Below are 115,343 nucleotides of genomic sequence, written 5' to 3'. Positions count from 1 at the left end.
TATCGTTTTTTCGAAAAAAAAGCGAATTCCCTTCAATTATCAAACGCATTTTCAGATAACACGTAGGAAAAAAGGAAAAAGATAACGGAAGGGTCTCCCCCTCCGTCATCTTCGTTCAAAAAAGGAATGTGTTAAAGACCTACGCTCCTCTTTCACCTATCTTCTTAGAAGGAAAGGAACTCGCGGGTACAGATTCAACCATAGTGTGCTTACTTGGCAGCTAACCACGCTGCTGCGGTCTCAAGTGCTGCTGTGATTCCTTCAGGATTCTTCCCGCCGGCTTGTGCCATATCAGGACGGCCGCCACCGCCGCCACCAACTTTAGGTGCGATCTCTTTGATCAAATCGCCCGCTTTCAATCCTTTTTCATTGGCTACTTTGTTCATAGCAGCTAAAAGATTCACTTTGCCATCATTCGCGGTAGCTAACACTAAAATATCAGAATGGTCTTTTTGTTTCCATTGATCGGCTAGTTGACGTAATTGGTTCATGTCCTTAACAGTCACTTTCGCTGTGATTAGACGCAGACCATTTACTTCTTTGACATCTTTGAAAACATCCCCTGCTTGCTGATTTGCTAACTTGCTGGCAAGAGCTTCGTTTTCTTTTTGCAATTCACGTAGCTGCGCTTGCAGTTGTTCTGTTTTGGCAACGACTTCTTTTAATTGGGCAGATTTAACGATTCCTGCGATTGCTTTTAATTGCGTTTCTTCTTCATGCAATAACGTATAGGCCTCTTGACTAGTCACGGCTTCGATCCGACGAACACCAGCACCGATCCCTGATTCAGAAACGATTTTGAAAATACCGATATCCTCCGTATTTGCCACATGGGTTCCCCCACATAATTCGATCGACCAATCGGCAACATTGACGACGCGAACGTCATGCCCATATTTTTCACCAAAGAGTGCCATCGCTCCCATGCCTTTTGCGGTATCGATATCCGTTTCGATCGTCACAACAGGGAGGGCTTCCCAAATTTTTTGGTTGACGATTTGTTCCATTTGGCTCAGTTCTTCGCTGGTCACTTGCCCGAAATGACTAAAGTCAAAGCGCAAATGTCCTGGAGCAACTAATGAACCTGCTTGGTTCGCATGGCTACCTAATACTTCTTTTAACGCTTTATGCAATAAGTGAGTCGCCGTATGATTTTTGATAATCTTATTGCGACGATGCTGATCCACTTGTAAGAAATAGTTCACGCCTTCTTGTAGTGGCGCTTTGACTGTAGCAGTATGCAAGAACTGACCGTTCGGTGCTTTTTTGACATCCGTCACTTCCGCTACGATCGTACCATCTTCTGCTACGATCGTGCCTGTATCCGCAACTTGTCCACCCATTTCTGCGTAAAATGGTGTTTCAGCAAAAATCAGTTTTGCTTCACCTGTCGAAACAGAATCGTGTAACGCTTCGTCTTGGATGATCACTAATAATTCACTGTTAGCTTCAAGTGAATCATAGCCAACGAAACGGCTGTCTACTTTGATATCCGTCAATAAAGCGGATTGTACGCCCATTGAAAGCTCCGTTTGTCGAGCCGCACGAGCGCGGGCACGTTGTGCATCCATTTCTTGTTCAAACCCTTGATGGTCCACTTTCAACCCTTCGTCTTCAGCCACTTCTTCTGTCAATTCAACTGGGAAGCCGTAAGTATCATACAATTTGAAAATATCTTGACCAGCTAACGTATCTTGGTTGTCTGCTTTTACTTGGGCGATCACTTGATTTAAAATATCTAACCCTTCATTGATGGTTTCATGGAAACGTTCTTCCTCGTTGCGGATCACTTTTTCAATAAATTCTTGCTGCTCTAGTACTTCAGGATAGTAGCTTTCCATGATCTCGCCAACGATCGGTACTAATTTGTATAAGAAGGCAGCATCGATCCCTAATTTTTTCCCATGCATGACTGCACGACGTAATAAACGACGTAAAACATAGCCACGGCCTTCATTTGAAGGAAGTGCCCCATCGCCGATCGCAAAAGAAAGCGCGCGGATATGGTCTGCAATCACTTTAAAGGAGATATCTGTCGTTTTGCTGTCGCCGTAGTTCACACGACCGCTTAAATCTGCCACTGCATTGATGATCGGCAGAAACAAGTCTGTTTCAAAATTGGTTGGTGCATTTTGAACGATGGAAACCATTCGTTCCAGCCCCATCCCCGTATCAATGTTTTTATGTGGTAGTGGTTCATAGGAGCCATCTGGTTGATGATTGAATTCTGAAAAGACCAGATTCCAGATTTCCAAATAGCGCTCGTTTTCGCCACCAGGATAGTTTTCGGGATCATCTTCCGCTACGTCATTAAACTCAGGACCACGGTCATAGAAAATCTCCGAATCCGGTCCACATGGTCCTGCACCGATGTCCCAAAAGTTGTCTTCAATCTCAACGATATGCTCTGGTGTCAAGCCGACTTCTTCTGCCCAGATCCGTTTTGCTTCTGTGTCTTTTGGATAAACCGTGACATATAACTTTTCTGGATCAAAAGCCATCCATTCTGGGGAAGTCAAAAACTCCCATGCCCAATGAATCGCTTCATTCTTGAAATAATCGCCGATCGAAAAGTTTCCTAGCATTTCAAACATCGTATGGTGTCTTGCTGTTTTCCCAACGTTTTCGATGTCGTTGGTCCGAATTGATTTTTGCGCATTGGTCATTCTTGGGTTTTCAGGAACAACACTGCCGTCAAAATATTTTTTTAGCGTTGCCACCCCTGAATTGATCCATAATAGGGTTGGATCGTTGACTGGGACAAGGGACGCACTTGGTTCAATTGAATGACCTTTTGATTGAAAGAAGTCCAAAAACATTTGGCGTACTTCTGCACTGGATAATTGTTTCACGTTATTCTCCTACTTTCTTCTGTGTTCGCTTAAGATACAGGGGCTGACAAAATTGCTGGTAAGGCGCTCTTATGCCTGTAGAGTCGTTTTGACGATAAAAAAACACCATTGCAGAGCAAGGACGTCGATACGCGGTACCACCTTGCTTGCAATGATGTGACTCATTACCTCTTAGACTCGTTAACGCGGAGTGGACGGCAACATTTCTGCTGCAGTTGAGCACCAAAGGGAGCAATCCGTCTGAATTCATGTTTTTCTCTCAGCAGTGAAAAACTTTCTGTAATGAATCATCAAACCGACCATATCCTTCGTCATTCAAAGTATAAGGAAATGTGTCGAAAAAGTCAATCCTCAAATCCGGTCTTTATTGATCAGAATCGCTTTGCGGTAACGATAGCTCTGCGGAGAAAGCTTTTGATCTGGCTGTAGCATTTTCCGTGAACGGTAATAACTGGCATAAGGCAATGCATCGAATAAGGGATGCCCACAAATTTGCCAGTTCTCCATTTTTAAAGACAAGCCATCTGTCAGCTCCCACGCATCCGCAAGCCCATAGGTGCAGCCAAATAAATTCGGTTCAAGCAATTCAGCGGTTGGCAAAGAGACACCATCGTCGCAAGACTTTTCATTGCCCCAGCGAAAAAGTCGCCGAGTAGCAGCACCGCAGACATATTCCCATTGATCCTCTGAAAGCAGCTGAAAGCCTTGTTTATCTAACTGCTGTTTCAATTCTGTTTGACTGACGGATTCGTGGGTAAATAACTGATAGGTTTCCGATAACGGCTCTAGTGCAGCAAAATAGCGATTCTCTTCGTGATAAAAAGCGGGTAATTCCCAACGCAAGCTTTCCTCAAAGGACGCTGGTGCTGTGAATTGTGCCTTTAGCTCTTTTTCGAAAACACTGAATTGATCGACTAACCCGTGAAACTCCCCAGTGATCGTATTTAACTGCCCGATATACCTTGCGCCAGCAGGCAGAGAACTTTTTTGGACTAGCATGGGATCAATCACAGCTTTACGCAAAGGGCTCGTCGACTCATTGACAAAAATCCCCCAATCCTGGCTGGTTTCTAACTCATAGATTGTTTCCAGTTGGCGAATGATCTCATTGGGTGGTGACTGCCAATTTTTACTCCAGCAAGTAGCCGGTAATCCTTGCACACCGAGATCCCAACCTAAGATCGCCTCAGAATTCCCTGGTATAAAGACAAAGTCTTCGCCATCGATCGTTAATTCAAAGGTAGCACATTTCAATCCTGCATACGTCAACTGACTAAAATGGACATCGGTGATCTCCTTTAAAGGACTGACAAAATACATTAAAATTTGCTGGATCAGCTGTTCTTTGATTTCAAAGGACAGTGTCTTCCAATTTGACCATTGTAACGCCTCAAAAAAATCCACGTCATTTCTCCTCTCATCTGCTACAATTACTATATAACGAGTATACCACGAAAAAGGAGGAAAACGACTGATGCTTTATTTTGGACGCAGTCCGTGGATGCTACAAGCGGTTTTCGCCTTGCGGCAAGCCGTTTTTGTAGAAGAACAGCACATTCCGGCAGAATGGGAATTTGATGAAAAAGACCAAACCTGTCCATACTTTCTTTGGCTTGATGGAAACACACCGATCGCTACCATTCGCTATCAATTCTCTACACCGAACACTCTGCAACCTGATCGCTTTTGCGTAGCTAAGGCCTTTCGGCACCAAGAATACGGCACCAAATTATTGCATTATCTCGAAATGCGTGGTGTCCAAGAGGGTGCCCTCCAATCAGTGTTATCCGCAGAGATCGACGCTTGTGCGTTTTATGAATCCTGTGGGTATCAAAAAACATCTGAACCCTATGCTGAAGATGGCGTATTGTGTGTAGAAATGACCAAACAATTAAAAACAGCAGCCAAGGAAGAGTAGTTCTCTTCCTTGGCTGCTGTTTTGGTAAGCATTAGCTATTCGAATTTTTCTTGTTTTTGCGGGCGGTTCGAGTCGTTTGACGACGTTCGATCTTCCGTTTTTCTTTGTTCTTCTTATCAACGGCCCATTGAATTTTTTTCTTGTAGCCAGGCTTGATTTTTTTCTTCTTTTTCTTGACTAAGCCAATCAAGGTTGGGTCTAATTCGTCACGAGATTTTTCCCGCTTTTGCCGACGATTCCGATCGTAAGTCGCAACGATCTCGCCATTTTTGATTTCCTTCGGTTGGAAAACAACCCCTAGATCTTCGATGGCTTGGATTGCCCCTTCATCGCTTGGATCATATAAAGTGATCGCGGTCCCATCCATTTGATTTCGACCGGTCCGACCAACACGGTGGATAAAGAAATCCAAATCAGCTGGAATCTCGGCATTGATGACATGAGAAACCCCTTCAATATCAATTCCTCGCGCAGCTAAATCTGTTGCGACAACATATTGGTAGTCCAAATTTTGCACTTGGCGCATGATCCGTTTTCTTTCACGAGGACTGATGTCGCCGTGGATCTTCGCTACTTTTAAGCCTTGTTCCTTTAAGTAATCCGTAATTTCATCCACACGGCTCTTCGTGTTGGCAAAAACGATGGCAAGATAGGGATGGCCTGTAGTCAATAATTGATAGATCAATTTATTGGTATTTTTCCCTTTGGTAGAAATCAACCAATTCTCGATCGTATCAGAGATGACTGCTTTCGATTTGATTTCTTCGATCAATGGATTGGCCATGTATTTTTTCAAGAATGGGCGCAATTTCTCTGGAATCGTTGCGGAGAAAACCAGCATTTGTAGTTTCTCAGGCAAACGCCCCGCAATTTGATCGACTTCTTCCAAAAAGCCCATATCCAAGGTCATGTCTGCTTCATCCACGACAAATACATTGGCAGTGTGAACCCCTAAGGCTTGTTCGTTGATCATATCCAAGATACGACCAGGTGTCCCAATCACGACATGGGGCTGTTGATTTTGCAGACGGCTCAATTGGCGCTGTTTATCCGTTCCTCCAACAAAATTTGACACACGAATCTCCGGATCATGAAACCCGCCGATCTGTTTTGCGGCTTGATAAATTTGTGTGGCTAATTCACGACTCGGTGCAGTAATCACGACTTGCACTTCATCTTTTTCGGCATCAATTTTATCCATCAATGGCAGTAAAAATGTATGGGTCTTACCACTCCCAGTCTGAGATTGTCCAACAACACTACGGCCTTTTTGGATAACAGGTATCAATTTTTCTTGCACTTCTGTTGGATTAGAGAACTTTTTATCAGCAAGTGCTTCATAAATAAATGGTTGAAATTTAAATGACTCAAAAGACATTCAAACACCTTCTTTCTTTTAGCATCCTTTGGATTATAGCATATGTTGCCTTGATTTCCTAACTTTCTTTTGTCACGGGTTTTGGATCAATCGTGCTAATTGTATACGTTGCACTGCGGCGTTCATAGAAAAAGCGGCTTTCTTTTTTTATTGCAGCCCAAAAGAGATTCATGTAAAAGCCAAACTGGATCAAGCCAAAAATGACCACCATCAATAAACTGACGACCAGAAGCAGCGTATTATCCGAATCAAGAAACGGTGCAAAAAAGATGTTGACCCGACTGATGCTGGCATAAATCAGATAAAACAAACCATAACGTTTCAATAACGCAGCCAAGCTGACCCTCTGACGGGCTTCTTGCATGATTTTGATTCGTACGAGTTTTTTTCCAATCGTTTGTCCTTTGGCAAGATAAGCAAACAACACAAAGTACAGTAATACTTCAAGAGCAAAGTACCAATAGTCCCCACTAAAGTCCCTTACCGTCTGTTGAGTAAGCAAACGAACAGCGATCACCACAATGAAACTGACCACATTCAGTATTCCCCAATCGATCAACCAAGCAAATATCCTTCGTGTTACGGTTACCCGAGTACCTTTGGCGTATGAATCGGCATCCATCTCTTCTCTTGATGGCAATAAGAACGTAAATAGCGGGGCAATGCTCCACCCCAACAATCCTCCTAGTGTATTGACAAAGAGATCATTAACATCAAATAAGCGATAAGGACGGGGATAAATAAAATAAAGTCCTGTCAGCTGAGTCAATTCAAAAAACAACGTCAGACAAAACGTAATCGCCAGCGTTTTCAGAAAAGAACACTTGAAGTAATAACGTAAGTAAACGCCGAAAGGCAAGGTCAACAATAAATTAAAGAGTGGTTCGAGAAAGACCCCCTGCTTCATGGCAGGAAGATAGGTTTGCGGGTCGTGGATATTTAAGACCGTCTGTTGGACAAAATGGTGCCAGGATGCTCCTAGCTGCAATTCCATCTTAGGACCAGTCATATGAGCTACCTCTTCAATCGAGGGCAATGGCAAAATAACTAATAAATAGGCGCATAATAAATAGAAGACAAACGAATAAAGAACCAGTGCACGAGAAAAGATAAAACGACCGTATTTTCGATATTGGATAACAAAAAAAATCATTGATATCGCCAATGCTAGAAATGGAAAAACCAGCAGAGCAACCTTTATTGGGGTAATATAAGCGGACATAAAGAACTCCTTCACGTTTTCTTTTTATCTTACACGCTATTTCCCAAAACGTAAATTTTGGAGTATCATAAAAGAAAAGGAGGTTAAAAAACCATGTTAAATCCCTATTTTGCCTTTGGCGTACCGGCATTCCTTTTGGTTTTATATGTAGCTTTTGCTCTTTTTCGCCGGTCTTCCGATATACCCTACTTAGGATTTGCCCTATTCATCATTGCTGGTTTTCTGACTGGATTTAGTTTACAAGTCATTCAACAAGCCATCAATGAAGTGGAGAAAACTTCTCTTGAACACGTGCATGAAACCCACCTTTACTCGCCCTACTTATTAGCGATTCCATTGATTGTGGGCATTCTTTTACTTATTCTCAACTTGATTCGCGGCTATCTAAAAGTCAAAAACGTTCGTCTGCGGACAAAATAAAAGCAACCTACCTAGAAATACGAAATGATCCTGTTCCTCTTAATGGGAAATGAGATCGCTTCGTATTTTTTTTGGTAAGCTGCCTAGATTGCTAAACCCCTTCAAAAGATCCAACCACCACTCCCGTAGTAAAACAGTTTATCAACCACAAAAAGCGTTTATTCGTCGGCTAGTTCTTCATCCAGGTCTGTCTCTGACGTATCAGCAAAAGATTCTTTTACATCATCATTGACTTGTTCCAATAAATATTGCCAGTCACTATTCGACACAACCACCACATCGATATTCTTTTCTTCATCGATCAGCTCGAGATTCGAAACATCCTCTCCTAACTGCTGGAATAGGTCAATCAATGTTTTGTCTTGGAGTGTTACGTATTCAGTCCGTTTCATTCTTCTTCCCCCCATGAATCAAAAAATTCATAAAACAAGATATCGAAACTAGTAAGATCGGTCATCTTTTGTAAAGTAGATAGATCTAAACGAATAAACGCTTTTTCCACTAATAAATAATGGTTTTCTTCCAACGCTTCTTCGATAAATGGTAAAATCTCTTCCTCGTCCCCTAATGTCTCACTAGAGATTTGTTCGATTTGATCAAACAAGCGATCATCTTGCAACAAAAAGAATTGATCGTCGTAAAGATAGACTGCGATTTGATATTGCCGGATGGGTAGCTCAGCCCGAATGACAAAAAAGCATTCCCCTGAATTGGAAATCGCTGGCAATAGTTCACTCGGTTGTAATGCCTGTTGGTAGTACATTTCCATCCCTCCTTTGTACTTACTATTATAAAGAACAATAAAGGAAAAAGGAAATAATCGAATTTCAGTTTAAAAAACTCTAAACAAAGTTAGACATCCCATTCTGCATAGAATTCTTCTAAAAAATCCTTCATGAAAACCACACGTCGCTGAGCTTCTTTTTTGCCATAATCCGTGGTCATCTTTTCAGGAAGCAAAAATAGTTTTTCATAAAAATGATTGATCACCGTCGTCCCTTTTCGGTAATCCTCATGATTTTGAAACGTCTTTGGGGCTAAGTCACTGACATGGATCGGGTGTTGATGACTGCCACCAAAATAGCTCGTCCGTAAAATACCGATCGCACCTAAAGCATCGAGACGATCTGCATCACGAACGACGCGGCCTTCTACTGAGACAACTTGTGCGCCTTGCAAAAGTTCTTTTGAAAAAGACAGATTTTCGATAATAGAAAAAATTTCTTTCGTTTGTGCTTCACTTGCCCCTGCTGCGGTCAAACAAACTCGCACTTCGGCATAAGCCGCTGTGACATCCGCCACAACTTTATCATCCACCGTATCATGCAAGTAAGCTGCCGCCTGTACGACAAAACGATCAACCGCCAATTCGTCGGCATCGATGATAGCTTGACTTAAGCCCGCCACCCGTTTGACATGATCAAACCCATGTCCTGTGTAATCATTCCCCAAAATATTTTCGGCATAGGCAATTACTTTGCTAAGATCGGTAACATTGTTTTCTTCCTTCATCTTTCTCCTTCTTTCGATACGAAAGCAGCAAGCCTTCCTTTTTTCAGTGGTTATCGATACAAAAGGAAAAGAAGTTCAACAAAACGAGCACCCCACGAAACAGTTAGGGCGGCAACGTCTTGCGAAGCTTCTTTTCACTCGTTTCTTTTAAGCGAAATCTTGCGTCTCGCTGATTTTATAGACACTAAAATAGATCTTACGTAAATAGTCTAATAGATATTGAGGATTCAATAATTCATCCGTTGCATCTAAAATCAATTCATTTGGTTTCTTTGATGCCCCATATTGATGGATATTTTCAGTCAGCCATTTACGAATCGGTGAATAATCATCTGAAGCCAACACTTCATCGACATTGATTTCTTTTTCCATCGCATGCAGTAATTGCGCGGCATACATATACCCTAACGCATAGGATGGGAAATAACCAAAGCTGGAACCTGACCAATGAACATCTTGTAAGATTCCTTCAAGGTCATTCTCTGGACGAATCCCTAAATATTCCTCGTATTTGTCATTCCAGATTTTCGGCAGTTCATCGATCGATACTGTTTCGTTAAAGATCATTTTTTCGATCTCGTAACGAATAATGATATGGATTACGTAAGTCAAACTGTCAGCTTCAATACGGATCAAGCTGGCTTTAGAATGCTTCAAAGAATCATAGAAGGTGTCAAAAGACACATCATCAAACGAGCCTTCCGCACATTCTTGGAAAAATGGGTATTGCTTGGCCCAGAAATTGCGATTACTGCCGATAATGATTTCATTAAAAAGCGATTGAGATTCGTGGATCCCCATAGACGCTCCTTCATGAACCGGTGTTCCTTCGTATTTTTCGTCAATATTTTGCTCGTACATTCCATGTCCGGCTTCATGAATTACACCGAATAGTCCCATTGAAAAATCGTTTTCGCTCCAACGAGTAGTCAAACGCACATCGTTGTGATTGATCCCCGTAGCAAATGGGTGGACCGTATTATCCAAGCGGCCGCGAGAAAAGTCATAGCCTAAGTCGGCAATCACTTTTGAGATAAATTTACGTTGCTGCGCTTCGGTCATCTTACGTGACAGGATCGAAGTATCTGGTGCTGTTCCTTTTTCAGCCAATTGACGACGAATATCCATGATACCGTCTCTCACTTGTGAGAAAACATTATCCAAGATCTCAACCGTCATATTTGGTTCGTATTGGTTTAACAACACATCATAGTTTGTCAGCTCATTCTTCTTCCAATAAGGAATCAATTCTTTCGTCAAGCGAATATTTTCAGAAAGTGCGTCTTTAAATAAAGAAAAATCTTTTTCTTTACGGGCTTTGAGCCAAGCAGTATGTGCTTTTGACGTTGCTGCGGAAGCCGCCATCGCCAACTCATTTGGTACATCTTTTTGCAATTCATACTCTTCTTTGACTAGCTGATAAGCCGCTTTCCCAACTTCTGATAATTCTTCTGGGTGTTTCCCAAAATAGCTGATTGCTTCTTGGATCGGCTCTCCAATTTTTTTGTCAAAATAGAGGCCATATAAATAGCTGTCAACTTCCGCCCGGTAATCACTGGCTTTTTCTGGCATCCCGGTTTGATTGTCCCAGCCTAAGATCCCCATTGCTTGTTGTAATAGATCGATTTCTTTTAATTCTTTCAGAAATTCTTGTTCTTTCATTCAGCAAACTCCTTTTTGCGTGGCGGACGTTGTCCCCAGTATTGGAAGAGATCGGTACGAATCGCACCGTTGTATAATTTGCGTTTTTTTGTCGCTTTTTCGCCGTAATGGGTCTCAAAAGTCAAGTCACTGGTCAAAAAGTATTTACTCCAGGTTTTAAGCGGTCGAAACACTTGGCCCATTTCTTGATACAGTCGCTGAACAGACTCTTCTTCCCCTAAGCGTTCGCCATAAGGAGGGTTAGCCACAACGACACCATACTCTTTTTCTGTTTTAAAGTCTTTAACAGCTTGTTGTTTGAAGGTGATCGAGTCTCCTAGACCGATTTCTTCCGCATTCCGGCGGGCGATCTCAATCATTCGACCATTGATATCCGAACCGGTAATATCTAATTCGACATCATAATCTGCTGCTTCATCTGCTTCTTTCCGTACTTTTTCAAATACTTCTGCTGGGAACCAATCCCACGTTTCGCAAACAAATTCCCGATTAAATCCAGGGGCGATATTATGGCCGATCAAAGCTGCTTCAATACACAATGTGCCTGATCCACAAACGGGATCGACAAAAGGCTTGTCTTTGTACCAATTTGTCAGCATCACTAAAGCCGCAGCCATGTTTTCTTTCAGAGGTGCGCCCCCTTTTTCTAAACGATAGCCGCGTTTAAACAAACTAGGGCCAGTCGTATCCAATGTGATCATCGCATGGTCTTTCAATAAAGCGACTTCTAATTGGAAAAAAGCGCCAGTTTCAGTCAGCGGCACACTTGCCGGACGATGATATACTTCTCTTAAGCGATTGACGATTGCTTTTTTGGTGATCGCTTGGCAGTCAGGTACACTATACAATTTTGATTTGATTGATTTTCCGGCTACTGGAAATTCAGCGTCTAACGGTAAAAAGTCTTCCCACGGTAACGCTTTAACTTCTTCAAACAGCTGATCGAAAGTCAATACGTCAAATTCCCCAACGACGATTTTGATACGGTCGGCTGTACGGAGCCACAAGTTCGCGGTAGCAATGGTCTCCATTGTCCCTTTAAAGCGCGCTCGGCCGTTTTCAACCTCACACTCGATCCCTAAATCCCGTAATTCTTTGCCCACTAGTGCTTCTAAACCGCTCGCAGCGGTGGCAATACAATTAAATGTTTTTTTAGTCATAACGCTCTCCTTCTTGGTATAAAAAAACCTTCCGTTGCTGGAAGGATTCCCTGATAGGTTGTGATTTTCTATAAGCCATGTTTTGTCCGTATTTTCCTCAGGGAGAAGAAAACACTGGGTAATTATCTATCTGCAATTACTTGCCTTCTTGCTCCGTTCATTTCCGTGCAAAAAGTGCCCCTACCATTGTTTGGGTTGCTCGCTCGAGGGGTTTACCGCGTTCCACCAAGACGGTTTCCCGGCTTGCTTCGTCACTGTGGCACTTTCAAGGATACTTTGGCATAGCTTGCACCTTAGCCATTTTTCCTGCCGTTACTTTCTCAAGTACCCTAGCTTATGGTTTCGCTAGGCACGAACACTACAAGCGTCTCAGCTTGTGCGAGCATGGACTTTCCTCAGCATAATCGAGTTATGCCGCAATTACCCGAAAATCACAACTATCTTTTCTACATTAGAATTGACGGGTTTTTTCGTTGTCGTCTTCAAAATCAGCATTTGTATAGTTGCTGTTGTATGAAGAAGAACGAGTGACAGGTTCTGATTCACGATCAAGCTTTTTGCCAAACACTTCTTTTTCAAGATTAGACAAACGTTTTAAAATATCAAAATTTGTGACTGTTTGGCTTTTCGGTGCTTCTTGTTGAACACGAGAAGCGATTGCTTGGTTTTTCGACAATTGATCGATTTTCGCTGTCAGACGATCGTTTTCTTCTTGCAGGGCTAAGATCTCTTTATTGTAGCTTTCGTAGTCTTTAATGATATTATCTAAAAACTCGTCCACTTCCACTGGATCATATCCACGCATTTTTGTTTTGAATTCTTGTTGCAGAATATCTTTTGGACTATAAATTAAATTTGCCATTATTTACACCTCATTGTTTATTCCAAATGGTTTTCACTTTCTAGACCATTCTATCAAAAAATATACGAAAATCAAAGTAAATTACTATCAAATGTTGCGTTTTGTAAATCATCCATTGTTATTTGATGAATAAAGTAGGGATTTTGCTCACTATAGGCTTTCGCATCTCTTAAGAAATAATTAGGTTTTCCTGGAAATTCGTCATCATATAACACAAGTGCACCTTCAGTATGCTCCAGTAAAAACGCTGTGTGATTTCTTAATTGACTGGGGTCTTGGTAAGGCTTATGGCTGGTGGCATTGACATAATCGGCAAATGACTTCGCTGTTTGCAGTGCCTGTTGATTCGTTTCGTTCCAATTTTCACCAAACCCTTCAAAAGGAAAAATAATTCCTAGTTTCAGTTCCGGGTATGTTTGTTTTAATTGTTCAATGGCTTCGGCACACCACAGCTCTGCTCCAAGATTCCCGCTGATCAAGAGCCATTCTAGCCCTTCTTCGACATAATTGGTCAATGCCGACATTATTACTTTCTTAATAACTGCAATCTTGGGATCTTTTGCTTGAAAGACACCTAATTCATAATTACGATAGCCAGTAAAGTATAAGGTTTTCATTGTTTCTCTGGTCATCTCTTTTCTTTCCAAACGACTTTTTGGTATAATGTTGCCTAGGAGTGTGAACAACATGGTTATTCGTTACCCGAATGGACAATCTACTACCTATGATGACGGCAAAAAACAAAAAATGCAAGAAAAACTAATAAAGCCAAAAACGTATGCCAATCGTGGGATGCGTTTTGAAGAAGCGATCAATGAAAGCAACCTTTATTATTTAAATCGCAAACTTGCGGTCATTCATAAGAAACCGACACCAGTTCAAATCGTCAAGGTAGATTATCCGAGAAGAAGCGCCGCCGTAATCAAAGAAGCCTACTTTCGAGAGGCCTCTACCACCGACTACAATGGGGTTTATCAAGGGCAATATATCGACTTTGAAGCGAAAGAGACTCAAAACAAAACGTCATTTCCCTTTAAAAATTTTCATCCACACCAAATCAAGCATATGGAAGACTGTTTGGAACAAGCGGGATTATGTTTTGTTCTTTTATGGTTTTCTAGTCTACAACGCTGCTTTTTTCTAGATAGCAAGTGCTTAGTTTCTCAGTGGCACCTGCAAAAGGAAACGGGAAAAAAATCAATGACGTTGGCCTATATCGAAACCAATGGGATCGAAATCATCCCCACTATTGCGCCGCGTATTCCCTATTTAAAAGCAGTTGATCAATTTTTAACGATGAAGGAGAATGATGAGTATGGCAAATGAATCACAATCGAGGACCTCTCGGCATGATTCTAAGAAAGGCACTGCTAAAAAAGCACCAAAGCCCCCTAAAGCCAAAGGCAAACGAAGTATTGGGAGTATTCTTTTAAAAGTGTTTATGGGCCTATTTTTCTTAGGCTGTATCGGGATTTTATCAGGAATGGGGCTGTTTTGGTGGTACGCCAAAGATGCACCAGCACTTGATGAAACACGTTTGGATTCGACTGTTTCTTCGCGCTTTTATGCCTCCAACGGTGAATTGATCACTGAATTCGGAAGTGAAACGAGAGAAAAAATCACCGCAAGTGAGATTCCCCAACTGCTGGAAGATGCGATCGTCTCTGTCGAAGATCGTCGGTTCTATCAGCATATCGGGGTCGATCCGATCCGAATCGTTGGTTCTGCATTATCCAATGCCACAACCGGCGGTATGCAAGGCGGAAGTACGTTGACTCAGCAATTGATCAAGCTGTCCTTCTTTTCTACCAGCGCCGAAGATCAAACGTTACGAAGAAAAGCACAAGAAGCTTGGATGGCGGTTCGGCTTGAACAAACCAAATCAAAGCAGGAAATTTTGACTTACTATATTAATAAGGTATATATGTCCAACGGGGTTTATGGAATGCAAACAGCTGCTATGAAGTTTTACGGCAAACCTTTGGCTGAACTAGACCTAGCGCAAACCGCTTTGATTGCTGGTTTACCAAATGCCCCTTCTGCGTTTGATCCTTTCGCTCATCCTGATAATGCGAAAAGTCGTCGAGATGTGGTTTTAGGCGCAATGCTTGAAAACGAGAAAATCACGCAAGCGGAATATGATGCGGCCGTTGCCGAAGATATTCAAGAAGGATTGCAAGAAAACCCGCGAGAAAACCAAGAGTGGAAATACTTTGATAATTACTTCAACGAAGTGATCGCAGAAGTTAAAGAAAAAACCGGCAAAGATGTTTATACCGATGGTTTAGATATTTACACCAATGTCGATATCGATGCACAAAAACGGTTATATGACATCGTCAACAGCGATGACTATGTTAATTATCCAGACGACAAGATGCAAGTTGCCGCTACTTTAGTTGATGTCAATACGGGCAAAGTCACGGCTCAAATTGGTGCCCGCAACGTTGATGACGTTCTAGCAAACAACCTGGCTGTCAACGTCGCTCGGGACTTTGGATCGACCGTTAAACCGATCACAGACTACGGCCCTGCCTTCCAATTTCTACAAGACTCTACCGGTAGAATGATTTTAGATGAACCTTATACTTATAAAGGAACCGATATTCCTGTGTACAACTGGGATCGCCAATATATGGGCAATATCACGCTTCGAACTGCTTTAGCAGAATCCAGAAATGTACCAGCAGTGAAATTGTTTGATGAAGTTGGCGCGGATAATATCGCCGACTTTCTTAGCGGGTTGGGTATCGAATACCACACGATTACTCAATCTAATGCGATTTCTAGCAATACGGATAAATTAGATGGCACAAAATATGGGATCTCCAGCCTGAAAATGGCCGCTGCTTATGCTGCTTTTTCAAACGGTGGCACCTATTATGAACCTCAGTACGTCAACAAAATCGTCATGCAAGATGGGACCGAAGATGAAGAATCCTTTAAAGTTGATGGTCAAGAAGCAATGGATGATACGACGGCTTATATGGTGACCGATATTTTGAAAGATGTTATTTCTGTCGGTACTGGGACCAATGCGCAAATCGATGGGTTATACCAAGCAGGGAAAACGGGAACTTCCAATTACACCGATGACCAGCTAGCACAACTGGATACATCAAACGGTGCTTATCCGGATATTACTTTTGCCGGCTATACTCCCTCCTATTCATTGGCGGTATGGACCGGATACAACGACAAAATGACACCGATCACTGATAGCAGTACCCATGTGGCTTCTGATGTCTATCGTGAATTGATGCGCTATGTTTCTGCTTCTGTAGAAAACACGGACTGGACAATGCCAGATGGACTGACACGGATCGGAAGAGAGCTTTATCTTGAAGGGACATACACGCAGCCAAGCTATTCAGCACCAAGTTCGTCCAGCAGTAGTTCGTACGTTGAACCGACGACACCTTCTACAGAAAGTAGTGAAGCAACACCATCAAGTACAACAGAATCATCAAGCGAAGTGACACCCCCAGTGACAACACCTGATGAGGATGATTCATCTTCGATCGTTACACCTCCTGCTTCTAGTCAGGATCCTGGCTCAACAACGCCTTCCAGCAGTGAAGAAAATCCTTCCTCACCGCCGGATCCACCAGAACCAAATGATGGTAACTCCGAATAACTGAGAATAGTGAAAAACAGTAGATCAGATTTTGATCTACTGTTTTTTTTACTAACGACCATATAAATGTAGAAGCTTACTTTTCAAGCTCTTCAAAAAGCAATTTTTTATCTGAAAGCTGATAAACTTGATTATGCAGATCGTCAAACAAATGAATCACATTTTCTTTTGTCTCGTTCACTTCAAAAAGAATCTCCTTGGCACGATCATGAATGCCATCGATTCGCATTTCTGTCGTACGGATCATTCGTTCAGATTCGATCTTCGCTTCTTGAATCGTGCGATTTGCTTTTCTTCTAGCAAAGACTAAAACCTCACTGATTTCTGTTTGGAACTGCTCGTTTTCGATTTGTAGGGTTGCATTTTCTTCCCGTAGTGCTTCGATCTTCGCCTGAAGCTCTGCGACTTCTTCATTTGATTCGCTAGTTGAAACTTTTGCTGCAAGCTCTTCTTTTTCTGCCAATTGCTGTTTCAAATCAGCAATTACTTCTTGCAACTGCTGGATTTCTTGCCGCTTCAACATCCATTCAGCGCGTTCCTTTTCGTAATTTTGTTTCTCTTTTTGCTCTTTTTCTTGCTGAACAGCTAACTTAGCTTCTAATTGCTGGATCTGTGCTTCAAGTTTTTCTGTATCTACTTTTGTAATCTGTTCTTCTAGGTCTTTGACTTTCTTATTCGCTTCTACTAGCGAAGCTTTTAATTCTTTTGCCTCTGCTTCTTGTTGAGCCACTACCTTCTGCTGTTTTTTTAACTGCTTTTTTTCTTCCTGTAGTTGCTCGTTTTCTAAAATCAATTCTTTAATTTCAAAAGATAAATTTTCAATCATATGATCCTTTTCTTGTTCTTCTGACTCTTGCTGATGTGTCTGGTTTATACTCAATTCTTTCTCCATACGTTCTCCTTTATCTTCAACGAGTTGACTATCCTTGGCGTGGTTATCACGGTTCCCAGAGGATTTTTGCTGCACTGCTATCTTTTTGACACTTTGATCTGTCTGTTGATCAACAGACACTCTTTGCTGAGAAATCGGTTTTGCTAAAGTCTGTGCGACAGGTTTCGCTGTTTCTTTCTGGGTTTTAGGGGGTTCATTGTCCGCTTGTCGATTGGTTCCTTTCTCTTTTTTTTCAGGCGTAGCCTTTGCGAACCCTTGATCCTCAATGATTCCCTCTTCTTGATTTGTCTCCTCAAATTCATTCAACTCTTCTATGGATAATTGATTTACTTCATCCATTAGCTTTTGGACAGAAAACAAACCTTTGTTTTTCTTTTTCATCATTAATTTTTCACACTGCCTTTTTGTTCATTTGTATTGATCGTTTCACTTTGATCCGTTCGAGGAGTAGAGGATATGCTTTCGCTCCCCTCGTTATTAGCTACTTCTTGAGCGTCAGTGTTTGGAAAGCTGCGTTCTAAAAGGGTCCAAAATCCATTCTCGTCACGAATGATCGTCTGCTCAAAGGACTGATCAGAATCCTTGGAAAATTGAACAGAGAAGGTTCCTTGGGTGATCAAGGGAACGTTCTGCATATCATGTAGTAGACGAGAAAAATTTTCTTCCCATCCGTTTAAGTCATCAATTGATGGTAATTTGCTAGATAGAACAATCGAGATTTCTTGCAAGGGCTGATCAACAAAAATCATCGCTACAGTGCGGCCTAGATATGGTGATAACTGATAGGCCAACTCATATTCAGCTGCAAACTGTGCCTCACGATCATTGGATACGAGTAAATGCTCCCAATCAATCGCTTCAAAAGCAAAGCCGTTCTCAGGATAAGCAAAAATCGGCATACGCATCCATTCCGTTTGCTCAGTTCTTAGCGCGAAGACTTCCTCTTTCAATTGACTGGTTTCTTCTTGCAGCTTTTGCAAATGAATGCCGCCTGTCAGTTGAAAAACTGTTAATAGCAAGACACTTACGATTATGGCACTACTGCAGCCCAATACAATTAGCAAGTGCCCACTACGCAGGTTGTGCTTAAATAAACGAAGTTTCCTTTTGGCTAAAGCATCTGACGACAGCTGCTTTTCAACTTTTCTTAATAAATATTCTCGATACAATCGCCAACCGATGATACTACCTGCTCCAATGGCAAGCAGTATCATCCCAATATAAATAAAAATCACAGTCTCTTCCTTCCATCAAAACTAAAATTCGTTTTATTCATCCCTTTTGATACAAACTTAGTCTCGTTGATATGTTGCAAGAAATGAATCATCGCAAGCTTCCTTTCAAGAAGCTGATGTGTCAGAAGAACGTGATCACCACACCATAAAAGGTTTTACTTGAAATGATTCCAAATTCTCTACTATCACTTGAAGTGAGCAGTGCATCGCCAACGACAAAGTACTCATCTTCTTTGAGGTACCCCCGAATCGGCAACGCCTCAAAGGCTTCATCCTTCACAGTGATCATAAATGAAAAATCAAAGTCAGTATCCTCCGCCCCAATCAATAAACGCTCCTGTGTACGAACGAAGGAATCTCCCGGCACACCAATCACTCTCTTGATCAAAAATTTCCCTTCCTGTTCGAAAGCGATCAGCTGATAGCGATTTGGCTGGCGCTTTTTATGGATCAGCACAACTTGTCGATCCTCGATCGTCGGCAGCATGGACGTTCCTCTGACTAACGCCAGTCGATACGGCTGAAGAAACGCAATAAGCAAAAGGACCATCAAAAAGATACCGCTGATAGGAAGACCTATTTGTCTATGCCTTTTACTCATATTGCCAGCCCTCCATCCTTATTTTGGCATAATATATGAAACACTTGATGAGTGCGCCAATTCATTGCTGATCACGCGATAAGAGATTGTGGTTCCACCATAGACATTTCCTTCTGAAACCAAAATACCATTTGGACCAACGGCTTCAACAAAAGCGACATGCCCATAACGAGGATCAGATCCAGCTGTTCCAGGTGCAAAAGAGATCATACTGCCTGCTTTAGGCGTTTGACTGACGTTGTAACCTAAACGTCGTCCGGTATTGCCCCATTGACCACCATTTCCCATGTAGTCATCTACTTGACCTCCTAATTGACTCACGCGATTGAACACATACCAAGTACATTGTCCAACAGGATACGAACCAGAAAGATTGTAGTCACGACCGTTGTATTCTCGAAATGTCATGAGGGAGCGATACTCTTCTGGAATTTGTTCTTTCCTTTGGATAAACAAGCCTGTTTCTGTTGCGATCACTTGGTCATATTGCGTCAATCCATAGACCGCAATCAGTGAATTGATTTTTTTACTATAATTAACATCGGTCGCATAAGTGCCCGTCAAAGCATCTGCTGCCCGAAGATAGTTTTTTGATTCAGAGCGCCACACGTCTTGATAAAAGGTTGGATTTCCAGTGATTCCTCCGCGAATCAATTTGACATAATCAGCCATGGAATCTCGATAACTTGAATAGGAACGAAAAGCGGCTTGAATTTGGAATAGTTCTCCGTTGCCTTTATCTTCCATTGTTGGTAAAGTCACGCTGTTTCCTTGATAACTGCCTTTGATCCCAAAAAGGTTATAATGGGGACTGCTGGAAAGCCCGCTGTCGCCACTGCCGCTTTCAAGGATCGCTTGCGCGATCAATACAGAAGCAAAGACATCGTATTCTTGCCCTAAGCTTTGGGCTTCTTGTGCCAATGTTTCAATAAACGTCTGGGTCTTTTGATTCACTGTAAATTCGTAAGGGGCTGGATATTCAGTAACTAGCTTTTCGCCATATGTAGCCAATTCAGGATTTGATAGCCGTCTGATCGATAGCGGCTCTTCGATAGAAACCCGCTGAACTTCGATGGCAGTTTTCGTTGGCTCTTCTTGATTTGTCACTAAACTTGCTTGGTAACCATCTGCGAGGTAGATACCGATTAACTTATTTGCGTCATATAAAAGATCCCCCGGTTGTAATTGTTCAACCTGCTGTTCTTTTTCTATCCAGCTAGCTTCTCCTTTTATCACCGCTTTGATCCGTTCATTGATCCATTCGTCCATCGTCAATGGTTCTTCTAGTTCACCAATTTGCCCGATGATCTCGTAGACGAATGCCGCTTGCCATTGCGCATCATAATCAGCTAATATCGGCAAGGTGAAATCTAACAGATTCGAATCAGCGATCTTTGCTGCCCGAAAACTCTCTGATAAATCAATGGTACGTCCATCATAAAAAGAATTTTTCAAGTCAGAAGTAGCATCTGGTGATTGAACGACAGGGTTTATTACTTGCTCAGGTGCAATAATCGGAGGTGTTTTCGGCTCCTCTTTTTTTGCATTTTCAGTATTTTCGTTGCTCTCAGTTGAAATTTCATTTTCTTTTGGTGCCAATGACTCATCAATCAAGTCGGTCTCTTTTGGCTTGTTCTCTGTTTCTATTTCTAGATCGTCCGTTTCAGCATCTTTTTTTTCCTCTTCCTCGGAAGGTTCCTTGGACTCTGATTCCTCTAGTTCGGTCGTTTCCGCTGACTCGGTCGTTTGTGTTGAGTCTGATTCTTCAGACGAATCAAGAGATTCTACAACGGTATCTGCTGTTTCTGAATCCATAAGCGGTTCATTTGATTCGGAGGATAACTCGGTCGAGTCCTCCGTTTGCTCTTTGCTGACGTCTTCTTGACTTTCTTGGTCTTCTGCTGCCGATGAATCTTGGTCATCAAGTTGCTGTTCGGCATTTGTATTTTCTGAATAGTTATCAGGCTGAGGGCTTTCTTTCGCCAGTAATACGGGAGAAACAAAAAGTTGGCTTGCTAAAATCCCAGCACTGAATAATGTTAAATATGACTTCTTTTTTCTACTCTTCATACAGTTTCCTTTCTCTTGTTTCAGCCGGCATCATTGGTTTTGATCAAAACCTGACGAACTGATTCAAAGTTGCTTGAATAGTTTTTGCACGAGTTTAGGTGAACTCTGTATCTTCGCGATTATTTTTGAAGCAAACGATTGATTTAGCCAGCTTAAGCAGATTTTGCTCAGCAGCGTGATCTACCATAAAAAAGCGTTAAAATCCACTGCTTTTCAACCGATTTACTCACTGTCTTCCTATCAAGAATGGAAGCTGTCATAGGCGTCAACAGCTTCCATTTGATAAGATTGAGCATCGATCATTCGGTAGATGGGACAAAACTTAACTCCCATTCAATCGTTGCTTGATAGGTCATGTTACGCGGATTTGATCCAATGGGTACTTCAAGTTTGACACTATCCCCCATCGTCCCCATATCCCCGTAGCGCTGAATCCAGGTACCGCTTCCTTCATTTGCATCCGCTTCAGCGATCAAAGCGGGTACCCCAGGATCAAGGATCATTGATTCACTATAAGTGGGAGGAATTGCTGAATTGGCGGCATTCGTCAGCATAACTGCATTTTCTAAAATAATTCGTGCACCCCGAAGTTCTTCTCCTCGATCATTACGAAATCCTGCAGCGGATAATGTCGCGTTTAATTCCCAGCCGGTAAATTGAGCGCGCCGGTCAGAAATCTGCACGTAATTTGGCCGTTCCTCAGTTACTGAGCCATCAGCACTGCTAAGACGTTGTGGCAATGCCTTGTACTGTTTGGTATCTGCACTTATTGATACATCTCCAAAGCTATACTGGGAGATGAAATCGATACTGATAAACCCTAAATGTTCTGGTATATCCGGTTTATTTTCTGGATTCACTTCAATATCTGGCGCGATCGGATCTCGTGGATTCATTGTGGCAATCTCTTGAACAACTGTTTCAGCTGTATCAAATTTTCCATTTAAGAAAGCGTAAGCCGTCACCGTATTATGTTTTGTAAACCGATCCCCCTCGGCTAAGGTCAAGCTGAAATCACCATTGGCATCTGCTTGAAGATGAAACAAGCTGTTATCATCAAAAGAGGGTGATTGCAGTTGCGGTGCGGGAATCGCTGGATCTCCGTCAAAACGAATCACACTATAAGGTGTGGCTTTTCCCTTAATGATTCTTGAGCCTTCCAGTGCCGGGTCTTCCGTTAATGGTTCTAAATGAACCTCGACATCTGGAATATATTCAAATAGGATACGTTGTGCTCTTGTGGTAAAATTCGCGCGAAAATGATCAACGATCTCTTGTGAGATGGAAGAAACATTCGAAATCGATGACAAGGTAGAGGCAAAATTCACTTTTAAATTGAAGATTGGACTCCAACTGAAGTCTGGTTCCTCCGTCAAGTTTCCATGCCGCCATTGCTTCGCAGCTTGAATATCCACATCTAATAGCCCGCCGCTGCCGGAAATCGAAATAAGGCTACTATTTGCTGCATTTCCGGTAACCGCCCTTGTTTTCTCTAAATTGATGCGTTGTGCATCCGCAAAAGTGAAGGTTGAGGCCGAGCTCAAAAATGTCATCAAGGAATGAGAGGGATTGGTTCCGTCCGACTTAATATCCAAGACTCCTTCTTTAGCAACAATAAATGTGGCGGCACCGGCTACATGGATCACTCCGGAGGTGGTGGTCCCTTGATTCACTGCATCAATTTCGACACTGCTTTTATTTCCAATAAGCATCGTGCTTCCAGCACCCATGTAGATAATGTTATAGCCCCATCCATTGAGGCTTGTGGTACGTCCATCAGCTTTGATTACCACTTTGCTATCCTCAGACATTTCAAAGTGGGCGCCGCTAGCATACATACTGATTGCGGGGGAGTTGGCTCGGGCAGTCAAATGAAGCTCTGATCGATTACCGATATTGATCCGTCCATTCGCTATATAAATATTTGCTCCAAAAGCCTCACCGGCTGTTCCAGCTGCACGCAGAGACATCTTTGCATCATTGCCAATAGTCATACGCCCCGTTGCATAATATAAATAGATATTGCCGGAATTTATTGTCGACATGTCAACTGTTGCGTTATCAAGAATTTCCAATTGTGTTACTTCCATATTTGCTTGGTTGGTTGCATTGATCGTTTGCACACGTCCAGATCTGGAAGTATATGTCGGAGTTTGATGCGATATTACTTCGCCAGACATAATAACAGGTGTCGCTAACGAGTGGATCAACTGATTGCCCGCGTTGGTTAAATTGTGGTAACGCATTCTGGATAGATTTTGTTGCGGAATACTCATATTTGTAAAATTCATGAAGCCATAATAGTTGCCATGAACGATATCGATATTTTGGTACGTGATATCCCACGGCGATGCACTATTGACGGTACTATCATAAAATCCGACAGCAACAGCTCTAAAGTCGATTTGATACCCATTGCCTTCGATCACAAGCGTTCTCGAAATTCCAGAAGCATTGGTCCAAATATAGGCTACCCCATTCGACGGGTTGGAAGTTGCACTTCCCGCAGCCACTCCGGAAACTCCTTGAGTAGGATTGTTTGATGATTCAAAGTCATTTACGATATTGATATAATTTACTTCTCTATTCACGATTGCCGCCATAAACTCTTGCCAGTTGGAAACATCCCGATGACTGATTTCGTCTAACGGTGTGACCGGTTCTGTCAATTGGGCAATTGCTTCTGCTTGGTCAGCTTCTGTGTCTTGCTGATTCTCATTTAGGTTCGCGTCATTAGGAGGTTGCGTGGTTCGTTTCCCTTCCTGCGGCGTGTCTGATGGTGAGACCTCTGTCTCGATCGTTTCATTATCTGCATCATCATCCAAGTCCTCTTCCCCGTCATCTTCTGCCTGTACTTCGATCGTTAGTTCCGCTTCACCTATAAAAAGTCGATAATCGCCTATTTTATTAAAGACGATAGGAATCTCGAACTCCATTAGCTCTTCATCAAAGGTAAGCGTCCATTCCTGTTCTTCTTCAGACAGCTTCTTATTCTTCACTTCTGCAGCAAATTCTTCTTCCACGATCGCTGCTTCTTTCGCTACAACTAGCGTAATCTCATTTAAAGGTTGGCTTGATACGACGAAAACGTCGATCGGTTGATCCACGACACCTTCAATCACACTAACTGGAAACTGAAAAAAAGGGTTATGGATGTCAAATTCTTTTGTTTGGATCGGTTGTGTTGCTTTATCAAGCAAGGACATATTCTGCGTTTCATCCAACGGTTCAATCGTGTGATCGATGGCGTGGATTTCCGGCAATAGGATACTGCTCAGACTTGGAAAAAAAGTTTGCACACTTAGTAATCCAATAATGATCGCAATTATTACCTTGTGCGGGGTATTCTTCATTTCAACTTTTCCCACCTTCCTTTGCATTTTTTTTCTTATGAACAATTAGGATGATCGCAATAATTAGAAGCAAGCTGATTAGACCAGCCGTGGCGATCATCCACCAATTGAGTGACGTATCTACAGTGACATCGAGTTCATTTAAGCGGCGAGCATCTTCTGCCTCTACGCTAAATATCTGTTCCCAAGACCACTCTTCCTCTCCTGACCGCGCAGTAAGATTCAATACATACTCCCCATTACGAAAACGATCGCCATCCAAGGGAATTGGGAAATGCATATGTGAATTAGGAGCCATTTGCATAGATGATTGACTTGTTTCATATAAGATCGTCTCACCACCAACAGAACGAATTTCAGCTGTTACTTCCAATTGATTGACAAATGTTGCTGTATAATTTTGGATAACAGCACTAAATACGTTTCGGTAGTTTACTTGATCGGCAAAAACATCAAGCAGTTCCAATCCCGGATCCGTTGCGGACCGATTGTTGCTTACTACCACACCAATGACATAGGAAAATGCATTCCGAATACCTAATCCTTCTTCAGCAGATTGTGTTTGCTCCTCTTCCGAAATAACCTCTTTGATTCGAATGCCACCTGCCAAAACCCCTTTGAATTCCTCTTCCGGCATCGTAATCGGTAAAGAAATGATTCGTTTTTCTAATGGATCGAACAATACGGTTTCAGGCACCTCTACCAGTTCATCAATTGATGCAGGTAAAGTCGGATCAGGGGATTCTGCATCCCTGCCATATTCCACAACACCATTCACATTCGTAAATGCCGTATGGGCAGAAATTTCTATTTCGATCGCTTGATCAGAACCATTTTCGATCTCTAAAGCCAATTCATCACGTTCTCCTGCCCCAAGATTTAAATCGAAATACCCCAACGCCCCTCCTTCCAGCTGACTTTCCGGTAAGATAGGCGTCACATAAAAGTTTAATTCTGATTCTGTCTGAGCATAGCTCATTCTTGGTGAAAAAAAGAATGATAGTAGGATGACCGCACAGGTAACCGTTTTTATCCATTTCATTCTCATACGTTGTTCAGTCAAAAGTGGTTCTCCTTCCAAAAAAGGCAGGAATAATTTACTATTCCTGCCAGTTGTTTCTTGTTGCAAGCTATGATCCTTCTTACGGATTTACTGTTTCGCCGCCACTATCAACAGAAGCAGTTAGCGTCCATGTCATTTCCGCAGTATAGTTAGTTGCTAGCTGCGTGGTAGAGCCTGGTACAAATAGTTGAATATCATCATTTCTGATAATTTCGCCTTCTTGTTTATTAAGATTTTGTTCCGTCAATTTTTCCTGATCTCCCCAGTAAATCGATGAAGCGCCCGCGCCTTGACCGACCGAAGCACGCATGACAGGAATGTCTTGATCGTTGACATCTAGGATCAACGCATTTTGTTCTTCATTATTGATAACGGCACTTGGCTGTAAGTCTCGATCACCCTCGCCTTTGTTGAACACGATTTCAGGGTTTGCCAACTTGATTTTTGCCCCAGTCAAGACATCTCCTGATTCAGAAGTAAAATCAGTTAGACTAACATTTAATGTCCAACCAGCATGCGTTCCTCGGGTATCTTGCACTTGGGCAAACGATACGTACGGTGTCGTCCCTGATTGATCAGCCAAATTACGCTCATCAGCAACGATTGAATACCAACGATCACTGGTAGAAATAGCATTCTGACCAAAATCGAATGTTTGTGGTGCATAAGCAATGGTAAATGGGCCCGTTTGTCCTGGCGGTGTTGGTTCGATTGTTTCTACTTCTGGGTGCACGACTGGCGGTTGTACCACTGTTAGATCGCTTCCGTCTGAGGTAAACCCTACAACGTTATCGGTAGTCGTTTCTAATGAAGATTGGGCAAAGGCTTGAACGCCTCCTGCTAGTAAAGTGGTGGATAATACAGCGACCGTAGCTAAACGAATCTTTTTCATTTCTAGTTCCTTCTTTCTTTTTTTATTCAGTACAAAACCAAGTTACTGAACCGTTTCTCCGTCCGGTCCAGCTGTTGCAGCCAAAGTCCAAGTAAGAGTTGCTTCATAAAGAGCAGCGTCTTTTGCTGTTGATCCAGGAACAAGTAACTCAATTCCAGCATTTTCAACAACCTCTGCACCTGCTTCTACTTGTCGATTGATTTCTTCCTGATCGCCCCAAACGACTGACGATACGCCAGCACCTTTTGTTTGAGCAGCGGTCAGAACCGAACGTTCACTATTTGTAGCATCTAAAATCAATCCATCCGCATGAATTTGTGGCTCATTTTCTTGGTTGCTTCCGTTATATTCCAATTTTGGCGAATTAAAACGAATTCTTGCTCCAGTCAGTTCATTATTCTGTGTTCCTGATTCAAAAGCACTTAAGGAAACTTTTAAATCCCAACCAGCATTTGTCCCACGCGTATCTTGGACTTGGGCAAATGAAACATAAGGAACTCTTTCTTCACTATCTTCCGCGTCTTTTAGCTTGTGTAATTCAGCCACTAGCTTATATTCTTGATCGGTATTAGAAATCACTTGCTCACCGAAATTAAGTGTAGGTGCGTAAGCAATGGTCAATGGTCCCGTTTGTCCTTCCGGGCCGACTGGATTGATCTCTACATCTGGACCATTAGGACCAGGATTTGGTGGTTGAACTACTGTCGCTTCGCTATCGTTTGGTACAAAGAGAACTTTCCCTTCTGTATCATGGTTTGTTACACTCTCAGTAGCGAAGGCTTCCGCGCTAATAGTAAATAAAGTTGCAGCTAAAACAGCTGCCGATGCAAATCGTACGAATTTCAAATTCATCCCTGCTTTCAAATTATTTGTCTTTTCTTTTTAACCATCACAAATTTTGATCGATGTTTGGTATATTGCACATACAATACAACCAGTACAAGCAGTAATCCAAGAAAGATTACGCCGTAAGTTCTTGTCTCGTTGGTCTTTGGTAAAATACCACCTGGTTTTGCTACCTTGTTTGGTGGCGATATATTCTCTGTAGGGCCTGCTGGCGGTGCTGGTTCGGGTTGCCCAATAGGCTCATAAACACCGGTAAAGAGCACAGAGCTTTCTGTTTCAACCGACTGCACTTCCTGAGCATTCACCGCTGCCGTAGAAATAGTTATCACATAAAAAAGAGTGCAAAACAGAACCATACGAACTAATTTCCATACCTTTTCTCCTTTCATTCTCCCTCCTCCTCTATACTTGCCACGTCTTATAAGTGATCTTTTCAAGACAGCGTTTGCCTAAGACCCGTTAACAAAAATGATTTTGAGATCGTTTTAGAATCATTTGAACTGTGCAACGCTTTTTCTGTCATTCGTAAAATAGCAGAGAAAGACTTATAACTTTTGACAAAGTTCACTATACTGATGATTTTCACAGATTTGAAATATTATTTTTCACCAATGGGTGAATTTTCTTATTAATATTCCTTTTTATTGACCAAAAATAAGCATTTTTATAAAAAGAAAGGGTAAAAATTTTGCGAAAGAAGCCCATCATACTAAGCTTACAAATAGTTTCAAAAAAAAGGCGTATTGGAAGGTTCATTTCGCATCGAGCATCACCCCTCACACGATCTATTTGTGAAAAAACACCTGATTTTGAGTGGTGTAATCAAAAAAATTCAGTAAGCTTATGTTTTTCCAGTTACTTGAAAGGGCTTTAATAAAGGGTATTACGTTAATTACCTGTTTTTTATCAATTTGTGCAAAAAAAAACGCTAAGCGATTTCGCTTAGCGTCTTGATCCTAGATACTTTTGGTCTATGTTCACCATTAAATGGTTTTCTTCCCCTTCATGCGAAGCTTTCCTTCTTGGCACATCGCCAACAACGGGCAAATCTCACACTTTGGCGCCCTCGCGGTACAATGATAACGGCCAAAGAAAATCATCGTATGGTGGGTTTTGACCCATAATGGTTCGGGAATCTTTTTCATCAACGTTTGTTCAACTTCTAGTACATTGGCATCTAATTTACAAATGCGCAATCTTTTTGACACCCGTTCGACGTGGGTATCGACAGCGATTGCCGGTATCCCATAGGCATCACCAAGTACCACATTCGCAGTTTTTCTGCCGACACCTGGCAAAGAAACCAAATCTTCTCTTGTTTTCGGCACTTCACCACCAAAACGTAGCAATAGTTCCGAAGCACAAGCTTTGATATTTTTTGCCTTGTTTCGATACAGACCGATCGACTTGATTTTTGCAATCACATCTTCTAAAGGTGCTTCGCTCAAAGCTTGCGGTGTAGGATAAGCCTCAAAAAGTGCCGGGGTGACTTTATTTACCGAGACATCTGTTGCTTGCGCACTTAAAATGACTGCGATCAATAATTCAAACGCATTTTTGGATACCAATTCACCATGCGCTTCGGGAAACATCTCGTACATTGTTTCGATGGCGATCATTGTTTTTTCTTTGCTGATCATAGGACTATTTGAACTCCTTGTCTATTACTCTCCTTCTAACCAATTATGCATAGGGATTTTAGGCATTGGCCCTTCTTCCTGTGAAATACTCTCATTTTGAAGAAATTGTTTTTTTCTTCTTTTTTGTTCTTCCTCAACTTGCGCTTTCGACGTGATATTCTTACGTTCCCAAGAAAGTAAGATACGATCGATGTAATTTAAGCTATAAGCCTGATTCAAAACCGCTTCTCGCAAAGCAAACTGAATCAGTTCCGGATCGTAATGGTCCTCATCCAACCACTGCCCGATCCGCTGGTATTCGATTGCTGACAATGGCCGACCAAACTCGCCTTCAAACAAGCGATATAACCCACGGATTTTTTCTTCATTTGATTCTACTGCCTCATTTTTCGATTGCTGTGTCAAGAGAAATTCTAAACGGTCATAGATTCCTGTGAAATCATAATAATCAACCATTTTTCCGGCAGCATCTTTTTTTGATTCCATTCGCAGTACATCTTTTTTAAGTAATTGATTTAACCAATGATAAATTTCTTTTTGATCACTCCCCATCACAGAGGCAATCTCACGTAAATCAGGGAAATCATTTCCTTGCTCATGACTGCGATACAACTGCAGCCATAACAAAAATTCGTCATTTGTCAATCCAAGATGATGGTAATTTTCTAAAAGCAAATTTGATATCGTTGTTTGCCCTTTTGCTAAATAGTCCTTTAACGAAACCATACTGTATCCTCTTCTCCTTGATTCACCTGAAACTCTATGATCCTTTGGTCCAGGATCGATCCAATAAAAAGGGGACGACGCAAAGGCGGACGTCCCACGATTCATTCTTGGTTACGCTTTTTCTTTGACTGCTGCGATGATCTCAACTTCAACCAAAACATCTTTTGGCAAGCGGGCAACTTCTACAGCAGAACGTGCAGGTAACTCTTCATTGAACAATGTGCTATAGGTATTATTGAAAGGAACGAAATCATTCATATTTTTTAAAAAACATGTCGTCTTAACGATGTCATCTGGCGTAAGTTCCGCCGCTTCAAGAATCGCGTTGATATTTTTCAATACTTGCTGAGTCTGTACTTCAATCGTCGTACCGACAACTTCCCCCGAAACAGGATCTAATGGCACTTGACCAGAAGCAAACAAAAAGCCGTTTGCGATTTTTGCTTGAACATAAGGACCGATTGCTTGTGGTGCTTGATCTGTAGAAATTATCTTCATTTTGTTTCCTCCTCTTTCACTTGGCATTCGGGACATAGACCATAAACTTCTAGTCGATGGTTATTTATTTGATACCCAGTTAATTTCGAAGCCGCCATTTCGACATCTTCCAATCCTGGATAGTAAAAATCAGCGATCTTTCCACACTTTTGGCAGATAGCATGATAATGAGGCTCCGTTGTAAAATCAAAACGACTGGAGGCATCTCCATAATTCATTTCTTTTACAAAGCCAATTTCTGTGAACAAACGTAAGTTATTGTATACCGTTGCGACACTAATACCAGGAAAATGAACTTCAATCGCTCGATAAATCTCTTCAGCGGTCGGATGGGCATCGTGACTGGCTAAAAACTCTAATATCGCTACTCGCTGCGGTGTAATACGAATATTTTCATGTTTTAATCGTTTGATCGCTTCATCGTAGATCGTACTCACAGGAGTTCCTCCATTTCTCTTATCTCACCTATCATACTATGTAAAACCTAAAAATTCAAACAGCTTTCCTTATTTTTTCAAAGGCAAAACGCTTTTTTCAGCCCGCTTCCGTCCCCTTTTTTCGAGAAAGAAAAGCAGACATTTCAATGCCTGCTTTCTCTCGATTGTTAGTCTTCAAACTGATACAGTGCTGTGGACAAATAACGTTCGCCATTGTCAGGCACGATTGCTAAAACTTTTTTGCCTTTGCCTAGTTCTTTTGCTACCTGTAAAGCAGCTTGGATCGCAGCCCCTGAAGAGATTCCAACTAAAATCCCTTCTTTCATCCCAACTTGCCGTGCAGTTTTCATCGCATCGTCACTGGCAATTGCAATGACTTGATCATAAATTTCGGTATCTAATACTTTAGGGACAAATCCAGTACCGATCCCTTGAATCTTATGCGGTCCTGGCTTACCACCTTCTAAAATCGCAGATTCAGCAGGCTCAACACCAACTATTTTCAAATTAGGATAGACGCGCTTCAGTTCTTTGCCCGCTCCAGTGATCGTTCCACCAGTGCCGATTCCAGCGACAAAAGCATCTAAACCTTTTGATTCAAATGCATCCTCAATTTCTTTTCCTGTCGTTTTTTCATGAATTTCTGGGTTAGCTGGATTTTCAAATTGTAATGGCATATAGTAGCCGTCTTGCTCCGCTAATTCTTTTGCTTTGTTAATGGATCCTGTGATCCCTTCAGACCCAGGCGTCAAAATCAACTCTGCACCATAAGCTTGTACGATTTTCCGTCTTTCGATACTCATCGTTTCTGGCATAACCAACACAACCCGATAGCCTTTTGCCGTACCGATCATGGCTAAACCGATCCCCGTATTTCCTGAGGTTGGCTCGATAATCGTATCGCCGGCTTTCAATAAGCCGCTTTTTTCGGCTTTTTCAATCATGGCTAAAGCAATTCTGTCCTTTACGCTACCCCCAGGATTGAAAAACTCTAATTTCACATACACATCAGCAGAACCTTCTTCTACGATATGATTTAATTTGACGATTGGCGTATGACCAACTAATTCATTGACCGATTGATAGATTTTTGTCATTGAAAATCCCTCCCGTTCTTATTCTTCCATTCTACCTAAAATACCTCGGAGTTGCGAATAAAAAGTAAGCAATTTCAAATTTTTTTTCATATAGTTTTATACTTTGTTCTATTTCCACTGACCAGAGTTTGATTGCCACGTCAAAAAAACCTTAAGATTGGCTGCAATTGTAGCAATCCATCTTAAGGTTTTTAACTTACTTATACGATCAACTCTTGTCCGATAACGATGATCTCACTGGATAATCCATTCGATGCCATCAACGCATCAACGGTTGTTCCAAATCGGTTGGCGATATCCCAAAGCGTATCCCCAGAAGCAACTTGATAGCTCTGTGCTGAAGATGTACTACCTGAATACATGGTCGTCGTTGTGCTAGTTGTGTTTGTCCAGGCTGTATTTTGTGTCGTTCCTGTATCGAACCGTGTAAGCTGATAGGTTTCGATCAACCAGTTCAGTTTTTGTGCGTAACCTGGATCGGTAGCATAACGTCCCGTCAAGTAATTCGTTGCATCATAAAATGAGGTTGTTTGGCTTTTCCAGACACCACTGTAATGAGCAGTCCCTGTCGCGAAACTTGTACTTCGCAAGACGTTCGCATGATCCTGAAACGATTCCCAATAAGAGTTATATTGACGAAACGGTTCATTCATCTCTACCCACTGACCATTCAAATACTCTTGGGTAGGCATATACACACTTTGTCCGTTGTAACTGCCTTTGACCCCAAATAAATTGTAATAGGGGGCATTGGATAATGCGGAAGAACCATATCCGCTTTCCAAAATCGCTTGAGCGATCATCACAGAAGCATATAGATCATTGTTGGCAGCAACATCTTGTGCTGACCAGCCAATTTGTTCGATGAACCCTGAGATGTCCTGCGTCGCATATTGATTCTCAGCAGCTTGTACCTGTTGAGGAACGAAAGTGACCGTCATTGGCGCTAACATCATTCCTGCACCCATCAAAGAGACCACCGCCTTTTTACTAGGTCTTTTCATCGTCTTCTTTGGTTGATGATGTCTTTCACTTCTTGTTTGATAACTTCCCATCTTTTTCCTCCAGTAACTGTACGTTTTTTCAAATAAATCAATACAGCTATTATACGGAAAAATGCCTAGCAGTGCAAACAATGTTCACTTCCGACCCGACAAAAGACTTTTAAAAAACTTTCTGGACATCCCTCTCAGTTTGTTAATTACTGCGAAGTTTTTAAAAAAACTATTAGAATGGAATTGTATTGCTTCTCTCTTACTATTTAAAAGAGTCTATATCTTGTGGTGAAACCATTTTTCAGAAATCTTAGCAACTACTACCTTAAATAAGTCACTCTGGCACTTTCAGAGTGAGCAGTACTCGAAAAAAACACGCTCGAAAATCGAAAAGATTCTCGAACGTGCTAGCTTTGATTGATTGTCGATCAATTAATCGATTGATTTAAAAGTATTCACAACATTTTCAACACTAAAGCCGAATTCTGCTAATACTTTGTCGCCAGGTGCTGATGCACCGAAGTGATCGATCGCGATCACTTTTCCATGGCAACCGGTGTAACGTTCCCAACCAAATGGGGAAGCCGCTTCAATCGCTACCCGTTTCTTCACTGCTTTTGGCAAGACGCTTTCTTTGTATTCTGAGCTTTGCGCTTCAAACAGATCAAAGCTTGGTAAGGAGACCACCGATACATCGATGCCTTCTTCTGCCAATTTAGCTTGTGCTTGAACCGCAAGATTCACTTCAGAACCTGTGGCGATCAAAATCCCCGCTGGTGTTTCACCAGCTTGTTTTGAAATCACGTAGCCACCTTTTGCGACATTTTCATCCGCACCGGTTTGCGTGCCTTCGATCACTGGTAGATTTTGTCGGCTTAAGACTAAGACCGTTGGTTTATCCGTTGTCGTCATGGCCAATTTCCAGGCAGCACGGGTTTCATTGCCGTCTGCTGGACGAATCACTTGGACATTTGGCATGCACCGGACGCTGGCTAATTGCTCGATTGGCTCATGCGTCGGTCCATCTTCTCCCACCGCCACGGAGTCATGCGTCAAGACATAGATCACAGGTGCATGCTGGATCGCAGACAAGCGCACCGCTGGACGCAAGTAATCAACGAAGACGAAGAAGGTTCCGCCATAGATTCGCGTACCGCCATGCAATTGGATTCCGTTCATCGCTGCCGCCATCGCAAATTCTCGGACACCAAACCAAATGTTGCGGCCTTCGTATTGGCCAGGTTCAAAGTCTTTTTCTGCTGCCACCATCGTGTTGTTGGATCCAGAAAGGTCAGCCGATCCACCCCAGAGACTAGGGACGGCTTTGGATAAGGCTTGGATCATCTCTTTGCTGGATACTCGACTAGCTTGTGAGCTGCCAACTTCGTAGCTTGGTAATGTTGCATCCCAATCTGCTGGCAATTCACCCGCAAAGGCTTGTTTGAATTGCGCCGCAAGTTCTGGGTAGGCTGCTTCATAGGCACGGAAGGTTTCGTTCCAAGCGGCTTCAGCTTTTTGCCCTTCATCGATCATGGTTTCTTTGAAGCGCGCGGCAACTTCTTCAGGTACGGTAAATTCTGGGTATTCCCAGCCATAAATCGCTTTGGCTGCAGAAATGCCTTCGGCACCGATCGGCGCACCATGAACAGCAGAGGTGCCTTGATTTGGCGCACCGTATCCGATCACAGTCTTGATTTCGATCAAGGTTGGTTTGTCGCTTTCAGCTTTTGCTTCGTCGATCGCTTTCGAGATCGCTTCTAAATCATTGCCGTCTTCAACGAGAATGTGTTGCCAGCCATACGCCTCAAAACGCGCACCGACATTTTCTGTAAAGGCTTTTGAGGTCGGACCATCTAGGGAAATGTCGTTTGAATCGTACAAGACGATCAGTTTGTCTAATTTCATGTGACCCGCCATGGATGCCGCTTCTTGCGAAACACCTTCCATCAAATCCCCATCGCCACATAAGGCATAGGTATAGTGATCGATGACTTGATACTTGTCGCGATTGTAGGTTGCAGCCAAGTGGGCTTCGGCCATTGCCATACCGACTGCCATAGCGATCCCTTGTCCTAAAGGTCCAGTGGTTGCTTCCACGCCGTCTGTGTGATCGACTTCTGGATGTCCTGGCGTGCGGCTATCCCATTGACGGAAGTTTTTTAGATCCTCAATGGTCACATCGTAACCAGACACATGCAACAAGCTGTACAATAACGCCGAACCGTGTCCAGCAGACAAAACAAAACGGTCACGATCCACCCACTTGCGAGAAGTCGTTGGATTGACTTTCAAGTGTTTGGTCCACAAGGCATAGGCCATGGGTGCTGCCCCCATTGGTAATCCCGGATGTCCTGAATTGGCTTTTTGTACGGCTTCGATACTTAATGTACGAAGGGTGTTCACTCCTAATTGATCGATTTTATCAAACAATGGTAGTTCCTCCTAATTTAGGTTTTTTTTACCTTTATTACATCTTTTATTATACGTGATCCAGATGCTTATTTCAATAGCAATGAAAAGGAATTCACAATTATCTGCCGTGGAGACCTTTTTTCTTTTGAATCTCTTTTAATTTCTCTGGTGTCACATCAGCACCTTCAGGATCAACGATCTTCATTCCTTCGATATGGTGACGCATTCCTCCACGAAAGGCGGTTAAATACTCGTCACGTAGAACTTTTTGTTCGTTCGTTTCTGCCTCAGTCAATCCCTCTGTTTTTTTCTTGTTGGCAAGTTCATTGATTCGAGCTAATTTTTCTTGAGATAGCATATTCGTTCCTCCTTTTCCCTCTTGATTTTACTACAAACTAGCGAATAAAAACAATAGTGTAAAAAGCGAACATTTGTTTGAATATTCGATATACCTATGGTACACTAATGTTATCAAATGAAAGAAGGTGTCAGTTTTGGCAAAACGAACAGAAAATCGACAAATCGAAATTCTTAAGTTCATTCATACCCGTGTCACTGAAAAAGGCTATCCGCCGACTGTTCGCGAAATTGGCGAAGCCGTTCAGTTATCTTCTACCTCAACTGTTCATGGCCATTTGTCCCGACTTGAAAAAAAGGGGTTGATCTTACGAGATCCTACAAAACCCAGAGCCATTGAATTAACTGCTTCCGGTCTTGAAAAAATCGATGTTCAGCCAGCATCCATTCCGATGCTTGGTGTCGTAACTGCGGGAGAACCGATTTTAGCAGTGGAAGATGCATCCGATTTCTTTCCGATTCCGCCAGATTTAGCAAATAGTACCGGTAGTTTGTTTATGTTGACGATCCGAGGAGAAAGTATGATCAATGCTGGCATCCTTGACGGCGATCAAGTGATCGTTCGCAAACAACAAAGTGCGCAAAATGGTGATATTGTGATCGCTATGACAGATGAAGATGAAGCTACTTGCAAACGATTCTATAAAGAAAAGAATTACATTCGTTTACAACCGGAAAATGATTACTTAGAACCAATCATTTTGCCTGACGTAACGATTTTAGGATTGGTTGTTGGGTTGTATCGACATCTGCTTTGATGCTCAACGAGCTGACTAGGAAATCTTCGTTTTTACGAAGATTTTTTTCTTTCCTCTTTACAAAGCGAACAAACATTCGTATAATAAGTATACAAACATAAGTTCGTATTATTTAAGGAGTGAATGAGATGAAAGCAGTTCGTCGATTTGGTTTTATGTTGTGGGTATTATTGATGGGAATTGTTATTGGCTATTTTGGCGTTTTAAGTGCTGTTCTGATTTTTTGCCCTCTAATGATGCTTTGGTTCATGCTTTGGGATGAAAAGAAATTCCGCCAAGCAGAGCGCAAACGTAACCGCCATTATTATCACGATCATGATTTTTATCGTTACGAACCATGATCCTTCCCCTACATACGCCATAAGGCAGAAGAAACAAAAAAGGACTCCTGCGAGTCCTTTTTTGTTTCTTCTTTTTTAGTATTCCATTAACGTCTTGATTTCAACACCTTGGATTTTGTCTCTTCCATGTAAATCCATTAGTTCGATCAAAAAGGCACAGCCCACAACGATACCGCCTAGTTTTTCTACGAGTTCAATCGTTGCTTTGATCGTTCCACCAGTTGCTAGTAGATCGTCACAGATCAAGACACGTTGTCCTGGTTTGATAGCATCGGCATGCAACGTCAAAACATCCACGCCATACTCTTTTTCATACTCTGCTTCAATGGTTTCCCGTGGCAATTTGCCTTTTTTACGTACTGGGGCAAAGCCGACACCTAACTGGTACGCAACTGGACAACCAACGATAAATCCGCGGGCTTCTGGTCCTACCACCATATCGATGCCTTTTTCTTGTGCATACTCAACGATCTGCTGTGTCGCATAACGATACGCTTCTCCATCAGCCATTAACGGCGAGATGTCCCGAAAAATAATTCCCTCTTGGGGATAATCCGGAATACTAGCAATATACTCTTTTAAATCCATTTTTTTTCCTCCTAGACTGTCAACCACTGACGTAGGGTTGATAAATCACTCATTAATAAAAATTCTTCTGTTTTGATCATTTTTTGTCGTTGCTGATACAAATGACTCTCTGTCAGCGGACGAGAAACAGGATCAGCCGTTTTATTCAAAACACCATCTTGTATTGTAACAAATTCCAGCTCAGAAAACACCTGAATCATAAAAATAAGTAATTTTTCTGGAATTTTTAGATAGTCAGCGACCATCTTTAATTTGTAGCGAATATCCAAACGAGGCTGCTGCTTGATCAATTGAAAAAGCCGACCATATTGCTCTCTGGTGCCAACCCCATCTAAATAGGCATCTTCCGTCGAGTAAAACACAAACGCAATTCTTGAAGCATGAAGCGCTTGAACGACCTCTTTGATCACAGCAGAATCAGCAGGACAATCTAAAAACGCGATCTCTTGGAACGGACCAGCACAAAATGTATCTTTCACAGCAGCCACCGAGTCGAATAAGATCGTTTGTCCACAAAATCCTTGCAGCTCTCGAGGCAGTTTCTTATTGAAAACGACCCCTAATGTTTCATTTCCCAGAGAGACACCTTGCCGACTCCTTTTCGAACGATAATCAAACAACTGCAGCCCTTCCACTGCAAAGTCATCCAACATCAGCTGCGGTTTTTTGTTGCCATTCCATTCATTGATTGAAAGCTGACCGACGATCGATAGTCGATCATTTTCAAACTCTACTGAGTCTTTTCCAAAACCAAAGCCAATCACATCTAGCTGTAGATTGGACTCATCTGTCATCACTAACTTCAAGTGCTGGTTTTCGGTACCAATCTGGCGGGCATTTTGAGTCGATAAATTGGAAAACAGAAATTTCGGTAACGGATTGTCCGTTCCGAAAGGCGCTAAAACGTTTAAAGACTCAATAAAGTTGATCGATACTTCCGCCAATGGCAGTTCCTCATCGATCGCTAAGGGGATTCCCTGACTAAGATCAATTCCATTTTCTTCCACATAGCGATTCATCTGAGCTTGTAGCATGTCCAAATGATCAATCGGGATACTTAAGCCGACCGCCGCATGATGACCACCAAAACTGGTAAACATGTCTTTCATCGTAGCCAACATTTCAAATAGATTCAACGCAGCGACACTTCTACCTGACCCTTTTGCTAACCCATTTTCTTTTTTGGTCAAAACGATCACGGGCTGTCCGGTACTTTGCATGATACGTCCAGCTACGATTCCTAAAACCCCTTCGTGCCAGTTATCACCTACGACCAGATGAACATGATTGGCAGGGTCGATTTTTTCTTGCGCTTCTTTCATGATTTCTTCAACGAAAGTTTTTCGCTGCTGATTGATCGTATCTAATGTCTTGGCTAAGGTTACTGCTTCTTCTTCATCAAATGTGGTTAACAAACGAACAGCAGGATTAGGATCTTCCAACCGACCAATTGCATTGAGGCGGGGGCCAACAGCAAAACCAATATCGGTTTCGTTGACTGTTCGTTTTTTCAACCCACTGACCGTCAACAACTCATTCAAACCAAGCCGATCAGTTTGTTGGATCATTTTCAGGCCATTGCTGACTAGTAGTCGATTCTCATCTGTCAAAGAAACCATATCAGCAATCGTCCCAATTGCAACAAGGTCCAGCAGTTCGACGGGCACTTCTTCTAATAGGGCACAAGCCACTTTAAATGCGACACCGACTCCCGCTAAATCACCAAACGGATAGTTTCCTTCAGGGTGACGGGGATGAACGATGGCAAAGGCTTCTGGGAGTTCTGCAGGAAGTTCATGGTGATCCGTCACGATCACATCGACCCCTTGCCCTTGAGCATAAGCAATTGCCTCATGTCCAGATACCCCATTATCAACGGTGATGATCAATTGCGTCCCTGCCGCAATTTTATCTTGATAGACAGTTATGTTGGGACCATACCCATCTGAAAAGCGATTGGGCAGATAATATTCAGCTTCAGCCCCTAGCAACTCCAGTGTTTCTTTTAATACGGTGGTGCTCGTAATCCCATCTGCGTCATAGTCGCCATAAATCAAGATCCGCTCACCATTTAAAATGGCTTCATGGATCCGTTCCACGGCCTTATCCATATCATGAAAGAGAAACGGATCATGAAGGTATTGCAGATCCGTTGATAAAAAAGCGTCTAGCGCTTCTGCTGTTCGAATATTTCTTTGCCATAGCAACGCGCCGATGCGCTCAGGAATCTTTCTTGCTTGGATCAATTCTTTAAATACAGGGGTAGCTTCGCTATCTTGCGGTAGCACCCAATGAAAATTTGCACGTTTCACCAAATCACTCCTAACTAGGTTATTATAGCAAAGTTTATGTAAAAAGGAAAAACAACGAAAGAAACAATTTATTTTTTCATGTCACAAAAAAGAGCTTGCAGCGAACGATGCGCCGGCAAACTCTTTTCTTAATTGCTCTCATGTATTCTAGGCTTGCGATTCAAAAGACTTCATTTCTTCATCAATCGTTGGCGGCGTTGAGGCGCCTGCAGCACGTGACGAAAGTTGCGCTTCTTGATCGTCGAGTTGTTGCTGCCTAGCTGCTAACTCCGCCTGCTTGTTGATATATTCTCGTTCCAAGGCTTCTCGTTCATCTTGCAGAACTTTCTCGTTATTCGTGCGATAATCCGAGAGCTCTTTTCTCAATTGTTTTAGTTCTTTTTTTTGACGGAACATTGCACTTGTGGAAACCAGCAACAAAATCAATGCGCCTAACAAAGCAGAACCAATAATGACTAAGATCAGTGGCGATTGAATCGTTGTGAAGCCAAAATTGATCGGAACAGTCATATTGTTTGCAACCGCAAATAAAACGATCACTAAAATCAGTAAAATACCAACGATAACACGCCATTGATTTTTCATGGGTTTCAACTCCTATTTTTTGTTGAACATCGTTCCTGCCATATAATCCCCGATTGCAGGAAACAGTGTATACAGTTTTGCTGCCGCCCCTAAAATATGTGGGCGATTGATTTCTCGTTTTGGATGAATCATGGCTTTGACGATCGTTTGTGCCAATTTGTTTGGTTCAAGGACAAGGCTGCCCACCGATGATAAGTAACTACCGCTAGGATCTGCTTGGTCAAAGAATGCCGTTTCGATCGGCCCTGGGTTGACCGTTGTTACGTTGATCCCCAGTGGTTTTAGTTCTAAACGTAAGGCGTTAGAAAAACCAAGTACAGCAAATTTCGTTGCAGAGTAAACTGCGGTCTTCGGCGTAGCGATCTTACCCGCAATTGAAGCAACGTTTATGATATGACCATGCTTTTGTTCACCCATTTGAATCGCAACTTGCTGAGTCAAAACCATCATCCCAAGTACATTGACTTCAAACATATTACGGATGACCGCAGGATCCATCTCTGTAAACTCTTGAAAGATCCCGTAGCCAGCATTATTGACAAAGACATCGATCTTTCCGACTTTCTCACTGATTTTTTCTAATAAGCGCTCCACGCTTTCAGGATTTGCTACGTCCAATTGAAACGCATACGCTTCTTTGCCGCTTAATTCCATACATTGTTCTTTGACTTTTCCGATCAAATTCGTCCTCCGGGCACAAGTCACGACGATCGCACCACGTTTTGCGGCTTCATAACAGATTTGTTCTCCAAGTCCGGCAGAACCACCTGTTACAACGACAACTTTATTCTCCAAGTTCATCTGATTCTTCCTCTCCGGCAAAAGGGATCTCGACAACATCAAAATCTTTGACGATCAACGTATTCGGAAATACTTCTTTTGCTTCATTTACTAAATTTGTAATATCTTTGCCAACATAGCGCGCGCTGATATGGGTCAATAGCAAACGCTTGGCGTGAGCTTCTTGGGCAACTTCAGCAGCTTGTCGCGTCGTCGAATGAAAATAAGCGCGAGCCAACTTGGCTTCTTCTTTGTTGAAGGTACTTTCATGTACCAAAACATCCGCATCTTTCGCTAAAAGCACGGCGTTTTGACATTTACGGGTGTCACCTAATATTGTCACGATCCGTCCTTTTTTGGCTTGACCTAAAAAATCAGCTCCATTGATTTGACGACCATCATCGAGGGTAACTACTTCACCTTTTTTCAAACGTCCGAAGACAGGACCAGGTTTCAGCCCAAGTTCAAGCAATGCTTGCACTTGCAACTCCCCTTGATGGCTTGCTTCGACAATACGATAGCCAAAACTATCAATCCCGTGATCAAGGCGCAGACAAGATACTTCAAATTGCTGATCTTTAAAAAGAATCCCTACTTCTTCAATCTCAAAAAAATGCAATGGATAGCTGACTTTCGTCTGAGAAATCCGCAAAACGGTTTGAATGTATGCTTTGATCCCCTTGGGTCCATAAATCTCTAGAGGTGTGTCTCCGCCTTGAAAGGAGCGGCTGCTGATCAATCCTGGCAATCCATAAATATGATCACCATGAAGATGGGTAATAAAGATTTTTTCAATCTTTCTCGGTCTAATCGTAGAATGCAAGATCTGCATTTGTGTCCCTTCGCCACAATCAAAAAGCCAAACGGCATTGCGTTCATCTAATAATCGTAACGCAGTGCTGGTCACGTTTCGATGTTTCGCAGGCACTCCAGCACCTGTTCCTAAAAATTCTAATTCCATAAGCTTCTTTCCTTTCATCTCTTTCCAATTTTAGCGGAAAAGAAATCAAGTTGCAATTGAAGCTTGCGGTTTTTATTTCTCGGATTGGCTATCGGATTCATCGTTATGGGAATTTTTCCAATCCTCTTGAACACGTGCCTTGGTGGATTCTTCGACTTTTTTGGCCGTCTCGATCTCTGCCTCGACATCATCGTAGTCAAAACGAGTGATGTCACCGCCTAATTCATTCATGATCAGTTGGTTCAAAGGACGATTGTCCTCTTCATCGGCAATCAATAATAACCCCGTATCGCCTACACCAATTTGGTTTCCGACGTGTTCGAAGAGCATTTGCGCATTTTGGATCTCTTTTGCGTCACGAGTAGCACCGATCATACTACCGCCAAACCAGCCCAGCATGATTCCCAAAGGCCCACCTAACACACCAACGAGCATCCCGATCAAACCACCAGTTGATGTCTTATTGTTTCCAGTAAAATCAAGAAAATCCTCGACTTTAAATTGATGCACGCCTTCATTGGTGTGGGTAAGAACCGCCATTTGCTCTCCTTTGATCTTTCGTTCCATATGCATCCGTTTCACTTCAGAAAAGGCTTGATACGCTTTGGCACTAGCATCAAAGTTCATTACAATGACTCGTTTTGACATAAAAATCGCTCCCTTTGGTTTATTTGTTCTTTTCTTTATTTTAACAGTAAATCATTTAAATGAAAAAAGAAACCAAAAAGACTGCTGATCATTGATTTCTTAGAGAAAATCAATGATCGGCAGTCAAAACCAATTCAACTATGAAGGATTTTTTTAAAAAAATGATGTTCTTTTAAACGCTTATTCGACAAACTCAAATTCAAAATTACCGATACGCACAATATCACCGTCTTTGGCACCTCTCGCACGCAATGCTTCATCGACACCCAATCCACGTAATTGACGAGCAAAACGCATCACAGTCTCATCGTGATCAAAGTTCGTCATTTGGAATAGTTTTTCGATTTTCTCACCGCTCAAGATCCAAGTTGCATCAGGATCGCGATCGATTGCAAACTCCGGTTCATCCGATTGGAAGCCGTAATGAACCACATCTTCTTCGATTTCTTCATCGTACAAGAGGAACTCAGGAGTGACTTCCAATAGATCCGCTGTCGCATTCAGCAAGGCATCGATTCCCTTACGAGTGACACCAGAGATTGGGAAAATCATTGGTTCATCCGCGAACTCATCCGTTTTTTCTTTTGCCAGCTGCTCTTTGAAAAGGGCTAGGTTTTCTTCAGCATCCGGCATATCCATCTTATTGGCAACGATGATCTGTGGGCGTTCTAGTAAGCGCAAGTTATGGGTCAACAATTCATTGTTGATGGATAAATAGTCTTCATATGGATCGCGCCCTTCCATGCCGCTCATATCGATCACATGTAAAATAACCCGCGTCCGTTCGATATGACGTAAAAACTGAGTCCCTAAACCAACACCTTGCGAAGCACCTTCGATCAAGCCAGGCAGATCGGCTACTGCAAAACTACGACCATCAGTGGTCGTTACCATGCCTAAATTTGGTACCAGTGTTGTAAAATGATACGCGCCGATTTTTGGACGAGCAGACGAAATCACAGAGAGTAATGTTGACTTCCCAACTGAAGGGAAACCAACTAAACCAACATCTGCTAAGACTTTTAGTTCGAGCTCGATCTTTCTTTCTTGACCGGGTTCTCCGTTCTCTGCTAATTCTGGGGCTGGATTTTTTGGAGAAGCAAACCGAATGTTCCCACGGCCGCCCCGCCCGCCTTTTGCGATTACTAATGTTTGACCTTGCTCAATCAAATCACCTAATAAGGCACCTGTTTCAGCATCACGAACGGTGGTGCCTTGGGGTACTTTGATGTAAGTATCATCTGAGCCACGGCCGTGCATTCCTTTACTCATGCCATTTTCCCCGGGTTGCGCTTTAAAATGACGATTAAAGCGGAAATCCATTAATGTACGCAAACCTTCGTCTACGACTAAAATGACATCACCGCCACGTCCCCCGTCCCCACCTGCGGGTCCGCCGTCTGGGACATATTTCTCTCGGCGAAAAGCAACCATCCCGTCGCCGCCTTTTCCTGCTTTGACATCGATTGTCACTTGATCTAAAAACATGGACATTATTTGTCCTCCATTCTTTTTTTACTACCTTCTATACTTTTTGATTATCAGTTATCTCACTTTAAGTGGTTACTATTTCTCTAATAAGAAAGTCTATTTTATTGTAACGACCGAAACGCCTTTTGTCTATCTTTTCTCATGGGTTTCCGTAAGAAATCGCGAATTCTTAAGGGTTATTCTTTGACAGTCACAGGAAATCGTAGCAAACTTTTAAGTGTACCAGTACACAATCAAAGGAGGAAACAAGAAATGACAGTAAAAGTTGGAATCAATGGTTTTGGACGAATTGGACGTTTAGCTTTTCGTAGGATCAGAGAAGTTTCTGCCGATATTGAAGTTGTGGCAATCAATGATTTGACGAGTCCAGTCATGTTAGCACACTTATTGCAATTTGACTCGACCCACGGCACGTACCCTGGAACTGTTACTGCAACGGATAATGCTATCGTTGTCGATGGCAAAGAGACCCGAGTGTACGCTGAACCAGACGCAAGCAAAATCCCCTGGGCAAAAGAAAATGGCGTCGATATCGTATTAGAATGTACGGGTTTTTACACTTCCGCAGAAAAAGCCCAGGCCCATCTTGATGCAGGTGTCAAACGAGTCGTTATCTCCGCACCAGCTGGTAATATGAAAACGATCGTTTACAATGTCAACTCAGACACGTTAACACCGGATGATACTATCATATCCGCAGGTTCTTGTACGACCAACTGCTTAGCTCCAATGGCCTACTTTTTAAATGAGGAATTCGGGATCGAAGTTGGTACGATGACGACGGTTCATGCGTATACTTCTACTCAAATGCTATTGGATGGTCCTGTAAAAGGCGGAAACTTAAGAGCCGCTCGTTCCGCTGCTGACAACACGATCCCTCACTCAACGGGTGCCGCCAAAGCAATCGGTTTGGTTATCCCAGAATTAAATGGCAAATTACAAGGCCACGCCCAACGGGTTCCGGTCGTCGATGGTTCTTTAACAGAGTTAGTCTCAATTTTGAAAACCAAAGTAACCGCCGATGAAGTCAATGAAGCGATCAGAAAACACACCGTCGATAATCCGTCATTCGGTTACGATGACCGTGAAATCGTCTCTGGAGATGTGATTGGTACCACTCAAGGGTCTATCTTTGATCCGACACAAACAGAAGTAACCACTGCTGGCGATTTCCAACTGGTGAAAACCGTCGCTTGGTATGATAATGAATACGGCTTTACTTGCCAAATGATTCGCTTGCTAGAAGAATTTGCTCGTTTATAAGCTAAAGGTCAAGCAAAAAGTGCCGGTTCTTTTTTAGAACCGGCACTTTTTTATTCACTTGCTGGATGATCGTATTTGTCCAAAAAAGCTGCAATGTTTTCTTTATAAAGGTCTGGATCTGTTTTGTAGCTTTTCGCATGCTCGGCACCTGAAACAACCCACTTTTCTTTTGGTGCGTCGGTCGCGTTATACAAAATATCCAGCATCGAATAAGGAACAAACGTATCCGCATCGCCATGGATAAAAAAGATCGGACGCGTATTCTTTTGCAGTTGTTTGACTGCATCTGCTTCACCGAAGAAATACCCCGCTCGGATTTTTGTGACAAGACTAGTGACATTCATCAATGGAAAGGCCGGTAGACCAAACAATTGATCGAGTTGATAACCCAATTCTTCATTGACGTTGGTATACCCACAATCTTCAATAATAGAAGTGACATTTTTCGGTAAGTCTTCCCCACTGGTCATCATTACCGTGGCAGCCCCCATACTGATGCCATACAAAGTGATCGTTTCTTCAGAACCATTTTTTGTGAGTACTTCATCGATCCATTGCAAATAATCCTTACGTTCGTGCCACCCAAAACCAATATAATCTCCTTCGCTTTGACCATGCCCTCGAGCGTCTGGAACCAAGACATTATAGCCTAAATCATGATACATCTTAGCGTAGTCCGCCATCGTTTCTGCGTTCCCCATATAGCCATGCGCGATGATCGCCGTTTTCCCGCGATTCTTCTCCTCCGCCGGTAGATAAATGGCGGATAATTTTAAATCATCTTCAGAAGTTAGCTGCCACATCTCACGATTTGCTGGATCTGTAAACCAATTTTGCGATTCATTTCCCGTCTGATTTTCATCCGTACCAGGGGTATCTCCTTCCAAAAAATCTTTTTCTGAAGGAACCACCGCATAATCATAAAAATAGTTTCCTGCATACCCTAACCCCGCAATTGCTAATACAGCCACTCCGATGGCAATCTTCCAGCGCAATTTCACACTTGTCACGTCCTCTTGTTATATAGTTTACATAATATTATTATGGTTTCATCATTCCTCAAGGAAAGAACCCACTACATAAATTACCGTTTTTTGCTCATGTTTGTCAATCGCAAGCGCCCAAAAAGAAAACCATTGCCAACAATCTTTGTTGGCAATGGTTGATTTTCGTGGTAATTAGTTATTTTCGACCAATTTAAAACTTGACCAAGGTTTCAAAAATTCTAATAAGAATAGTTCCTCATCAGCGATCTTACCAACGACATTGACTCGACCATCATTTTTCATTGCTTTCAAGGCGATTTGCGTCTCCCCTTTGTATTGTCCATAGCCAGCATTATCGATCAAGACATCCCCTCTTACCATATCACGGGTATCATGAGGTGGAAATTCCTTGTCTTTATAATAGATCCGCGTCATCGTTGAACGCAAGATATATTCCGAACGATCTCCTCGATAGCTGTGCAGATTATCGAAGAGACAAATTCGTTCATCTTCAGTGATTCCGTCAACGACATCGACTCTTAATGTCGGATAATCCGCGTGAAACGCTTCAGCCATTGCTGCCAATTCTGCTTCTGAAGCATAGGCATTTCCAACAGAGATATCATCGATCAAGCCAGTCAACACTAAATGTTTGACTTGCGTAGCTAGTGGCAGATCACGATGATCTTCCAAAGAGCATAAACCATCTTGTGTTGGCCATGGACCGAAATCAGCTTCGTGAGAATTCACGAAAGCCATCGTATTTAAATTGTATTTGCGGAATTTTTCCGAACAAAAAACGAAATGGTCGTAGCCCAACCCTGAATAGCGATGAGGATAGAAGTTATGCGAGCCTAGTAAATTTTCATTATTAGGCGAATAACTCATGATGTTATCCACGTAGCTCGTACCACTGCTCATATTGATTTCGATTTTAATCCCGTAAGGATTACGCGTCATTTTGGCTTCTTCTGAACCAGTAAAACCAATATCTAACCGAACACCGTAAGCCCCCATCTCATCAAAGAAGGATAAATCATCATAAGAAATACCTAGCTGTTCGAATAAACCAGGATTGATATCTACCATGACTTCCATTCCTAACTGATTGGCATAATCCACGACTTGTTTAAAGTCTGCCAAGACTTTTTCTTTGTCATCGTTGATTTGCAGCAAACTGGTAAATACCCGTTTAAAGCCGTATTTGTGTGCCAAGTCTAAATACGCTTTGTCCTTTTCAAACGTTGAGCGCTCTGGATAAATCGATATCCCTAATTTTCCCATCAAAAAAACCTCCTGTAAATTCTATCCGTTTATTATAATGAATCCTCTTTCATTATAGCAAACATCTAAAAAGTGGTCTACACCTTTCCGCCTGTTTCTTTCTCATTCCACAAAATCTGCGCTTTCTTCTATGTCTCTTTTTTGTTATGATTATCATTAAGAAAACTGGAAGGAATGAAAGAATGAAAAAAATCCTATTCACACTGACAGCAGCTGCTAGCCTTTTATTATTAGCTGCTTGTACAGGTTCAAGTACCACCGATCCCTCATCAAGCAATTCGGCAGAAAGCACGTCGACCTCAGAATCCGTTGACTTGAATGCCCTGGAATTGCCGCAATTATCAACGGATGTGCAAGAGAATGAAGCTTTAGTTGAAATGGTGACGGAAGAAGGCTCGATCAAAATCAAACTTTTCCCAGAGATCGCGCCCAAAGCAGTCGAAAACTTTTTGACCCATGCCAAAGATGGTTATTATGACGGCTTGACTTTCCATCGTGTCGTAGAAGAGTTTATGATCCAAGGGGGCGACCCTAATGGTGATGGCACTGGCGGAGAAAGCATATGGGGCGAAGGATTCGGCGAAGAATACTCGAACCAGCTTTATCACTTGCGAGGCGCATTGGCAATGGCAAAATCAAGTGCGCCAAACAGCCAAGGCAGTCAATTCTACATCGTTCAAAATGATCAAGACGTATCCGACGGTCTAGCGATCCAACACTATCCTGAAAAAATCATCGAAGCCTACAAAAATGGTGGAACACCACAATTGGACGGTAGCTATACCGTTTTTGGTCAAGTGATCGAAGGCATGGATGTCGTAGATAAAATTGCGCAAGCAGAAACCCAAGACTCTGGCAATGGTGAGAATTCTCAACCGGTTGAGCCAGTGAAGATCGAAACGATCAAGGTCTTACAAGAAGCCAAAGAATAAATAAAAAAAACCGCTGAAGTCTCCGATACTCGGGAATTTCAGCGGTTTTCTTTTACTTTTGGTCGCCTACGATAAAGGTAAATTCGCACTCAGCAGCTTTTTTGCCATCCACTGTCGCTACCGCATCAGCAGTTCCAACGGAGCCTTTGATTTTGGTGATCTCAAAAACAAGTTTCATAGTATCTCCCGGAACAACTTTTTGACGGAATTTGGCTTTGTTGATGCCGCCGATATACGCCGTTCTACCTTGGAATTCCTCGGATTTCAAGATCAGGATCGATCCTGCTTGTGCCAATGTTTCTAAAATCAAGGCACCCGGCATTACTGGATTTCCCGGAAAATGACCTTGGAAAAAGTCTTCGTTGATGGTAACATTTTTCGTTGCGATAATCTTTTTGCCAGACTCGATTTCATCGACATAATCAATATATATAATTGGGTAGCGATTTGGAATCAAATCCATGACTTCTGTTTCAGTCAATAGTTTTTTCATGGTTTCCCTTCCTTGCTTAAGAATTTATTATAGTTTGATTATCAAAGTATCATAGTTCAGCGGAATTCGCAACTAAATATTTATTAAGAAAAAAATAGTTTGACAATCAAACAATTATGCTTAATAATTAGAAATCAAGATAGTTTGATTTACTATTTGTCATTATACGTATTTTATTATTGTTGAATTTATTAAGGAGTGGAATTATGAGTTTTTTAACCGGTAAAAAAGTTGTCGTCATGGGCGTTGCCAACAAACGCAGTATCGCTTGGGGCTGTGCACAAGCATTAAAAGCACAAGGAGCCGAAGTGATCTACACGTATCAAAACGACCGCATGAAGAAGCCTTTAGAGCGCTTATTGGAATCTGATGAATTTGTAGTGGAGTGTGACGTCGCTAATGACGAAAGCATTGCTGCCGCCTTTGATACAATCAAAGAATATGCTGGAGAGATCCATGGTGTCGTCCATGCCGTCGCTTATGCTAATAAAGAAGATCTTTCTGGCGACATTTTGAATATTTCTCGTGACGGTTATGCTTTGGCGCAAGACATCAGCAGTTATTCATTGATTGCCGTCACTAAATATGCCAAACCAATCTTAGCTGAAAATGCTGGAATCGTTACCCTTTCCTACTTAGGTGCCGAACGGGCAGTACCAAACTACAACATGATGGGTATTGCGAAAGCTGCTTTGGAATCAAGTGTTCGCTATTTAGCTGCCGAACTTTCACCGCAAAAGATCCGTGTCAATGCGATTTCAGCTGGCGCCATCAAGACGCTGGCAGTAACTGGTGTAAAAGACTATCAAAAACTGATCCAATTGTCAGAGGATCGAACACCAGATCATATTGGTGTAACGATCGAAGAAGTCGGCAATGCTTGTGCCTTCTTGATCAGTCCTTTATCAAGCGGGATTATCGGCGAAGTGATTTTTGTTGATAAAGGCGTTCATTTATCTTAATCAATAATTGTCATAGAAAAGTCTGCTATTTGCCTACCCGTTGGCTGAGCAGGCTTTTTCTGAAAAAAACAGGTATTTCAGAAAACCTCCTTTGCATTTCTATTTTATCTTCGTTAAAATAGATGCAGTAAGACTTGGAGGGATTTTATGAAACAACTGCTACTCGCAGCTAGCACGACCGATTCAAGTGGTTCCAGCATTACTGAACCAGCAGCTGCTCAGCTCAATGCATTGCAAAAATGGTGGGCGTCCATCGACTGGGAATCGATCATTGGCCTACTGATTCAAAAAGCATTGATGTTGCTTTTTTTATGTATCCTATTCGGTATTTTATTGAAAATAAGCAATATGATCATCGATCGGATCTATCGTTCCTATGAAAAAAAAGCCAGTTTCAATGTGAGTCGAATCAACACGATCCATACCCTGATCCGCAATACGGTTCATTACACATTAGGCTTCTTTTTTGTCTATGCACTCCTTTCAACCATCGGCGTACCTGTAGGCTCGCTACTAGCCGGTGCCGGAGTCGTCGGTGTCGCCCTTGGTTTAGGCGCCCAAGGTTTTATGAACGACTTGATTACTGGCTTCTTTATTATTACCGAGCAACAAATCAATGTTGGTGATTACGTCCGCTTGACCAATCTGACGCTTGAAGGTACGGTGACGGCAGTCGGTATTCGGACTGTTCAATTAAAATCCGTTGATGGAACCGTTCATTATATCCCAAATCGTAACATCACGACCATCAGTAATACATCAAGAGCCAATATGCAAGTCGTGGTCGACGTACGAATCTTACCATCTGAAGGCTTAGATGAAATACGTGCCATCATTGAAGAAGTCAATGAACAGATTGCTCAGCAGCATGAAGAAGAGATTCAAACGGCCCCTACGGTCTTCGGTTTAGTGGATCTGGGGAACAACAACTTTGCAATTCGTACGACCATGTATGTGACCAACGGTACGCAATGGAAAATCAAAGAGGAATTTTTGGCCGCATCGATCGATGCTTTAACTGCCAAAGGCTATACGATCCCCAATGCGCCGATCGTCGGTATTTAAAAAAGGTTATCCCGAAGCTGGGATAACCTTTTTTCTATACCACATGCAGTTCATCTGTCATCTTTGGGGCATCTTCTTTAGAAATCAGCAAATAGCGTCTTTCAATTTCGTGCGCCAAATGATTGACGGATTTTAAAATCTCTTTGCGGGTGATAATCCCAACAAAGACATTGTCATCATCAACGATCGGCAAGAATGCTTGATCTACTAACAAATGCAGCATACTTTCCAACTCATCGTTTTCTTTGATGCAATTCACATTGACTTCCATGACATCTGCCACAGTCAGCCCTTCAATATTTTCCATACTGAAGCCAGTGAGATCCATCATGCGTTCTACGATGTTTGAGAGGCTGATTAAGCCGACTAAATGGTCCTCACTATCTAGTACAGGGATCTTTGAATAGCCCACTTTTGATAAAACAAGCAATGCGTGACTCAAAGGGTGGTTATAAAATACCGATGCCACATTTTCTGCCGGCACCAAGAAATTTTCTTGGTTCTCGAGTAATATTTTTTCTACGGTCTGTCCTATCAATCTAATTGCCTCCATTTCACAGCTACTCTTCTATTTTACTTGAAAATGAGAATAGAAAGTAGAAACCTGCAAAATTATAATGAAATTTTTACTTTTTGATTCCGCTTACTTAGCGTGTGAAAACAAAAGCTAGCTCAGGGACTTTATGAAAGGAACGATCATAGTATTGGATTGCCCATTGTTCTGGCGTACTTTCGATAATCGCAAAGCTTTTGATTTGAATTTGCCCTCGCGGTTGGGAAATACTGCCGGGATTCAGGAAAAGTCGATTCCCGACTTTCTCACAAGCAATTTGATGCGTGTGACCAAACAGTGCGACCGAGGCATCGGCTTGTTGCGCTTGCAGCCCTAATTTCGTTACACCAAAACGGACATCTGCTAAGTGGCCATGAGTCATATAGATGGTGTCCAGCGGCGTTTTGATGATACGCTCATTGGGAAAACCACCGCCATAATCGCAATTGCCGCAAACGACTTGAAAAGTATCCCACAAAGGGTCTGTGTCAGGTAGTTCGGAGTCCCCACAGTGCAGGAATAAATCGACTTGATTTTCGAATTCATTTTTAAGATCAACAAGAATCTCACGATCTGAATGATTGTCACTGACAACTAAATATTTCATGCATTTTCTCCTTCTAACCACTCCTGCCACTGTTCCTGCAGCTTTTTGATTGCTAGACCACGGTGGCTGACTCGGTTCTTTTCTTCTTGACTCATTTGGGCTGCGCTTTGCTCTGAACCATCAGGAATAAACAATGGATCGTAACCGAACCCATTTTCTCCACGAGGGATACGGCCGATTCTTCCCGGCCATTGAGCTTCAACCACCAAACTATCTTTTCCTGGCGCTGCGAAAACTAACGTACAGTGAAATTGAGCACTGCGCTTGTCATCTTCGACATCCGTCAATTCGTAAAGTAATTTTGCATTATTAGCAGCGTCACTTTTTTGCTCACCAGCAAATCGAGCAGAGTACACCCCTGGTCGCCCCCCTAATGCATCGACTTTCAGTCCTGAGTCATCAGCTAACACCGGTCTTCCCAAAATTCTGGCGATGGTTTCCGCTTTAAGGCGGGCATTTTCTTCAAAGGTGGTGCCGGTTTCTTCAACATCCGGCAAGGAAGGATAGTCTTTTAAGGTGCGGACATCGTAACCTGCTGCGCCAAATACGGCTTTAAACTCCTTGGCTTTTCCTGGATTGCCTGTAGCAATGACAATCGTTTTTTCGGGAATCTCATAAGGGGGTTCATCTGGTAAAAACAGTGCCTCTTTTTGATAGGCAATCAATTCTTCGATAGCTGTTTTTCCGTAGATCAGCATCTCATTCAACTGCTGGCCATCAAAGGTTGCTTCTTCCCCAGTTCCTTGCAATTCGACAAATCGACCAGATTCCGTCATCACCAAATTCATGTCAACAGCAGCTGAAGAATCTTCTTGATAATCGAGATCAGTCACACAGGTACCATCTGGTAAGATCCCGACACTAATTGCTGCCAAATGCTCCTTGATTGGATCTTCCGTCAATGCTTTGTCACGCAACAAGGTATCGATAGCTAAACGCAACGCGACAAAAGCGCCGGTAATACTGGCTGTTCTGGTACCGCCATCCGCTTGGACGACATCACAATCGACGACGATACTACGTTCCCCTAATTTTTCTAAATCGACTACGGCTCGTAAGGAACGAGCGATCAGCCGTTGGATCTCCATCGTACGACCAGAAAGCTTGCCTTTGGCACTTTCTCGACGATTACGAGTGTTGGTCGCTCGTGGGAGCATACTGTATTCGGCTGTGACCCAGCCTTTTCCCGTATCTCGTAAAAACGGAGGGACCCGATCTTCAATCGTTGCCGAACAAATCACGGTTGTGTCACCAAAAGAGATCACAACCGATCCTTCGGGGTGTTTGTAGACGTTGGTTTGAATGTTGACTGGTCTTAACATTGTTTCTTTTCTGCCATCATGTCGCATTTAAAAGCCTCCTAAATCAGTGTGAATCGATGAGATCGTGTCTAAATCAAGCCAATCATTGGCAATCTCATCAAATATTTTCGGTGAACCAGTAGTAAAAAATGCATGTTGCGGATGCGGATCGTCCTGACTCGTTGCTGCAATGGAAAAATAGTCCAACAAGGTACTGACTTCCCCCACCGTTTCTGCCCCTGAATCAATCAGCTGGATATGGGCGCCTAATTCATTTTGGATCAAAGGGCGCAATAGAGGATAATGAGTACAGCCCAGAATCACTGTATCTAACCGCTTGTTTTTCAATGGACGCAACGTTTCTGCCACGATTTTCTTGGCGACCGAGCTATGGTATTGTTTGCTTTCTACGATCGGCACAAACTTTGGGCAAGCCAAACTGACGACTGACGCATGGGGCGCTTTGCCATGAAGAGCGCGCTTGTAAGAGTCGCTTTTGATCGTTCCATTTGTTCCGATGACACCGATTCGCTGGTTTTTGCTTGCTTTGACTGCTGCTCGACTACCGGGCAGGATCACGCCAATCACCGGGATCGCTAGTTTTTCTTTGATTTCTTCAAGGGCGACCGCTGTCGCTGTATTACAAGCGATCACCAACATTTTAATGTTTTTTTCTAATAAAAAACGGGTCATTTGCCACGTATACGCGATAACTTGCTCAGCAGGTCTCGGACCATACGGGCATCTGGCTGTATCTCCCAGATAAAGAATCGATTCGTTGGGTAATTGCTTGATTGCTTCTTTGACGACCGTCAACCCACCAACACCAGAATCGATAAAACCAATTGGTCTGTTGTTTGTCATAGTTTCCATCCTTTACATGAAAAAAAGAGTTTGGTGCGTTTTTCTCTCTTATTCATTTTGGACTTTTTTTGTCTATTTTTCAAGTATTCCTTTCGTTTGCTAAAAAAGCTTTCCCAAAAAACACGAAACGGTCAAAAAGAAAAAAAGCCCCAACGATTGGCTCACAACCCACAAGTTGCACTTGCATGGGTAAAAGACCGATCGTGGGGATGATTTTGTCGATTATTCTTTTTAGTAATCGTACTGACGTTTTTCCAAAAAGCCAGAAAGCAATGATAATGCATAACAAACCAAAAAGTATAAAACAGTCATTGCCAAAAACATAGGCAAAACATAGTTTGTATTTTGACCATAAATGATTCGAGCATGATGAGTCAGCTCTGGTAAAGAAATAATCACGGCTAATGACGTATCTTTGATCAAAGAGATCAACTGACTGACGATCGCTGGCAACATCGCTTTAAATGCCTGTGGCACGACGATACTCCGCAATACTTCGACATAGCTTAGCCCTGTTGACAAACCAGCTTCCATCTGCCCTTTTGGCACAGCATTCAAACCAGCACGAAAGATTTCAGAGAGCATCGCTGATTCAAAAATCGTCAACGCCACAACCGCTGACCAAAAAATATTAAAGCGGATACCGATCTGCGGCAATGCAAAGTAAGTGAAAAAGATGATCAAGAGCAAAGGCAAGTTACGAATAACATCGATCACGACACCTAATACTTTCGAAAAGACCGGGATCGAGCTGAAGCGCAAAATGCCGGCGATCCCTCCGATAATAAAGCTAAATAAAATCGATAGGATCGACACTTCAACTGTTACCCGCAAGCCATCGATCAAGAAGCGAATGTTAATCGCTGAAAAAGCTTCAAAAAAATCCATAGTTCGTTAGCTCCTTTCTATGAGCGGACAGCCCAACGCCGTTCCAAGTAAACCATCAAATAAGACAATGGTAGGGTAATGATCAAATAGAAAAGACCAACAATGATATACGTATCGAATGTATTGAAGGTCTCACTTGCGATCAAATCCCCTTGATACATAATATCTAATCCTGCGACCATCGCCAAAATTGATGAGTTTTTAACAAGATTGATAAATTGATTGCCTAACGGCGGTACGACGATCTTAAAAGCCTGAGGCAAAATAATGTAACGCATCGCTTGGCTGTACGTAAAACCAGAAGACAAGGAAGCTTCCATCTGGCCTTTAGGAACCGTTTGAATCCCTGACCGGATCGTCTCAGCGATAAATGCCGATGTATAGATCGTTAAGCCAATCGTTCCCGCTTGAAAACCGTCAAAAGAAACCCAATACATTGGCACAACGACATAAAAGAACATCACGATGATCAATAAGGGAATATTTCTAAAAAACTCAACATACGCTTTGGCAATCCCTTTGATGAGGCGATTGTCTGACAACTGAAAAATTGCCATTAAGGTTCCGATCAAAAGACTAAAAAACAGTGCGATCAAACTCGCCATGACTGTGTATTTAAAGCCTTCAATAAACTGACCGGTATACGTTTGAAATAATTCAACCATTCGGTTTCCTCCTACTCTACTTTTCCTGATTCGTCTTCAGGGAACCACTTGTTGTATATCTCATCATAGGTTCCATCTTCACGCATTTCCCGCAAGGCTTGATTCACTGCATCAAGAAACGGCTTTTGTCCTTTATTGATGGCAATCCCATAAGGTTCTTCTGTAAAAGTTTCGCCAACTAAATGGTAATTGGGATTTTCACTCGCCATCCCTAATAAGATCGCATTATCCGTGGTCATAGCATCCCCTTGACCAGATTGTAAAGCAGTAAAGGCTTCCGCATAATTCTCAAGTTCTAAAATTTGCGCTTCTGGTGCTGCTTCACGGATGTTCACAGCTGAGGTAGAGCCTTTCACGACCAATACAGTGGTGTCTGCGGTCAAATCTTCGATCCCTTGAATAGGACTGTCTTTGGCAACTAATAAAGATTGACCTGCATCAAAGTAGACATCGGAAAAATCGACCTGTTTTTTACGTTCTTCCGTGATAGTCATCGTGGCGATGATTGCATCGATGTTGCCGTTTTTCAAAAGAGGAATCCGGGTTTTTGAGGTAACTTCAACAAAGATGGCATTGCCATCACGACCTAAAATTTTCTCAGTGATTGCACGAGCGATATCAATATCGAATCCCCGTACTTCTCTAGTCGCGATATCCATCAATCCAAAAAGACGGGTATCGTTTTTTACGCCCCAAACGATCTGATTCGTCTCTTTGCTGTTTTCTAAAATATCGATATCTGCGGCACTTTGTCCTTTACAACCTGAGAAAGTCACAAGGGCAAAGGCTAAGACTAGAAAGGAAAATATTTTCTTTCTCATAAGGGTTCCTCCTATTGCTTAATGATTTGTGACTTTACTCAAGAATTGTTTTGCACGTTCGTCTCTTGGTGCATCAAAGAATCCATCGACATCGCGCCGGTCTTCTAAGACTTGTCCTTCCGCCATAAAGACGATTCGATCTGCTACTTCACGGGCAAAGCTCATTTCATGGGTAACAACGATCATGGACATACCTTCACTGGCAATTTTTTTCATGACATCCAATACATCACCAATCATTTCTGGATCCAATGCTGACGTTGGCTCATCAAAAAGCAGCATCTCTGGTTTCATCGCAAGCCCTCTGGCAATTGCGACCCGCTGCTGTTGTCCGCCGGATAACATGGAAGGATAGGAATCTTTTTTATCTAACATCCCTACCCGATCAAGAAGTTTTTCCGCCAAATTGATGGCTTCTTGCTCATTTTGTTTTAATACTTTAATCGGTGCCAACGTAATATTTTCTAACACGGTTTTATTTGGATACAAGTTGAAATGTTGAAACACCATGCCGATGTTTTTTCTAATTTCTGTCATTTTGACATCTTTGTCAAACAAGTTCTTACCATTGACCAATAATTGACCACCTGAAATGGTTTCTAGACCATTAATCGTACGGAGCATTGTACTTTTACCAGATCCTGAAGGCCCGATAACAACAACGACCTCACCTTTTTCAAATTCAAGGTTGATGTTTTTTAATGCATGGAACTTTCCGTAATATTTCTCTACGTTCTTAAATTCGATCATTGCCATTGATTCACACTCCTAGCTTTTTTTAAAATTAAATGAGTAATTGGAAAGATTTGATTCATATTATAGCTCAATCTTTTTTCATTTGTAAAGGTTCTTTTCCAATGTTCCCCCCTTATTTCTGAAAAGACAAGTGCTATTTTACTTTGATGTGAGGTTTTTGTCCATGAAAATTTTTCTCACCCCATCAGATCACAAGGAGAACCGGTTGTTTCTTTTGCTAAAAAAAGGTAAGATAAACCATATAACAAAGGAAAAGGTGGAAAAAAAGTGAATACGATTTTAACTGGCGACCGCCCAACTGGCAAATTGCATCTTGGCCATTATGTGGGGTCTTTAAAAAAACGGGTCGAAATGCAAGCTGACCCTGAAAATCAGCTTTATATCATGGTCGCTGACATGCAGGCACTAACAGATAATGCGAAAACACCTGAGAAGGTCTCAGCGAATATTTTAGAAGTTGCTTTGGATTATTTAGCCGTTGGATTGGATCCAGCAAAAACAACGATGTTTATTCAATCGCAAATCCCTCAGCTCTCTGAATTGACGATGTATTATCTCAATCTAGTCAGTGTTGCTCGAGTACGACGCAATCCAACCGTTAAAGCCGAAATTGAACAAAAAAAATTTGGTGAAGGCGTTCCTTCTGGTTTCTTCATCTATCCTGTCTCTCAAGCAGCGGATATCACCGCTTTTAAAGCAAATTTAGTTCCAGTCGGCGAAGATCAAAAACCAATGCTGGAACAAACGCAAGAAATCGTGCATAGTTTTAATTCTACGTATAGTGAAGTATTAGTCGAACCAAAAGCGGTTTTACCGCCAAAAGGCATGGGACGTTTAGCGGGGATCGATGGGAACGGGAAAATGAGCAAATCATTGAACAACGGCATTTACTTAGCTGATCCAGCCGATGTATTACAAAAGAAAGTGATGAGCATGTACACGGATCCAAATCACATTCATGTCAACGACCCCGGACAAGTTGAAGGCAATATGGTCTTCACTTATCTTGATGTATTTGGTACCGAAAAAGAAAAAATTGCTGAATTAAAAGAACATTACACCCGTGGTGGATTAGGCGATGTCAAAATCAAACGCTATTTGATCGATGTTCTAGAAGCCGAATTTGCACCGATTCGTGAACGCCGTGAAGCTTTTGCCAAAGATCCCGGTGAAGTGATGAACTTACTAAAACTTGGTAGTGAAAAAGCTGAACAAGTTGCCGCTCAGACGTTAGCTGAAGTCAAAAATGCAATGGGCATCAATTACTTTGCTTAAAAAAACAAGCCTTTACGGCTTGTTTTTTTGTTTACAAATCGGAATGAATTCTTTCATGCAAAACCTATGTACAAACTCTGTGTTAGATTTCACGAGAACACTTCCTCCCCAGACTGACACTTTGTGTATTTTGATTTGATGCTGTTTCTTGCGCAAAAATCGAGGAGCTGTCCTAAAAAATAACTTCATAAAACGCTGATTAGAAAATGCATTTTTTCAGCCTAGCCAGTGTTTAAAAAAGGTTGTACCAAAAAAGCTGGAATGCCTTCTATAGAGAAATCTTTTAAGGCTTTCACTCAACTCCTAACATTTTTTTGTCATCTGAGCATCTATTATAATAGTAGAAAACGTTCCCCACCCAACTTCTTTGTATGGTGGAGAACGTTTTTCTACTTATTTGATTAGCGGATTTCTGCTTGAACGTTTTCTTCTAAGTTACGAGTAATTTTCGCTATTGCTTGATTGATCTCTTCATCCGTCAGGGTAGCTTCCGGATTGCTAAAGGTCAGACTGTACCCTAGAGATTTTTTACCTGCTTCAATGTTTTTCCCTTGATAAACATCGAATAAACGAATATCACTTAAGAAGCGACCTGCACTTTCACGAATGATTTCCATCACGGATTGGTTATCGATCGTTTCATCGAGCAAGAGTGCCATATCTCGGGTCACTGATGGGAACTTAGAAACCGGTTGATAGACCAATTGTTCTGTTTTAGCTGCTAATAACTGATCTAAGTTCAATTCAGCAACATAGGTTTCACTCACTTCGTAGGCTTTGGCGATCGATGGGTGGACTTGTCCCAAGAAGCCGATTTCTAGGTCATCTAGCAAGATCATTGCCGTACGCCCAGGATGCATCTCTTTGATATCTGCCGTTTTTTGATAACGAATACGGTCGGTTAATGCCAACGAATCAAAAAGATTTTCTAAAATGCCTTTCAAATGGAAGAAATCAACTTTTTGAGCTTGGGTTTGCCAGTCTTTCTCATGGATATTTCCTGTCAATGCTAGCCCTAAGTGATTGACTTCTGTTGGCAGTTCGTGTTTACTGTCGCCCGTTTGATAGAAGACGCGACCAATTTCATATAAAGCAACACGATTGTTTTTACGTGCCAAATTGTACGCAACGTCGTCTAACAAACCTGAAATAAGATTCAAGCGCAAGACGGCACGCTCTTCGGTCATTGGCCAATCCAATCGAGTCACTTGGCTCGATTTATCCGTAAATTGTTGTGCCTTCTCTTCCGTTGTCAAAGCATAGCTGATGGCTTCACTGACCCCGTTGCCTTCCAAAAGAGTCCGAACTTCTCTAGTCAGACGTTGCGCTTTGGTTAAATGACCGGCAACCGTTTCTCCTTGCGGTAAAGTCGATGGCAAACGATCATAACCGTAAATACGCGCCACTTCTTCAATGATATCTGCTTCGATCGTAATATCCCAACGACGAGGTGGGACTGAAACAATATAGCTGTCTGCTTCTTGACGATGACCAAAGCCTAATGCATCAAAGATTTCTTGCACTTCTTCATCAGTGATTTCTGTGCCTAAATAGCTATTGATCCGTGCTAAAGTAATCGCAACCTCCACAGGTTCTACTGCTACTTGGGAACCTATTACTGCCTCTTTTAAGACCGTTCCGCCAGCAAGTTCCGCAATCAGTGCTGCTGCTGCATCACAAGCTTTTGCAACCGTTGCTTGGTTGATCCTTTTTTCAAAACGAGCGGATGATTCGCTTCTTAAATTGAATTTTTTCGAAGTCAAACGAATCGCTAATGGATCGAACAAGGCCGCTTCTAAAGCGACTGTGGTCGTCGTTTCCGTGATTTCAGAATCAAGACCTCCCATGACGCCTGCGAGCGCAACTGGTGTCGTTCCGTTGGTGATAACGATGTCTTCTGGGGAAAGCTGACGAGTTTCTCCATCTAAGGTAACCAGGCTTTCATTTTCTTTGCCGCGACGTACCAGTATTTCCTTGCTGTCTAGCTTTTGATAATCAAAAGCATGCAATGGTTGACCAAATAACAGTAAGATATAATTCGTCACGTCCACGACATTATTGATTGGACGAATGCCTTCATTCATCAAGCGATTTTGCAGCCATTGTGGACTTGGGGCGATCGTTACGCCATCAATGATTCGAATTTGGTAGGCGGGTGCATCCGTTACTTCAGTGACCTTCACCTGAATTTTATCGGCAGCAGCTACTTCACTTTCGGTAAGCGCAATTTCAGGAAACTTCGGTGTTTGCCGATAGATTGCACCGACTTCATAAGCAACCCCCCGCATGCTTAACGCATCCGCACGATTCGGAGTGATCGATAATTCGATAATGTGATCATCCATATCAAGATAAGGAAAAACCGGTGATCCTGGTTCTGCTTCTGCTGGTAAATAATAAATTCCTTCTGCATATTCTTTGGGAATCACGCTATCGGCATATCCCAACTCTTGCAACGAACAAATCATGCCGTTGGAAACTTCTCCCCGCATCTTGCCCTTTTTGATTTTTACGTTGCCCGCGATTCGAGAGCCTGGTAATGCCACGATGACTTTGATGCCGCTTTTGACATTCGGCGCACCACAAACGATCTGTGAGTCTTCATCCTCGCCAATATTTACTTGGCAAATTGATAGATGATCAGAATCTGGATGTGGTCGGCAGTCGGTCACTTCTCCGACAACGATTTTTTTTAAACCCTCTTCAGGCACGTCAATACCTTCGACTTCGATCCCCGTCACTGACATTTTATCCGCCAGCTCTTTGGGTGTGATCTCAGACAGATCAAGGTATTCATTTAACCATTTGTATGATACTAACATTTATTGTTCCCCCTTGAACTGGCGAATGAAACGCACATCATTTTGATAGAATTGGCGAATGTCGTTCACGCCGTAGCGCAGCATTGCCACTCGATCAGGACCTAAACCAAAAGCAAATCCTGAATATTGGGTTGGATCGATCCCTGACATTTCTAAGACGTTAGGATGCACCATTCCAGCACCGAGGATCTCGATCCAGCCAGTTTGTTTACAAACATTACAACCGGCACCACCGCACTTGAAGCAGCTGACATCGACTTCGACCGATGGTTCTGTGAAAGGGAAATAGCTTGGTCGCAAGCGAATTTGGCGATCTTCCCCAAACATTTTTTGCATCATGACTTCTAAGGTTCCTTTTAAGTCACCCATCGTAATATTCTTATCGATTACCAATCCTTCAATTTGATGGAATTGGTGGCTATGGGTCGCATCATCTGTGTCACGACGGAAAACTTTCCCGGGTGAGATCATCCGCAGCGGCCCTTTAGAAAAATCATGAGTCTCCATTGTTCTCGCTTGCACTGGTGACGTATGGGTTCGAATCAGCACTTCCTCTGAAATATAAAAAGTATCTTGCATGTCTCTGGCTGGATGATCTTTTGGCAGATTCATCCGTTCGAAGTTGTAATGATCTTTTTCCACTTCGTAACCTTCGACTACTTGGTAGCCCATACCAACAAAGATATCTTCGATTTCTTCCATGATTTTCGTTAACACATGGCGTGTTCCTCGGTCCATCTTTTTACCAGGCAACGTCACGTCGATGGATTCTTCAGCAAGAGCTTTTTCCAAGTTTGCTGCTTCGATAGACGTCTTGGCTTCTTCGATCGCTTCTGTCAAGATATCACGAATCTCGTTGGCATAGCTCCCCACCTTCGGCCGTTCTTCCGCAGAAAGATCTTTCATCCCCCGTAGAACTTCTGTGATAGGGCCTTTTTTCCCAAGCACTTCCACTCGAATTTGATTCAAGTCATTCATGGTTGGACTTTCTTTGATTTTAAGCAATGTCGTTTCCTTCAATGCTTCTAATTTCTCTTGTAAAGACATGTGTTTCCTCCTTCTATGCTGTGAATAGTGCAAGAATAAAAAGACTGGATTGACTGAATAAAGTGAGTATCATTCGTATAAAGACAAAAAAAGACATCATCCCTTAAAAAGGAACGACGTCTCGTGTTACCATCCTCATTCGCGAAAAAAACCGCGCACTCACTTCGGCTAACGACAGCAAAACTGCCGACTGACTGTAATCAGCAAGCTCCAGAAGTGAAATTCATTTTTCGAATACAGGACTTGCTTTCAGTCTGTGACAAGTCTCCCTTTTTCTGATTCAGCCAAATTACTAGTTTCTATCAACGCTTTTTATCTATTCATTTAAGCTTAGTTTACCTAATTTCCGGTGAGAAATCAACTGCATTCTTCCTCACGCACCCAGGTTTCTGCCCAACGCTTCACACTCATCATACTCTTTTCAAGAGCAATACCTCTTGGCGTCAAGCAGTAAAGATTGTTTTCTTTGCAGACAATTTCTTCCCGCTCTAATTCTTTCAAGCGTTCGACTAACACCCGATCACTCACTTGAGGAATCTTGTTTGCTAACTCAACAAATCTTTGTTTGCCGTCTTCAAGAAGGACATCAATGATCAAGCCGTTCCACTTTTTGCCTAAAATAGAAAAAGCTTTTTCAAATTTAGGACAAAGGGCATAATCCGATTCTACTTTTATCATTCTCCATCACCTCTTTTACCTATTATAGCATATGACTTACGAATTGTAAGAAACTAGGATCGATCAGCTAGAATGCCACGATCATTTTAGGTTTTAACAGCACTAAATAGGTCTGTTTCACTGGTTTGCTCAATGCTTTCTCCAATGCTTGGCAATAGAGTTTCAATTGACCATAATATCGTTCGCGCATTTTCTTTTCAATCTGAGCCTGACTGCCGAAAACATCATCTGTTTTAAAGTCATATAAAATGATTTCATCCGCCAATTCAATATAGCCGTCGATAATACCATGGATCAAAAGCGGCGCATCTGGTTCGTCAAACCCTTCAAAGATCGTATCAGCCTCTTTTAGCATCGAAAACGGCTGCTCCCGCTTCACCACAGCAGAGGATCGGTTCAGCAGTTCACCTAGTTCAGTTTGATAAAACCACAAAATGCTCGATCGGTCAATTTTTTTGGCGATTTCTTCAGAAAAAAATTGCTTTTTCACGAGTTCAGCAATCAGGAGCTCCAAAGTATCTTGTGTTGGCGTCATTCCTAATGGGATCATTTGCAAAACCGTATGTATTGCTGTCCCGATACTGCTGGCGAGAGGCTTCGTTTCTTGCAGAAATTTTGGTTTCGCCAATTCATCCTGTACGTAGCGATATTGCTGAGGATTCGTCTTCTCGGAAACCGACCGCCATTCCAACAAAGTGGTCTGTTGATCATCGGGATCGTTATAGAGTCTTTTCAATTCTGATACAGATTGATAACTAGTCGTTTGGGTCGCTTTTTGATAAGGATAGCGATATGCTAGGCGTTTCAAAAGATCATCGATATTGCTATCTGGCGCAAGCAATCGTTTAGACTCCTCGACTGGCGCAAGGGTCTCTTGGACTTGTTGCGTGATCGTTTCTTGATTCCACCATGACAGACGAAAATGAGCAGGATGATCGATCGTCCGCTTGCGCTCTGACGCTTCAGAGAATACTGCTTCCATATCTGGATGGCGCATCAGGGTCCGTCCGACCCAATCCATCAAGCTCCCCCGGGCAACAAGCCGTAATGCAGGATCAAGAACCATCTCGGCTTGTGTCAGGCCAGATTGCCAAGTCTTAAAGGCATCCGCTTGATTTTTATAGGAGCCCACTAAGAAAAGCTTCTGCTCTGCTCGTGTCAATGCTACGTATAATTTTCGCATTTCTTCTGACAAGGCTTTTTTCAAACGAACTTGCTTGATGGCTTGAAACGGCAGTGTCTCAAATTTAAGGTTTTCTGCTGGATTCACATATTGGATCCCAGCTCCCAGCTGTTCTTCAAAGATATAGCGTTTTTGAAAATCTTGGTAGTTAAAGAATTTTGTTGTATCCAGTAAGAACACAACAGGGAATTCCAAGCCTTTACTTGCATGAACGGTCATCACTCGAACGGCATCTTCTACAGGAGTAGCCACAGGCTCCGCCAAATCTTTGTTTTTTTCTTGCATTTTTTCGATGAAGCGAATGAATTGGTACAAACCACGGAAACTGCTCTTTTCGTATTTTTCGGCTCTGTGGATCAATGCCACTAAATTTGCATAACGCTGCTGTCCTGCAGGAAGTCCCACAACATAATCCAAGTAAGCAGTATCTTCATAGATTTGCCATAATAAGGTCGGGATCGGTAATCTGCGTGCTTCTTCGCGCCATTGATTTAGTTTGGCTAAAAACCCATCCACCGTTTGCCACAAGGGTGACTCTTCTTGTTGAACATGATAATCCAATACTGCATCATAGTAGTCGCTGGAACGATTTGCTAAACGGATCTCAGCCAATTGATCTTCTGTTAGGCCGACGATTGGCGAACGCAAGACCGCCACAAGGGGGATATCTTGGTACGGATTGTCAATGATTTGCAGCAAAGAAACGACGGTTTGGATTTCCGTTGCCTGAAAATAGTTTTGAGCATCATTCACCGCCATCGGAATCCCAAACTGCTTAAAGACATCTAAAATGACAAGATTGTTTTTACGTGTAGGGGTCAATAAGACGATATCGTTGTAAGTGATTGGTCGATTTGCTTTGGCTTTTTTGTCATAGATCATGAATTTTGATTCAATCAACTCTCGAATCTTCAATGCAGTAATCTGCATTTCACCCTCTGTTTTGTCATCGATCAATTGTTCTTCGGATTCATGCTCTTTTTCATATAACAAGAGCTCTGTGGCAAAGGCGTCGCTTTCTGGAAAATGAGGAAAACCGGTAATCAAGGCTGCCGCCTCATCATAAGGGATTTGTCCAACCCGTTCATCCATCAGCTGTTGAAAAACTAGATTCGTAAAATCCAATACGTCGGAGCGAGAACGGAAATTTTCTGCTAAGACGATTCTCCGCCCACCATTCTCCGTTTCAAATGCCAAGTATTTTTCGATAAATAGCGTCGGATCTGCTAGTCGAAACGAATAGATCGACTGCTTTACATCCCCCACCATAAACATGTTGCCGGGGTTATGATCGACTTGTCTCACCCAATATAAAATTGCCTCTTGCAGCCGATTGACGTCTTGATATTCATCGACTAAAACTTCTTCAAAGCGATCACGATAATAGGTCGACGCTTCACTTCCACTACCGTCTCCTTGTAAAATCTGCAAGGTGAAATGTTCCAAATCATTAAAGTCTAAACGGCCTTTTGAAAGTTTCCTTTCTTGGAATGCTTTCATAAACGCTTCGGTCATAGCTGCCATTTTTTCAACGACAGGTGCGGACCGATGAAGCAGCTCCATCATTTCAGCCGGTGGGTATGGAAAGGCCGCTTTCAATTGCTCAACCAATTTTTTCGCATCATCTCGCAAAGGTTTAATTTCTTGAGAGAGTTCCTTTTGTTCTGGTTTGCGAAAAGCTGGGTAGCGAGCAAAACGCAACACTTGGATTTGCTCATAGAAGCCATCAACATCGTCTGAATCAAGCAGAGCCTTTAAGGTTTCCACCATTCCTAATTCGGTATCGATCAATAGTGCCGCTTTTTCCATCGCTTCATCAGAACGGGCATAGTCTTGCGCCGCCTGCAGCAAATGCGCCGCTGTCTTCAAGTTTTCTTGCAAAGTCGGCTTGATTTGCGATTGGTACAGGGTATTTTCAGCAAAGGTTTCTTTGCCGATATAGTGATCACTTAGATGAGCTAACCAGTTTACTGGATCCGGATTTGCTCGGGCAAAGTCATAAAGAGACAGGATCAGATCCCCGACGCCTTCATCGGAACGATCACTAGAAAAATTTTCCGTCAAACGAAAGAACGCTTCATCATTGGCTTCATATTGTTGATCTCTCAGCTGTGTCCAGATTTCTTCTTTCATCAATAAAATTTCGGTTTCATCAGTCATCATGCGGAAATTTGGATCTAAATCGATCAAATAATAAAAACGCCGAATCACAGTTAAACAAAACGCATGCAAGGTAGAAATGTTAGCTGTCGGCAATAGCTGCAGCTGACGGACGAAGTGCTGGCGCTTTTGCTCGTCACTTTCTTGATTGATGGCCTGCTGCAATGCCGCTTGAATCCGTTCTTTCATTTCTCGAGCAGCTGCTTCGGTAAAGGTCACGATCAGTAAAGAATCGATCGTCGTTCCTGCTTTTAGCTTTTCAATCACTCGCCGAACCAAAACGGTGGTTTTGCCTGAACCCGCTGAAGCGGAAACGAGGATATTATCCCCTTTATCAAAAATGGCTTGCCATTGGGTATCCGTAAAGGTTTCATTTTGCGGTTTTAAAGGGATCTTACTCATCTTCTTCCTCCCTTAAGCGATGGATAATCTCATCTTTAGATAAGTTTTCTAAACGGTGGTACTCATTTTCTTTCAACAATACATCAAAGTCACAGATGCTGCGAAACGGACAAAACTCACACGCCCTTTTTTTGTCTTTTAATTTATAAGACGGGTTTAAGGCGATTTCACCGCTCAACAGCTTCTCACCACTTTGTTGCATATTTTTCCGATTGTGTTTTCTTAATAGTTCAAGCTCTTCTTCTGTATAAAACTTGTTTTTCGCCTGTGTTGTTTTTTGATAATTGCCGTTTTTGTCTTTCCGAACAGGAAATACCGGCGAATTTTTGCTGGCTTCAACTTCCTCATCGAGTAACGGGAAAACAGCCGGTTCGTCAATAAACAACCCGTCATACTTGAAACGTTTTAAACGTTCTTCTTCACTGGCTTCTTGTCCGTCCAAAAGCGGATTATGCACATGCAGATAATATGCCCCCGCTGGTCGAACCTTTGGCGAACCAACCAGTTGGACAGCATCCGTCAATGCGACGTCGAGATACGTGATCAACTGCATCGCAAGTCCGTAGTAGGCTTCAGAAAGGTCAAAATCTCGGCTGCTAGATTTATAGTCAACAACGGAAAGCCATTGTTCTTCTTCCGTTTTCGCCGTATCGACACGATCAATCTTCCCCCGCACATGTAGTTTCCCGCCAGAACTTAATGGTAATTCGATCCCGTTAATCCCATTTGAGCCAGCGATCTGGCCGAACAGCACCTCCGTCTTTTCAGGACTAAAATGCATTTTTTGTCCTTGTTTCGCTAATGCCCACGCTACTCGCTGAATCGTCTTGCCTAATTGATACCGAATAAAATTCATCCGAGCAGAACTCGTCAGTAAGCGATAACGGCTTTCGCCAAAAATTTCCTGCAAAACGACTTCCACAAATTGCACGCGTTGGTCAGCAGTTAACTGGGTCAAGGAAATATTTTCAGCAATTAGGACTTTGACAAAGCGGTCCAACGCATCATGGAAAAACTCACCGGTCATTGCTGGATTTAAGCCATAAACTTCCCGTTCTTTTAACCGTAATCCGTAGCTGACGAAATACTTGTATTCACACTGATAGAACGTCTCCATCTGAGAAATGGAGCTGTAGATCGACGGGCCATATAGCGCCGCAGCTTGTGCTTGAGACAAAGGAATCGGAATATTTTGATGGGTTTGGCTTTCAAATACTTGGGCAGCTAAATCTGTCCATTCCGAACGTAACAGCGCTTGTTTCAGTTGCTCCCACACTCGAGGCAAATTCTCTTTGTTTTTTTGCGCTTGCTGACTGAGATTATTGATTTGGTAGATCAGGCCACGATAACTGCCAACATAGTCTCTCGGGTCACTGACTAGCGTCAAGATCCCCCGCTCTTGCAGTGGTACATCCAAATGCTTGACCACGCGGTCTAAATAAGGCGACATCTTGATGTTTTGCTGTGTATCAAAATTAACGGCATAGGACAGTGATAAGTGCTCTGTCGCTGAAAGCAAGACAGAATAAAAGGCAAATGGTTCTTTGACACTGCCTTCCACCACTGTATCTCTAAGGTATTTTTCACCATTAAATAACTGATTGAAATGCTGACGTTCTTCATTCGTCAACAATGTTTTATTTTCCATTTTTCTTGGCAAAGCCGTTTCATTCAATCCCGGTGCAAATGTGATCTTCGCTTGTTTCGGACGTGCCAAATCAAGGCGGTTGATGTTGACTTGGTCGATCGCTGTTGGGATCTTTCCGAATGTGACATTTTCTAAGCCAGTCAATAAGACATCTTCAAAGAGCGCAAAATCAAAGGGCTCATCTCCATAGATCGTGGCATACTCATCCAGCAGATCCATTAAAGCTTGCCATGCTTGTTCATGATTGCGGGCTTGATCTAATTTTCCTTGTTGGATTGCCTGGTCTCGCCAATGCCTCAGCTGTTGCTCGACACCCGCATTCAGTAAAAAGCGATACAGCAGTTCTACGGCATCTCGATTTGTTCTAGCTGCTGTCAGCCAATCGAGTGTATCCACGACATCTTGCTTGAAAGCCCTGCGAAGCTGATTGGTGTACGCCGTCAAATCCACTTTGTCCACTGCTTCTTCTTCCGATTGTAAATACTCGATCAGTTCCCAATCTTCGTTTCTCGTCCAACTCGCTCCTTGGAAATCATGAGCCAGCGCTTTGTTCTCGGTAATATCCACCAACTTACGAAACTGGTCACGCCCAACAAGCCAATCTGCTTCGGAGCGATAGGCTGCCGGTAAGTAAAGTTCCGTTCTAAGCAACCGTAAAATATCATTTAAGCGAAAGCCATAGGATTGACAAGCAAAAAAAGCATTCAAAAACTCAACCAATGGATGTTGCGCCATCATCTGCTCTTCATCGATATAAAAAGGAATCTCAAACTCAGTAAAAATTTTAGGAATATACTGATGATAGACTTCTGGTTCGGCGATCAGTAATTGGATATCACGATACCGTAATGTTGGGTACCGTTTCTTATCACTCATCATCCCGCGGATCGACGCTGCGATTTGACGAATCTCTTCTTCGGGATTCCCAACTTTCCAGACAGCCAAGAAGTCTTTGACGGACGTCTGCTGATGATAATTGGCTTGTGATTGGGTCTGCCGCCAAAAAGTTTCTACTTCCTTGTATGCCTGCGGGATCGATCCCTCGTCTTCTTTGTCCACCTCTTGGTTGACGGAAAGTTTCTGATCTAAGTAAATGTTCACTTGATTGTCACGAGCAGAACTGATCAACTGATAATAGGTCCGTCCTGCTTCGTAAAATAAATTCAATGGCGTGGGCATCTCTTGTGGGTACCCGCGATCCAAAATAAGATCAATCACTACATGACTTCTCTTCATCAGTACTTGAATCAACTGTTGCTCTTGTGTTGAAAAGGCGGAGAAACCGCTGATAATAAATAAGGCGTGGGAAAGATCTGGCGCTTTGTTCAAAGAAACAGTGGTTGGCATTGCATGATCCACCGAGGAATCGCCCAGCAAGGAACCTTCCAGAAAGCGTGTCAGTAAGGTGATCGGTTGTTCGACTTGCAAGGCACGCTCTAGAAGTTCTTGTTCAAATCGTTGAAAAATTATCGCTAATTCACTGTATTTTTTTTCTTCGTCTTGGGTTGCGCTTGGTGCAGCACCACCTGCTAATAAATCTTCGATCCCCAATCTACTTGTATGCATTTCTTGATAGAAAGCCAACAATTGTTGGATAAAACCCGCTTTGTTGATCTCACCACGGTATAAGACGAGTTCTTCTTCTAGTTCCAAAAGCAGCTTACGCATGATCATGGAGGCACCATTTTCAGTGATGGCATTTTGAGAAAGCAAGCCGGTTTGCTGCAGATAAAACCAAGCCAAACGGTGAAAACTATACACTTGCGCGCGAATAGAAGCAAAATCTTCTACGCGATCCTCTTTCAGTAATTGAAGGATCTCGCGCTCTCTTTCAAATTTGTTGTAGTTAGGTACCAGGAAAAATACTTCTTGATGGTCTTTTTCTAACCAGCTTTTTGCATTTTCTATCACTGCTTGATCATGACGACAACGGCCATCGCCAAGAATAAATCGTAAACTCATGAAAGGACTCCTTCTCTCCATCGTCTTTTAAAAAAATCCACTAAAAAATCAGCGACACGCTTTTTCGAATGCGTCTTTATTTTTAAGAGACTCTCCTTAAAAACAAAATAACAATCGCAGAATTTCATTCTTTGCCTACCATACCAAAATCGGCAATTGGCCAGAAAACAAATTTTACATCCCCCAAAATTGTTGATTCATCGATCAGACCTAATTGACGACTATCTTTGGAAATTCGACGGTTATCCCCTAACACTAAAATTTGACCTTCAGGAATGACTTCAACACCAAATAACCCCATATCAAAATCACTGGTCAATGGAAAGCCATCTGTGACAGCTGCTTTGAATTCATCCAAGTAGGGTTCATCATATGCTTGTCCATTGATATAAAGGGTATCGTTTTGATAGGAAACCTGATCGCCAGGTAAACCGATCACGCGTTTGATATAGTTTTTGCCTGCTTCATCCGGTGCTTCAAACGTTATGATATCGAAACGTTCGATCTCGGTATTTTTCAAAGCAATCACCCGCTCACCATCATGTAATGTGGGGTCCATCGAATCTCCTTTTACGATCACAGGAGTAAAGACATACTGTCTTAATAACAAGAGGAATAAAGTGAAGATCACGACAAATCCTACTGTTTTTAAAAGCTCTTTTACTTGTTGCACGCGTCCCTCACTCCTTGAATATTTTACTATATTTTCCAAGAATCGAACAAACATTCTTATTTTTCTATTCTACCATAAAATGATAGGAGCAGGACATTTCCCCTTTGGTTCTTTACAAAAATTTGGAGAATCAAGAGACTTGCATATGAATTGTCATCCTTTCTGATCCGTGCTAGGGTTAAATAAGAACCCATTATTGAAAGGAAGTGCCATGATGAACCAACAGTTACCACAAGTACCAACAAAGTTATTGATTAACGGAAAATGGCTTGAAGGAACAAAAGAGTCGGTTTCGGTTACCAATCCTGCCACTAATGAAGAACTCGTAAAAGTCAGTCAAGGAGGGATCGAGGAAACCAAGCAAGCAATCGATGCCGCAGCGATTGCTTTTCCCGAATGGTCAAAACGCTCCCCTCGAGAACGTGCCGATTTGATGAACGTCATTGCTGATTTGATGGAGGAAGAATGCGATCGTTTAGCAAAAATCATGAGTATGGAACAAGGAAAACCATTAAAAGAAGCGGAGGCAGAAATCCAATCTAACGTTGACAATTTCCGTTGGAATGCAGCTGAAGCGCAACGGGTCTATGGCGAAGTGATTCCAGCCCCTGAACACAATCATTGGCTGGTACGCAAAGAAGCGATCGGGGTTGTTGGCGCGATCACACCTTGGAACTTTCCTTCTAACATGATTGCAAGAAAAATTGCACCTGCTATGGCCGTTGGCTGTACCCTTGTTATGAAACCATCAAAAGAAACCCCACTATCCGCATTAGCTTTAGGCGAGCTTTTTCAACAAGCAGGACTTCCAGACGGGGTCGTCAATATCGTCTTAGGTGATTCTTCTGAGATTGGGAAAGAATTGACCGAAAATGAACAAGTCAAAAAAATCACCTTTACCGGCTCCACGAAAGTTGGGATGAAATTATATGAACAAGCAGCACCAACTCTGAAAAAAGTTTCATTGGAGTTAGGTGGTCATGCCCCGTTTCTTGTTTTTGCTGATGCTGATTTAGATTTAGCTGCTGAAAAATTAATTGCAGCAAAATTCCGCAACAACGGTCAGGTCTGTACATCCCCCAATCGAATTTTTGTCGAAGAGTCCATCAAAGACGCCTTTACCAAAACATTACTAGCGAAAATGGAAACCGTAACGGTCGGCAATGGTCTGGAAAACCCTACTGTTGGTCCTTTGATCAACCAAGCAGGCGTTGAAAAAGTCATCGAGCAGTTGGAAGATGCGGTAAATAAAGGAGCTAAAGTTTTACTCGGTGGTAAAAAGCTTACTGAAGGTGAATACGAAAAAGGCAACTTCTTCGCACCAACGGTCATCGATGGGATTACTTCTGAGATGGCTATCTACTATGAAGAAACCTTTGGACCTGTGATTCCATTGATCTCATTTACGGATCGACAAGCAGTCATCGCTGCGGCAAATGATACGGAATTTGGACTAGCTTCCTACTTCTTTTCAACGAATTTGCAAACGATCTCGAATGTAGCCCAAAACCTCCAATATGGGATGGTTGGGGTCAATGACATTGCGATCTCAAATCCGGCGGCTCCCTTCGGCGGCGTCAAGCATTCCGGTTTTGGTCGTGAAAACGGCAAATATGGCCCTGAAGAATACGTGACCGTTAAATTCATTGCTATCGATGCCCAATAAGAAAAAGTCAGGTGCGTTTGCCTGACTTTTTGACGTCCCAAGCATTTTCTTTTACTAACATTAAGTAAGAATGTATACTTCACTCTATGACAATAGAAAAGGTGGGAATACGATGACAAAATTTCTTGATACAATCAAACAGCGCCGCTCAATCTATGGGCTAGGTAAAAATGTGGCTCTTTCCGACACTGAAATCGAAGACATTGTGAAAGAAGCAGTGAAAAATAGTCCAACTGCGTTTAACGCACAATCACCAAGAGCCGTGATTTTATTTGGCGAAGCCCACGAAAAATTGTGGACATTAACAGAGGCTGCGATAGAACCATTGACACCACCCGAAGCGTTTGAAGCGACAAAACAAAAACTTGCTGGTTTTAAAGCGGGTTACGGAACCGTTCTATTCTTTATTCACACGGATACCGTGAAAAATTTGCAAGAGCAATTTGCTCTATATGCAGAGAACTTTCCCGTTTGGGCAGAACAATCGAATGGGATCGCTCAAGCGAACGCTTGGACCGCTTTAGAAGAAGCTGGATTAGGTGCCAACTTACAGCATTACAACCCTGTCATCGATGATGCTGTTGCAGCTGAATGGTCAATTCCTGAAAATTGGCAACTACGGGCGCAACTAGTCTTTGGTTCAAAAGAAAGCGAACCGAACGAAAAAGAATTTCTAAGTGACGATGAGCGCTTCCGCGTGTTCCATTAATCAATTTTCAACCTAAAAAAAGACCCTTGATTACGCCTTAAACTGGCAGTAATCGAGGGTCTTTTAGTCCTTTGTTCCTTGATCATGATCGACTAAAATATCGATCGGTGTCCCTTCATTCAAGTGTTCTGACAAGAAAACAACCAATTCTGCTAATGGCTGCTTGAATTTCATCAATGGGCCTCTCATCCCTCTTCGAAAATAGTTCATCTTGATGGGCTGCCCTTCCTTTTCTTGAAATAAAACGACTCGATCGATCTCTTGGTAGAGTACCCCTTTGATACTCATTGGATGGACAATGATTCGATCAAGTGCTAAGCCGCGGCTATCTAAAACAAAGCTCAAAAAGACCAAACCCGAAACGATCCCTCGCACCCGATTATCAAGTGCCTCTTCCATCATCACCATAGATAGGATAATCATTACTGAAAAAATCGTAATGGCGACCTTGCTTAGTTTGCGCTCCACAGCAAGAAATTGAATGTCTTTCCTTACCACGAATAAATAAAGGTATAAAACGATCGTAAAGGCACACATCACTAGCGTTAACCCACTCATAATACTCTCCGTTCTGTTTTCTTTTCCTTATTCTACCAAAAAACCATCTGATACAAAAGGCTTAGCCTATTTCGTAGGTTTTTTGATATCTATTTTAACAAGAATTCGGTACAATAAGAAAAAAAGGAGGAATTATCATGAATGCATTTTTTGATAAATTACAACGCTATGACTTGCTTCGTGCCGTCGTATATATCGTCTTCGGCTTCATTATCTTGATTGCACCACGATCTGTTTTCAACACGATCGTTTATCTCGTTGCCGGATACATCGCATGTCTAGGGATTATCAGCTTGTATACGAGCTACAAAGAAAAACAAAAGGGCTATCGCAATGTGCAGTCGGTCTCTGGTATCTTACTGTTGATTGCTGCAGCTGCGATTTTAGTTTTTGCTAAAGGATTACTTGCCATCGTGCCATTTTTCTTAGGGATTATGATCACCATCAGCGGATGCACCCGCTTAATGGCAAGCTTTAACCAAAAACGCATTGGTTTACCTTACATCACGAGCTTAATCATCAGTCTTTTGATTATTGCTGCTGGACTCGTTCTCGTATTGAATCCATTCGCCACTTGGCTACTGTTCTTCCAAATTTTTGGCGGTATCTTGATTTTCATGGGGGCATCCGACGCTATTAATCATTTTCAACGAAAAAGAGCCTAATAAATGAGAATGTTTTAAAATTTTCTACGAATCTAACATCTACATGTAGACTTTTCCCGCTATTCCTTTTAAAATAGGAGATATCAAACAGTCAGTCCATTGAGAGGCGGGAGGTGCGACATGAAGAAAATTAAGCAAGAAGCAAAACATCCAAATGATGTGCCGGTAATTTTTTTGACCGATGCAACTGGCAAAGTCGTACGAAAAATCTCGATCAATGAGTGGCGTGCGTTAAAAGCGAATCCAGAACAAATCGAAGAACTCGATATCAAATTGTATCGTGAAGCGATCAGTTTCTATCTTCAAGAAGACTATGCGAAAGCAAAAGATCTCTTGCACTTCTTGATCAATAAAACGGACTATAGTCATTACGAATATGTTGAACGATTAGCCAATATCTATCGCATCGAAAATCGTCCTGCTAAAGAAAAAGTCCTATTGCTGACTGCTTATCATGCAATCAAACCGTTAGAATCCTCTGAAGGAATTCTAAGAAGGATCGAAAATCGATTACAAAAAATCGATGCCTTTGATTTTCCAACTTCGACACAATTCAGTCATTAAAAAAGCAGCTATCTTTCGATAGCCGCTTTTTTTATGCTTCTGGCAGTTTACGCAAAAGACGTAACCCGTTAAACAATACGATCAATGTACTGCCTTCATGGGCAAATACCCCCAACCCAATGTTCATCATGCCGAATAGATTCAAGCCGACTAATAACGCGACGATAAACATGGAGAAAAAAATATTTTGCCAAATGATCCGATCCATCTTCTTCGCTAAGCGATAGGCATATGCAAAACGCGAAAGATCATTCTTCATGATCACTGCGTCTCCTACTTCAATCGCAACATCTGACCCTTCCCCCATCGCAAAGCCGATGTCTGCTTGAACAAGTGCAGGGGCATCATTGATACCATCACCCACCATGGCGGTTTGTCCGTATGCTTCTTGGAGTGCTCGTACCGCTTCCGCTTTGTTCTCAGGCAAAACATTGGCAGCCACTTGGTCAACCTTTAAGCGCTGACCGATTGCTTCACCAGCAGAAGCACTGTCTCCGGTGATCATAACAGTATGGATACCTTCATTTTTCAAATAATGAATCACAGAAGCTGCCTGTTCGTTCGGCTCATCCATCAATGCGATGATCGCCGTAACCTCTTCGTTGATGGAAAACACGACCATTGTTTTTCCTTGCGCTTCCAATTGACGGTACTGTTGCTCCATCAAACCTGTTAACTGGGTGTTTTCGGTTCTTTTTCCTAATCGATAGGTTTTTGTTCCTGCGACGGCACCTAAACCGGAACCAATCTCGTTTGTGACAGTCAACTGTTCGATTTCTCGTATTTTCTCTGTCTTCTCGAAATAAGTAACGATCGCATCTGCTAATGGGTGGTTGGCTTGCTTTTCCATCGAAACGATGACCGCTGCTGCCTCTGCTCGATCGATCGTATCAGCGAAAACGGCTTCCGTGACTGTAGGTTTTCCGACGGTCAAAGTTCCCGTTTTGTCAAAAGCCACCGCTTTGATCTGAGCGAAATTGGTCAAGTAATTGCTCCCTTTAAAAAGAATCCCTTTTTTCGCTAGATTCGAGATCGCCGATAAACTAGCAGGGACGGCGCTTGCCGCTAAAGCACAAGGAGAAGCCGCAATCATCATTACGATCCCACGATAAAAACTTGTATACCAATCCCAACCAAAGAGAAACGGTGCAGTCAAAATGAACAAAGGAACTGCAATGAAAACAACTGTTACATAGATTGGTTCGATTTTTTTGATTCGTGTTTCGGTCGGTGATTGATTTGATTGCGCCGCTTCCACCACTGAAAGAATTTTTGCGAAGACTGTTTCAGAGCTGTCTTTCGTGACTTCCATCAAAAATGTGCCGTTTCCATTAATCGTACTCCCATAGACTTCGTCTCCTGTAGTCTTTTCTCGAGGAATACTTTCCCCATTGATCGAAGCTTCATTGATGGCACTCGTTCCAGAAAGGATTACGCCATCTGTTGCTAACTGATCACCAGGTAGCACTTGCAAAATATCTCCTTTTTTTATCTCAGAAGCGGCAATTTTTTTGGTTTTCCCATCCGGACCCATCAAACGGGCTTCCGTGGGATTCAATTTGAGAAGATTGGTGATTTCTCTTCGACTTTGTCCCTCGGCGTATTCTTCTAAGAAGTGAGCGCCTGCAAAAATCAAAATCAACAAAGCTGCTTCATTAAAATTTCCTATGACCATGGAACCAATCGCTGCCAACAACATCAAAAGATGTACATTCGGTGTGAATCGCCGATTGGCTCTGGTACTCTTTATGGTATCCTCGATTCCTTCCCACGAAATGTGATAACCTGCTAATAAAACCGCAGCAAAATAAAACCCATCTTTCACCCATTGGTTCGGAACAAAAAGTGCCAGTATAAAGAGCAGTAAGCCTACAAAATAAATGTTACGTGGGAGAGTCCCATGATCGTGAGTATGAGAATGCCCCTCCGTTTTTGTGTGATCATGTTGACAAGTATGTTCAGCCATCAGTAAAACCTCCTCTAGTCCATCTATCATATGAACGATCAATCATATTTATAGACTTATTATATATGAATAAACAATCATATGTCAACCGAAAGAAGTTTTTCTTGTGAAATGTAAGCGTTTTGGGTTTTGTGATTCCTTATGGCATGCTAGAATAAACTTAGGAGAGAAAGGAGTGTTGGTTATGAGAACATTTACTGGCGGTATTTCACTAAGTCCCCCATTAAAAATGTTAAAAGAAAAATTAATGATCGAACAAGATGAAATTCTTACCTTTTCACCCACGATGGTCTTTATCCCTTTAGCACAACATATTGGTGCTCCGGTGGAACCGATTGTTTCCGTTGGTGATTACGTCAAGCAAGGGCAAGTGATCGCTGAGTCTGATGCGTTTGTATCTGCCAAAATTCATGCATCTGTTTCGGGTAAAATCGTCGACATGGTCGATTGGCCGAATCAAAACAATGAAGAAGGAAAAACCATCATCATTGAAAATGATTATGCTTATCAAAATGATTTTTTGTCAGCCCCCTTCGACTGGCAATCTGCTGCTAACGAAACCATCCTCAACAAAATCCGTCAAGGCGGCGTCGCCGGCAAAGGCGGTGCAACGTTTCCCACCCATGTCAAATTCAGTATTGATGAAACCCAAAAAATCCATACTTTGATCTTAAATGGTTCTGAATGTGAGCCGTTCTTACGCAGTGATGCTTTCTTAATGCAAAAAGAAGCCCAGAAAATCATTCACGGTGCAAAGATCGCCCAAAAGTTACTGGATGGTCCAAAAATCATAATAGGCATCGAAGATGACAAACCAAGAGCCATTTCAGCCATGCAAGCCGCAAGTGCAGAGGATGACACGATAGAAGTCGTTACTGTCCCAACTGTTTATCCAACCGGTGGTGAAAAGCAGTTAGTAGAGTTATTGACCGATCAAGAGGTGCCGTTAGGTGGTTTGACTGCCGATATCGGTATCGTCTTGATCAATGTTGCCACCAGCTTTGCCATCGCCGAAGCGGTCTGTTATGACAAACCGTTGATTGAACGCTATACAACCGTTACCGGCGATGTTCAAAATCCCTGCATCGTCAAAAATCCGTTAGGAACACTCGCAGGAGAATTGATCGACTTTGCCGGCGGCTTTCAAGGAGCCCCCAGCAAATTGATTCTTGGTGGACCAATGATGGGAAAATCTGTCAAAACCTTGAAAGTTCCGGTCACCAAAGGCAGCAACGGCATCGTTGTTTTTAATGAAGAAACCGATTGGCTCTATGCCGAAAATCCCTGTATTCGCTGCAACAAATGTGTCGAAGCTTGTCCAATGCGCCTCATGCCAATGGAGATCGATCAGTTTTATCGAGCGGGGGATTATCAAAAGTGTGAAGAATTATTGGCAGAAGCATGTATCAATTGTGGTGCCTGTACCTTCGTCTGCCCAGCTAAACGTTCCTTAGCTGCCAATATCACTGCCGCAAAAGGCAAAGTTGCCCAGTTGCAAAAGGAGGCGAAGGAAAGTGCCTGATTATTACAAGGATTCCGATAGCGAACGTCTCTTTCAGCAAAGGAAAAATCAAGAAACACCCCCAAGCCCCCATATTCGCAGCAATGACGAGACCATTAAAATCATGGGGTGTGTGGTATTAGCCTTGCTGCCAGCAGTTTTATTCTCTGGCTACCTTTTTGGATTGAAAGTTTATGGCTTGTTTTTCATTGCACTAGCCACGGCGTTTGCTGCCGACGGACTTTGGTCCTATCTTGTCAAACGGCCGTTTCGCTTCGATTTAAGCATCGTCGTGACGGCCTTGCTTTTAACGATGAACCTCCCACCAACCGCACCTTGGTATTTTCCCGTGATTGGGGTGGCGTTTGCCGTAATCATCGTCAAAGAATTTTTTGGCGGTATTGGTTATAATTTTCTAAATCCAGCCCTCGGCGGTCGAGCCCTGTTGATTGGCTTGTTTTATAACCAAATGTTTCTAATCAGTTGGCCTAATCCACCTTTTGGCAGCATCGCACCTGATGTCGTTTCGCAGGCTACAGCGAACGATGTTGTTTCTGGTGCCACACCATTAGCTGTCATGAAAGCAGGAGAAACGTTGAGTGGCTCTGAACTAGTGGATGCCTTTTTAGGATTTACCGGAGGACGAATCGGTGAAACCAGTGCCTTACTTTTACTGTTGGGTGGGATTTTTCTCGTTTACAAGAAAATCATCTCCCCTCGTATCCCACTGATTATCTTTGCGACGATCGGGCTCTTTGCTTTTATCCTTGGTCCAGAAGGACTTTTTACTGGCAGTTGGCAAACGGTCATCGGTCATATCATCAGTGGTGGTGCCATGTTGGGTGCGATTTATATGGCGACTGATTATTCTTCGACACCAGGAACAAAAGCAGGAGAAAATCTTTTTGCCTTAGGCGTTGGCCTCCTCGTTGTGCTCTTCCGTTTCTTTGGTTTTACAAATGAAGGCATGAGCTATGCCATCTTGATCATGAATTGTTTCACCCCACTTATTGATCGCTTCTTACGCCTTCGCATATTAGGGGAAGGAAAAAAGACCCCGTTCAACCTTAAAATCATGAGCTAAATCGTAAAAAAGGAGGGTTCCTTATGATGATCGCCAATCGGCTAGTGGTCTTTCTAGTCATTCTACTCACAAATTACGCCTGTCAAAATTTGGCACCAACCGTCAAAGAGAAAAAACCGAACGTGACGACACGGGTGGTTTTCCTCTCAGGGATCATTGCGGTCGCTTACTTGTTCAGTGGGTTAAGCTTTTATCTTTTACTTCAAAATCGTTTCGTCTATGGCAATCAAGTGGTCACCAACTTGGTAAGTGCTGCCATCATCGCCTTGATTGCGGGGGGCTTGTGTTTACTGATCGTTCCTGCAAAAAAACGTTTCTTGACGAATGATCTAAAAAAGACGACCCTAGTCAGTGTCTTCTTGCTGACGATCGCCACCGTGACCCAATTTCCCTATACCGATTATTTAACCAATTTATTTGTTGCTGTAGGCATGTATTTCCTCTTTTCTTGTGCTTTGTCAGGGGTTCATACACGGAATCAAATTGCCACGATTCCGCCAATTCTAAAAGGTTTACCACTGGATATCGTAACACTTTTTCTATTCTATCTAAGCTTTTCCTTTCTCAATGGTGTCTTCTTCAATTATTTATTCTAAACAAAAAGCAAGTCCCGCTTTGGCAGCGGAACTTGCTTATTTTTTGCGGAATAACTCTCTGAAGGAACCGATCAAAAAACCAGTCGAAAAAGCATTTTGTGCTTTTTGCTCTTTTTCAGCAGCGATTTTTTGTCGGGTTCGCAGCCCCTTATTGGCATTTTTGGACTTCTTCCCTTCACGGAGTTCTTTCGAAGCCTTTTGAAACTCATTTGAGAAACGATTATACCCAACCATGTCGTTTCCCTCCTTTCTTTGTGCTTGACCTATAATAACGAGGATTTATTATAGGAATTGCCTTTCTGATGCAAATCAGGTAACATAACAGACAGAAAGATGATTTATCCCAGGTTTATCAGAAAGGAAGATCCCATGAACGAAACCCACACTGGATTGTTAGTCAATAGCCGCGTTTTTCAAGAAACGCCAATGATGCTGACAGGTATCCAACTTTTAGAAGACCACAAAATCGTAAATTGCATTATTAAGGATCGCTACTTAGCCAGCTATGTCTTACGCCTTCCATTAAATAAATACCAATTAGAAGTTGAAGGAAAATGGAACAAGCGGGAACAGTTAGTGATCAAACATATGAAGATCAAGAATATCGATGAATTTATTAAAATCGTCGGTACGCCAGAATAACAGGACTCACGAAAAGCAAGTGCAGACAACTGCCCTTGCTTTTTTTCTGAAAAAATCCAGCTGATTTTTCCCGCGTGTTCCTCCGATGTTTATCGCGACATTCTGGTAAACCGATCAATCAAGGCTTTTTGCTCCTCTTTGATACCGATCGCCAACGGTTTGATCATTAATTTGACAGTGGACGAAGGTGTCTGAATCTGAACTTTTTTATTTACCACACCGCCTAGTTGTAATTTTGTGATCTCATGGATCATAATTGTCTGCATCCCTTTTTCATGAAATTGCAGATCTAACTGAATCAAGTGGATTTTTTCTTCGTCAACCACCACGATAAAATACTTTGGTGTTGGCAGGGCAATCATTTTGGCTTCCTCGGCATAACCAGCCAGTTTTCCATGGAACTTCGCACGGTAGCTTTCTAAATCATCTTTTTTCACGATCCATTTCATCAAAAGCCACATCCTTCCTTAGCTACCTTAAGGATACCTGCAGAAAACGCTTTTGCACAACAATATGCCTGCTTGTTTCCTCACATAGCCCCATTCAACACGTTTGATCATCAAAGACTTTTCCTCTAGACATAGACGTTTTTGTCACCACGACTGCTGAGTCAAGCAAAAAGACAGCGAGGCGCTTAGTGCCCTTCGCTGTCTTTATTTGGATAGTAGTGTTGGAAAAGTCGCAGAAAAATCGGTGCCAGCATCAAATAAAAGATGCCATTCCCCGCTGCATGCAACGCATCAAAGCTCACTCCTTGAAAATAGTAAGCCCCAAAGCTAGGAAACCCATAAAGCTTGACACTGATCCAAGATATCACAAAGCCATACGCAAAACCTGCAAATACACTATAAATGACTTGTAAATACAACTTTTTCATAAACAGTTTGCTTTTTGATAATAGATACATTCCAAAAATTACGACGGCATAGCTAATCAATTGGGCAATCGTCCATACCCCCATTCCCATGTAAAAATTGGTAATCAGTATCGAGAGCAGACAAACGATCAATCCACGACTAAGACCTAAATGGATGGTTACTAATAAAAAGATCACCGTCATTGGTTGAACATTGGGTAAGGGTTGAAAAAGTGTCCTGCCGACGACGGCTGCTGCTACAAGCAACCCTAAATAAGCAATTTCTTTTCTAGCAAATACAAGTGGTTTATTCGAATTTTTCATAGGTGAAAACCACTTTATCGTTGTTTCCTAAAAAGGTATCATCTGCCCCAGTCGTAATCATTTCATCATTGATCGTATATGTCCAATAATAGCCAGCTTTTTCATCTTGGGCTAAACCATCGATGCTGGTGATCATCCCTTGATTTTCTTCCAAGTCAAAGTTCTCTTTCATGATAGTCATCAAAGAAACCCCTTCTTTAAAAGTGACGGTTTTGGTTTCGATCTCCTGGTCTTGCTCTTCACTTTTATTATTGAAGCTGATTTGGGCAGTGCGCTCTTCGGCATTTTGTTGGACTGACGAAGAGTCACTAGAGGAGTTACCCGCATCCATCGATGGTTTGGCACATCCGGCAAAAACCAGACTTAGTAAAAAAATATAACTAAAAATTACTGTTTTCTTCATAATAATGGCTCCTTTGATTTTTTTTACAACACCTTATTGTACTAAAAATAAATAAAAAAGGCGAAATTTTTTTGTTCCCCTCTATAGAAAGCATTGTAAATCCATGTGACTATGGGTATACTAGCTTCAATCATTCGTAAGAAGAAATGAAGGAGTGTTGGAAAGATGGATAGAAAAAAAGCGTCCTGTACCACTTTACTAGTAGGAAAAAAAGCATCGATTGACGGCTCGACCATGATTGCCCGTAATGAAGATTCAGGGAGCGGTTCGGAACCGCAAAAATTCGTCGTCATCACTCCAGAACAGCAAGGAAATGAATTTTACGCCGTTTTAAGCGGCTGTCGAATCCGTTTACCTAAGGATCCCTTACGTTATACTTCGACACCTGAAGCAGATGAATCCCAAGGAGTCTGGGCAGCTTCAGGAATCAATGAAGTAAATATCGCCATGACTGCGACAGAAACGATTACGACCAATTCACGCGTTTTGGCCATTAATCCATATGTGGAAGATGGTATCGGGGAAGCTGATTTCGTCAGCATTGTACTGCCTTACATTCATTCCGCTAAAGAAGGTGTTCTTCGCCTAGGGGAACTCTTAGAAACCTATGGGACCTACGAAGCCAACGGGATCGCGTTTTCTGATGCCGAGGAAATTTGGTATATGGAAACCATCGGTGGACATCACTGGGCAGCTGTTCGCATACCAGATGATGCCTATGTCGTGGCACCCAATCGCTTAAACATTGATCACTTCGATTTCGCCTCAGAAATGACGTTGTGTTCGCAGGATCTCGAACAGTTGATTGAAGACTATCAATTAAATCCTGATTTTGAAGGCATTAATCTACGCCATATTTTTGGCAGCTCCTCAGAAAAAGATACCCGTTACAACAACCCGCGGGCATGGTACATTCAAAAACACTTTAGCGGAACAGTTGCTGAACCGATCGATCAAGAGCTCCCGTTTGTATGCTACCCAAAACAAAAGCTATCCGTGGAAGATGTAAAATGGGCATTAAGCTCCCACTTCCAAAATACGCCTTTTGACCCTTACGGTACAGGGACCGAGACACAAAAAACACAATTTCGATCGATTGCTCTCAATCGCAACCAGCAAGTCCATATTTTGCAGATCCGCAACCACGTGCCTGCAGCAATCGCTGGCATTCATTGGCTCGCCTTTGGGCCCAATACCTTCAACGGCGTTGTGCCCTTTTATGCAGCTATCACTAAGACCCCACTTGGCTATTGTGATACGACAAAGACCTACGATCCAACAAATAGCTATTGGTTAGGACGCACCTTGGCGTTGATTGGGGACAGCGACTACGATCGCTATAGTGATCTTGCCAACCGTTTTGAAATGGAAACGATGGCGGCTTGTCGCCGCATCCAACAAGAAACTGATCGTAAAGCTTCCGCTGAAAAGGAGCCTACTCGTCTGCTTGAAGAAGCCAACGCTGAGATGGCCGAACTGTATTTAAAAAATGCAACAACGTTACTAGGAAAAATGGTGGAGTCTGGCAGTAATAAAATGGCCTTGCGTTTTTCTTTAGCCGATTAGTCAATCGTTGAAAATAAAAGAATTAACAAAATCTTTACATGGAATTGCAGCAATCTAAACATTGCTCTCCTATACTAAAGATACCAATTCGTTTTCTTTTTCCTTGCTGGTACAAATCAAGCAATTGATTTGTACTGGTCCCCCTATTGAAGACCAGTTGGGAAAAAACGTTGGGAGGAATGAGCATGACTGCAAGTATTTATCGGACTGTCACCAACGAAATTGTTAAAGGTGAAATCATCAAGAGCCAGAGTCAGCAAGATATGCTGATCATTCAAGACAAAAAAGGCTATTTCCATGTCGTTGAACCAATCCCCGCTACTACTACATCAACTCCCCACAGGACGAAAGACTAAAAAATCCACTGGCGATCAGAAAGAATACAGGATCTTTCTGATTGCTCAGTGGGTTCTTTTTTGTTATGTCAAACTCAATGTGAATCGGTTCAATCCATCAATGAGTTTTTCTCGCGAACAGCCAACGTTTAGGCGTAAAAAATTTCTCCCTTCATTCCCATAGATTTCCCCTGACATAATCGCGACTTTTCCCTTACGAATCATTCGTTGCTGCAATTCCACCATCGTTAAATCCAGTGCTGTACAATCAATCCACATAAGATACGTGGCTTCGCTTTTCGTGACCACGAGTTCTGGATGATATTCCTGTAAATAAGCAATCACATAAGCAATGTTATCATCCAGATAGTCATTGAGCTGATCCACCCACTTACTTTCATTATCGTAGGCAGCAATCGTTGCGGTCATGCCAAAAATACTGGTGGAGCTCAACCCATCGGCTTCTTTCAACTGATTTAAGAAGCGATCACGCAACTTGGAGTCAGGAATGATTCCATAAGAATAAATCAACCCTGGGAAATTAAACGTTTTGCTTCCCGAAGTAACAAGGGCTACATTTTTTTGCAACAAATCAATGATTGGTTGATGCCTTTGTCCTTTTCTTACAATATCCATATGAATCTCATCAGAGATGATAAATACATCATGGATTCTCGCCAATTCGATCATTCGTTGCAACTCATCTTTTTGCCAGACTCTCCCAGTTGGGTTATGAGGACTACATAAGAGAAGAACTTTGTTTTCAGGCTGTGCCATCAATCTTGTTAGCTCTTCAAAATCAATGCGATACGAGTTGGCATCATAGATGAGTGCATTAGGTACGATTTTTCTTTTGTTCTCTTTGATCATTTTATAAAACGCATCATACGCTGGCGTCTGAATAATGATCCCATCTCCTGGATTGCTGAGTAAGGTGACGAGTAGTTTGATGCTATACATGACGGAAGGACTGTAGACCAGCCAATCGCTGTCGATCCTACTTTTAAAGCGTTCAGAATACCATTTGCAGACCGCTTGCTTGAATTCATTATGATTCCAACGTGTATACCCAAATACCGGGTGCTGCATCCGCTTGATAAGTGCCGCTTCAACTGCAGCTGGCACCTTGAAATCCGTATCGGAAATCGTAAATGGCAACAAGTTTTTTTCACCAAAACGGTCTTCAACATAATCCCACTGAGTACACTGGGTTCCTTTACGATTGATTGGTTCATCAAAAAACATTTTCTTCACTCCTACTACTTGACAATTTTGCTAAAGAATCGCATCAAGTTGATTTCTGACTGTTGTTACTTTCGTTCCAATGATTACTTGAACGTTCGTATCATCTAAGTGAACGACCCCAAGCGCACCTAGTTTTTTCAGCCGTTCATCATCAACCAATGTACCATCGTTTAGAACGAGGCGTAGCCGGGTAATGCAATTGTCTAAAGAATCAATATTGCTTGCTCCCCCTAAAGCTGCCAAAATACCATGGGCATCGTAGCCACTCTTTCCAGAATAGGTCATTTCCTCTTCCAACTCATTCGTTTGATCGTTGTTCTCTTCTCTACCAGGTGTCTTCAAGTTCTTGCGAAGGATCACTGTTTTAAAAACAAAGTAATATAGGGCAAACCAGCAAGCTCCTACGATCAGAACGAGCCACCATTTTGTATATGCGCCTTGCATCACGCCAAAGATAAGAAAATCAAGCACGCCCCCATCGGTATTTCCAATCGTGACACCCAGTAGACTCATTACCATAAATCCAGCACCTGTCATGATGACATGAAAAATCCATAATAAAGGGCTGATGAATAAGAATAAAAATTCGATTGGTTCAGTAATTCCTGTCACAAAAGTTGCAATGACGCCTGAAATCAACAAGCCTTTTATCTTTGAACGATTCTCAGGTTTTGCTGTCTGGTACATAGCTAATGCTGCTGCCGGTAAGCCAAACATAAAGGTTGGCATTTTCCCTTGAGACAAGAACGCCGTTGCACTTGGTGAGATGCTTAAACCGTTTTGTAATTCCGCATAAAAAATATTTAACGCCCCAAAGACTTGCTGACCATCGATCAGCTGACTTCCCCCTGCTTCGGTAAAGCGAATCATGGAAACCAAAATATGGTGTAACCCAAATGGCAGTAATAAGCGCTCACCTGAACCAAATAAGAACGGACCGAAAGGACCAGCTTGTTGGATCAAATGTCCGATTCCTGTGATGATCATAGCAAACAATGGCCAAATCATCGGAATGATCACCCCGACCACAGCTAAAGTAAGCGAGGTGATGATTGGAACAAACCGGGCTCCTGAAAAGAAGGCAAAACTATCTGGCAATTGAAAATGGTAGAAGCGCGTATGCAATTTATAAACGATCAATCCTGCGATAATACCACCTAGAACACCCATTGATAATGTTTGAATGCCAAAAACGATCTCTTGTCCTGCTTCTCGAAGTTGATCTGCAGTAGCTAATTGATTCGTTTCTTGTAAATAAAAATTGATGGATAAATGCATCACGACATAGCCCACAAAGCCTGAAAATGCCGCAACTCCCTTCTCTTTTCGTGCTAGACCTAAAGGAATCGCCATCGCAAACATGACGGGTAAGTAACTAAAGGCAAACCCACCGATCGTTGACATGAAACGAAAAACCACTTGAAGCCAAGAGGCACCTAAAAATGGGAAAACGTCGATCGTTGAAGAAGATGAAAATGAACTACCAATCCCTAAAAATAAACCCATGAATGCGAGTAAAGCGACTGGCAACATAAATGTTTTCCCAAGTCCTTGAAAAATTTCCATCCAGCTTGCTTTCTTTCCTTTTTGCATATGATTTCCTCCTAACACTTTTATCTCTTAAAATGTAAACGATATCAAGAAGGCTTACAATACAGTTACCAAAACAAGAATGACCATTCACAAAATGGAATGGTCATTCAGGATCAAGTCCTGGTTCGATTTGATTGGCGTATTGAATAATTAAAATATCCAGTAACGCTGCTAAAGAGATCCGTGGGCTCAAATCGACTTCATGATGATAAATCGTTGTCATTTCAACAGAAAAAGAGAAGGTGGCAAGCTTTTCCAACGTGCTTGTTGATTGACCAATACAGGCTAAAATCGGCACACCTCTTTGTTTCAACCGGTTAGCATAATTTAGCATCCCGATTGTTTCCCCACTATGACTAATAAAAATAGCCATATCTTTTTTTGATAGTTGATTAGCGATGGTTGTCAATTCATCCCAATCCGTTGAAGCGCCAACCGTTTTTCCTAAGAACCGCAACTTTCGACTCGCAGATAATGCAACCGGCGCACTTTGCCCTAAAGCAAAAAATTCGATTCGTTGTGCTTGCTGCAACATTTCCACAGCACGCTGAAAGTCAGCCTCTTCAATCATTGATAAGGATGTCGTCAGCTGGTCAATCATTTGCTTGATCAGTGGGGATAAGCCAAGAGAAGCTTGAGTAGATGATTTTCTTTCAAGAGTTTGATAATTCTTCAGTGAAAATTTGAATTCTTGAAAACCGGTAAAGCCAAGCTTTTTTGCCATTCTGCTGATCGTCGCTTGACTGGTGTACGTTTGGGAAGCTAACTCATCGGCCGTCATTTCTGAAACTTTCTCGGGCGCCCTTAAACAATAGTTAAGGACCGTTCTTTCTACTCGGTTCAGCTCTGGAATTTTGTATTGGATTCGTTTATATAAATGATTCATCACCTGCTTCTCCTCCCTACTATTGCTTCATTCTTCCGTCTCCACTATGCTTCATTTACTCATTATACCTTCCCTCAACAAAAGTACAAACTGATGATGAATGGCTTGAAATAAAAAAAAGGACTCACCCTTTGAGGAGTGAGCCATCTTTGTTATTTTCTTTGCATCGGTCATCTGTAGACAGTCACTTCAGTAAACTCTTGCCCGTTGCCGTAATCATTTTCTTTCGTTTGACGCTTTCCATCAATTCGTTGTTTGCAACTGGCAAGTCCATTTTCGACATAGTTCACTGTATTTGCAACGATCCTTATTATAGTTGCTAGACCTTTCATCAAGGGATCATTTGATTCCATCCTCTATTCCCCCATTTCTATCACGCTTAAGCCGCTACTGGCTTTTTCTTATAACAAGTATAAAAGAAGTACCTTAAACGAAACTAAAAGAGAAGAACTTCGACAAAAAGAAAAGCAGACTAGTTTCTCTTTTTGGTAAAATATGGTAAATGTAATAGGAAAGGATGATCAGTCTCATGATAAAAACTTTAGTGGTAGCCAGCCATCCGGATTTCCACAATTCGCTTTCCCAACGATTCTTTAGTGAAAGTGCCAAGCTTCCTAACGTCACCATGCATTTCCTTGATGATCTTTCTGATTTTTCTCTCGCCAATGAACGGATGCTGTTGCAAACATGCGATCGTTTGATTCTACAATTTCCCCTATATTGGTACAGCGTTCCAGCAAAAATGAAAGCTTGGATCGATACGGTTTGGGAAAAATGTGCCCCTGCATTGGTGGGCAAGGAAATTAGTTTCGCCGTTTCTACCGGCGTTGCCGCCAAAGAATTTCAGCTAGGCGGCCGAGAAAATACGACCTTCAATGAAATTTTGCACCCACTGGTACTCATGGCAAAAAAACACCAAATGACGGCACTCCCCATCGTTGTCCTCGATCAACTGATGTATAAATCAGAACAAGAGAAACGAGCCTTTGTCATTGCCTATCAGCAACTGTTATCAATGCCGGCTCCCTTTACATTTGATCAAAAGCAACAATGGTTTAGCGAAAAGCTGGCGCGTTTGGTTTCTGAAAAACCGCAGCTTGCTCCTTTGCTATCCCTGTTGCAGGAAAACCATGAAACATTGACCGAATTAGAAGACGCTTTAACTGAATTGGAGGTGCTGTGATGGATCACGAATGGCTGAAGCCACTGATAGAGCAGTCAATAAAAGAAACAGCTGACTATCACGAAAAAGCATTTTTGCAAGAACTAGAGAAGTTGCTTCATCAGCAAGAAATTCGAATCGAATTGAAACAAGGAGAACTTGACGGAAAATTGTGGAATCCTAGTGAATGGTAAAATCTGCACTTGTATCCAAGAAAAAACTTTGGTCCACCTAGCTATAAAACATGCTGGGTGGGCCAAAGTTTTTTTGAATCGTTTCTTTTGCTTGTTAACTAGGATTCGCACATACTCTTTGTAGCAGCGATATAGGCTGCTTGCAAACGTTTCGTGATCGAACCCAATGTACCATTGCCAACTGATTTCCCATCTACTTTGACGATAGGCACAATTTCCCAGACAGAATTGGTCAAAAAACATTCTTGCGCGTTGTTTAGTACCTCAACAGGGACAGGTTCTTCTCGATAAGGAATTTCTAATTGCTGACACAACTGTAGCACCTTCATTTTCGTGATACCTGGTAATACCAAGCGTCCATCCGGATGTGTATAGACGATACCATCAATGACAAACCAGAGATTTGATGCCGAAGCTTCCGTGAAACATCCATCTCGTTGTAGGAGTGCATCATCGAACCCCGCTTCGATCGCTTGATCTAGCGCTAACAGATTTCCTAACAAGCTCAATGATTTGATATCACAATGCAACCAACGCTCATCTGGAAGAACGGTCGCAGATAGCCCTGCATGCTGCATTTCCAGAGGTCGTTCAAAGGGGATCACATTTGCGGTCACGACTCCTTTGACTGCTCCAGCAGACGGAAACTCGTGATTGCGGGGAGAGGCGATTCCTCTGGTGATTTGAAGATAGATCTCTCCTTCTGTGATTCCTTCGGTTTTAACCAGTAACTTAAGGTTTTCAGTTAATTGGGGAATTGTATAAGGCAACGTCAGTTTAATTTTTTGCGCACTACTTTCTAAGCGAGTCATATGCTCCCCTAACATAAAGCAGCGACCATTATAGATTCGAATCACTTCATAGATTCCGTCACCATACTGATAACCGCGATCTTCAATGTCAATTTTCACCGCTTCTCGATCAACGATTTGATCGTTCCATAAAACCTTCATTTCCTCACTCCTATCGTCCTTCTCGTTTCAATAAGTATAGCATTTGTCTTGAGGCCTTGCTACGTAGTGCTTAAAAACAAAAAAACCTGCTGATGGAGACCGCTCCAACAGCAAGGTAGAACATTTTCGTTATAATGAATCTTTATCAATTACAGATCGTTCTAATTTTCGTTCTTGAAAAAAACGCAACAATGTACCAGACATTGCCATCACGATCGAATACACTGGCAGTGCCACGATCATGCCTACAAATCCAAGCAAGTTGCCGGCAATCAATAATAAGAAAACCGCAATGATTGGATGGATATGCAATACTTTTTTCATCACTAATGGTGAAACAAGATACGATTCACCTAACTGAATGATCGTGATTCCGACAATCAGAAAAATAGCTGTTCGAATGTCTTGACTTAACGCAAATAAAAAGGCTGGTGCTGCTCCGATAAAGGGGCCGAAATAAGGAATAATGTCCAGAACGCCGCAAATTAATCCTAATAGTAAGGCATTTTGTAAGCCTAGCAAAGAAAAAATGAAATAGCTTGAAACCGCAACATAAGAACAAACCAGCAATTTCCCACCGATGTACGCTGACGCTGCTTGATGAAAATCACTACAAAGTTGTCGCATTAAGCCTTGATAGTTTTTCGGTGTCTTACTTGCCAAAAAATCAGGAACTTTCTCACCGTCTTTAAACATATACACTAATAACAGTGGGATCGTAAACAGGACGATCGCTGAATGAGAAACGATGGAGATCAAACTCGTCAGACTATTGGTTGCCCCGGTAATAAACTGTAAGGCAAAGTTGCTAGCTTGGGAAATATCAATCGAATCAATAAAAGGACCAAATAATTCTTCTAAATAAGAATGATCAATAGTATCGATCACCAAATTGATGATGATGGGAATTTGATTGATAAAACGCCCCATCTCATAGGCTAATGCTGGTCCAATCACCTGAACGATCAAATACGCTGCAAAAACGATCAGCAGCAATGTCGAATATAGCGCAATGCTTTTCTTTTTCGTTCTTTTTTTTACCCAATTAAAGAAAGGTAAAAAGATGTAAAAAATAAAAATCGAAATCAATACTGGTAAAAAGACACTAGAAAAAATGGCTTCCAGTGGTCGAAAGACAAACAGTATATTTGAATAGATCCAGACCGCGATCCCTAAGAGACAGACGATCACTAGACCTGCAAAAATTTTTGATTTTTTAAGAAACTCCAATAATAAATCCTCCTGATTCTAGAAAGTAATTCAACTTCTTTCAGTTTAGCATAATTTTAAAAACGAAGGATGATTTCAAGAAGAATTTTTCAAAAATCCATGTTTTTCATAGCAAACTTTCAATTAATTTAATTTTTTTCATCTCTATATCTCGAATCTAATCAATTTTGATGAGCTGAAAACGGCAACGGAATATGCAACCGTCTGACAAAGTAGACTGCTGAAGCAAACTGGAGCAACCCTAGCAAAAAGAAAATCACATGCAAGACATTCCATTCTTGTAATAAGATGACCTGCACGATGATCCAGACAACTAAACTCATGCCTAAAAGCATTACCCCGTGGTACCCTTTGTTAAGCCGCAAGAGGAAAACAACAATCAGATTACCCAAACCTAAGATAGCGAACAAAAACAAGCCGGGAATTAAGAAGGTCGTGAAGGGTGTTCCTTGCAGCATGGCCGCTTCCAAACCAGCAAATGTCTCCCCTTTGCTTAACGGCTCAATGCTTTTAAACGCCAATAGACTTCCTCCACAAGCGCCAACACCAATAAAGAGACACAAAAAAAGTAACGCAAAGCGCATCTTCATTTTTCTCCACTCCTTCTTAAAACCCAACGCAACTAAAAAAATATTCTCAGTGACACATCGATTTTCTTATTCCTTATTCGCTTTTTGCTGAATAGATAAATGCGGCAATTTGCTGCTCTTCCACAGAGGAAAAGCCACACGCCTCATAAAAATGACGCGTTTTTTCTGTGTTGTCCGTAATCAAAACCTTTTGCCGTATTGATGGATGATTCGCCAGCATTTTTTTGAGTAATCGCTGACCAATTTTTTGACCTTGAAACTCAGATGCTACTAATAGATCTTGAATATAAAGAATGGTTTGTCCATCGGTTATGCAACGGATAAGCCCCACTAGCTGCTCTTCAACATAGGCCGTGATCACCTCTGAGTGGGCTAACGCTTTTAAAAGACGCTCGGGATCTTTAGTATAGGCGCTCCAGCCAACTCCCTCATACAAAGCGAGTACTTGATTTGAATCAGATGGTAATTGGTCTTTAAAGACGATCTTCATACTTTTCCTCCTTGTAATAACTTAGCGACAGGGTGGAACAATAGAAATAGAGTTGACAGCTCTTTTCCAAACAAACTCTTGTTATTAAGCCGTAATGCATTGCTTGACTAAAGAGTATCCTGAGGAAAAGCGGCTGTCAACTCTAATTACGAAATACTTGAAGAACAAAATTGAACTGGTTCTGTTTCTAAGCCAGGACGTTAATCAATCAACAACTCATTTTTTAAACGTTGGCTCGTTGTCTGTTGCTCTTCAGGCGTTACTTCTTGATAGGAAATTCCATATTCTCCTCTGAAGCCATCGCCGGTGAACCCACTGCCAGCCATTTGGTAAGACTCGACAGTCCCTAATGCTGATTGATATTGGATAAATAATTGACTCATTTGCGAAAAAGTTAGATCGGTTTCGCCATTTTCTCCAATGATCGTTAGCAGATCCTGAATCCGCATCACGCTGGACAGTGAAACTAACTCTTTTGCCAGAATCTCAGTCACTTCTCTCTGACGGCGCTGACGGCCATAGTCACCTTCTGGATCATCCTTTCGCATACGAGTATACTGAAGCGCCTCCCAGCCATCTAAATCGAGGACCCCCTCTGGGTAATCGATTTTCTCAGCAGTAAAAGCAAATTCATTTTCAACCGTGATGCCACCAATTGCATCAACAAGATCTGCCATCCCATCCATGTTTAAGGAGAAATAATGATGGATCGGTATATCAAGATATTGTTCGACGGTTTCAATCATCATTTTTGCCCCACCAAAAGAATGGGCATGATTGATTTTATCATGGTACCCTTGTCCCACGATTTCCACATAAGCATCTCTAGGAATACTCGTGAGGGTGGTTTTTCTTGTGGCAGGGTTCAACGTTGCTACCATAATGGTGTTGGCGCGAAAATCGGTTTTGCGACGAGAGTCATTGGCGATCCCTAACAAAAGAAGGCTTAGAGGCTCGGCATTTTCGATGACTTCCGCCTCTTCTCGTCCTTCGATTGGACGATGGATCGAGTGGGCAACATCCTCTACTTGAAAATACACCCTAACCGCATAGACAGTTCCTGCTGAGATAATTCCGGTCAGCAATACCAGGAAAATGATTATTAGTTTTTTTGCTGTACTCAATTTATCTCCCCCTAAGTACATATTTTTTGATTGAAAAGACGAAAGCATAGGTGATATAACTGATCCCACTTGCCAATAAAATACTTGCTAGCAAGTCGCTGGGATAGTGAACCCCAAATAGCAACCGACTCATCATAATCAGCAACAAATAGATCAATCCTAGAAATAGGGCCATGTTTTGGATAAAGTGACGCTTGCCTCTTTTGGCAGGAACTGTTTGCCCCAAGAAAAAGAGGAGAGAAATAATCAACGTGGTCGCTAATAATGTATGTCCACTCGGAAAACTTGCTGATGCCCGTTCCATACTGTCAGCAAAATCCGGTCTCGGTCGATCAACTACTTTCTTGATCACTTGACCAACACCACTGATCACAATCATATTCCCCATCAACCAAAAACTTTCTAAACGCTGCTTGCGCATAAATAAAATACTTGCTAACAGAAAATGAATGGCCGCTATGGGAATGATCGTGGCCGTACTGGCAAGTGGGAGAAAAAGCGATTCCACAGCAGGTGTCCGCCATTGAGGCAACTGGGAAAACAGGTTGTCGATGCTTTGGAACCAGTGCGGTGCTAATGCAACGAGGAAAAACAGCCATGCAAAACAGCTGCAGAGTATTCCGCCTATCACTCCTTTTTTTGCTGTTTTACTCATGTTAAGCCCCTACTTTCTTTTAATGGATACGACCTATTTTTGGCTTTTATCGGAAATTTGTCTAACCCAAAGATAATTCCCATAGCAATGCTGATCGCAATCAGAGAGGTTCCTCCTTGACTTAAGAATGGTAAGGGAATGCCGGTTAAAGGCAGCAAACCGATCGCCGCTCCGATGTTTTCAAAAATTTGAAAAACCAAACCAAACACATAGGTAATCGCAATATAGACCGATGCTTTGTTATTTGTTTTTAAAGCAGCAAAAATGATTTGATAGATCAGATAGAAATAAAGGAAGATGACTAAAGTACTTCCTAAAAAGCCATACGTTTCTCCAATGACTGTAAAGATCATATCTGACTCCCGAACCGGCACATACACCGTTGTATGGGTATCAGGTGCCCCCAATAAGCCGCCAGAACCAATCGCCCACATACTGCGGACTTGTTGGAAAGCGATGGAATCTTGGTACGCGAGTGGATCTGCCCAGGCTCTCACCCGATCCAATTGATATTGTGAAAAGTGAAGGCGAAACAACACACGATTGCCCCATTCCGTGAATACGAGTAGCAACAAAATAGCACCAAGAGCGGCAATCAAACCGATCACGACGGTCAGTATTTTCCAATGAACACCGGAAATGATGAATAAGGCACCTAACATCACGATAAACACCAAACTCGTTCCAAAGTCCCGCTGCATAAACATCAATAAAAATGTGGGTAAGCTGTATAGCAGGATCTTAGTAACATAGATCAAATCGGATTTGATTGTTCGTTCTGCTTTACGTTTCTCATAGACTAAAGTGAGATAGACCATAAAGAGCATAAAGGCCACTTTCATAAACTCAGAAGGCTGAATCGTAAACGCACCAAATCTGATCCACCGTTTGGTGTGCGTTTGTTCAAACATCGTTTGATCGTAAAACCAATGAAGAGAGGCCATCAAACCAAGTGATAGTAAATACAAAAGACCAGAAAAGCGGAGGAGTAAATTCGTAGGAATCAAACTCGTTACAAAAAGAGCAATCGCCGAAAGGATACAAAAGAGGATCTGCCGAAAAACAATCCCTGAAGGATCATTGCCATCCATCACAGAAGCCTGATGTTGTACCCAGATACTTAACAAAAACAGCAGGAAAATCGGCAGCAATAAAGCATAGTTTGCTTCATGTCGTTTGAGGAACTTCATTAAGTATACCCTCCTCTCGTTCTAGTTTCAGGCATAAACTGAAGGCAAATGAAAGAATAAAGTAACTGGAGCCACCATAACTAATGAATGGCAAAGGTACCCCCGTCATCGGCATCAACCCTAAAATACTGGCAATATTGATACTTGTTTGTAATAACAGCAACGTGCTGGTTCCCAATAATATTAAGCCAATCTGAGGATTTGCGATTGCCGCTGATCGTATAAACAGACGTAAAATGATTACGAATAATAAAGCGATGACAAAAATGCCGAAAATCAACCCTAATTCCTCTACTAAAACGGAGAAAATAAAATCAGTCTCTGCTACTGGTAAAAAGCCTTTCTTGGTGATGCTATTTCCTAAACCAAGGCCCGTAAGACCACCATTGAACAAAGCATAGTAGGAATGGATCATTTGGAATCCTTGATTATATGGGTCGGAAAATGGATCTCCCACTAATCGAATTCGGTTATACACATGCATAAACATGTGGGGCAATAAATCATTGTTTCCTAAAAAGAGGATCAACATAGCAACCAAGAACAGACTGATTAATAACCCGCCAAACAAAAGAGCCGTGAGTTTAACGGGTACCTGAACCGTGGTAATCATGATAAAAGCCAAGAAAAGTAAAATCATCACGCCGGCTACTTTTGGTTGAATGAGGATCAACACACAGCACAAAAATAAAACGAAAAGCGGACGTTTCATTTCCTGCAAGGTAGTTTTTGCTGATTGAAAGTAATGAGCAAGGTATAAGACCATGCCCACATTCACGATCTCTGAGGGCTGAAATTGTATCCCTACAATCGAGACCCATCGTTGCGCTCCGTTGACAGAAACACCGAAAAACGGCAAACGTGCCAATAGTAAAGTAAAGACGCCAAATGCCAACAGACCGATCGCTAAATATTTACTGAGCAGAATCTCACGCCGTGTTCGCTGAATAATGAAAAGGAGCACCCAACTGAGTAACAGAAAGACAAGCTGACGCATAAATAAGCTTGCTGGCGGCTGATCTCTCGTTAATAAACGATAAGAACTTGCACTATAAATCATTAAAAGACCGATAAGGCTCAATAGCAAATAAGCTATGATCAGCAGCCAATCGATCTTCTTTTTTTCTATCATTGCTTCCACTCCTCTTGCCTTGGAGTAGGTGTTCAGACGGTACCAGTTATTATGCCCTTTGAGCTTAGTCATCCATCAAAGAGAAAAGCAAAAAAGTCTCACTTCTCTTAGGACGTCAGACTTTGCTAGCAATCTCATCGTCCGAGTTTTAGCACTATACAACGTAAAGAAAGTTGTTCCCTTTCTTAGCTATTTTATGAAAAGCCTTAATCCGACAATTCCTGTTTTACACATTGGCGTCTTTCGACGTTTCTGCGCAATAGCTTATGTTTGTATAGGAGCCTCACCTAACAAGGTTATATGTTATTTTCAATCCACTATGAATGGTACCCTTCCTCGTATAAAGATACAACCCATTCTTTGTTATTTTTATTTTTCTTTAACTTTTCTTAAAGAATTTAGATATTTCGAGTGATTTCCGATATTTAAAGAAAAATCAATGGAAATCATTCGACCATCACTGGATTCCCTTCGATCATACACGTTATTAAAAAACGGTCATTTTCAAAAAAAGACAGCTCTTTTTCTAAAACTCGAAAAAGAGCTGCTTTCTTGATTTTATACTCCCGCTCTAAATATATCTGTGCCGATCAATCCAATGATCGTTTGCCCTGACGCTCTTGCGCTGCTTTTCGTAACTGCTTTTGCGCTTTTTTAGACCCACGTTCAATATCTCGGGTAAATTTACGTTGGGCAAAATCGGAAAATAATTGATCTAGATCATAGCCGGCTGGATAGAGTGCTTCTCGTTTGCTGAGCAGTTGCAATCGCCGAGCAGCAACAACGAAACATTGTTTCTCAATATAAATCTTCGCTTGTCCCTGTTCCAAGTATTCATAAAAGACTCCCCGTTTTTCATGCTCTGCTGAAAAGACCTGGTCTCCCTTTTGAAAAATGTGCTCAGACTTTGTTTCCTGAGGATCGGTTCGTTTTCTGGACGTCTCAAAAGGCTGCTTCTCAAAAGAATAAGATTTATTCTTTAAATAGTCCTTTGCCGTTTGCACGACCTCAGCAGGAATCGCCATTTTTCCGGCGATCCAAAACGCATTACTTTCACCGACCGCATTGGTCAACAAGCGGTATTTCGGCGTCAGGGTCTTGGCATCAAAAGCCATCGCCGCTGTTTCAAAATCTTGGTGATCAAGAGCAAACTGCTTGATTTCACCATAATGAGTCGTGGCGATCATTAACGCCCCCGATCGATAGATCGATTCCATAATGGCGATCGCTAAAGCTGCTCCTTCATTTGGTTCAGTCCCGCTGCCAATTTCATCTAACAAAACGATACTGTTCCGGCTGGCATTCGTCATGATCTGTGCAATATTCGACATGTGTCCAGAAAAGGTACTTAAAGAATTTTCTAGACTTTGCTGATCCCCGATATCCATCCAAAGACTTTTTAAAAACGGCACGCTGCTGTTGCCATTATGCGCTGGAAACAAGCCGTAATGTGCCATCGCACAAACGAGTCCGACGGTTTTTAAGACAACCGTCTTACCACCAGCATTCGGCCCTGTGATGACCATACATCGGTTCTCTTCTCCTAGTTTTAAAGATAGAGGAACAGCATCAGTGCCCAGTAAAGGATGCCGGACTTGATCAAGAAGCAAAACTTCTTCTTCAGTGATTGCTATCGGTTGACCATTGATTTCCCGACAATACTTTCCGCGAGCAAAAATAATATCTAGTACCACTAAAATATCAAGACAGGCAAATACTGCATTCATTTGTTCGGCGATTGCCCCGGTCAATTCTGATAAAACTTGGTATTGGGCGGCCGTTTCTTCCGCCTGTGCCAAAATCAATCGATCATTCAGACGGGCAGCTGCCTCTGGTTCAATAAAAACAGTCGCGCGTTTATTAGAACGTTCGATGATCGTCCCTTTAATTTGCTGTTGAAATTCGGCACGTACCGGCAGCGTATAACGGTCGTTCTTTTTGATCACACGGTTTTCTTGCAGATAGCGACTTTCTTTAAAAAACTTTGCAAAAACTTTTTTTAAATCGGCCTCATATTTCTCGATTGTGCCACGAATTTTCCGTAATTCTCGGCTGGCGTTACTATCTACCTGACCATTGCGAATTTTTTGGAAAATCATTTCGGCGATTTCAGAAAAGTCGGCCAACCCCTGAGCATAGTGATGCAATCTTGGGGCAATTGATTGATTTTTTTCAAACAATTGACGGATGATTCGAAAAGACCGTAAAAAGTCTCCGTATTCAATCAATTCCTGCGGCTCCAATACAAAGCCTTTTTCAATCTTCTCCGTATGATGTAAGACATGCTGCAGCCCCATGAAAGGGACTTGACGTCCGGCGTCTAATAGCGCCATCGCTTCAGTTGTCTCAGACACTCGTTTTTGGGCGGAATGGATCGTAGCTGCTGGTTTTTCATTGGCAAAACGTGCTTTACCATAATCGCTGATTATTTTTTTACTTACTTGTTCTTTAATTTGTTCAAATTCAGTTGCTTGAGGTATCTTCATGAGTGATCCTTTCTTGTGCCTGAGGATCCCGGTAACATCCCCGTCCAAAAAAGTGTACAAAAAAAGCGATAGTCTCCCATCACCTGATTCATCAATAACGATTTTTATCGGTATCTACAGGCACAACAAATAAACAGTCTGTTTTTGCTTATTTGTTTTAATTAGCTGATTAGATACCTACGACACTCATTAATATACCTCTTTCTTTTTTGAACGAGTTTTTTTCATTGTAATATAGAAACTGTCCTTCTGTCAACTTCCTTCAAATCTCCTTCCCCTCAAAGAAAAAACGTCTCAGAAGCTGCTAGAAGCTCCTGAGACGTTTCTGATCTAGATCAAATAATAAGCTACTTACCTACTTACGAGCGAATCAGGTAATCAAACGCACCTAATGCAGCAGTGGCACCTGAACCCATTGAAGTGATGATCTGTTTGTATACACTATCGGTACAATCTCCCGCTGCAAAGACCCCTTCAATGTTGGTTGCGCCATGTTTGTCCACCACGATCTCATTGCGTTCATTTAAGACGACACGATCTTTTAACCATTCAGTATTCGGCATCAAGCCAATCAAAATGAAGACACCCTCCACAGCTAAAGTGAATTCACCATTCGTTTCACGATCAACGTAGGTCAATTGTTCGACATGATCGGATCCAACAATTTCCTTCGTTGCCGCATTCGTAATAACAGTCACATTATCTAACGTGTTCAAACAGTTTTGTAGCACAAGGTCCGCTTTTAGTTCTGGTAAAAATTCAAGAACATAGACATGTTTCGCCATGCCAGCTAAATCGATTGCTGCTTCGATCCCAGAGTTTCCGCCACCAATGACGGCAACTTCTTTCCCAGCAAATAACGGACCGTCACAATGCGGACAATAGGCAACACCTTTATTTTTGAATTCTTTTTCTCCCGGAACATTGATGTTGCGCCAGCGAGCGCCAGTTGCTAAAATGGCCGTTTTGGTTTTTAATACTGCACCATTTTCTAATTCAACTTCGATGACGTCATTGCGGCGAATATCTTTCGCACGCTGACCTTTCATCACGTCTACATTGTATTCGTTGATGTGCTCTTCTACCTGACGCATTAATTTTGGACCTTCGGTATAAGGGGTACCGATCATATTTTCGATCCCCAGGGTTTCCATTACTTGTCCACCCATTGTTTCGACGACCATCCCAGTATTGATACCTTTACGCGCTGCATAAATCGCTGCGCTTCCGCCTGCAGGTCCGCCACCGACAACTAATACATCGAAAAGCTCTTTTTCAGCAAAGTCATCTTTACTCGTCGGACCAGCTGCTTTTTCCAACAACTGCTCGATCGTTTGTCGGCCGCTTGCAAATTCTTCACCATCTAAAAAGACGGTTGGCACAGCCATAATTTTTTTCTTGTCAATTTCTTCTTTGAACATCCCACCTTCAATCATGGTGTGGCTGATGGAAGGATTTAGCACTGTCATGATATTTAACGCTTGAACAACATCAGGACAGTTATGGCAGGTCAAACTGACATAGGTTTCAAAATGTAATGGCTTATCGATCGCTTTGATACGCTTTTGTAGTGCTTCGTCAATTTTCGGCGGACGACCGCTTACTTGAAGCAACGCTAAAATAAATGAAGTGAACTCATGTCCTAACGGTAAACCAGCAAAAGCGATGCCGCTTTCTTCACCGGGACGATTGATCGAAAAGCTTGGTGTCCGTTCACTTGCTACAGCTTGAATCGTGATTTTTGACGACATTTCTGCGATTTCTTCTAAGAATTCACGTACTTTCGTTGAAGAATCATCCTCACCTAAAGTCGCCGCAAAAACAACCTCTGATTCTAGCATCGCTAGATATTGCGTCAGTTGGTCTTTGATTGCCTTATCTAATGCCATGAGAGCCTCCTAAATCTTGCCTACAAGGTCTAAGCTTGGCGTTAAAGTTTCTTCGCCTTCTTTCCATTTTGCAGGACATACTTCACCTGGATGGGTACGGACATATTGTGCGGCACGGATTTTATCGATCAAACCACTAGCATCACGACCGATACCATCCGCATTGATTTCAACCGTTTGTACCACACCATCCGGATCGATGATAAATGTACCACGTTGAGACAAACCTGATGCTTCGTCTAATACATCAAAGATTTCTGAGATCACATGAGAAGGATCAGCAATCATGATATATTCGATTTTATTGATTGCATCAGAGTGGTCATGCCACGCTTTATGTGTGTAGTGGGTATCAGTTGATACAGAATAAACTTCTGCGCCTAATTCTTTTAATGATGCATATTGGTCTTGCAAATCCTCAAGTTCTGTCGGACAAACAAATGAGAAATCTGCAGGATAAAAACAAACAACGTTCCATTTTCCTTTAAAATCTTCTGATGAAACATCGATAAATTTTCCATTGTGGTAAGCTTTCGCTTCGAATGAACCAATCTCTTTTCCAATTAATGACATATCATTTCCTCCAATTAGAATAATTATTTGAGAATAATCTCTATTAATTATTAGTATATCTAACTACAAAATGCAATAGTTTATTCAGAAATAGTCAAAAAAAATGTTATCATCCTCAGAAATGAGCATATTTATTTTTTATCGAAAGCAAATGGAGTATAGTAATAAGTTTGACTAATCATTTCTAAGCAAAGTTCCTACCTGTTAGATTCTCAATTACATCTCCTATTCTCAATTAAACAAAAAAAGATTGCCTCTTCCTATGATTCCTCGCAAAGTAAGGTGAGTCATAGAAAAAGACAATTTTTTTATTTAGTATTGAAATAGTTGAACAATCCACCGATCGTTCGCTCCCTCAACGTGATCCGCTTGCCGTCTAGAAAAACTTCTTCGACTGGGTAATGGTCTTGAAAAGGTGGGACTTCCAAGTATTGGCTCGCAAGAAAGCGCTCCGGGGATTCAACTGTTGTTACTTCTTTGCTGCCATTTTTCAGATAATGAATTTCTAACATATCCATTGCCTCTTTTCTTGTATTCTGAACTTTTAAAAAAGCAATGAGAACATCTCATTTCTCGCCGTTCTTTTTTGCTTAATTCAGTTACAAGGCGTATTATAGTCTTCCTTTTTTTAAAAGTAAAGAAAGCACTCTCGGTTGAAATGTCTCTTATTTTTTGGCTTTTGTCTGACCGATAAAGTAGTCTTCTAAAACACCACCAATAACAAAAATGACCCAAGAGTAAGCCCAGGCATGAAACATGAAGGACCAAAGCATGTAAACGACCAAAATCACTGGCCAGTAGACTGTTCGAAAAAAGGTAACTCTACCAGCGGATTCGCCATATTTATGACGTGTTGCTCGATCACCAAGATTCTCTTCGTCACGAATAAAATACGTCTCAGTTGCCAGCTTCGCAAAGCCTGTACGAATAATACTTACATAAATAATAAAGAACACACCCACTGCAACTGTCAAGAAAAACAAGGAAATACCAAACTCAACAGAATAATAAAACAATTCACTTAAAAGTACAGGCGCAATTGATAAAATACAGGCACCAATTCCTAAAACAAGACCAATACGAAAACTTTTTTCATAATTTGCTAGTTGCTGAGCGGCTTCTCGTTTGGCATCCCTTTTGATTGGTCGATCATCTAACTGCTTACGAGCACCGGAAAAGTGCAAACTGCTAGAGATGATAAAACCAACCCCGATGGCGATGAAAAGAAACATCACCATTATTCCAAAGGTCTCAGCATAAACACTAACAAAGAGCATTAGGGCTGCTAGGGAGGCGATACAAAAGCCGATTCCTATCGACAACGAAAAAGCAAAGTGCCGCACAGTTCCCCAATAATCAAACGCATCGTCTTCTGTGATGGCATCGGACCAATCATCAATCGGCTCTTCTTCTTTTGAAACATCTAACTCTTGCAGCAGTTCATCCACCGAACCAAACTCGCTGATCACCGCACCGATGGCTTCATGCTCACTTTTCCCTTGGTGAATCAGTTCCAAGTAATGGTCTTCCATAATCGCTAAAAGATCTTCTTTTGCCTTCTTCGTTTCCGGTGTGATGGGTACTGATAAAAATAAGCTGTCTAGATAGTCATGAATGGTTTTCATTTGTCTCCTCCTTGTAAGAACTGGTCAACGACGATCTTCGTCTGCTGCCACTCCAATAGTTTCTCCGAAAGGCTTGCTTTTCCGTCTGCAGTTATCTGGTAATAGGTCCGCTTTTTGCCATGTGTCACTTCTCCGGGATACGAACGGATCAATCCTTGTTTTTCTAACCGAGTAAAAGCGGAATACAACGTCGTTTCTTTGATCACATATAAAGCATCTGTTCCTTCACGAATACGCTTGGATATTTCATATCCATAAGAGTCTTCTTTCGAAAGAATGGATAAAATGATTGCGTCGTTATAGCCGCGAATTCCGTCACTCGAGATCACGCAATCGCCTCCTAAATTACTTCATCTGTCGTACTAATTATAAATCAATTACTACGACAGGTAAAGTAAAGCTGGATAACTTGTCAAAAATCAGTCGCAGGTCCTAGAAACAGTTCGAATAAAAAGACACGCTTTCTCAGTAAACTGATAAGCGTGTCCCTTATTACTTAATTTTTTTCACCTATTTATTCAACGGCTGGCTTGACATCATCCATCATCAATTGGATCGACTCCAATCCGGAACCAGCTAAATACCAAACCGCAGCATCCAATTCAATCACTTGATCGTTTTGCCCTGCATTTGTTTCTTGAACAATTTCATTTGCAACAAATTCACTTTCGCTTTCATTGCCACCGATCGCTTTTGTCCGATCGATCACGAAAATGACATCAGGATTTTTTTCAAGCAAGTACTCATAAGAAATACTTTGTCCATGTGTCGACGCCTCTAATTCCTCATCTACTGCTGGGAAACCAAACGTGTCATACAAGATACTGTAACGAGAACCTGGACCAAAAGCAGAAAGATTGCCTTCATTTACCATAACAACCAAGGCTTTCTCGTCAGCATTTTGCGCTTGCTCCTTCAAGGTATCGATCTGACTTTGTAACGATGCTAGTTGTTCTTGCGCTTCCTCTTCCTTACCAAAAATTTGACCAATGGTCGTAATGTTGGCTTCGATCGATGCCCAAGTATCACTATTGTCAACACTTAAGAAAACGGTTGGCGCGATTGCAGACAATTCCTCTTGGAAATCACGTTGTCGACCAGAAATAATGATTAGGTCTGGCTGCAGTTGATTGATTTTTTCTAAATCAGGCTCTTTGATTCCCCCTGCTGATTCAACATCCGCATACGCTGATAAATAATCTGGCAAATTGCTGGTTGCGGCAGCAACGATTCGATCCCCAAGGCCAAGTGCATCCATCGTATCTAATGCACTGTTGTCAAAGACAACAACTTTTTCCGGCGCATAAGGAACAGTTACAGTCCCATTGCTGTCCGTAATCTCGACTTCTGTCGGCGTTTGTGTACTTTCTTCTACTTGGGTTTGAGCTGTACCCGTTGAATCTGTTGTCCCTGTATTATTCGAGCCGCAAGCGGTCAACCCCGCTAATACGAAAATACTCATAAAACTTACTGCTATTTTTTTCATTTTTTCCTCCTTTGAAACATATTTTTTATTGGAAGGTGTAGCAAAATTGCCGCCCATCCACTTGTACCAGTTTGATTGGAATCTCATACAATGATTCTAATAATTGTTCTTGAATCACTGCCTCTGTGTCAGCCGCTTTAAAAATCTGACCATCTTTCATCGCGACGATGTGATCAGCATACCGTGCTGCAAAATTAATGTCGTGCAAAACGATCACAACAGTTTTCTGATAGTCTTCCACCAAGGTTGTCAATAGCTTCATCAGCTGGTTGGCGTGTTTTAAATCTAAATTGTTTAACGGTTCGTCCAAGAGTAGATAATCTGTATCTTGGGCTAAAATCATCGCCAAGTAAACTCGTTGTAACTGACCACCAGAAAGTTCATGAATCGATTGATCACTATATTCGGTTAGAGATAACTTAGACAAAGCGTCATCAATGATCCCATCATCTGCTGCCGATTGTCGCCCCCGGTTATACGGATAGCGACCAAATGCCACCAGTTCTCTTACAGTCAAATTGACGGCATAGCGATTGCTTTGCTGCAAAAAAGCCATTTTTTTTGCTAGCTCTTTGGACTTCCATTGACGAATCTCCGTTCCATCCAGATAAATATCACCGGTGCGTTGATCCAACATCCGACTGACTAAAGAAAGCAAGGTACTTTTTCCGGCACCATTGGGCCCGATGAAGGCAATCATTTTCTGTTCCGGCAACGCTATGGAACATTCCGTCAAAACTTGTGTTTTTGCATAATTCTTGGATACATTTTTGGTTTCGATCATGATTTTTTCCTTTCCAGCAGCAATTTGCTTATAAAGAAGATACCGCCTAATAATTGGATCACGGTGCCGATGGTCGTTTGCCATTGAAAGACCTGTTCCACTAGGAATTGACCTCCTACCAACAGGAGAAAACCAATCAAACTCCCACCGAAAAACAACCAGCCGTGACGATAAGTTGGGAAAAGCTGATAGGTGATCGTTGCCACCACAAAGCCTAGAAAAACTGCTGGACCAACTAAAGCAGTGGCGGTGCCTGTCAGTAAAGCAATCAAAAATAAAACACCTTTATGAAGCCATTGAACAGATACACCTAAACTTTTGGCTTGCCCACTTCCTAAATGGAGCAAATTCAATTCTGGAATCAGCAGAACCAGACAGATACTCCCTAGCAAAATGATCGCGGCAGCAATCAGTAGATGCTGGGTATTGATATTGCCAAAGCTGGCAAACAAACGACCTTGTAGTAAATCATATTCATTTGGATCCATCAACACTTGCAGAAAGGTGCTGAGACTACCGAACATCGTGCCACAGACCATCCCTGCCATCAATAACAAAAACAACCCAGCGACTGCTTTTTGATAGAAAAAGCCAATTAAGAAGCTACCTAGAACGGCAGTTAAGCCGACAGAAAACAAAAACATCGTTGCTGTTTCTTGGCTCAGCATCTGAATTCCGCCGATAAAAAAGAAACAAAGGGTTTGAACAAGAACATACAGTTGGTCCAAGCCTAAAATTCCAGGGGTCAGATAGCGATTGCTTGTCAGTGTCTGTAAGGTGATGGTACTAAAGGAGATGGCGATTGCAACTAAGGCAAAAGCCAAGATTCGGCGTCCCCTTAATGCAAAAGCAAATGACCAGTTTCCATAGGTGTTATAGGTCAGATAGGCACCACATGCACAAAGGATCAGAAACAACAAAAGAAAGAGTTTTTTCTTCATCGAAATTTCCTCCCCAGAAGCAAAATCAAGAAACAGCAGCCACCCAGTACGCCGGCAACAACACTGACCGGCATTTCATAAGGTGCGATGACGATTCTCGCCAATACATCACACAATAGCAAGAACGCGCTTCCGGCAAAGCTGATCAAAAGCAGATTGTTTTTCAAATGATCCCCAAAAACCATGCCGATCATATTTGGGATAACGATCCCTAAAAAAGGAATTTGCCCCACAGTCAATAAAACGATACTGCTAGCAAACGCCACCAGCGCAAATACAGCAAAACGCAAGAACAAGTAATTGATTCCCAGACTCTTAGCCGCACTTTCTCCTAAACCGGCGATCGTGATCTCATAAGCCAAGAAATACAATAGACCGAAAACGGGAATCGTCAAATACAAAAGTTCATACTGTCCAACCATAATGGTGGCAAAATTTCCTTGCAGCCAAGAAGAAACGTTTTGAACCAATTGGAAGCGATAGGCTAAGAAGCTACTGATAGCCCCGATGATATTACCGAACATCACCCCTGTTAAAGGCAGCATCATTGGATCTTTCTTTGGTAGAAATTGGCTTAAAAATAAAAAGAACAACACACCTGCGTAGGCAAACACAAATGCTGCTGTAGTGCGAATCAAATTTGAGGCATTTGGTAGAAAGAGCATAACGAGCAAAATTCCTAAACGGGCGCTATCCGTCAGTCCAATCGACTCCGAGGCCACAAATTTATTTTGCATCATGTGTTGCATAATTTTTCCACAGATACTAATGATCCCACCTGCAATGATCAAACTGATCGTCCGTGGAAGCCTAACTTTTACCAAAACAAGCCAATGATTCGGATCACCCTGCTGTAAACCTGATAAAGACAATTCATGGGTGCCTGCCAACAAGGAGCAACCCACTAGAAGAACAAAGATCAGCAGTAATCCGATTTTTTTAAACATGCCCCGCCCTCCTTATTGAGAATGATTCTCACTCTCTTTAATAGGGTAACGTATTTCACTTAAAATCACAAGAATTTTTTAAAAAAAATCCCTTTCCTATCGCAATTTCGAAAAAATGAGTGTGTAAAGAAAAGGATTATGTGATGTTTTTCTCTTATATCCTTGCGAGAAAACTTATTTTTATCTCAATATTGTCTATTTTATTGCTTTAATTATAAAATGCTCGCTCATACTATATTCATTTTATGAGGATCATTCAATAACAGATCACTTAGATTTGCAATTATTTTCATCTATTGAAACCCTTGTAAAGCCAGCACTTACTGATGCAATGGTGATGTAACTTTTCAGATAAAAGCAAATGACGCGCCGTCTCCTCCACCTAAACACCATTCGTCTATCGATAAGAATTTGTGAGTAAAAACAGTTTAGTCGTGGAACGAGTTTTATAGTTTTCGTTTTGAGTTTCTTCTTCCAAAAAATCATGATACCAGTTGAATTCAATTTCCGACAAAAGCCTACCTGTTTTCAATACGCGATACCAGTCACTGATTGTAATCGATAGTCTTTCCCGATTATCTGTAATTAAAAAAAATAAACCTACGATCATCGCAGGTTTATCAAGAGTTATTATTTTACTTTAACAAGCCATCAAGGGCTAATTGATTCAAAAAGTGCAAAGGGAAAGAAATGGTTGGATTGAAAAAGTAATCCATTGTCGCTAGTTGGTGCAAGGTCGTCTTGCTATTGATCAAGGTTGAGATCGTATTGATGATCTCCAAACTTCCACGATCACTCGTAATGATTTGTCCCCCCATAATCACTTTCGTTTGCTGATCAAAAATCAGTTTTAACGTTACTTCAAAATCCTCATCTGTCGCGAAAAATGTCCGAGAATGAAATGTCTGCGTCACTGAATCTACTTCAAAGCCGTAATACGGTGCCTCGGTCTCATTAATACCTGAACTGCTGACGAAATAGCCAAACAGTTTACTAACGACGGTCCGTTGCATTTTTGGAAAAGGAATTTTCGTCGTTCCCCGTTCATTTGCCAATAAATTGGTGGCAGCTACGATCCCCGTCCGATAAGCATTAGTCACTAAAGGGATATACAAAGAGCTATCCGAATGATTGAAAGGAATCGAAACCAGGTCACCAATTGCATAAATCGCTGGGTCAGACGTTTGTAAATATTCATTTGTAAATACCGTGCCATCGAGATTTAGTTTTAAAAAGTCTTCAACCAATGCGACATTCGGTCGCGGATTTACGGCATAAACGACCACGTCAGCTCGAATCTTGGTTCCGTTTGAAAGCTCGATTCCCTGATATTCACCCTTCTCGTCTTTGATCGTATGGGCGACATTGCTGTTAAGATAGATTTGTAAGTTCTCTGGAAAGCGCGCCATCAAAATTTCAGCAATTTCTTGATCAAAATAACGGAACAAAAGGGTATCCATTCGATCAATCAAATGAACCGCTTTTTGCTGGCCACTTAAAGATTCCGCCAATTCAAACCCAATCAGACCCGCGCCAACGATCGCCACGGTTTGCGCACTTTCGATTTTTTCTAACGCTTGCTTTGATTGACCAATGGTTTTGTAGGTCGTTATATGTGCTTCGACATCTGAGGCAAACTCCGAACGGAAAGTACTCGATCCCATCGCCAAAATCAAGCCATCATAACTCACTTCGTCTTCTTGCTGATAAGATTCCGTTGATGTGACAAAATGAACCGTTTGTTCTTGCGGAAAGATTTTTGTGACTTCACTGTTTAACATCACATTGATTCCTTCAGAAAGAAGCTCACTCGCAGTTGCCGTTCGGGAATCTTCCAATCGTTGAATGTAGCCTTCCAGCACTAAATTCAAACTGCTAGCAACATAACCCAGAACGCTTGATTTTTCAATAATTATCACATCGACTTTTGGGTCAACTTTTTTTAAATGACGGGCAGCAGCAATTCCTGCATGAGAGCCTCCAATAATCACTATTCTCATATCTTTTCCAACTCGCTTTCAAGGTTCTCATTGCGTATTTCATCCACGATTTGATGAAGCCGCTCTTCTTCAAATGGGGTTGCCCCACCTGTTAAAATCAATCGTTTTTTATAACGATAGCCTTCCGAGATCTCAGAATGATCAACGATCAATAAATCATAATCCTTCTCCTTCGTCCCCTCAAAATGAATATTCGGATAGCCAGCCAATTCTTTGATCAAAAAACGCCGCAAAAAGCCACTGCGTAATCGTGATTGAGTCAACAAAATGCCGACCGTAAATGCTTTTTCCTGTTTTACTTGAATCCATTGACGGATCAAAAGCAATTCATTGGTCAAATGCTGCTTTTTCTCAAGAGAAAAGGACTGGTTTACGTTTTTCTCCAACTGTTCGATTGCTTGCTGTGCCACTTCAATCAAGCTCTCATTCGCAACACTTTGCGGCTGAAATTCAGCAAAGGCAATAATGCCGCCATGAATATACAACGCTTGGATCGTCACACTCGTCAAGAAGACGCATAATTCCGTAGAAGTTTCTGTAGTCTTTCTCTCACTATCACCAATTGCCTGCAGCAGCTCCCCATTTAACGCATCGATCTCTTGGAAGAAAAGTGATTTTTGCAAGGAGTCATCCAGTGAAGGGCGAATCAAGCCTTCAGCTAATAAAAATAAATAGAAATAAACCGTTTCATAATCGCTCCAGGATACGGCAAAACGACTGAGATAGCGTCCTAATATATTCCGCAAAAGCTGGAACATCGCTTCATTTTCCAATGACTTCAACAATGGATACGATGCTTCATGCTGCTGCGAGCCACGATAATCAAAACGGGCTTCCATAATACCTAACCACAGCCCGACTTTCCAGCGTTCGGATTGACTAAACGTTGTCTGTAGCTGTTTTTCGATTACTCGAATCAAATTGTTGATGGCTGGTGCATTCAAGCGAGCGATCAATTCTTCATTGGGATAACTTTGTGAAAAAAACTGATAATAGAAAAAGCGAATCTGTTTTTCATCCCCAAGCAATTTTTTATTTTTTAATTGGATGTCGAATTCTTTCAATAACTGATTGATGGCTTTGAATCGACGAAACAATGAAGCTTCACTCAACATCAGTTCTAACATCATTTTCGTCGTTGACTCATCTCGATGAAAAAACAAATACGACAATATTTGAAAATCGATTGCTTCTGAAAGATACGCATAAAAGAATTTTTTTAGTGAGAAATCAAGCGGAAGTGTTAACTGTACTTGATCATTTTCTAAATAAGTCAATGCCGCATCCTCATGGAAAGCGACTAAATTTTGATGAAGATTTTGAAGTTCTTTTTGCAAAGTGGGTGCGGAAATGGATAATGTTTTTGCAAGTTTCTTGTAAGAGATTTCTGAGCCGTTCTGAAAAAAAACAGCTAAAATTTGAAAATGAACCTGCTGATTTTTTTCAAGCAGCTGCATAACATTCATTTTTGAACCTCCTTCACCTTTCACATACTAATTTCCCAATTAATGGGTCGTTTGTCAACTATAAAAATTGCCTGAATGCCTTTGAGTTATATGGAAAAAGCGTTATTTATTGTTCCTAAAGCGCGGGAATGGTAAAATTCTTGAGAAGAAAGGTGGTGAACTATGGGAAAACGAATGTTAGCATTTTTTCGAACGGATCGATTATTTTCGATTTCCCTGTTACTAGCACTCATTGCGTGTTTTTTCGGCACCTTCCGTTGGTCATTTATTGACTTTAAAGTGATTTTATCACTGTTTGGGTTGATGTTAGTAATCAATGGGTTAGAAGAAGCTGGTCTTTTACGAGCATTTGGACAAAAATTAGTGGAAAAAAGTCGCAATCTGCGTGACTTGATCCGTTCAATCGTCTTGCTAAGCTTCTTCAGTTCGATGTTTTTAACAAACGACGTGGCTATCTTAACATTATTGCCCATCTACTTACTCTTAACGAGGAAAGAACAACAGCGCACCAGTGTCTTACTAGGCGCTGTCTATTTGATTGTGGCAGCCAATTTAGGAAGCAGCCTGTTTCCATTTGGAAATCCGCAAAATCTATTTTTATTTTCTTACTATCAGATTTCGCTGCCACAATTCATGTGGACTACCGGCACCTTTGTGGGACTTTCTTTGCTATTACTCCTTGTTTCGATCCAGCTCATCCCAAAGACTCCATTGGAAATCGCCCTGCAAGAAGAGCCCTTTGAAAAAAAGCCAGCGCTGCTCAATGCAGGATTATTTGTCCTTATGATTCTTGGTATTTTTAGTGTTCTACCTATTTCAATCGCTGTGCTCGTCGTCGCAGCCGTGGTTTGGTTTAGCAGCAAACGATTATTCGCAAAAGTTGATTATCGGTTACTACTTACCTTCCTCTGCTTCTTCTTGATCGTTGGGAATATTCAAGACCAACCTTTGGTCACCGATCACATTCGACCATATTTTCAAGAAACACATCGCGCTTTTTTAGGTAGTATTTTACTCTCCCAAGGAATATCTAACGTTCCTGCAGCGATTTTGATTGCTCCTTTCACCGATTTAGAAAAAGCCGTTCTTTTGGGCGTCAATGTGGGTGGTTTGGGTACATTGATTGCTTCTTTGGCGAATTTGATTGGGTACAAATTACTGAAACAAGCCAGACCCAAAGAAGCGGGAATGTTTCAAAAGCTATTTTTTATCGTTAACGTCGTTTTTTTACTGTTATTAGGCAGTATCGTCTACCTTTTATTGTAGTAAATTCACTGTAAAACGAGATACCAGCATAAGATGTTTCCAGTCAGCAGTCAACAGAACCCTACTTGCTGTACCTGTTTCTTGATCTTATGTCAGAATCTCGTTTTTTGATGTCTATTGTGTGATTTCTCCTAGGCTAAGAGAAGCTCAAAGGTGATTTTCGTTTGGCTTTCGACAGTCAATGCCTCACCAAAGACATGTTGAACCATTTCTTGCCGCTGTTCCAATGAATACTCCTCCTCAAAATAAAGATGAAATAATTCTTGATCGATCTCTTCCTTCAAAATATACTCGAATTGCCGACTCTGCCAATCGATCGCTTCTTCTGTAAACCACTTCTTGTAACAAGTATTTAGGTTCAGATCGTTCTTCGCTGAATGATTTTTTTCATAAGGCTGAAACACGTTCTCTTCTTCTGCGATCATTCTTAGAATAATTAATTGATGGGCCTTTCTTTGAAACTGAAGCAAGGTTTCTTTGTCTCTGACTGCTGGATTCATTGCCATAAAAATACAGGGCCAGTGCTGGTCTGCAGATAAAAAGTCTTTTTGGCTCTGCTGAACCAGATGGAGCTTGCTCATCGGATCTTCCATCGTTTCTTCGATGATTTTTAACATTTCTTTTGAAAAATCAATTGCGTAATACTCATCTACATAAGGATAAAAAGCTGAAATGTAGCGACCAGTGCCCGCAGCAAAGTCAACGAAGGTCGATATCGGAAACACTTTCTGCTCCACCAAAAAAGCTGCTGCCTCTTCGGCGATTTTCAATTGGGATTCTCTTTGAATTTGCGCATATTCTTGCGCGAATTCATCCCAAAACAGCATCGCTTCCTCTTCTTCCATCTAGCGGACGCCTCCCGTGATCACTGTTTTTCCTTTTGTTCCTTGCTCAACCGCTTTTGTAGCGTGCTTTAAGGTCTCGATGGTAATTCCTCCATCAAACGTTTGGACCGCAGTCGTATGGATCTTTTTGTCAGCGAGCAACGAGGCGATCCGTTGCAAAATGCCCCCTTGTGTTTCAATCATCAACTGAGCATCTGTTTTTGTGAACATATACTCCCAATAAAAATCGATGCCGAGGTTTTTAAATGGATTTAAATCTAGCGCTTCTTTCGTATTCACGATCATTCCGACTTTGCCAAATGGCAAGATTGCTTTTGTTAATTGTGGCAAATAGGCAGAGGCGTCATAAAAAAGTGCAACGGCTGAAAAAGGTTCAGTGATTTGTTCAGCTAACGGCAAGCGGTGATTCAGTACCTGATCCACTTGATTGTCTTTAAGCCACTGATCGTTCTTAGGACTCGCAGTGCCATAGACTGTCAATCCTGCCCATTTTGCTAGTTGCGCCGCAATCGAGCCAACACCACCGCTGGCATTGACCAATAAAATTGATCCTTCATTCGCGTTTTCTTCAGGCACATACCCAAATTTTTCAAAAAGCAATTCCCACGCTGTAATACTCGTTAATGGCATAGCTGCAAGATCACCGTCAGAAAAGCCGGCTGGCGCCTTTGCTGCGATTCGAAAATCAACGACTTGAAACCTTTGATTCGCGCCAGATCGTTGTGTGGTTCCAGCATAAAACACCCGATCACCAACGCCAAAGCCATTAACTGCTGAGCCGATTTCATATACTATACCTACTGCATCATATCCCTGGATATGGAATTTCTCACTTAAAGTGATTGTTTGGCGGCGTTTCGTGTCAATTGGATTCACAGAAACAGCTTGCACTTCCACCAATAGATCGTTTGCCTGACAAGTTGGCATTGGAAATTCCTTTTCAATAAATACTTCTGGATCATCTAAAGATCGTCCTTCATAAAAACCTAGTGCTTTATTTATCATCATACTGCTCCTTCCAAAAAAAGTGCTGAATAGTTATAAAAACCATTCTAGCACTTTTAACCAATTTAGAACATTTATTCTTCACCTTGAACGACAAGCGGAACCAAAAATGGATAACTTGTGAAGAAATCCAATAAAGATCGCTTCCATTGATCCGAGTCAATCGTGAGTAACGTTGATTCTGTGTACAAATGAATCGTCAAACGCTGATTTTTATCAAGCAGAACAAGGATCTCGCCTTTGTTTTCTGTGATAAAATCATATGACTGATTTTCCATCGTGATGATGAAAATTTGGTCAAGGACTTCCGCTGCAACAGGAAAATCTGTTTCCATATCGACAGCTAAGGTTTGAGTATTGTCGATCAAACTTGGCGAGACAGTAAAATCCAATTCTTTTAAATGAGCCAGTATCAAATTTACATCGTAATTAAACAGTGAAAGTTGATTGACTGAGAAAATATTATCGGCATGCCATTGACTGATCAGATGTAAAATCTGTTCATCGTTGACCACCACGGACTGGGAATTTGAATTGATTGTCAACAACGGCAAATAGTTTGATTGGTAACTTGAATTGACCGGATTTAACTTAAAACTAAACTCTAGTTCTTTTGTTTCTGTTAAACGAAAGCGGACATTGAAGTGCTTTGTCTTCCAG

109 protein-coding genes, 1 other RNA gene and 1 riboswitch (1 of these 111 only partly in view) are annotated in these 115,343 nt (G+C 42.0%); of the genes, 24 read left to right on the top strand and 86 right to left on the bottom strand.

Annotated features, from left to right (window positions below; genetic code table 11):
- Nucleotides 1-209: 209 nt before the first annotated feature.
- Together alaS and IGJ12_RS08315 are read right to left on the bottom strand one after the other, a co-directional pair.
- The gene (alaS, locus tag IGJ12_RS08320) at nt 210-2,852 is read right to left on the bottom strand and encodes an alanine--tRNA ligase (RefSeq protein WP_005236010.1); all 2,643 of its coding nucleotides are present in this window, start codon (nt 2,850-2,852) and stop codon (nt 210-212) included.
- Nucleotides 2,853-3,203: 351 nt separating this feature from the next.
- Entirely contained in the window at nt 3,204-4,256 is a 1,053-nt protein-coding gene (locus IGJ12_RS08315; RefSeq protein ID WP_005236012.1) for a DUF7278 family profilin-like fold-containing protein, read from the bottom strand.
- 70 nt (nt 4,257-4,326) lie between these two features.
- Between IGJ12_RS08315 and IGJ12_RS08310 the strand changes: the two genes are divergently transcribed.
- On the top strand, nt 4,327-4,770 hold the full coding sequence (locus IGJ12_RS08310) for a GNAT family N-acetyltransferase (RefSeq protein WP_430619562.1): 444 nt from the start codon (nt 4,327-4,329) through the stop codon (nt 4,768-4,770).
- 31 nt (nt 4,771-4,801) lie between these two features.
- On the opposite strand, the gene IGJ12_RS08305 is transcribed toward IGJ12_RS08310, so the two are convergent.
- Both IGJ12_RS08305 and IGJ12_RS08300 read right to left on the bottom strand, forming a co-directional pair.
- Nucleotides 4,802-6,148, bottom strand: coding sequence for a DEAD/DEAH box helicase (locus tag IGJ12_RS08305; RefSeq protein WP_005236016.1), 1,347 nt, complete (start codon nt 6,146-6,148; stop codon nt 4,802-4,804).
- A 58-nt stretch (nt 6,149-6,206) separates the two neighbouring features.
- Complete coding sequence (locus IGJ12_RS08300) at nt 6,207-7,370, bottom strand: VanZ family protein (RefSeq protein ID WP_430619561.1); 1,164 nt, start codon at nt 7,368-7,370, stop codon at nt 6,207-6,209.
- A 93-nt stretch (nt 7,371-7,463) separates the two neighbouring features.
- On the opposite strand from IGJ12_RS08300, the gene IGJ12_RS08295 reads away from it, so the two are divergent.
- Nucleotides 7,464-7,790 carry a hypothetical protein gene (locus IGJ12_RS08295; protein WP_430619560.1) on the top strand — a complete coding sequence of 109 codons (327 nt, stop codon included), beginning with the start codon at nt 7,464-7,466 and terminating at the stop codon, nt 7,788-7,790.
- Nucleotides 7,791-7,948: 158 nt separating this feature from the next.
- Here the strand turns inward: IGJ12_RS08295 and IGJ12_RS08290 are convergent, their stop codons facing one another.
- From IGJ12_RS08290 to IGJ12_RS08255, 8 genes are all read right to left on the bottom strand, one after another.
- Entirely contained in the window at nt 7,949-8,182 is a 234-nt protein-coding gene (locus tag IGJ12_RS08290) for a hypothetical protein (RefSeq protein ID WP_005236021.1), read from the bottom strand.
- Nucleotides 8,179-8,559 carry a hypothetical protein gene (locus IGJ12_RS08285; protein ID WP_005236023.1) on the bottom strand — a complete coding sequence of 127 codons (381 nt, stop codon included), beginning with the start codon at nt 8,557-8,559 and terminating at the stop codon, nt 8,179-8,181. The genes IGJ12_RS08290 and IGJ12_RS08285 overlap by 4 nt, the downstream gene beginning before the upstream one ends.
- Before the next feature lie 83 nt (nt 8,560-8,642).
- Nucleotides 8,643-9,302, bottom strand: a complete 660-nt coding sequence (locus IGJ12_RS08280) for an HD domain-containing protein (protein WP_016611741.1) — start codon at nt 9,300-9,302, stop codon at nt 8,643-8,645.
- Between the two features lie 147 nt (nt 9,303-9,449).
- Nucleotides 9,450-10,964 carry a carboxypeptidase M32 gene (locus IGJ12_RS08275; RefSeq protein WP_005236028.1) on the bottom strand — a complete coding sequence of 505 codons (1,515 nt, stop codon included), beginning with the start codon at nt 10,962-10,964 and terminating at the stop codon, nt 9,450-9,452.
- A complete protein-coding gene (locus IGJ12_RS08270; RefSeq protein ID WP_061054161.1) occupies nt 10,961-12,124 on the bottom strand; it encodes a THUMP domain-containing class I SAM-dependent RNA methyltransferase in 1,164 nt (387 codons plus the stop codon). Before IGJ12_RS08270 ends, IGJ12_RS08275 begins: the two co-directional genes overlap by 4 nt.
- Before the next feature lie 66 nt (nt 12,125-12,190).
- Nucleotides 12,191-12,556, bottom strand: an RNA gene (gene rnpB / locus IGJ12_RS08265) — RNase P RNA component class B.
- 19 nt (nt 12,557-12,575) lie between these two features.
- Nucleotides 12,576-12,986, bottom strand: a complete 411-nt coding sequence (gene gpsB, locus IGJ12_RS08260) for a cell division regulator GpsB (protein WP_005226142.1) — start codon at nt 12,984-12,986, stop codon at nt 12,576-12,578.
- A 71-nt stretch (nt 12,987-13,057) separates the two neighbouring features.
- Nucleotides 13,058-13,603, bottom strand: a complete 546-nt coding sequence (locus IGJ12_RS08255) for a DUF1273 domain-containing protein (protein ID WP_008379834.1) — start codon at nt 13,601-13,603, stop codon at nt 13,058-13,060.
- A 70-nt stretch (nt 13,604-13,673) separates the two neighbouring features.
- On the opposite strand from IGJ12_RS08255, the gene recU reads away from it, so the two are divergent.
- Nucleotides 13,674-14,312 (top strand): Holliday junction resolvase RecU, encoded by a 639-nt coding sequence (gene recU, locus IGJ12_RS08250; RefSeq protein ID WP_008379833.1) that lies wholly within the window; start codon nt 13,674-13,676, stop codon nt 14,310-14,312.
- A complete protein-coding gene (locus IGJ12_RS08245) occupies nt 14,302-16,623 on the top strand; it encodes a PBP1A family penicillin-binding protein (protein WP_429947588.1) in 2,322 nt (773 codons plus the stop codon). Before recU ends, IGJ12_RS08245 begins: the two co-directional genes overlap by 11 nt.
- A gap of 76 nt (nt 16,624-16,699) precedes the next feature.
- Here the strand turns inward: IGJ12_RS08245 and IGJ12_RS08240 are convergent, their stop codons facing one another.
- From IGJ12_RS08240 to IGJ12_RS08160, 17 genes are all read right to left on the bottom strand, one after another.
- Nucleotides 16,700-17,899, bottom strand: coding sequence for a hypothetical protein (locus IGJ12_RS08240; protein ID WP_430619558.1), 1,200 nt, complete (start codon nt 17,897-17,899; stop codon nt 16,700-16,702).
- A complete protein-coding gene (locus IGJ12_RS08235) occupies nt 17,899-18,750 on the bottom strand; it encodes a hypothetical protein (protein ID WP_430619557.1) in 852 nt (283 codons plus the stop codon). The genes IGJ12_RS08240 and IGJ12_RS08235 overlap by 1 nt, the downstream gene beginning before the upstream one ends.
- A 121-nt stretch (nt 18,751-18,871) precedes the next feature.
- Nucleotides 18,872-19,351 (bottom strand): signal peptidase I, encoded by a 480-nt coding sequence (lepB, locus tag IGJ12_RS08230; RefSeq protein ID WP_061054158.1) that lies wholly within the window; start codon nt 19,349-19,351, stop codon nt 18,872-18,874.
- A gap of 18 nt (nt 19,352-19,369) precedes the next feature.
- On the bottom strand, nt 19,370-21,421 hold the full coding sequence (locus tag IGJ12_RS08225; protein WP_430619556.1) for a glucosaminidase domain-containing protein: 2,052 nt from the start codon (nt 21,419-21,421) through the stop codon (nt 19,370-19,372).
- A 299-nt stretch (nt 21,422-21,720) separates the two neighbouring features.
- Complete coding sequence (locus IGJ12_RS08220; protein ID WP_430619555.1) at nt 21,721-24,774, bottom strand: pectate lyase-like adhesive domain-containing protein; 3,054 nt, start codon at nt 24,772-24,774, stop codon at nt 21,721-21,723.
- 1 nt (nt 24,775) lies between these two features.
- On the bottom strand, nt 24,776-25,903 hold the full coding sequence (locus IGJ12_RS08215; RefSeq protein WP_016611732.1) for a DUF916 and DUF3324 domain-containing protein: 1,128 nt from the start codon (nt 25,901-25,903) through the stop codon (nt 24,776-24,778).
- Between the two features lie 13 nt (nt 25,904-25,916).
- Nucleotides 25,917-26,729 carry a WxL domain-containing protein gene (locus IGJ12_RS08210; protein WP_061054154.1) on the bottom strand — a complete coding sequence of 271 codons (813 nt, stop codon included), beginning with the start codon at nt 26,727-26,729 and terminating at the stop codon, nt 25,917-25,919.
- 42 nt (nt 26,730-26,771) lie between these two features.
- Nucleotides 26,772-27,575 carry a WxL domain-containing protein gene (locus IGJ12_RS08205; RefSeq protein ID WP_008379814.1) on the bottom strand — a complete coding sequence of 268 codons (804 nt, stop codon included), beginning with the start codon at nt 27,573-27,575 and terminating at the stop codon, nt 26,772-26,774.
- 14 nt (nt 27,576-27,589) lie between these two features.
- Nucleotides 27,590-27,964: an LPXTG cell wall anchor domain-containing protein gene (locus IGJ12_RS08200; protein WP_430619554.1), complete on the bottom strand. Its 375-nt coding sequence runs from the start codon at nt 27,962-27,964 to the stop codon at nt 27,590-27,592.
- Between the two features lie 594 nt (nt 27,965-28,558).
- Nucleotides 28,559-29,215 (bottom strand): endonuclease III, encoded by a 657-nt coding sequence (gene nth, locus IGJ12_RS08195; protein ID WP_005236053.1) that lies wholly within the window; start codon nt 29,213-29,215, stop codon nt 28,559-28,561.
- 24 nt (nt 29,216-29,239) lie between these two features.
- Entirely contained in the window at nt 29,240-29,941 is a 702-nt protein-coding gene (locus IGJ12_RS08190; RefSeq protein ID WP_016611727.1) for a DnaD domain protein, read from the bottom strand.
- Between the two features lie 111 nt (nt 29,942-30,052).
- Entirely contained in the window at nt 30,053-30,439 is a 387-nt protein-coding gene (locus IGJ12_RS08185) for a RidA family protein (RefSeq protein ID WP_005236057.1), read from the bottom strand.
- Nucleotides 30,436-30,876: a Fur family transcriptional regulator gene (locus tag IGJ12_RS08180; RefSeq protein WP_005226158.1), complete on the bottom strand. Its 441-nt coding sequence runs from the start codon at nt 30,874-30,876 to the stop codon at nt 30,436-30,438. The genes IGJ12_RS08185 and IGJ12_RS08180 overlap by 4 nt, the downstream gene beginning before the upstream one ends.
- A gap of 167 nt (nt 30,877-31,043) precedes the next feature.
- Nucleotides 31,044-31,973, bottom strand: coding sequence for a cysteine synthase A (gene cysK / locus IGJ12_RS08175; RefSeq protein WP_005236064.1), 930 nt, complete (start codon nt 31,971-31,973; stop codon nt 31,044-31,046).
- 200 nt (nt 31,974-32,173) lie between these two features.
- Entirely contained in the window at nt 32,174-33,028 is an 855-nt protein-coding gene (locus IGJ12_RS08170) for a glucosaminidase domain-containing protein (protein WP_430619553.1), read from the bottom strand.
- Nucleotides 33,029-33,400: 372 nt separating this feature from the next.
- A complete protein-coding gene (tkt, locus tag IGJ12_RS08165) occupies nt 33,401-35,398 on the bottom strand; it encodes a transketolase (protein ID WP_429961873.1) in 1,998 nt (665 codons plus the stop codon).
- Between the two features lie 100 nt (nt 35,399-35,498).
- On the bottom strand, nt 35,499-35,738 hold the full coding sequence (locus IGJ12_RS08160; RefSeq protein WP_005236078.1) for a DUF896 family protein: 240 nt from the start codon (nt 35,736-35,738) through the stop codon (nt 35,499-35,501).
- A gap of 136 nt (nt 35,739-35,874) precedes the next feature.
- Here IGJ12_RS08160 and lexA point away from each other — a divergent pair, with 136 nt between their 5' ends.
- Complete coding sequence (gene lexA / locus IGJ12_RS08155; RefSeq protein WP_005226165.1) at nt 35,875-36,495, top strand: transcriptional repressor LexA; 621 nt, start codon at nt 35,875-35,877, stop codon at nt 36,493-36,495.
- Nucleotides 36,496-36,623: 128 nt separating this feature from the next.
- On the top strand, nt 36,624-36,836 hold the full coding sequence (locus tag IGJ12_RS08150) for a hypothetical protein (RefSeq protein ID WP_005236082.1): 213 nt from the start codon (nt 36,624-36,626) through the stop codon (nt 36,834-36,836).
- Nucleotides 36,837-36,911: 75 nt separating this feature from the next.
- Here IGJ12_RS08150 and IGJ12_RS08145 read toward each other — a convergent pair whose 3' ends face one another.
- From IGJ12_RS08145 to obgE, 7 genes are all read right to left on the bottom strand, one after another.
- Nucleotides 36,912-37,424 carry an adenine phosphoribosyltransferase gene (locus tag IGJ12_RS08145; protein WP_005226167.1) on the bottom strand — a complete coding sequence of 171 codons (513 nt, stop codon included), beginning with the start codon at nt 37,422-37,424 and terminating at the stop codon, nt 36,912-36,914.
- A gap of 11 nt (nt 37,425-37,435) precedes the next feature.
- Nucleotides 37,436-39,736 carry a single-stranded-DNA-specific exonuclease RecJ gene (recJ, locus tag IGJ12_RS08140; protein ID WP_194188793.1) on the bottom strand — a complete coding sequence of 767 codons (2,301 nt, stop codon included), beginning with the start codon at nt 39,734-39,736 and terminating at the stop codon, nt 37,436-37,438.
- A gap of 147 nt (nt 39,737-39,883) precedes the next feature.
- Entirely contained in the window at nt 39,884-40,321 is a 438-nt protein-coding gene (locus tag IGJ12_RS08135; protein ID WP_005236087.1) for a lipopolysaccharide assembly protein LapA domain-containing protein, read from the bottom strand.
- Between the two features lie 12 nt (nt 40,322-40,333).
- Entirely contained in the window at nt 40,334-41,122 is a 789-nt protein-coding gene (locus IGJ12_RS08130; protein WP_430619552.1) for an SDR family NAD(P)-dependent oxidoreductase, read from the bottom strand.
- Nucleotides 41,106-42,062, bottom strand: a complete 957-nt coding sequence (gene rnz / locus IGJ12_RS08125) for a ribonuclease Z (RefSeq protein ID WP_194188794.1) — start codon at nt 42,060-42,062, stop codon at nt 41,106-41,108. The genes IGJ12_RS08130 and rnz overlap by 17 nt, the downstream gene beginning before the upstream one ends.
- A gap of 72 nt (nt 42,063-42,134) precedes the next feature.
- Nucleotides 42,135-42,710 (bottom strand): DUF456 domain-containing protein, encoded by a 576-nt coding sequence (locus IGJ12_RS08120; RefSeq protein WP_005236092.1) that lies wholly within the window; start codon nt 42,708-42,710, stop codon nt 42,135-42,137.
- A gap of 180 nt (nt 42,711-42,890) precedes the next feature.
- Nucleotides 42,891-44,204 carry a GTPase ObgE gene (gene obgE / locus IGJ12_RS08115; protein ID WP_429967174.1) on the bottom strand — a complete coding sequence of 438 codons (1,314 nt, stop codon included), beginning with the start codon at nt 44,202-44,204 and terminating at the stop codon, nt 42,891-42,893.
- Nucleotides 44,205-44,453: 249 nt separating this feature from the next.
- On the opposite strand from obgE, the gene gap reads away from it, so the two are divergent.
- Nucleotides 44,454-45,464: a type I glyceraldehyde-3-phosphate dehydrogenase gene (gene gap, locus IGJ12_RS08110; protein WP_042890377.1), complete on the top strand. Its 1,011-nt coding sequence runs from the start codon at nt 44,454-44,456 to the stop codon at nt 45,462-45,464.
- Between the two features lie 50 nt (nt 45,465-45,514).
- Here the strand turns inward: gap and IGJ12_RS08105 are convergent, their stop codons facing one another.
- Nucleotides 45,515-46,465 carry an alpha/beta hydrolase gene (locus IGJ12_RS08105; RefSeq protein ID WP_086317402.1) on the bottom strand — a complete coding sequence of 317 codons (951 nt, stop codon included), beginning with the start codon at nt 46,463-46,465 and terminating at the stop codon, nt 45,515-45,517.
- Nucleotides 46,466-46,642: 177 nt separating this feature from the next.
- Complete coding sequence (locus IGJ12_RS08100) at nt 46,643-47,734, bottom strand: DUF871 domain-containing protein (protein ID WP_430619551.1); 1,092 nt, start codon at nt 47,732-47,734, stop codon at nt 46,643-46,645.
- Nucleotides 47,735-47,916: 182 nt separating this feature from the next.
- Here IGJ12_RS08100 and IGJ12_RS08095 point away from each other — a divergent pair, with 182 nt between their 5' ends.
- Nucleotides 47,917-48,666, top strand: a complete 750-nt coding sequence (locus IGJ12_RS08095; RefSeq protein ID WP_008381897.1) for a peptidylprolyl isomerase — start codon at nt 47,917-47,919, stop codon at nt 48,664-48,666.
- Nucleotides 48,667-48,718: 52 nt separating this feature from the next.
- On the opposite strand, the gene fabZ is transcribed toward IGJ12_RS08095, so the two are convergent.
- Complete coding sequence (fabZ, locus tag IGJ12_RS08090; protein ID WP_005226178.1) at nt 48,719-49,159, bottom strand: 3-hydroxyacyl-ACP dehydratase FabZ; 441 nt, start codon at nt 49,157-49,159, stop codon at nt 48,719-48,721.
- A 206-nt stretch (nt 49,160-49,365) separates the two neighbouring features.
- Here fabZ and fabI point away from each other — a divergent pair, with 206 nt between their 5' ends.
- Both fabI and IGJ12_RS08080 read left to right on the top strand, forming a co-directional pair.
- Entirely contained in the window at nt 49,366-50,121 is a 756-nt protein-coding gene (gene fabI, locus IGJ12_RS08085) for an enoyl-ACP reductase FabI (RefSeq protein WP_005236100.1), read from the top strand.
- Between the two features lie 147 nt (nt 50,122-50,268).
- Entirely contained in the window at nt 50,269-51,186 is a 918-nt protein-coding gene (locus IGJ12_RS08080) for a mechanosensitive ion channel family protein (RefSeq protein ID WP_005236101.1), read from the top strand.
- A gap of 34 nt (nt 51,187-51,220) precedes the next feature.
- Here IGJ12_RS08080 and cbpB read toward each other — a convergent pair whose 3' ends face one another.
- The 8 genes from cbpB to IGJ12_RS08040 form a co-directional block, all read right to left on the bottom strand.
- Nucleotides 51,221-51,724, bottom strand: coding sequence for a cyclic-di-AMP-binding protein CbpB (gene cbpB, locus IGJ12_RS08075; protein ID WP_005226181.1), 504 nt, complete (start codon nt 51,722-51,724; stop codon nt 51,221-51,223).
- 109 nt (nt 51,725-51,833) lie between these two features.
- A complete protein-coding gene (locus IGJ12_RS08070) occupies nt 51,834-52,346 on the bottom strand; it encodes a metallophosphoesterase (RefSeq protein ID WP_430619550.1) in 513 nt (170 codons plus the stop codon).
- On the bottom strand, nt 52,343-53,695 hold the full coding sequence (gene rph / locus IGJ12_RS08065; RefSeq protein ID WP_087664159.1) for a ribonuclease PH: 1,353 nt from the start codon (nt 53,693-53,695) through the stop codon (nt 52,343-52,345). The genes IGJ12_RS08070 and rph overlap by 4 nt, the downstream gene beginning before the upstream one ends.
- Complete coding sequence (gene racE / locus IGJ12_RS08060; protein ID WP_008381904.1) at nt 53,696-54,511, bottom strand: glutamate racemase; 816 nt, start codon at nt 54,509-54,511, stop codon at nt 53,696-53,698. It lies immediately after the preceding gene.
- A 231-nt stretch (nt 54,512-54,742) separates the two neighbouring features.
- The gene (locus IGJ12_RS08055) at nt 54,743-55,399 is read right to left on the bottom strand and encodes an amino acid ABC transporter permease (RefSeq protein WP_005236107.1); all 657 of its coding nucleotides are present in this window, start codon (nt 55,397-55,399) and stop codon (nt 54,743-54,745) included.
- A gap of 17 nt (nt 55,400-55,416) precedes the next feature.
- Entirely contained in the window at nt 55,417-56,064 is a 648-nt protein-coding gene (locus IGJ12_RS08050; RefSeq protein ID WP_005226186.1) for an amino acid ABC transporter permease, read from the bottom strand.
- Between the two features lie 11 nt (nt 56,065-56,075).
- The gene (locus IGJ12_RS08045) at nt 56,076-56,885 is read right to left on the bottom strand and encodes a transporter substrate-binding domain-containing protein (RefSeq protein WP_008381907.1); all 810 of its coding nucleotides are present in this window, start codon (nt 56,883-56,885) and stop codon (nt 56,076-56,078) included.
- Between the two features lie 18 nt (nt 56,886-56,903).
- On the bottom strand, nt 56,904-57,641 hold the full coding sequence (locus IGJ12_RS08040; protein ID WP_008381909.1) for an amino acid ABC transporter ATP-binding protein: 738 nt from the start codon (nt 57,639-57,641) through the stop codon (nt 56,904-56,906).
- A 267-nt stretch (nt 57,642-57,908) separates the two neighbouring features.
- Between IGJ12_RS08040 and trpS the strand changes: the two genes are divergently transcribed.
- Nucleotides 57,909-58,916, top strand: coding sequence for a tryptophan--tRNA ligase (gene trpS / locus IGJ12_RS08035; protein ID WP_005236112.1), 1,008 nt, complete (start codon nt 57,909-57,911; stop codon nt 58,914-58,916).
- A 401-nt stretch (nt 58,917-59,317) separates the two neighbouring features.
- Here the strand turns inward: trpS and pheT are convergent, their stop codons facing one another.
- The 6 genes from pheT to lepB (IGJ12_RS08005) all read right to left on the bottom strand — a co-directional run bounded on the left by pheT (nt 59,318) and on the right by lepB (IGJ12_RS08005) (nt 71,491).
- Entirely contained in the window at nt 59,318-61,738 is a 2,421-nt protein-coding gene (gene pheT / locus IGJ12_RS08030; protein WP_430619549.1) for a phenylalanine--tRNA ligase subunit beta, read from the bottom strand.
- Nucleotides 61,739-62,785 carry a phenylalanine--tRNA ligase subunit alpha gene (gene pheS, locus IGJ12_RS08025; RefSeq protein ID WP_086317392.1) on the bottom strand — a complete coding sequence of 349 codons (1,047 nt, stop codon included), beginning with the start codon at nt 62,783-62,785 and terminating at the stop codon, nt 61,739-61,741. It abuts the gene before it with no gap.
- Nucleotides 62,786-63,142: 357 nt separating this feature from the next.
- Nucleotides 63,143-63,463 carry a winged helix-turn-helix transcriptional regulator gene (locus tag IGJ12_RS08020; RefSeq protein ID WP_005226192.1) on the bottom strand — a complete coding sequence of 107 codons (321 nt, stop codon included), beginning with the start codon at nt 63,461-63,463 and terminating at the stop codon, nt 63,143-63,145.
- Between the two features lie 67 nt (nt 63,464-63,530).
- Complete coding sequence (gene addA / locus IGJ12_RS08015) at nt 63,531-67,208, bottom strand: helicase-exonuclease AddAB subunit AddA (protein ID WP_430619548.1); 3,678 nt, start codon at nt 67,206-67,208, stop codon at nt 63,531-63,533.
- Complete coding sequence (locus tag IGJ12_RS08010; RefSeq protein ID WP_008381921.1) at nt 67,201-70,818, bottom strand: PD-(D/E)XK nuclease family protein; 3,618 nt, start codon at nt 70,816-70,818, stop codon at nt 67,201-67,203. The genes addA and IGJ12_RS08010 overlap by 8 nt, the downstream gene beginning before the upstream one ends.
- Before the next feature lie 124 nt (nt 70,819-70,942).
- Nucleotides 70,943-71,491: a signal peptidase I gene (lepB, locus tag IGJ12_RS08005; protein ID WP_087664163.1), complete on the bottom strand. Its 549-nt coding sequence runs from the start codon at nt 71,489-71,491 to the stop codon at nt 70,943-70,945.
- Nucleotides 71,492-71,705: 214 nt separating this feature from the next.
- On the opposite strand from lepB (IGJ12_RS08005), the gene IGJ12_RS08000 reads away from it, so the two are divergent.
- Both IGJ12_RS08000 and IGJ12_RS07995 read left to right on the top strand, forming a co-directional pair.
- The gene (locus tag IGJ12_RS08000) at nt 71,706-73,157 is read left to right on the top strand and encodes an NAD-dependent succinate-semialdehyde dehydrogenase (protein WP_430619547.1); all 1,452 of its coding nucleotides are present in this window, start codon (nt 71,706-71,708) and stop codon (nt 73,155-73,157) included.
- A gap of 112 nt (nt 73,158-73,269) precedes the next feature.
- Nucleotides 73,270-73,866, top strand: a complete 597-nt coding sequence (locus IGJ12_RS07995; RefSeq protein WP_074933687.1) for a nitroreductase family protein — start codon at nt 73,270-73,272, stop codon at nt 73,864-73,866.
- 63 nt (nt 73,867-73,929) lie between these two features.
- On the opposite strand, the gene IGJ12_RS07990 is transcribed toward IGJ12_RS07995, so the two are convergent.
- Entirely contained in the window at nt 73,930-74,424 is a 495-nt protein-coding gene (locus IGJ12_RS07990) for a hypothetical protein (protein WP_005226198.1), read from the bottom strand.
- Between the two features lie 137 nt (nt 74,425-74,561).
- On the opposite strand from IGJ12_RS07990, the gene IGJ12_RS07985 reads away from it, so the two are divergent.
- Together IGJ12_RS07985 and IGJ12_RS07980 are read left to right on the top strand one after the other, a co-directional pair.
- Nucleotides 74,562-75,089 (top strand): HdeD family acid-resistance protein, encoded by a 528-nt coding sequence (locus IGJ12_RS07985; RefSeq protein ID WP_008381929.1) that lies wholly within the window; start codon nt 74,562-74,564, stop codon nt 75,087-75,089.
- 120 nt (nt 75,090-75,209) lie between these two features.
- Nucleotides 75,210-75,653, top strand: coding sequence for a hypothetical protein (locus IGJ12_RS07980; RefSeq protein ID WP_008381931.1), 444 nt, complete (start codon nt 75,210-75,212; stop codon nt 75,651-75,653).
- A 31-nt stretch (nt 75,654-75,684) separates the two neighbouring features.
- On the opposite strand, the gene IGJ12_RS07975 is transcribed toward IGJ12_RS07980, so the two are convergent.
- Entirely contained in the window at nt 75,685-77,619 is a 1,935-nt protein-coding gene (locus IGJ12_RS07975) for a heavy metal translocating P-type ATPase (RefSeq protein ID WP_086299473.1), read from the bottom strand.
- A gap of 184 nt (nt 77,620-77,803) precedes the next feature.
- Here IGJ12_RS07975 and rsxC point away from each other — a divergent pair, with 184 nt between their 5' ends.
- The 3 genes from rsxC to IGJ12_RS07960 are packed head-to-tail and all read left to right on the top strand — an operon-like array spanning nt 77,804 to nt 80,800.
- Nucleotides 77,804-79,141, top strand: a complete 1,338-nt coding sequence (gene rsxC, locus IGJ12_RS07970) for an electron transport complex subunit RsxC (protein WP_005236138.1) — start codon at nt 77,804-77,806, stop codon at nt 79,139-79,141.
- A complete protein-coding gene (locus IGJ12_RS07965; protein ID WP_430619546.1) occupies nt 79,134-80,204 on the top strand; it encodes an RnfABCDGE type electron transport complex subunit D in 1,071 nt (356 codons plus the stop codon). The genes rsxC and IGJ12_RS07965 overlap by 8 nt, the downstream gene beginning before the upstream one ends.
- A gap of 23 nt (nt 80,205-80,227) precedes the next feature.
- Entirely contained in the window at nt 80,228-80,800 is a 573-nt protein-coding gene (locus IGJ12_RS07960) for a hypothetical protein (RefSeq protein ID WP_005236140.1), read from the top strand.
- A gap of 36 nt (nt 80,801-80,836) precedes the next feature.
- On the opposite strand, the gene IGJ12_RS07955 is transcribed toward IGJ12_RS07960, so the two are convergent.
- Complete coding sequence (locus IGJ12_RS07955; protein ID WP_005236143.1) at nt 80,837-81,034, bottom strand: hypothetical protein; 198 nt, start codon at nt 81,032-81,034, stop codon at nt 80,837-80,839.
- Nucleotides 81,035-81,169: 135 nt separating this feature from the next.
- On the opposite strand from IGJ12_RS07955, the gene IGJ12_RS07950 reads away from it, so the two are divergent.
- Entirely contained in the window at nt 81,170-81,442 is a 273-nt protein-coding gene (locus IGJ12_RS07950; protein ID WP_005226206.1) for a hypothetical protein, read from the top strand.
- A gap of 89 nt (nt 81,443-81,531) precedes the next feature.
- Here IGJ12_RS07950 and IGJ12_RS07945 read toward each other — a convergent pair whose 3' ends face one another.
- The 3 genes from IGJ12_RS07945 to IGJ12_RS07935 all read right to left on the bottom strand — a co-directional run bounded on the left by IGJ12_RS07945 (nt 81,532) and on the right by IGJ12_RS07935 (nt 83,025).
- Entirely contained in the window at nt 81,532-81,903 is a 372-nt protein-coding gene (locus IGJ12_RS07945) for a hypothetical protein (protein WP_005236147.1), read from the bottom strand.
- Nucleotides 81,904-82,076: 173 nt separating this feature from the next.
- Nucleotides 82,077-82,622 carry an ECF transporter S component gene (locus IGJ12_RS07940; protein ID WP_430619545.1) on the bottom strand — a complete coding sequence of 182 codons (546 nt, stop codon included), beginning with the start codon at nt 82,620-82,622 and terminating at the stop codon, nt 82,077-82,079.
- Nucleotides 82,606-83,025: a DUF4430 domain-containing protein gene (locus IGJ12_RS07935; protein ID WP_016612115.1), complete on the bottom strand. Its 420-nt coding sequence runs from the start codon at nt 83,023-83,025 to the stop codon at nt 82,606-82,608. The genes IGJ12_RS07940 and IGJ12_RS07935 overlap by 17 nt, the downstream gene beginning before the upstream one ends.
- Before the next feature lie 165 nt (nt 83,026-83,190).
- Between IGJ12_RS07935 and IGJ12_RS07930 the strand changes: the two genes are divergently transcribed.
- Nucleotides 83,191-84,591 (top strand): C69 family dipeptidase, encoded by a 1,401-nt coding sequence (locus IGJ12_RS07930; RefSeq protein WP_430619544.1) that lies wholly within the window; start codon nt 83,191-83,193, stop codon nt 84,589-84,591.
- Between the two features lie 185 nt (nt 84,592-84,776).
- Nucleotides 84,777-84,947, top strand: a complete 171-nt coding sequence (locus tag IGJ12_RS07925) for a hypothetical protein (protein ID WP_005236154.1) — start codon at nt 84,777-84,779, stop codon at nt 84,945-84,947.
- Between the two features lie 63 nt (nt 84,948-85,010).
- Here the strand turns inward: IGJ12_RS07925 and IGJ12_RS07920 are convergent, their stop codons facing one another.
- The 4 genes from IGJ12_RS07920 to IGJ12_RS07905 all read right to left on the bottom strand — a co-directional run bounded on the left by IGJ12_RS07920 (nt 85,011) and on the right by IGJ12_RS07905 (nt 89,003).
- Nucleotides 85,011-86,171, bottom strand: coding sequence for a MalY/PatB family protein (locus IGJ12_RS07920; protein ID WP_430619543.1), 1,161 nt, complete (start codon nt 86,169-86,171; stop codon nt 85,011-85,013).
- A gap of 30 nt (nt 86,172-86,201) precedes the next feature.
- Nucleotides 86,202-87,764 (bottom strand): maltose/glucose-specific PTS transporter subunit IIBC, encoded by a 1,563-nt coding sequence (gene malX, locus IGJ12_RS07915; protein ID WP_008381946.1) that lies wholly within the window; start codon nt 87,762-87,764, stop codon nt 86,202-86,204.
- Nucleotides 87,765-87,867: 103 nt separating this feature from the next.
- Nucleotides 87,868-88,650, bottom strand: coding sequence for a MurR/RpiR family transcriptional regulator (locus tag IGJ12_RS07910; protein WP_005236161.1), 783 nt, complete (start codon nt 88,648-88,650; stop codon nt 87,868-87,870).
- Between the two features lie 170 nt (nt 88,651-88,820).
- The gene (locus tag IGJ12_RS07905) at nt 88,821-89,003 is read right to left on the bottom strand and encodes a hypothetical protein (protein WP_008381949.1); all 183 of its coding nucleotides are present in this window, start codon (nt 89,001-89,003) and stop codon (nt 88,821-88,823) included.
- Nucleotides 89,004-89,167: 164 nt separating this feature from the next.
- Between IGJ12_RS07905 and IGJ12_RS07900 the strand changes: the two genes are divergently transcribed.
- Together IGJ12_RS07900 and IGJ12_RS07895 are read left to right on the top strand one after the other, a co-directional pair.
- The gene (locus IGJ12_RS07900; protein ID WP_430619542.1) at nt 89,168-89,833 is read left to right on the top strand and encodes an NAD(P)H-dependent oxidoreductase; all 666 of its coding nucleotides are present in this window, start codon (nt 89,168-89,170) and stop codon (nt 89,831-89,833) included.
- Nucleotides 89,833-90,006: a hypothetical protein gene (locus IGJ12_RS07895; protein WP_005236169.1), complete on the top strand. Its 174-nt coding sequence runs from the start codon at nt 89,833-89,835 to the stop codon at nt 90,004-90,006. The genes IGJ12_RS07900 and IGJ12_RS07895 overlap by 1 nt, the downstream gene beginning before the upstream one ends.
- 98 nt (nt 90,007-90,104) lie before the next feature.
- Here the strand turns inward: IGJ12_RS07895 and dat are convergent, their stop codons facing one another.
- The 20 genes from dat to IGJ12_RS07795 all read right to left on the bottom strand — a co-directional run bounded on the left by dat (nt 90,105) and on the right by IGJ12_RS07795 (nt 111,567).
- Nucleotides 90,105-90,959: a D-amino-acid transaminase gene (gene dat, locus IGJ12_RS07890; RefSeq protein WP_016619965.1), complete on the bottom strand. Its 855-nt coding sequence runs from the start codon at nt 90,957-90,959 to the stop codon at nt 90,105-90,107.
- 129 nt (nt 90,960-91,088) lie between these two features.
- Nucleotides 91,089-92,189 carry an AI-2E family transporter gene (locus IGJ12_RS07885; RefSeq protein ID WP_008381956.1) on the bottom strand — a complete coding sequence of 367 codons (1,101 nt, stop codon included), beginning with the start codon at nt 92,187-92,189 and terminating at the stop codon, nt 91,089-91,091.
- Between the two features lie 161 nt (nt 92,190-92,350).
- Nucleotides 92,351-92,779, bottom strand: a complete 429-nt coding sequence (locus IGJ12_RS07880; RefSeq protein WP_008381958.1) for a hypothetical protein — start codon at nt 92,777-92,779, stop codon at nt 92,351-92,353.
- A gap of 73 nt (nt 92,780-92,852) precedes the next feature.
- On the bottom strand, nt 92,853-93,269 hold the full coding sequence (locus IGJ12_RS07875) for a GNAT family N-acetyltransferase (protein WP_005236183.1): 417 nt from the start codon (nt 93,267-93,269) through the stop codon (nt 92,853-92,855).
- A 200-nt stretch (nt 93,270-93,469) separates the two neighbouring features.
- Nucleotides 93,470-94,393: an LCP family protein gene (locus tag IGJ12_RS07870; protein WP_142424830.1), complete on the bottom strand. Its 924-nt coding sequence runs from the start codon at nt 94,391-94,393 to the stop codon at nt 93,470-93,472.
- 1 nt (nt 94,394) lies between these two features.
- Complete coding sequence (locus IGJ12_RS07865) at nt 94,395-95,048, bottom strand: phosphatase PAP2 family protein (protein WP_430608405.1); 654 nt, start codon at nt 95,046-95,048, stop codon at nt 94,395-94,397.
- The gene (locus IGJ12_RS07860; protein WP_005236186.1) at nt 95,045-96,238 is read right to left on the bottom strand and encodes an FtsW/RodA/SpoVE family cell cycle protein; all 1,194 of its coding nucleotides are present in this window, start codon (nt 96,236-96,238) and stop codon (nt 95,045-95,047) included. The genes IGJ12_RS07865 and IGJ12_RS07860 overlap by 4 nt, the downstream gene beginning before the upstream one ends.
- Nucleotides 96,216-97,370 (bottom strand): FtsW/RodA/SpoVE family cell cycle protein, encoded by a 1,155-nt coding sequence (locus IGJ12_RS07855; RefSeq protein ID WP_008381965.1) that lies wholly within the window; start codon nt 97,368-97,370, stop codon nt 96,216-96,218. Before IGJ12_RS07855 ends, IGJ12_RS07860 begins: the two co-directional genes overlap by 23 nt.
- Nucleotides 97,371-97,496: 126 nt before the next feature.
- Nucleotides 97,497-97,672: riboswitch (M-box (ykoK) riboswitch) on the bottom strand.
- A 288-nt stretch (nt 97,673-97,960) separates the two neighbouring features.
- Nucleotides 97,961-99,856 carry an endonuclease MutS2 gene (locus IGJ12_RS07850; protein ID WP_430619541.1) on the bottom strand — a complete coding sequence of 632 codons (1,896 nt, stop codon included), beginning with the start codon at nt 99,854-99,856 and terminating at the stop codon, nt 97,961-97,963.
- Between the two features lie 359 nt (nt 99,857-100,215).
- On the bottom strand, nt 100,216-101,745 hold the full coding sequence (gene ahpF / locus IGJ12_RS07845) for an alkyl hydroperoxide reductase subunit F (RefSeq protein ID WP_430619540.1): 1,530 nt from the start codon (nt 101,743-101,745) through the stop codon (nt 100,216-100,218).
- Nucleotides 101,746-101,754: 9 nt separating this feature from the next.
- Nucleotides 101,755-102,318, bottom strand: coding sequence for an alkyl hydroperoxide reductase subunit C (gene ahpC, locus IGJ12_RS07840; protein WP_005226227.1), 564 nt, complete (start codon nt 102,316-102,318; stop codon nt 101,755-101,757).
- Nucleotides 102,319-102,626: 308 nt separating this feature from the next.
- Complete coding sequence (locus IGJ12_RS07835) at nt 102,627-102,830, bottom strand: hypothetical protein (RefSeq protein WP_034871989.1); 204 nt, start codon at nt 102,828-102,830, stop codon at nt 102,627-102,629.
- Between the two features lie 153 nt (nt 102,831-102,983).
- Nucleotides 102,984-103,943, bottom strand: coding sequence for a permease prefix domain 1-containing protein (locus IGJ12_RS07830; protein WP_008381974.1), 960 nt, complete (start codon nt 103,941-103,943; stop codon nt 102,984-102,986).
- Nucleotides 103,940-104,272, bottom strand: a complete 333-nt coding sequence (locus IGJ12_RS07825) for a PadR family transcriptional regulator (RefSeq protein WP_016612097.1) — start codon at nt 104,270-104,272, stop codon at nt 103,940-103,942. The genes IGJ12_RS07830 and IGJ12_RS07825 overlap by 4 nt, the downstream gene beginning before the upstream one ends.
- A 185-nt stretch (nt 104,273-104,457) precedes the next feature.
- The gene (locus IGJ12_RS07820) at nt 104,458-105,429 is read right to left on the bottom strand and encodes a siderophore ABC transporter substrate-binding protein (RefSeq protein ID WP_430619539.1); all 972 of its coding nucleotides are present in this window, start codon (nt 105,427-105,429) and stop codon (nt 104,458-104,460) included.
- A 25-nt stretch (nt 105,430-105,454) separates the two neighbouring features.
- Nucleotides 105,455-106,213, bottom strand: coding sequence for an ABC transporter ATP-binding protein (locus tag IGJ12_RS07815; RefSeq protein WP_008381979.1), 759 nt, complete (start codon nt 106,211-106,213; stop codon nt 105,455-105,457).
- On the bottom strand, nt 106,210-107,154 hold the full coding sequence (locus IGJ12_RS07810) for an iron chelate uptake ABC transporter family permease subunit (RefSeq protein WP_086317367.1): 945 nt from the start codon (nt 107,152-107,154) through the stop codon (nt 106,210-106,212). The genes IGJ12_RS07815 and IGJ12_RS07810 overlap by 4 nt, the downstream gene beginning before the upstream one ends.
- Nucleotides 107,151-108,101 carry an ABC transporter permease gene (locus tag IGJ12_RS07805; RefSeq protein ID WP_008381981.1) on the bottom strand — a complete coding sequence of 317 codons (951 nt, stop codon included), beginning with the start codon at nt 108,099-108,101 and terminating at the stop codon, nt 107,151-107,153. Before IGJ12_RS07805 ends, IGJ12_RS07810 begins: the two co-directional genes overlap by 4 nt.
- Before the next feature lie 635 nt (nt 108,102-108,736).
- On the bottom strand, nt 108,737-110,101 hold the full coding sequence (locus tag IGJ12_RS07800; protein ID WP_008381982.1) for an FAD-dependent oxidoreductase: 1,365 nt from the start codon (nt 110,099-110,101) through the stop codon (nt 108,737-108,739).
- On the bottom strand, nt 110,098-111,567 hold the full coding sequence (locus IGJ12_RS07795) for a helix-turn-helix domain-containing protein (protein ID WP_008381983.1): 1,470 nt from the start codon (nt 111,565-111,567) through the stop codon (nt 110,098-110,100). Before IGJ12_RS07795 ends, IGJ12_RS07800 begins: the two co-directional genes overlap by 4 nt.
- A 162-nt stretch (nt 111,568-111,729) precedes the next feature.
- Here IGJ12_RS07795 and IGJ12_RS07790 point away from each other — a divergent pair, with 162 nt between their 5' ends.
- A complete protein-coding gene (locus IGJ12_RS07790) occupies nt 111,730-112,833 on the top strand; it encodes an SLC13 family permease (RefSeq protein WP_430619538.1) in 1,104 nt (367 codons plus the stop codon).
- A 131-nt stretch (nt 112,834-112,964) separates the two neighbouring features.
- On the opposite strand, the gene IGJ12_RS07785 is transcribed toward IGJ12_RS07790, so the two are convergent.
- From IGJ12_RS07785 to IGJ12_RS07775, 3 genes are all read right to left on the bottom strand, one after another.
- Nucleotides 112,965-113,678 carry a class I SAM-dependent methyltransferase gene (locus IGJ12_RS07785; protein ID WP_016612091.1) on the bottom strand — a complete coding sequence of 238 codons (714 nt, stop codon included), beginning with the start codon at nt 113,676-113,678 and terminating at the stop codon, nt 112,965-112,967.
- Nucleotides 113,679-114,686 carry a zinc-binding alcohol dehydrogenase family protein gene (locus IGJ12_RS07780; RefSeq protein WP_430619537.1) on the bottom strand — a complete coding sequence of 336 codons (1,008 nt, stop codon included), beginning with the start codon at nt 114,684-114,686 and terminating at the stop codon, nt 113,679-113,681.
- A gap of 71 nt (nt 114,687-114,757) precedes the next feature.
- Nucleotides 114,758-115,343: the 3' portion of a hypothetical protein gene (locus IGJ12_RS07775; RefSeq protein WP_185932227.1), read on the bottom strand. 470 nt of this gene lie beyond the right edge of the window; 586 of the gene's 1,056 nt are visible here — the last part of the coding sequence; its start codon lies beyond the right edge, outside the window; its stop codon occupies nt 114,758-114,760.

The organism is Enterococcus sp. DIV0802b, from assembly GCF_050543535.1.
Lineage (GTDB): Bacteria > Bacillota > Bacilli > Lactobacillales > Enterococcaceae > Enterococcus_D > Enterococcus_D entomosocium.
Note: the sequence above shows the minus strand (reverse complement) of the source record. Positions and strands in the feature narration are given on the sequence as shown.

Bases quoted from the DNA above. Each gene is read 5' to 3' on its own strand.
- IGJ12_RS08310 (WP_430619562.1), top strand. From the start codon at position 4,327: ATGCTTTATTTTGGACGCAGTCCGTGGATGCTACAAGCGGTTTTCGCC.
- IGJ12_RS08305 (WP_005236016.1), bottom strand. From the start codon at position 6,148: ATGTCTTTTGAGTCATTTAAATTTCAACCATTTATTTATGAAGCACTT.
- IGJ12_RS08300 (WP_430619561.1), bottom strand. From the start codon at position 7,370: ATGTCCGCTTATATTACCCCAATAAAGGTTGCTCTGCTGGTTTTTCCA.
- IGJ12_RS08295 (WP_430619560.1), top strand. From the start codon at position 7,464: ATGTTAAATCCCTATTTTGCCTTTGGCGTACCGGCATTCCTTTTGGTT.
- IGJ12_RS08290 (WP_005236021.1), bottom strand. From the start codon at position 8,182: ATGAAACGGACTGAATACGTAACACTCCAAGACAAAACATTGATTGAC.
- IGJ12_RS08285 (WP_005236023.1), bottom strand. From the start codon at position 8,559: ATGGAAATGTACTACCAACAGGCATTACAACCGAGTGAACTATTGCCA.
- IGJ12_RS08280 (WP_016611741.1), bottom strand. From the start codon at position 9,302: ATGAAGGAAGAAAACAATGTTACCGATCTTAGCAAAGTAATTGCCTAT.
- IGJ12_RS08275 (WP_005236028.1), bottom strand. From the start codon at position 10,964: ATGAAAGAACAAGAATTTCTGAAAGAATTAAAAGAAATCGATCTATTA.
- IGJ12_RS08270 (WP_061054161.1), bottom strand. From the start codon at position 12,124: ATGACTAAAAAAACATTTAATTGTATTGCCACCGCTGCGAGCGGTTTA.
- gpsB (WP_005226142.1), bottom strand. From the start codon at position 12,986: ATGGCAAATTTAATTTATAGTCCAAAAGATATTCTGCAACAAGAATTC.
- IGJ12_RS08255 (WP_008379834.1), bottom strand. From the start codon at position 13,603: ATGAAAACCTTATACTTTACTGGCTATCGTAATTATGAATTAGGTGTC.
- recU (WP_008379833.1), top strand. From the start codon at position 13,674: ATGGTTATTCGTTACCCGAATGGACAATCTACTACCTATGATGACGGC.
- IGJ12_RS08245 (WP_429947588.1), top strand. From the start codon at position 14,302: ATGGCAAATGAATCACAATCGAGGACCTCTCGGCATGATTCTAAGAAA.
- IGJ12_RS08240 (WP_430619558.1), bottom strand. From the start codon at position 17,899: ATGATGAAAAAGAAAAACAAAGGTTTGTTTTCTGTCCAAAAGCTAATG.
- lepB (WP_061054158.1), bottom strand. From the start codon at position 19,351: ATGAGTAAAAGGCATAGACAAATAGGTCTTCCTATCAGCGGTATCTTT.
- IGJ12_RS08225 (WP_430619556.1), bottom strand. From the start codon at position 21,421: ATGAAGAGTAGAAAAAAGAAGTCATATTTAACATTATTCAGTGCTGGG.
- IGJ12_RS08220 (WP_430619555.1), bottom strand. From the start codon at position 24,774: ATGAAGAATACCCCGCACAAGGTAATAATTGCGATCATTATTGGATTA.
- IGJ12_RS08210 (WP_061054154.1), bottom strand. From the start codon at position 26,729: ATGAAAAAGATTCGTTTAGCTACGGTCGCTGTATTATCCACCACTTTA.
- IGJ12_RS08200 (WP_430619554.1), bottom strand. From the start codon at position 27,964: ATGAAAGGAGAAAAGGTATGGAAATTAGTTCGTATGGTTCTGTTTTGC.
- nth (WP_005236053.1), bottom strand. From the start codon at position 29,215: ATGATCAGCAAAGAAAAAACAATGATCGCCATCGAAACAATGTACGAG.
- IGJ12_RS08190 (WP_016611727.1), bottom strand. From the start codon at position 29,941: ATGGTTTCGTTAAAGGACTATTTAGCAAAAGGGCAAACAACGATATCA.
- IGJ12_RS08185 (WP_005236057.1), bottom strand. From the start codon at position 30,439: ATGAAGATAATTTCTACAGATCAAGCACCACAAGCAATCGGTCCTTAT.
- cysK (WP_005236064.1), bottom strand. From the start codon at position 31,973: ATGACAAAAATCTATCAATCGGTCAATGAATTAGTTGGTCATACGCCA.
- IGJ12_RS08170 (WP_430619553.1), bottom strand. From the start codon at position 33,028: ATGGGAAGTTATCAAACAAGAAGTGAAAGACATCATCAACCAAAGAAG.
- IGJ12_RS08160 (WP_005236078.1), bottom strand. From the start codon at position 35,738: ATGCTATCTCAAGAAAAATTAGCTCGAATCAATGAACTTGCCAACAAG.
- IGJ12_RS08150 (WP_005236082.1), top strand. From the start codon at position 36,624: ATGAAAGCAGTTCGTCGATTTGGTTTTATGTTGTGGGTATTATTGATG.
- IGJ12_RS08145 (WP_005226167.1), bottom strand. From the start codon at position 37,424: ATGGATTTAAAAGAGTATATTGCTAGTATTCCGGATTATCCCCAAGAG.
- IGJ12_RS08135 (WP_005236087.1), bottom strand. From the start codon at position 40,321: ATGAAAAATCAATGGCGTGTTATCGTTGGTATTTTACTGATTTTAGTG.
- IGJ12_RS08130 (WP_430619552.1), bottom strand. From the start codon at position 41,122: ATGAACTTGGAGAATAAAGTTGTCGTTGTAACAGGTGGTTCTGCCGGA.
- rnz (WP_194188794.1), bottom strand. From the start codon at position 42,062: ATGGAATTAGAATTTTTAGGAACAGGTGCTGGAGTGCCTGCGAAACAT.
- IGJ12_RS08120 (WP_005236092.1), bottom strand. From the start codon at position 42,710: ATGTCAAAACGAGTCATTGTAATGAACTTTGATGCTAGTGCCAAAGCG.
- obgE (WP_429967174.1), bottom strand. From the start codon at position 44,204: ATGTCCATGTTTTTAGATCAAGTGACAATCGATGTCAAAGCAGGAAAA.
- gap (WP_042890377.1), top strand. From the start codon at position 44,454: ATGACAGTAAAAGTTGGAATCAATGGTTTTGGACGAATTGGACGTTTA.
- IGJ12_RS08100 (WP_430619551.1), bottom strand. From the start codon at position 47,734: ATGGGAAAATTAGGGATATCGATTTATCCAGAGCGCTCAACGTTTGAA.
- IGJ12_RS08095 (WP_008381897.1), top strand. From the start codon at position 47,917: ATGAAAAAAATCCTATTCACACTGACAGCAGCTGCTAGCCTTTTATTA.
- fabZ (WP_005226178.1), bottom strand. From the start codon at position 49,159: ATGAAAAAACTATTGACTGAAACAGAAGTCATGGATTTGATTCCAAAT.
- fabI (WP_005236100.1), top strand. From the start codon at position 49,366: ATGAGTTTTTTAACCGGTAAAAAAGTTGTCGTCATGGGCGTTGCCAAC.
- IGJ12_RS08080 (WP_005236101.1), top strand. From the start codon at position 50,269: ATGAAACAACTGCTACTCGCAGCTAGCACGACCGATTCAAGTGGTTCC.
- IGJ12_RS08070 (WP_430619550.1), bottom strand. From the start codon at position 52,346: ATGAAATATTTAGTTGTCAGTGACAATCATTCAGATCGTGAGATTCTT.
- rph (WP_087664159.1), bottom strand. From the start codon at position 53,695: ATGCGACATGATGGCAGAAAAGAAACAATGTTAAGACCAGTCAACATT.
- racE (WP_008381904.1), bottom strand. From the start codon at position 54,511: ATGACAAACAACAGACCAATTGGTTTTATCGATTCTGGTGTTGGTGGG.
- IGJ12_RS08055 (WP_005236107.1), bottom strand. From the start codon at position 55,399: ATGGATTTTTTTGAAGCTTTTTCAGCGATTAACATTCGCTTCTTGATC.
- IGJ12_RS08050 (WP_005226186.1), bottom strand. From the start codon at position 56,064: ATGGTTGAATTATTTCAAACGTATACCGGTCAGTTTATTGAAGGCTTT.
- IGJ12_RS08045 (WP_008381907.1), bottom strand. From the start codon at position 56,885: ATGAGAAAGAAAATATTTTCCTTTCTAGTCTTAGCCTTTGCCCTTGTG.
- IGJ12_RS08040 (WP_008381909.1), bottom strand. From the start codon at position 57,641: ATGGCAATGATCGAATTTAAGAACGTAGAGAAATATTACGGAAAGTTC.
- pheT (WP_430619549.1), bottom strand. From the start codon at position 61,738: ATGTTAGTATCATACAAATGGTTAAATGAATACCTTGATCTGTCTGAG.
- pheS (WP_086317392.1), bottom strand. From the start codon at position 62,785: ATGTCTTTACAAGAGAAATTAGAAGCATTGAAGGAAACGACATTGCTT.
- IGJ12_RS08020 (WP_005226192.1), bottom strand. From the start codon at position 63,463: ATGATAAAAGTAGAATCGGATTATGCCCTTTGTCCTAAATTTGAAAAA.
- addA (WP_430619548.1), bottom strand. From the start codon at position 67,208: ATGAGTAAGATCCCTTTAAAACCGCAAAATGAAACCTTTACGGATACC.
- IGJ12_RS08010 (WP_008381921.1), bottom strand. From the start codon at position 70,818: ATGAGTTTACGATTTATTCTTGGCGATGGCCGTTGTCGTCATGATCAA.
- IGJ12_RS08000 (WP_430619547.1), top strand. From the start codon at position 71,706: ATGAACCAACAGTTACCACAAGTACCAACAAAGTTATTGATTAACGGA.
- IGJ12_RS07995 (WP_074933687.1), top strand. From the start codon at position 73,270: ATGACAAAATTTCTTGATACAATCAAACAGCGCCGCTCAATCTATGGG.
- IGJ12_RS07990 (WP_005226198.1), bottom strand. From the start codon at position 74,424: ATGAGTGGGTTAACGCTAGTGATGTGTGCCTTTACGATCGTTTTATAC.
- IGJ12_RS07985 (WP_008381929.1), top strand. From the start codon at position 74,562: ATGAATGCATTTTTTGATAAATTACAACGCTATGACTTGCTTCGTGCC.
- IGJ12_RS07980 (WP_008381931.1), top strand. From the start codon at position 75,210: ATGAAGAAAATTAAGCAAGAAGCAAAACATCCAAATGATGTGCCGGTA.
- IGJ12_RS07975 (WP_086299473.1), bottom strand. From the start codon at position 77,619: ATGGCTGAACATACTTGTCAACATGATCACACAAAAACGGAGGGGCAT.
- rsxC (WP_005236138.1), top strand. From the start codon at position 77,804: ATGAGAACATTTACTGGCGGTATTTCACTAAGTCCCCCATTAAAAATG.
- IGJ12_RS07960 (WP_005236140.1), top strand. From the start codon at position 80,228: ATGATGATCGCCAATCGGCTAGTGGTCTTTCTAGTCATTCTACTCACA.
- IGJ12_RS07955 (WP_005236143.1), bottom strand. From the start codon at position 81,034: ATGGTTGGGTATAATCGTTTCTCAAATGAGTTTCAAAAGGCTTCGAAA.
- IGJ12_RS07950 (WP_005226206.1), top strand. From the start codon at position 81,170: ATGAACGAAACCCACACTGGATTGTTAGTCAATAGCCGCGTTTTTCAA.
- IGJ12_RS07945 (WP_005236147.1), bottom strand. From the start codon at position 81,903: ATGTGGCTTTTGATGAAATGGATCGTGAAAAAAGATGATTTAGAAAGC.
- IGJ12_RS07940 (WP_430619545.1), bottom strand. From the start codon at position 82,622: ATGAAAAATTCGAATAAACCACTTGTATTTGCTAGAAAAGAAATTGCT.
- IGJ12_RS07935 (WP_016612115.1), bottom strand. From the start codon at position 83,025: ATGAAGAAAACAGTAATTTTTAGTTATATTTTTTTACTAAGTCTGGTT.
- IGJ12_RS07930 (WP_430619544.1), top strand. From the start codon at position 83,191: ATGGATAGAAAAAAAGCGTCCTGTACCACTTTACTAGTAGGAAAAAAA.
- IGJ12_RS07925 (WP_005236154.1), top strand. From the start codon at position 84,777: ATGACTGCAAGTATTTATCGGACTGTCACCAACGAAATTGTTAAAGGT.
- IGJ12_RS07920 (WP_430619543.1), bottom strand. From the start codon at position 86,171: ATGTTTTTTGATGAACCAATCAATCGTAAAGGAACCCAGTGTACTCAG.
- malX (WP_008381946.1), bottom strand. From the start codon at position 87,764: ATGCAAAAAGGAAAGAAAGCAAGCTGGATGGAAATTTTTCAAGGACTT.
- IGJ12_RS07910 (WP_005236161.1), bottom strand. From the start codon at position 88,650: ATGAATCATTTATATAAACGAATCCAATACAAAATTCCAGAGCTGAAC.
- IGJ12_RS07905 (WP_008381949.1), bottom strand. From the start codon at position 89,003: ATGGAATCAAATGATCCCTTGATGAAAGGTCTAGCAACTATAATAAGG.
- IGJ12_RS07900 (WP_430619542.1), top strand. From the start codon at position 89,168: ATGATCAGTCTCATGATAAAAACTTTAGTGGTAGCCAGCCATCCGGAT.
- IGJ12_RS07895 (WP_005236169.1), top strand. From the start codon at position 89,833: ATGGATCACGAATGGCTGAAGCCACTGATAGAGCAGTCAATAAAAGAA.
- dat (WP_016619965.1), bottom strand. From the start codon at position 90,959: ATGAAGGTTTTATGGAACGATCAAATCGTTGATCGAGAAGCGGTGAAA.
- IGJ12_RS07880 (WP_008381958.1), bottom strand. From the start codon at position 92,779: ATGAAGATGCGCTTTGCGTTACTTTTTTTGTGTCTCTTTATTGGTGTT.
- IGJ12_RS07875 (WP_005236183.1), bottom strand. From the start codon at position 93,269: ATGAAGATCGTCTTTAAAGACCAATTACCATCTGATTCAAATCAAGTA.
- IGJ12_RS07865 (WP_430608405.1), bottom strand. From the start codon at position 95,048: ATGAGTAAAACAGCAAAAAAAGGAGTGATAGGCGGAATACTCTGCAGC.
- IGJ12_RS07860 (WP_005236186.1), bottom strand. From the start codon at position 96,238: ATGAAGTTCCTCAAACGACATGAAGCAAACTATGCTTTATTGCTGCCG.
- IGJ12_RS07855 (WP_008381965.1), bottom strand. From the start codon at position 97,370: ATGATAGAAAAAAAGAAGATCGATTGGCTGCTGATCATAGCTTATTTG.
- IGJ12_RS07850 (WP_430619541.1), bottom strand. From the start codon at position 99,856: ATGAAGATACCTCAAGCAACTGAATTTGAACAAATTAAAGAACAAGTA.
- ahpF (WP_430619540.1), bottom strand. From the start codon at position 101,745: ATGGCATTAGATAAGGCAATCAAAGACCAACTGACGCAATATCTAGCG.
- ahpC (WP_005226227.1), bottom strand. From the start codon at position 102,318: ATGTCATTAATTGGAAAAGAGATTGGTTCATTCGAAGCGAAAGCTTAC.
- IGJ12_RS07835 (WP_034871989.1), bottom strand. From the start codon at position 102,830: ATGTTAGAAATTCATTATCTGAAAAATGGCAGCAAAGAAGTAACAACA.
- IGJ12_RS07830 (WP_008381974.1), bottom strand. From the start codon at position 103,943: ATGAAAACCATTCATGACTATCTAGACAGCTTATTTTTATCAGTACCC.
- IGJ12_RS07820 (WP_430619539.1), bottom strand. From the start codon at position 105,429: ATGAAAAAAATAGCAGTAAGTTTTATGAGTATTTTCGTATTAGCGGGG.
- IGJ12_RS07815 (WP_008381979.1), bottom strand. From the start codon at position 106,213: ATGATCGAAACCAAAAATGTATCCAAGAATTATGCAAAAACACAAGTT.
- IGJ12_RS07810 (WP_086317367.1), bottom strand. From the start codon at position 107,154: ATGAAGAAAAAACTCTTTCTTTTGTTGTTTCTGATCCTTTGTGCATGT.
- IGJ12_RS07805 (WP_008381981.1), bottom strand. From the start codon at position 108,101: ATGTTTAAAAAAATCGGATTACTGCTGATCTTTGTTCTTCTAGTGGGT.
- IGJ12_RS07800 (WP_008381982.1), bottom strand. From the start codon at position 110,101: ATGAGAATAGTGATTATTGGAGGCTCTCATGCAGGAATTGCTGCTGCC.
- IGJ12_RS07795 (WP_008381983.1), bottom strand. From the start codon at position 111,567: ATGAATGTTATGCAGCTGCTTGAAAAAAATCAGCAGGTTCATTTTCAA.
- IGJ12_RS07790 (WP_430619538.1), top strand. From the start codon at position 111,730: ATGGGAAAACGAATGTTAGCATTTTTTCGAACGGATCGATTATTTTCG.
- IGJ12_RS07785 (WP_016612091.1), bottom strand. From the start codon at position 113,678: ATGGAAGAAGAGGAAGCGATGCTGTTTTGGGATGAATTCGCGCAAGAA.
- IGJ12_RS07780 (WP_430619537.1), bottom strand. From the start codon at position 114,686: ATGATGATAAATAAAGCACTAGGTTTTTATGAAGGACGATCTTTAGAT.